122 protein-coding genes, 2 tRNA genes and 1 other RNA gene (1 of these 125 cut by a window edge) are annotated in these 105,831 nt (G+C 68.8%); 54 read left to right on the top strand and 71 right to left on the bottom strand.

From position 1 onward, the window contains the following. Positions 1–1,845, top strand: the 3' portion of a protein-coding gene (locus VEC11_RS05740; RefSeq protein ID WP_464129637.1) for a beta-propeller domain-containing protein. The gene continues 459 nt to the left of window position 1, outside the view; the window shows 1,845 of its 2,304 coding nt (coding positions 460–2,304); the start codon falls outside the window, past its left edge; the stop codon is at positions 1,843–1,845. A gap of 3 nt (positions 1,846–1,848) precedes the next feature. Here the strand turns inward: VEC11_RS05740 and VEC11_RS05735 are convergent, their stop codons facing one another. Continuing rightward, positions 1,849–2,136 carry a hypothetical protein gene (locus VEC11_RS05735; RefSeq protein WP_464129636.1) on the bottom strand — a complete coding sequence of 96 codons (288 nt, stop codon included), beginning with the start codon at positions 2,134–2,136 and terminating at the stop codon, positions 1,849–1,851. A gap of 144 nt (positions 2,137–2,280) precedes the next feature. Here VEC11_RS05735 and epsC point away from each other — a divergent pair, with 144 nt between their 5' ends. Then, positions 2,281–3,000, top strand: a complete 720-nt coding sequence (epsC, locus tag VEC11_RS05730) for a serine O-acetyltransferase EpsC (protein ID WP_464129635.1) — start codon at positions 2,281–2,283, stop codon at positions 2,998–3,000. Then, positions 3,000–3,350, top strand: a complete 351-nt coding sequence (locus tag VEC11_RS05725) for a DUF2794 domain-containing protein (RefSeq protein ID WP_464129634.1) — start codon at positions 3,000–3,002, stop codon at positions 3,348–3,350. Before epsC ends, VEC11_RS05725 begins: the two co-directional genes overlap by 1 nt. Here the strand turns inward: VEC11_RS05725 and VEC11_RS05720 are convergent. The 9 genes from VEC11_RS05720 to VEC11_RS05680 all read right to left on the bottom strand — a co-directional run bounded on the left by VEC11_RS05720 (position 3,347) and on the right by VEC11_RS05680 (position 11,194). Continuing rightward, complete coding sequence (locus VEC11_RS05720) at positions 3,347–4,057, bottom strand: hypothetical protein (protein ID WP_464129633.1); 711 nt, start codon at positions 4,055–4,057, stop codon at positions 3,347–3,349. The two genes, VEC11_RS05725 and VEC11_RS05720, sit on opposite strands and share 4 nt — an antisense overlap. A 46-nt stretch (positions 4,058–4,103) precedes the next feature. After that, positions 4,104–5,219, bottom strand: coding sequence for a hypothetical protein (locus VEC11_RS05715; RefSeq protein WP_464129632.1), 1,116 nt, complete (start codon positions 5,217–5,219; stop codon positions 4,104–4,106). Between the two features lie 89 nt (positions 5,220–5,308). Further along, positions 5,309–6,499 (bottom strand): hypothetical protein, encoded by a 1,191-nt coding sequence (locus VEC11_RS05710; protein ID WP_464129631.1) that lies wholly within the window; start codon positions 6,497–6,499, stop codon positions 5,309–5,311. Positions 6,500–6,600: 101 nt separating this feature from the next. Then, positions 6,601–7,494: an SDR family NAD(P)-dependent oxidoreductase gene (locus VEC11_RS05705; protein WP_464129630.1), complete on the bottom strand. Its 894-nt coding sequence runs from the start codon at positions 7,492–7,494 to the stop codon at positions 6,601–6,603. Between the two features lie 94 nt (positions 7,495–7,588). Beyond that, positions 7,589–7,963, bottom strand: coding sequence for a hypothetical protein (locus VEC11_RS05700; protein WP_464129629.1), 375 nt, complete (start codon positions 7,961–7,963; stop codon positions 7,589–7,591). A 229-nt stretch (positions 7,964–8,192) separates the two neighbouring features. Beyond that, complete coding sequence (locus VEC11_RS05695) at positions 8,193–8,510, bottom strand: hypothetical protein (protein ID WP_464129628.1); 318 nt, start codon at positions 8,508–8,510, stop codon at positions 8,193–8,195. A 120-nt stretch (positions 8,511–8,630) separates the two neighbouring features. Continuing rightward, on the bottom strand, positions 8,631–9,332 hold the full coding sequence (gene phoB, locus VEC11_RS05690; protein ID WP_464129627.1) for a phosphate regulon transcriptional regulator PhoB: 702 nt from the start codon (positions 9,330–9,332) through the stop codon (positions 8,631–8,633). Further along, the gene (gene phoU, locus VEC11_RS05685) at positions 9,322–10,047 is read right to left on the bottom strand and encodes a phosphate signaling complex protein PhoU (RefSeq protein ID WP_464129626.1); all 726 of its coding nucleotides are present in this window, start codon (positions 10,045–10,047) and stop codon (positions 9,322–9,324) included. The genes phoB and phoU overlap by 11 nt, the downstream gene beginning before the upstream one ends. Before the next feature lie 115 nt (positions 10,048–10,162). Continuing rightward, entirely contained in the window at positions 10,163–11,194 is a 1,032-nt protein-coding gene (locus VEC11_RS05680) for an ATP-binding protein (RefSeq protein WP_464129625.1), read from the bottom strand. Positions 11,195–11,296: 102 nt separating this feature from the next. Between VEC11_RS05680 and VEC11_RS05675 the strand changes: the two genes are divergently transcribed. Genes VEC11_RS05675 through VEC11_RS05655 form a run of 5 tightly spaced genes read left to right on the top strand, consistent with a single transcriptional unit; the run spans position 11,297 to position 14,464 of the window. After that, on the top strand, positions 11,297–11,719 hold the full coding sequence (locus tag VEC11_RS05675) for a hypothetical protein (protein ID WP_464129624.1): 423 nt from the start codon (positions 11,297–11,299) through the stop codon (positions 11,717–11,719). 19 nt (positions 11,720–11,738) lie between these two features. Further along, on the top strand, positions 11,739–12,008 hold the full coding sequence (locus tag VEC11_RS05670) for an HPr-rel-A system PqqD family peptide chaperone (protein WP_464129623.1): 270 nt from the start codon (positions 11,739–11,741) through the stop codon (positions 12,006–12,008). Continuing rightward, entirely contained in the window at positions 12,005–12,871 is an 867-nt protein-coding gene (locus VEC11_RS05665) for an HprK-related kinase A (protein WP_464129622.1), read from the top strand. Before VEC11_RS05670 ends, VEC11_RS05665 begins: the two co-directional genes overlap by 4 nt. Then, positions 12,868–13,881, top strand: coding sequence for a nucleotidyltransferase domain-containing protein (locus VEC11_RS05660; RefSeq protein WP_464129621.1), 1,014 nt, complete (start codon positions 12,868–12,870; stop codon positions 13,879–13,881). The genes VEC11_RS05665 and VEC11_RS05660 overlap by 4 nt, the downstream gene beginning before the upstream one ends. 49 nt (positions 13,882–13,930) lie before the next feature. Continuing rightward, positions 13,931–14,464 (top strand): hypothetical protein, encoded by a 534-nt coding sequence (locus VEC11_RS05655; protein WP_464129620.1) that lies wholly within the window; start codon positions 13,931–13,933, stop codon positions 14,462–14,464. A 2-nt stretch (positions 14,465–14,466) separates the two neighbouring features. Here the strand turns inward: VEC11_RS05655 and VEC11_RS05650 are convergent, their stop codons facing one another. Then, positions 14,467–14,865 carry a hypothetical protein gene (locus VEC11_RS05650; RefSeq protein ID WP_464129619.1) on the bottom strand — a complete coding sequence of 133 codons (399 nt, stop codon included), beginning with the start codon at positions 14,863–14,865 and terminating at the stop codon, positions 14,467–14,469. A 115-nt stretch (positions 14,866–14,980) separates the two neighbouring features. On the opposite strand from VEC11_RS05650, the gene VEC11_RS05645 reads away from it, so the two are divergent. Further along, complete coding sequence (locus VEC11_RS05645; protein ID WP_464129618.1) at positions 14,981–15,586, top strand: EF-hand domain-containing protein; 606 nt, start codon at positions 14,981–14,983, stop codon at positions 15,584–15,586. Here VEC11_RS05645 and gph read toward each other — a convergent pair. After that, on the bottom strand, positions 15,583–16,245 hold the full coding sequence (gph, locus tag VEC11_RS05640) for a phosphoglycolate phosphatase (RefSeq protein WP_464129617.1): 663 nt from the start codon (positions 16,243–16,245) through the stop codon (positions 15,583–15,585). The genes VEC11_RS05645 and gph overlap by 4 nt on opposite strands. 60 nt (positions 16,246–16,305) lie before the next feature. On the opposite strand from gph, the gene glmU reads away from it, so the two are divergent. The 3 genes from glmU to VEC11_RS05625 are packed head-to-tail and all read left to right on the top strand — an operon-like array spanning position 16,306 to position 19,660. Beyond that, on the top strand, positions 16,306–17,652 hold the full coding sequence (gene glmU, locus VEC11_RS05635) for a bifunctional UDP-N-acetylglucosamine diphosphorylase/glucosamine-1-phosphate N-acetyltransferase GlmU (RefSeq protein ID WP_464129616.1): 1,347 nt from the start codon (positions 16,306–16,308) through the stop codon (positions 17,650–17,652). Further along, positions 17,652–19,475 carry a glutamine--fructose-6-phosphate transaminase (isomerizing) gene (glmS, locus tag VEC11_RS05630; protein WP_464129615.1) on the top strand — a complete coding sequence of 608 codons (1,824 nt, stop codon included), beginning with the start codon at positions 17,652–17,654 and terminating at the stop codon, positions 19,473–19,475. Before glmU ends, glmS begins: the two co-directional genes overlap by 1 nt. A 5-nt stretch (positions 19,476–19,480) precedes the next feature. Continuing rightward, positions 19,481–19,660 (top strand): hypothetical protein, encoded by a 180-nt coding sequence (locus VEC11_RS05625; protein WP_464129614.1) that lies wholly within the window; start codon positions 19,481–19,483, stop codon positions 19,658–19,660. 22 nt (positions 19,661–19,682) lie between these two features. Here VEC11_RS05625 and VEC11_RS05620 read toward each other — a convergent pair. The 7 genes from VEC11_RS05620 to dapB all read right to left on the bottom strand — a co-directional run bounded on the left by VEC11_RS05620 (position 19,683) and on the right by dapB (position 24,996). Beyond that, a tRNA-Arg gene (locus VEC11_RS05620) sits at positions 19,683–19,759 on the bottom strand. A 68-nt stretch (positions 19,760–19,827) separates the two neighbouring features. After that, positions 19,828–20,214: a hypothetical protein gene (locus VEC11_RS05615; protein WP_464129613.1), complete on the bottom strand. Its 387-nt coding sequence runs from the start codon at positions 20,212–20,214 to the stop codon at positions 19,828–19,830. Between the two features lie 79 nt (positions 20,215–20,293). After that, positions 20,294–21,136 carry a hypothetical protein gene (locus tag VEC11_RS05610; protein ID WP_464129612.1) on the bottom strand — a complete coding sequence of 281 codons (843 nt, stop codon included), beginning with the start codon at positions 21,134–21,136 and terminating at the stop codon, positions 20,294–20,296. A 31-nt stretch (positions 21,137–21,167) separates the two neighbouring features. After that, positions 21,168–21,809, bottom strand: a complete 642-nt coding sequence (nth, locus tag VEC11_RS05605; RefSeq protein ID WP_464129611.1) for an endonuclease III — start codon at positions 21,807–21,809, stop codon at positions 21,168–21,170. Next, positions 21,806–22,867 carry a pyridoxal phosphate-dependent aminotransferase gene (locus tag VEC11_RS05600; RefSeq protein ID WP_464129610.1) on the bottom strand — a complete coding sequence of 354 codons (1,062 nt, stop codon included), beginning with the start codon at positions 22,865–22,867 and terminating at the stop codon, positions 21,806–21,808. The genes nth and VEC11_RS05600 overlap by 4 nt, the downstream gene beginning before the upstream one ends. Further along, positions 22,864–24,168, bottom strand: coding sequence for an APC family permease (locus tag VEC11_RS05595; protein WP_464129609.1), 1,305 nt, complete (start codon positions 24,166–24,168; stop codon positions 22,864–22,866). The genes VEC11_RS05600 and VEC11_RS05595 overlap by 4 nt, the downstream gene beginning before the upstream one ends. 96 nt (positions 24,169–24,264) lie before the next feature. Continuing rightward, positions 24,265–24,996: a 4-hydroxy-tetrahydrodipicolinate reductase gene (dapB, locus tag VEC11_RS05590; protein ID WP_464129608.1), complete on the bottom strand. Its 732-nt coding sequence runs from the start codon at positions 24,994–24,996 to the stop codon at positions 24,265–24,267. Between the two features lie 94 nt (positions 24,997–25,090). Here dapB and VEC11_RS05585 point away from each other — a divergent pair, with 94 nt between their 5' ends. Continuing rightward, positions 25,091–25,291: a hypothetical protein gene (locus VEC11_RS05585; protein WP_464129607.1), complete on the top strand. Its 201-nt coding sequence runs from the start codon at positions 25,091–25,093 to the stop codon at positions 25,289–25,291. 2 nt (positions 25,292–25,293) lie between these two features. Here VEC11_RS05585 and VEC11_RS05580 read toward each other — a convergent pair whose 3' ends face one another. Beyond that, entirely contained in the window at positions 25,294–27,297 is a 2,004-nt protein-coding gene (locus tag VEC11_RS05580) for a sulfatase-like hydrolase/transferase (RefSeq protein WP_464129606.1), read from the bottom strand. Positions 27,298–27,344: 47 nt separating this feature from the next. Continuing rightward, positions 27,345–27,710 carry a DUF423 domain-containing protein gene (locus VEC11_RS05575; RefSeq protein ID WP_464129605.1) on the bottom strand — a complete coding sequence of 122 codons (366 nt, stop codon included), beginning with the start codon at positions 27,708–27,710 and terminating at the stop codon, positions 27,345–27,347. Positions 27,711–27,915: 205 nt separating this feature from the next. On the opposite strand from VEC11_RS05575, the gene VEC11_RS05570 reads away from it, so the two are divergent. Further along, complete coding sequence (locus tag VEC11_RS05570; RefSeq protein WP_464129604.1) at positions 27,916–28,257, top strand: hypothetical protein; 342 nt, start codon at positions 27,916–27,918, stop codon at positions 28,255–28,257. Positions 28,258–28,261: 4 nt separating this feature from the next. Here the strand turns inward: VEC11_RS05570 and VEC11_RS05565 are convergent, their stop codons facing one another. The 3 genes from VEC11_RS05565 to VEC11_RS05555 form a co-directional block, all read right to left on the bottom strand. Continuing rightward, positions 28,262–28,522 (bottom strand): hypothetical protein, encoded by a 261-nt coding sequence (locus tag VEC11_RS05565; protein WP_464129603.1) that lies wholly within the window; start codon positions 28,520–28,522, stop codon positions 28,262–28,264. Between the two features lie 13 nt (positions 28,523–28,535). Beyond that, a complete protein-coding gene (locus VEC11_RS05560; protein WP_464129602.1) occupies positions 28,536–29,591 on the bottom strand; it encodes a 1,9-bis(guanidino)-5-aza-nonane synthase in 1,056 nt (351 codons plus the stop codon). Between the two features lie 127 nt (positions 29,592–29,718). Then, on the bottom strand, positions 29,719–30,909 hold the full coding sequence (locus VEC11_RS05555) for a type III PLP-dependent enzyme (protein ID WP_464129601.1): 1,191 nt from the start codon (positions 30,907–30,909) through the stop codon (positions 29,719–29,721). Positions 30,910–31,047: 138 nt separating this feature from the next. Between VEC11_RS05555 and VEC11_RS05550 the strand changes: the two genes are divergently transcribed. Continuing rightward, entirely contained in the window at positions 31,048–31,995 is a 948-nt protein-coding gene (locus tag VEC11_RS05550) for a threonine ammonia-lyase (protein ID WP_464129600.1), read from the top strand. On the opposite strand, the gene VEC11_RS05545 is transcribed toward VEC11_RS05550, so the two are convergent. Then, positions 31,971–32,201 (bottom strand): hypothetical protein, encoded by a 231-nt coding sequence (locus VEC11_RS05545; RefSeq protein ID WP_464129599.1) that lies wholly within the window; start codon positions 32,199–32,201, stop codon positions 31,971–31,973. The genes VEC11_RS05550 and VEC11_RS05545 overlap by 25 nt on opposite strands. A gap of 85 nt (positions 32,202–32,286) precedes the next feature. On the opposite strand from VEC11_RS05545, the gene VEC11_RS05540 reads away from it, so the two are divergent. After that, on the top strand, positions 32,287–32,454 hold the full coding sequence (locus tag VEC11_RS05540; protein WP_464129598.1) for a hypothetical protein: 168 nt from the start codon (positions 32,287–32,289) through the stop codon (positions 32,452–32,454). 72 nt (positions 32,455–32,526) lie between these two features. Here the strand turns inward: VEC11_RS05540 and VEC11_RS05535 are convergent, their stop codons facing one another. Then, positions 32,527–33,183 (bottom strand): alpha/beta hydrolase, encoded by a 657-nt coding sequence (locus tag VEC11_RS05535; RefSeq protein ID WP_464129597.1) that lies wholly within the window; start codon positions 33,181–33,183, stop codon positions 32,527–32,529. Positions 33,184–33,308: 125 nt separating this feature from the next. Here VEC11_RS05535 and VEC11_RS05530 point away from each other — a divergent pair, with 125 nt between their 5' ends. The 6 genes from VEC11_RS05530 to VEC11_RS05505 all read left to right on the top strand — a co-directional run bounded on the left by VEC11_RS05530 (position 33,309) and on the right by VEC11_RS05505 (position 38,084). Then, positions 33,309–34,403, top strand: coding sequence for a cysteine desulfurase family protein (locus VEC11_RS05530; protein WP_464129596.1), 1,095 nt, complete (start codon positions 33,309–33,311; stop codon positions 34,401–34,403). Next, the gene (locus VEC11_RS05525) at positions 34,400–34,735 is read left to right on the top strand and encodes a 2Fe-2S iron-sulfur cluster-binding protein (protein ID WP_464129595.1); all 336 of its coding nucleotides are present in this window, start codon (positions 34,400–34,402) and stop codon (positions 34,733–34,735) included. The genes VEC11_RS05530 and VEC11_RS05525 overlap by 4 nt, the downstream gene beginning before the upstream one ends. A gap of 80 nt (positions 34,736–34,815) precedes the next feature. Beyond that, entirely contained in the window at positions 34,816–35,685 is an 870-nt protein-coding gene (bla, locus tag VEC11_RS05520; RefSeq protein WP_464129594.1) for a class A beta-lactamase, read from the top strand. A gap of 152 nt (positions 35,686–35,837) precedes the next feature. Then, positions 35,838–35,937: signal recognition particle sRNA small type (gene ffs, locus VEC11_RS05515), an RNA gene on the top strand. A 220-nt stretch (positions 35,938–36,157) separates the two neighbouring features. Beyond that, complete coding sequence (locus VEC11_RS05510) at positions 36,158–37,759, top strand: DNA polymerase III subunit gamma/tau (protein ID WP_464129593.1); 1,602 nt, start codon at positions 36,158–36,160, stop codon at positions 37,757–37,759. Position 37,760: 1 nt separating this feature from the next. After that, a complete protein-coding gene (locus tag VEC11_RS05505) occupies positions 37,761–38,084 on the top strand; it encodes a YbaB/EbfC family nucleoid-associated protein (protein WP_464129714.1) in 324 nt (107 codons plus the stop codon). A gap of 38 nt (positions 38,085–38,122) precedes the next feature. Here the strand turns inward: VEC11_RS05505 and mtgA are convergent, their stop codons facing one another. From mtgA to VEC11_RS05490, 3 genes are read right to left on the bottom strand one after another with little or no spacing between them, the layout of a single operon-like run. Next, the gene (gene mtgA, locus VEC11_RS05500) at positions 38,123–38,869 is read right to left on the bottom strand and encodes a monofunctional biosynthetic peptidoglycan transglycosylase (protein ID WP_464129592.1); all 747 of its coding nucleotides are present in this window, start codon (positions 38,867–38,869) and stop codon (positions 38,123–38,125) included. Positions 38,870–38,878: 9 nt separating this feature from the next. Beyond that, positions 38,879–39,604, bottom strand: a complete 726-nt coding sequence (locus VEC11_RS05495; protein ID WP_464129591.1) for an anti-sigma factor family protein — start codon at positions 39,602–39,604, stop codon at positions 38,879–38,881. Beyond that, positions 39,601–40,089, bottom strand: a complete 489-nt coding sequence (locus VEC11_RS05490) for an RNA polymerase sigma factor (protein ID WP_464129590.1) — start codon at positions 40,087–40,089, stop codon at positions 39,601–39,603. The genes VEC11_RS05495 and VEC11_RS05490 overlap by 4 nt, the downstream gene beginning before the upstream one ends. A gap of 72 nt (positions 40,090–40,161) precedes the next feature. Here VEC11_RS05490 and VEC11_RS05485 point away from each other — a divergent pair, with 72 nt between their 5' ends. The 3 genes from VEC11_RS05485 (at position 40,162) to VEC11_RS05475 (ending at position 43,369) form a co-directional block, all read left to right on the top strand. Further along, a complete protein-coding gene (locus VEC11_RS05485) occupies positions 40,162–41,532 on the top strand; it encodes a S8 family serine peptidase (protein WP_464129589.1) in 1,371 nt (456 codons plus the stop codon). A gap of 86 nt (positions 41,533–41,618) precedes the next feature. After that, the gene (locus VEC11_RS05480; protein ID WP_464129588.1) at positions 41,619–42,122 is read left to right on the top strand and encodes a hypothetical protein; all 504 of its coding nucleotides are present in this window, start codon (positions 41,619–41,621) and stop codon (positions 42,120–42,122) included. 86 nt (positions 42,123–42,208) lie between these two features. Then, positions 42,209–43,369: an aminotransferase gene (locus tag VEC11_RS05475; protein WP_464129587.1), complete on the top strand. Its 1,161-nt coding sequence runs from the start codon at positions 42,209–42,211 to the stop codon at positions 43,367–43,369. A 62-nt stretch (positions 43,370–43,431) separates the two neighbouring features. Here the strand turns inward: VEC11_RS05475 and VEC11_RS05470 are convergent, their stop codons facing one another. Genes VEC11_RS05470 through VEC11_RS05450 form a run of 5 tightly spaced genes read right to left on the bottom strand, consistent with a single transcriptional unit; the run spans position 43,432 to position 47,971 of the window. Further along, the gene (locus tag VEC11_RS05470) at positions 43,432–43,920 is read right to left on the bottom strand and encodes an aromatic-ring-hydroxylating dioxygenase subunit beta (RefSeq protein ID WP_464129586.1); all 489 of its coding nucleotides are present in this window, start codon (positions 43,918–43,920) and stop codon (positions 43,432–43,434) included. Then, positions 43,917–45,263, bottom strand: a complete 1,347-nt coding sequence (locus VEC11_RS05465; protein WP_464129585.1) for an aromatic ring-hydroxylating oxygenase subunit alpha — start codon at positions 45,261–45,263, stop codon at positions 43,917–43,919. The genes VEC11_RS05470 and VEC11_RS05465 overlap by 4 nt, the downstream gene beginning before the upstream one ends. Positions 45,264–45,272: 9 nt before the next feature. Further along, positions 45,273–46,004 carry a hypothetical protein gene (locus VEC11_RS05460; RefSeq protein WP_464129584.1) on the bottom strand — a complete coding sequence of 244 codons (732 nt, stop codon included), beginning with the start codon at positions 46,002–46,004 and terminating at the stop codon, positions 45,273–45,275. A 1-nt stretch (position 46,005) separates the two neighbouring features. Continuing rightward, positions 46,006–46,746, bottom strand: a complete 741-nt coding sequence (locus VEC11_RS05455) for a hypothetical protein (protein ID WP_464129583.1) — start codon at positions 46,744–46,746, stop codon at positions 46,006–46,008. A 16-nt stretch (positions 46,747–46,762) separates the two neighbouring features. Continuing rightward, a complete protein-coding gene (locus VEC11_RS05450) occupies positions 46,763–47,971 on the bottom strand; it encodes a toxic anion resistance protein (RefSeq protein ID WP_464129582.1) in 1,209 nt (402 codons plus the stop codon). Between the two features lie 403 nt (positions 47,972–48,374). Here VEC11_RS05450 and VEC11_RS05445 point away from each other — a divergent pair, with 403 nt between their 5' ends. From VEC11_RS05445 to VEC11_RS05430, 4 genes are all read left to right on the top strand, one after another. After that, positions 48,375–48,995 (top strand): glycine zipper 2TM domain-containing protein, encoded by a 621-nt coding sequence (locus tag VEC11_RS05445; RefSeq protein ID WP_464129581.1) that lies wholly within the window; start codon positions 48,375–48,377, stop codon positions 48,993–48,995. Between the two features lie 157 nt (positions 48,996–49,152). After that, complete coding sequence (locus tag VEC11_RS05440) at positions 49,153–49,617, top strand: c-type cytochrome (RefSeq protein ID WP_464129580.1); 465 nt, start codon at positions 49,153–49,155, stop codon at positions 49,615–49,617. A 26-nt stretch (positions 49,618–49,643) separates the two neighbouring features. Then, positions 49,644–50,282 (top strand): cytochrome b/b6 domain-containing protein, encoded by a 639-nt coding sequence (locus tag VEC11_RS05435; protein WP_464129712.1) that lies wholly within the window; start codon positions 49,644–49,646, stop codon positions 50,280–50,282. A gap of 59 nt (positions 50,283–50,341) precedes the next feature. Continuing rightward, positions 50,342–51,211 (top strand): helix-turn-helix domain-containing protein, encoded by an 870-nt coding sequence (locus VEC11_RS05430; RefSeq protein ID WP_464129579.1) that lies wholly within the window; start codon positions 50,342–50,344, stop codon positions 51,209–51,211. A 102-nt stretch (positions 51,212–51,313) separates the two neighbouring features. Here the strand turns inward: VEC11_RS05430 and ligD are convergent, their stop codons facing one another. Both ligD and ku read right to left on the bottom strand, forming a co-directional pair. Then, positions 51,314–53,779, bottom strand: a complete 2,466-nt coding sequence (ligD, locus tag VEC11_RS05425; protein ID WP_464129578.1) for a DNA ligase D — start codon at positions 53,777–53,779, stop codon at positions 51,314–51,316. Between the two features lie 2 nt (positions 53,780–53,781). Then, positions 53,782–54,654: a non-homologous end joining protein Ku gene (gene ku / locus VEC11_RS05420; protein ID WP_464129577.1), complete on the bottom strand. Its 873-nt coding sequence runs from the start codon at positions 54,652–54,654 to the stop codon at positions 53,782–53,784. Here ku and VEC11_RS05415 point away from each other — a divergent pair. Further along, the gene (locus VEC11_RS05415) at positions 54,653–55,246 is read left to right on the top strand and encodes a hypothetical protein (RefSeq protein ID WP_464129576.1); all 594 of its coding nucleotides are present in this window, start codon (positions 54,653–54,655) and stop codon (positions 55,244–55,246) included. The genes ku and VEC11_RS05415 overlap by 2 nt on opposite strands. Before the next feature lie 15 nt (positions 55,247–55,261). Here VEC11_RS05415 and VEC11_RS05410 read toward each other — a convergent pair whose 3' ends face one another. Both VEC11_RS05410 and VEC11_RS05405 read right to left on the bottom strand, forming a co-directional pair. Further along, positions 55,262–55,933, bottom strand: coding sequence for a dioxygenase family protein (locus tag VEC11_RS05410; protein WP_464129575.1), 672 nt, complete (start codon positions 55,931–55,933; stop codon positions 55,262–55,264). A 57-nt stretch (positions 55,934–55,990) separates the two neighbouring features. Next, positions 55,991–56,461 carry an Lrp/AsnC family transcriptional regulator gene (locus tag VEC11_RS05405; RefSeq protein WP_464129574.1) on the bottom strand — a complete coding sequence of 157 codons (471 nt, stop codon included), beginning with the start codon at positions 56,459–56,461 and terminating at the stop codon, positions 55,991–55,993. Positions 56,462–56,580: 119 nt separating this feature from the next. On the opposite strand from VEC11_RS05405, the gene VEC11_RS05400 reads away from it, so the two are divergent. From VEC11_RS05400 to VEC11_RS05370, 7 genes are all read left to right on the top strand, one after another. Beyond that, on the top strand, positions 56,581–57,798 hold the full coding sequence (locus tag VEC11_RS05400; protein WP_464129573.1) for an amino acid aminotransferase: 1,218 nt from the start codon (positions 56,581–56,583) through the stop codon (positions 57,796–57,798). Then, on the top strand, positions 57,791–59,884 hold the full coding sequence (locus VEC11_RS05395) for a transketolase C-terminal domain-containing protein (protein ID WP_464129572.1): 2,094 nt from the start codon (positions 57,791–57,793) through the stop codon (positions 59,882–59,884). Before VEC11_RS05400 ends, VEC11_RS05395 begins: the two co-directional genes overlap by 8 nt. A gap of 3 nt (positions 59,885–59,887) precedes the next feature. Next, positions 59,888–61,105: a dihydrolipoamide acetyltransferase family protein gene (locus VEC11_RS05390; protein ID WP_464129571.1), complete on the top strand. Its 1,218-nt coding sequence runs from the start codon at positions 59,888–59,890 to the stop codon at positions 61,103–61,105. Between the two features lie 186 nt (positions 61,106–61,291). Next, positions 61,292–61,633 carry a hypothetical protein gene (locus VEC11_RS05385; protein ID WP_464129570.1) on the top strand — a complete coding sequence of 114 codons (342 nt, stop codon included), beginning with the start codon at positions 61,292–61,294 and terminating at the stop codon, positions 61,631–61,633. Positions 61,634–61,690: 57 nt separating this feature from the next. Then, entirely contained in the window at positions 61,691–62,020 is a 330-nt protein-coding gene (locus tag VEC11_RS05380; protein WP_464129569.1) for a hypothetical protein, read from the top strand. A 66-nt stretch (positions 62,021–62,086) separates the two neighbouring features. Beyond that, entirely contained in the window at positions 62,087–62,380 is a 294-nt protein-coding gene (locus VEC11_RS05375; protein WP_464129568.1) for a hypothetical protein, read from the top strand. Between the two features lie 88 nt (positions 62,381–62,468). Further along, the gene (locus tag VEC11_RS05370; RefSeq protein ID WP_464129567.1) at positions 62,469–62,774 is read left to right on the top strand and encodes a hypothetical protein; all 306 of its coding nucleotides are present in this window, start codon (positions 62,469–62,471) and stop codon (positions 62,772–62,774) included. Between the two features lie 4 nt (positions 62,775–62,778). On the opposite strand, the gene VEC11_RS05365 is transcribed toward VEC11_RS05370, so the two are convergent. The 3 genes from VEC11_RS05365 to VEC11_RS05355 form a co-directional block, all read right to left on the bottom strand. Continuing rightward, the gene (locus tag VEC11_RS05365; protein WP_464129566.1) at positions 62,779–63,264 is read right to left on the bottom strand and encodes an SRPBCC family protein; all 486 of its coding nucleotides are present in this window, start codon (positions 63,262–63,264) and stop codon (positions 62,779–62,781) included. Then, the gene (locus VEC11_RS05360; protein ID WP_464129565.1) at positions 63,261–63,569 is read right to left on the bottom strand and encodes an ArsR/SmtB family transcription factor; all 309 of its coding nucleotides are present in this window, start codon (positions 63,567–63,569) and stop codon (positions 63,261–63,263) included. The genes VEC11_RS05365 and VEC11_RS05360 overlap by 4 nt, the downstream gene beginning before the upstream one ends. A 129-nt stretch (positions 63,570–63,698) precedes the next feature. Further along, complete coding sequence (locus tag VEC11_RS05355) at positions 63,699–65,423, bottom strand: class I adenylate-forming enzyme family protein (protein WP_464129564.1); 1,725 nt, start codon at positions 65,421–65,423, stop codon at positions 63,699–63,701. 64 nt (positions 65,424–65,487) lie between these two features. On the opposite strand from VEC11_RS05355, the gene VEC11_RS05350 reads away from it, so the two are divergent. Further along, complete coding sequence (locus tag VEC11_RS05350) at positions 65,488–66,657, top strand: 2OG-Fe(II) oxygenase (protein WP_464129563.1); 1,170 nt, start codon at positions 65,488–65,490, stop codon at positions 66,655–66,657. Here VEC11_RS05350 and VEC11_RS05345 read toward each other — a convergent pair. From VEC11_RS05345 to paaZ, 3 genes are read right to left on the bottom strand one after another with little or no spacing between them, the layout of a single operon-like run. After that, entirely contained in the window at positions 66,602–67,423 is an 822-nt protein-coding gene (locus VEC11_RS05345; protein ID WP_464129562.1) for a glutaminyl-peptide cyclotransferase, read from the bottom strand. The genes VEC11_RS05350 and VEC11_RS05345 overlap by 56 nt on opposite strands. Then, entirely contained in the window at positions 67,420–67,839 is a 420-nt protein-coding gene (locus tag VEC11_RS05340) for a hypothetical protein (RefSeq protein ID WP_464129561.1), read from the bottom strand. The genes VEC11_RS05345 and VEC11_RS05340 overlap by 4 nt, the downstream gene beginning before the upstream one ends. Before the next feature lie 8 nt (positions 67,840–67,847). Beyond that, a complete protein-coding gene (paaZ, locus tag VEC11_RS05335; RefSeq protein ID WP_464129560.1) occupies positions 67,848–69,866 on the bottom strand; it encodes a phenylacetic acid degradation bifunctional protein PaaZ in 2,019 nt (672 codons plus the stop codon). A 128-nt stretch (positions 69,867–69,994) separates the two neighbouring features. Here paaZ and VEC11_RS05330 point away from each other — a divergent pair, with 128 nt between their 5' ends. Further along, positions 69,995–70,954 carry a threonine ammonia-lyase gene (locus VEC11_RS05330; protein ID WP_464129559.1) on the top strand — a complete coding sequence of 320 codons (960 nt, stop codon included), beginning with the start codon at positions 69,995–69,997 and terminating at the stop codon, positions 70,952–70,954. A 46-nt stretch (positions 70,955–71,000) separates the two neighbouring features. On the opposite strand, the gene VEC11_RS05325 is transcribed toward VEC11_RS05330, so the two are convergent. Then, positions 71,001–71,261: a hypothetical protein gene (locus VEC11_RS05325; protein ID WP_464129558.1), complete on the bottom strand. Its 261-nt coding sequence runs from the start codon at positions 71,259–71,261 to the stop codon at positions 71,001–71,003. Positions 71,262–71,411: 150 nt separating this feature from the next. Beyond that, complete coding sequence (gene paaG / locus VEC11_RS05320) at positions 71,412–72,191, bottom strand: 2-(1,2-epoxy-1,2-dihydrophenyl)acetyl-CoA isomerase PaaG (RefSeq protein ID WP_464129557.1); 780 nt, start codon at positions 72,189–72,191, stop codon at positions 71,412–71,414. Positions 72,192–72,200: 9 nt separating this feature from the next. Here paaG and paaI point away from each other — a divergent pair, with 9 nt between their 5' ends. The 3 genes from paaI to VEC11_RS05305 are packed head-to-tail and all read left to right on the top strand — an operon-like array spanning position 72,201 to position 74,130. Next, on the top strand, positions 72,201–72,632 hold the full coding sequence (paaI, locus tag VEC11_RS05315) for a hydroxyphenylacetyl-CoA thioesterase PaaI (protein ID WP_464129556.1): 432 nt from the start codon (positions 72,201–72,203) through the stop codon (positions 72,630–72,632). Then, positions 72,629–73,831, top strand: a complete 1,203-nt coding sequence (gene pcaF / locus VEC11_RS05310) for a 3-oxoadipyl-CoA thiolase (RefSeq protein ID WP_464129555.1) — start codon at positions 72,629–72,631, stop codon at positions 73,829–73,831. The genes paaI and pcaF overlap by 4 nt, the downstream gene beginning before the upstream one ends. Positions 73,832–73,842: 11 nt before the next feature. Then, positions 73,843–74,130, top strand: coding sequence for a DUF1330 domain-containing protein (locus VEC11_RS05305; protein ID WP_464129554.1), 288 nt, complete (start codon positions 73,843–73,845; stop codon positions 74,128–74,130). On the opposite strand, the gene VEC11_RS05300 is transcribed toward VEC11_RS05305, so the two are convergent. Beyond that, positions 74,127–74,795, bottom strand: coding sequence for a DNA alkylation repair protein (locus VEC11_RS05300; RefSeq protein WP_464129553.1), 669 nt, complete (start codon positions 74,793–74,795; stop codon positions 74,127–74,129). The two genes, VEC11_RS05305 and VEC11_RS05300, sit on opposite strands and share 4 nt — an antisense overlap. Then, positions 74,792–75,328, bottom strand: coding sequence for a hypothetical protein (locus tag VEC11_RS05295; RefSeq protein WP_464129552.1), 537 nt, complete (start codon positions 75,326–75,328; stop codon positions 74,792–74,794). The genes VEC11_RS05300 and VEC11_RS05295 overlap by 4 nt, the downstream gene beginning before the upstream one ends. Before the next feature lie 156 nt (positions 75,329–75,484). On the opposite strand from VEC11_RS05295, the gene paaA reads away from it, so the two are divergent. From paaA to VEC11_RS05270, 5 genes are all read left to right on the top strand, one after another. Further along, positions 75,485–76,468, top strand: coding sequence for a 1,2-phenylacetyl-CoA epoxidase subunit PaaA (gene paaA, locus VEC11_RS05290; protein WP_464129551.1), 984 nt, complete (start codon positions 75,485–75,487; stop codon positions 76,466–76,468). A 106-nt stretch (positions 76,469–76,574) separates the two neighbouring features. Continuing rightward, a complete protein-coding gene (gene paaB / locus VEC11_RS05285) occupies positions 76,575–76,859 on the top strand; it encodes a 1,2-phenylacetyl-CoA epoxidase subunit PaaB (RefSeq protein WP_464129550.1) in 285 nt (94 codons plus the stop codon). Beyond that, positions 76,859–77,626, top strand: coding sequence for a 1,2-phenylacetyl-CoA epoxidase subunit PaaC (gene paaC / locus VEC11_RS05280; protein ID WP_464129549.1), 768 nt, complete (start codon positions 76,859–76,861; stop codon positions 77,624–77,626). The genes paaB and paaC overlap by 1 nt, the downstream gene beginning before the upstream one ends. Next, complete coding sequence (gene paaD, locus VEC11_RS05275) at positions 77,620–78,069, top strand: 1,2-phenylacetyl-CoA epoxidase subunit PaaD (RefSeq protein ID WP_464129548.1); 450 nt, start codon at positions 77,620–77,622, stop codon at positions 78,067–78,069. The genes paaC and paaD overlap by 7 nt, the downstream gene beginning before the upstream one ends. Next, a complete protein-coding gene (locus VEC11_RS05270) occupies positions 78,069–79,145 on the top strand; it encodes a 2Fe-2S iron-sulfur cluster-binding protein (RefSeq protein WP_464129547.1) in 1,077 nt (358 codons plus the stop codon). The genes paaD and VEC11_RS05270 overlap by 1 nt, the downstream gene beginning before the upstream one ends. Here VEC11_RS05270 and VEC11_RS05265 read toward each other — a convergent pair. From VEC11_RS05265 to VEC11_RS05255, 3 genes are all read right to left on the bottom strand, one after another. Beyond that, the gene (locus tag VEC11_RS05265) at positions 79,142–79,723 is read right to left on the bottom strand and encodes a TetR/AcrR family transcriptional regulator (protein ID WP_464129546.1); all 582 of its coding nucleotides are present in this window, start codon (positions 79,721–79,723) and stop codon (positions 79,142–79,144) included. The genes VEC11_RS05270 and VEC11_RS05265 overlap by 4 nt on opposite strands. Before the next feature lie 37 nt (positions 79,724–79,760). Next, the gene (locus VEC11_RS05260) at positions 79,761–80,906 is read right to left on the bottom strand and encodes a serine hydrolase (protein ID WP_464129545.1); all 1,146 of its coding nucleotides are present in this window, start codon (positions 80,904–80,906) and stop codon (positions 79,761–79,763) included. Positions 80,907–81,023: 117 nt separating this feature from the next. After that, entirely contained in the window at positions 81,024–83,174 is a 2,151-nt protein-coding gene (locus tag VEC11_RS05255; protein ID WP_464129544.1) for a TonB-dependent receptor, read from the bottom strand. Between the two features lie 196 nt (positions 83,175–83,370). Here VEC11_RS05255 and VEC11_RS05250 point away from each other — a divergent pair, with 196 nt between their 5' ends. Together VEC11_RS05250 and VEC11_RS05245 are read left to right on the top strand one after the other, a co-directional pair. Beyond that, positions 83,371–83,997: an EF-hand domain-containing protein gene (locus VEC11_RS05250; RefSeq protein WP_464129543.1), complete on the top strand. Its 627-nt coding sequence runs from the start codon at positions 83,371–83,373 to the stop codon at positions 83,995–83,997. A 147-nt stretch (positions 83,998–84,144) separates the two neighbouring features. Beyond that, the gene (locus VEC11_RS05245; RefSeq protein ID WP_464129542.1) at positions 84,145–84,327 is read left to right on the top strand and encodes a hypothetical protein; all 183 of its coding nucleotides are present in this window, start codon (positions 84,145–84,147) and stop codon (positions 84,325–84,327) included. Here the strand turns inward: VEC11_RS05245 and VEC11_RS05240 are convergent. Further along, on the bottom strand, positions 84,324–85,709 hold the full coding sequence (locus VEC11_RS05240; RefSeq protein WP_464129541.1) for an ATP-binding protein: 1,386 nt from the start codon (positions 85,707–85,709) through the stop codon (positions 84,324–84,326). The two genes, VEC11_RS05245 and VEC11_RS05240, sit on opposite strands and share 4 nt — an antisense overlap. Next, a complete protein-coding gene (locus VEC11_RS05235) occupies positions 85,706–86,425 on the bottom strand; it encodes a response regulator (protein ID WP_464129540.1) in 720 nt (239 codons plus the stop codon). Before VEC11_RS05235 ends, VEC11_RS05240 begins: the two co-directional genes overlap by 4 nt. 119 nt (positions 86,426–86,544) lie before the next feature. Between VEC11_RS05235 and VEC11_RS05230 the strand changes: the two genes are divergently transcribed. Further along, on the top strand, positions 86,545–88,302 hold the full coding sequence (locus VEC11_RS05230; RefSeq protein WP_464129539.1) for a TRAFs-binding domain-containing protein: 1,758 nt from the start codon (positions 86,545–86,547) through the stop codon (positions 88,300–88,302). A gap of 15 nt (positions 88,303–88,317) precedes the next feature. Here the strand turns inward: VEC11_RS05230 and VEC11_RS05225 are convergent, their stop codons facing one another. Both VEC11_RS05225 and VEC11_RS05220 read right to left on the bottom strand, forming a co-directional pair. Beyond that, positions 88,318–88,605: a hypothetical protein gene (locus VEC11_RS05225; RefSeq protein WP_464129538.1), complete on the bottom strand. Its 288-nt coding sequence runs from the start codon at positions 88,603–88,605 to the stop codon at positions 88,318–88,320. Beyond that, complete coding sequence (locus tag VEC11_RS05220) at positions 88,593–88,916, bottom strand: hypothetical protein (protein WP_464129537.1); 324 nt, start codon at positions 88,914–88,916, stop codon at positions 88,593–88,595. The genes VEC11_RS05225 and VEC11_RS05220 overlap by 13 nt, the downstream gene beginning before the upstream one ends. 105 nt (positions 88,917–89,021) lie before the next feature. Between VEC11_RS05220 and VEC11_RS05215 the strand changes: the two genes are divergently transcribed. Continuing rightward, complete coding sequence (locus tag VEC11_RS05215; protein WP_464129536.1) at positions 89,022–90,269, top strand: toll/interleukin-1 receptor domain-containing protein; 1,248 nt, start codon at positions 89,022–89,024, stop codon at positions 90,267–90,269. Between the two features lie 16 nt (positions 90,270–90,285). Here VEC11_RS05215 and VEC11_RS05210 read toward each other — a convergent pair whose 3' ends face one another. The 3 genes from VEC11_RS05210 to folK form a co-directional block, all read right to left on the bottom strand. Next, entirely contained in the window at positions 90,286–90,987 is a 702-nt protein-coding gene (locus VEC11_RS05210; protein ID WP_464129535.1) for a hypothetical protein, read from the bottom strand. Between the two features lie 67 nt (positions 90,988–91,054). After that, positions 91,055–91,130 (bottom strand) — tRNA-Lys (locus tag VEC11_RS05205). Between the two features lie 10 nt (positions 91,131–91,140). Continuing rightward, on the bottom strand, positions 91,141–91,623 hold the full coding sequence (folK, locus tag VEC11_RS05200) for a 2-amino-4-hydroxy-6-hydroxymethyldihydropteridine diphosphokinase (RefSeq protein WP_464129534.1): 483 nt from the start codon (positions 91,621–91,623) through the stop codon (positions 91,141–91,143). A 98-nt stretch (positions 91,624–91,721) separates the two neighbouring features. Here folK and VEC11_RS05195 point away from each other — a divergent pair, with 98 nt between their 5' ends. Beyond that, entirely contained in the window at positions 91,722–92,381 is a 660-nt protein-coding gene (locus VEC11_RS05195) for a uracil-DNA glycosylase (protein ID WP_464129533.1), read from the top strand. Next, complete coding sequence (locus VEC11_RS05190; protein ID WP_464129532.1) at positions 92,381–92,671, top strand: YciI family protein; 291 nt, start codon at positions 92,381–92,383, stop codon at positions 92,669–92,671. The genes VEC11_RS05195 and VEC11_RS05190 overlap by 1 nt, the downstream gene beginning before the upstream one ends. On the opposite strand, the gene aguB is transcribed toward VEC11_RS05190, so the two are convergent. Genes aguB through VEC11_RS05175 form a run of 3 tightly spaced genes read right to left on the bottom strand, consistent with a single transcriptional unit; the run spans position 92,668 to position 96,156 of the window. Further along, positions 92,668–93,516: an N-carbamoylputrescine amidase gene (gene aguB, locus VEC11_RS05185; RefSeq protein ID WP_464129531.1), complete on the bottom strand. Its 849-nt coding sequence runs from the start codon at positions 93,514–93,516 to the stop codon at positions 92,668–92,670. The genes VEC11_RS05190 and aguB overlap by 4 nt on opposite strands. Continuing rightward, positions 93,513–94,487, bottom strand: coding sequence for an agmatine deiminase family protein (locus tag VEC11_RS05180; protein WP_464129530.1), 975 nt, complete (start codon positions 94,485–94,487; stop codon positions 93,513–93,515). Before VEC11_RS05180 ends, aguB begins: the two co-directional genes overlap by 4 nt. A 7-nt stretch (positions 94,488–94,494) precedes the next feature. Further along, the gene (locus VEC11_RS05175) at positions 94,495–96,156 is read right to left on the bottom strand and encodes a M28 family peptidase (protein WP_464129529.1); all 1,662 of its coding nucleotides are present in this window, start codon (positions 96,154–96,156) and stop codon (positions 94,495–94,497) included. 131 nt (positions 96,157–96,287) lie between these two features. Here VEC11_RS05175 and VEC11_RS05170 point away from each other — a divergent pair, with 131 nt between their 5' ends. Beyond that, entirely contained in the window at positions 96,288–98,321 is a 2,034-nt protein-coding gene (locus VEC11_RS05170) for an alpha/beta hydrolase family protein (protein ID WP_464129528.1), read from the top strand. 60 nt (positions 98,322–98,381) lie between these two features. Here the strand turns inward: VEC11_RS05170 and rpsD are convergent, their stop codons facing one another. From rpsD to murI, 10 genes are all read right to left on the bottom strand, one after another. Beyond that, positions 98,382–98,996: a 30S ribosomal protein S4 gene (gene rpsD / locus VEC11_RS05165; RefSeq protein WP_464129527.1), complete on the bottom strand. Its 615-nt coding sequence runs from the start codon at positions 98,994–98,996 to the stop codon at positions 98,382–98,384. Positions 98,997–99,170: 174 nt separating this feature from the next. After that, positions 99,171–99,443: a hypothetical protein gene (locus tag VEC11_RS05160; protein ID WP_464129526.1), complete on the bottom strand. Its 273-nt coding sequence runs from the start codon at positions 99,441–99,443 to the stop codon at positions 99,171–99,173. A 69-nt stretch (positions 99,444–99,512) separates the two neighbouring features. Beyond that, positions 99,513–99,767: a hypothetical protein gene (locus tag VEC11_RS05155; protein ID WP_464129525.1), complete on the bottom strand. Its 255-nt coding sequence runs from the start codon at positions 99,765–99,767 to the stop codon at positions 99,513–99,515. A 145-nt stretch (positions 99,768–99,912) separates the two neighbouring features. Beyond that, on the bottom strand, positions 99,913–100,647 hold the full coding sequence (locus VEC11_RS05150; protein ID WP_464129524.1) for an RNA methyltransferase: 735 nt from the start codon (positions 100,645–100,647) through the stop codon (positions 99,913–99,915). Continuing rightward, positions 100,644–101,105 carry a transcriptional regulator NrdR gene (nrdR, locus tag VEC11_RS05145; RefSeq protein ID WP_464129523.1) on the bottom strand — a complete coding sequence of 154 codons (462 nt, stop codon included), beginning with the start codon at positions 101,103–101,105 and terminating at the stop codon, positions 100,644–100,646. The genes VEC11_RS05150 and nrdR overlap by 4 nt, the downstream gene beginning before the upstream one ends. Continuing rightward, entirely contained in the window at positions 101,106–102,407 is a 1,302-nt protein-coding gene (glyA, locus tag VEC11_RS05140; protein WP_464129522.1) for a serine hydroxymethyltransferase, read from the bottom strand. Further along, on the bottom strand, positions 102,404–102,856 hold the full coding sequence (gene rpiB / locus VEC11_RS05135; protein WP_464129521.1) for a ribose 5-phosphate isomerase B: 453 nt from the start codon (positions 102,854–102,856) through the stop codon (positions 102,404–102,406). Before rpiB ends, glyA begins: the two co-directional genes overlap by 4 nt. 42 nt (positions 102,857–102,898) lie before the next feature. Beyond that, positions 102,899–103,651: a sulfite exporter TauE/SafE family protein gene (locus VEC11_RS05130; RefSeq protein WP_464129520.1), complete on the bottom strand. Its 753-nt coding sequence runs from the start codon at positions 103,649–103,651 to the stop codon at positions 102,899–102,901. Further along, on the bottom strand, positions 103,648–104,862 hold the full coding sequence (gene hemA, locus VEC11_RS05125) for a 5-aminolevulinate synthase (protein WP_464129519.1): 1,215 nt from the start codon (positions 104,860–104,862) through the stop codon (positions 103,648–103,650). The genes VEC11_RS05130 and hemA overlap by 4 nt, the downstream gene beginning before the upstream one ends. Before the next feature lie 85 nt (positions 104,863–104,947). After that, positions 104,948–105,751 (bottom strand): glutamate racemase, encoded by an 804-nt coding sequence (gene murI / locus VEC11_RS05120; RefSeq protein ID WP_464129518.1) that lies wholly within the window; start codon positions 105,749–105,751, stop codon positions 104,948–104,950. Between the last annotated feature and the right edge of the window lie 80 nt (positions 105,752–105,831).

The raw sequence follows: 105,831 nt of genomic DNA, 5'->3' as shown, positions 1-105,831 counted from the left end.
GTCGAGGAAGGCGACATCATCAAGCAGATCGACCATTACCTGCTGATCCTGCAGGACGGCCGGATCTTCGTGATCGACATGGAGGCGGGCGGCTCGCCGCGGCGGCCGGGGCGGGAGCTGCGGCTGACCGACCGGATGAACGTCTATCGCTACGTCAGCCCGAGCCGCTGGAACGAAACCTGGTATGACGAGATGCTCGTCTCCGGCGACCGCATCCTCGTCACAGGCTATTCCTACGAATCCCGGGCCAGCGAGCTTGCGGTGTTCCGGCTCGACCGGCGCAACGGCCGGCTGCGCCGCGAGGGCGTCTTCCGGATCTCCTCCAACGATTATTACAGCAGCACCGGCTACGCGACCCGGCTGATCGGCGACAATCTCGTCATCTACACGCCGTTCCTGATCACCGACATGGAGAACGATGATGTCGTCTGGCCGCTGGTCCGGCCGTGGCGGGCGGAGGACGATGCGCGCGAGCGGGCCTGGCTCGAGCGGCGCGGAAACGTCTGGAATGCGCCGCGGGAGGCGATGCCCGACAACGGGCCGCCACTGCTCCGCGGCGGTGACATCTACCGGCCGGTCGAACGGATCGAGGAGCCGGTGGTCCACAGCGTCTCGGTCTGTCCGCTGGCCGGCGCCGGGCGCGGCGTGCTCGCCTGCCGGAGCACGGCGGTCGTCGCCCCCATGGTGCGCGAATATTATGTCACCGCGGACCACACATATCTCTGGACGGACAATGAGGGCGGCTATTGCAGCGACCGGGAGACCCGGCCGCAGCCGACGATCGCCGACGCCCGGCGGGCGCTCGTCTATCGCGTGCCGCTGACCGGCGCCGGGCCGGAGCTGATCGGGGCGCGCGGGACGCCGCCCGACCAGTTCGCGATGCAGGCCGACGAGCGCAATCTCTACGCCCTGGTCAGGCTGGAGCGGGTCGATTGCCGCACCGGATATGACGGCCCGACGCAGCTCGCCTTCGTGACCATCCCGCAGACGCGTTTCGGCCCGACGCGGACGGACCTGACGGAGGGCGCCTTTGCCGCGTTGCCCGGGACGCCGACTTATTCGGTCGCCGCCCGCTTCACCGAGCGCTATCTCGTCTATGGCGGACTGAGCAATTACCGCCGCGGGCTGCCCGACCCGAACGAGTTCGTGCGCTACGGCTATGACGATTATGAACGGCAATATCTGGCGCGACGGTTGGTCGGGATGCGGGCGTCGCCGGCGGTCGTCGTGCCCGTCGTCCGGCCCGACCGGGCCCGTACGCTCGCCACCGGCCACACGGTGATCCGCGCCGACCGGCTGGGCGACGACATCATCCTGACCGGCTATCGCGACCGCGACGGGCTCAGCGTGACCCTGATCGACCTCGATGCCGCGCCGCGCATCGCTTCGTCCGTGCAGCTGCCCGGCCGCTACGAGAGCGAGGGGCGGAGCCATGCTTTCAACGCCCGGCTCGATCCGGACGGAAGCAGCCTGATGGGCCTGCCGACCGTCCCGCGGATCGAGGACAGCGACCGCGACTATTGGCGCACGAGTGCGTCCGATCTCAGCTTCCTGACCGCCGACCGGCACGGCCGGCTGCGCCCCGCCGGCGAGCTGCTGCGCCGGTTCGACTATGTCGACACCGATTATGGGGGCCTCGGCACCACGGACGATGAGGACGGCGTGCCGGGCTATCAGTGCGAGGTCTCCTGCACCGACTGGTACGGGAACAGCCGGCCGGTCTTCACCGACGGGCGCATCTTCGGCCTGTCGGGGACCGAGCTGATCGAGGGGCGGATGGTCGCCGGGCAGATCCGCGAGCTGCGGCGGCTGAATATCGCCCTGTCGCCGCCGCCGGCCCGCTGACCCTCAGGCCAGGCCGAGCAGCCAGCGCGCGAGGTCGGCGGGCGCGACGCGCGCGCCGGGAGCGGTCCGCACGAGGTCCGCACGGTGGGCCATGATCCATTCGAGACAGGCGCCGCGGCTGGCGAAGCAGGGATAATTGTCGCGCGCCGGGCGGCAGCTCGCCTCGTCGATCAGGAAGCGCGCGCCGCGGCGGCAGCCGGGCATGCCGGCCCAGTCGCGGCTGGGCGCGGTGACCGCGGGCACCCACCAGGTGAGCCGCGCGTCGAGCGTGTCGACCTGCGCGTTGCGCATCGGGCCATTCCTTCCGACCGCCATCTTACCGCGCTTTGTCCGCGTGGGAAGAGCGCCGGCCACACCCGGCCTTAACCGAACCTCTGGTAATCGGCGTGCCACGGGCTTATCTCTGCTCCGTAACGGTGAGAGCACGCGAGTTTTATGTCCTTCGGCTTGCTGGCCTATCTCGATTCCATCAAGGCACGCGATCCGGCGCCGCGCTCGCGCTGGGAGATTTTGCTCTATCCCGGCGTCTGGGCGCTCTTCTACCACCGCATCGCCCACTGGCTGTTCGAGGGGAAGCTCTTCTTCCTCGCCCGGCTGGTCAACCACTTGTCCCGCTTCCTGACCGGGATCGACATCCATCCCGGGGCGAGGATCGGCCGGCATTTCTTCATCGACCATGGCTATGTCGTGATCGGCGAGACCGCGGAGATCGGCGACGACGTCACCATCTACCAGCACGTCACGCTGGGCGGCACCAATCCGACGAACGGCGTCGCCGGCAAGCGCCACCCGACGATCGAGGACGGCGCGATCATCGGCTCGGGCGCGAACGTGCTCGGCCCGATCATCGTCGGCGCGCGGGCGCGGATCGGCGCCAACAGCGTGGTGACCCGCGACGTGCCGCCGGGCGCGACCATGGTCGGCATCCCGGCGCGCCAGACCCTGGTCGACGCCGACCAGAGCTCGGCGAGCTTCCTGCCCTACGGCACGCCCTGCACGAACCATTTCGACCCGGCGACGCAGAAGCTCGAGATTCTGCAATGCGAGCTCGAGCAGCTCAGGGCGCGGATCGCGGAGCTGGTCGAGGAGCGCGAGCAGGCGAAGGAGGCGGCCGCCAAGCCCCGGCGCCGCGCAGCCAGCGGAGACCGGGCCTGATGGGCACGGTCCTCCCATTTCCGCAGAAGGATGCGGGAGGACAGCAGCAACAGATCTTCTTCACCCGTTTCGAGCTGAACCGCATCGTCGATCTCTACGGCCGGATGGTCGCGGCCGGGCAGTGGAAGGATTATGCGATCGCCTTCGAGCCCGGCGCCGCCGCCTTCTGGGCGTTCCGCCGCACCGCCGAGACTCCCGAGATCAGGATCGAGAAACGCCCGGCCCTGCACGGCCGCCAGGGCATGTGGGCGTTGATCGGCGAGAGCGGCCAGGTGCTGAAGCGCGGCCATGAGCTCGGCCCGGTGCTGGCCCCGCTGGAGCGGCGGCTGCTGAAGGTTGTGGCGGGCTAGGCCGGCCGGGCCGGCCAGAATATCCCCACCAGCACCAGCGCCAGGCTGAGCAGGCCGAGCGCGATCCAGCCTGGGCCGACATGCGGCACGAACAGATCCGGCGCGACATATTCGCCGACCCGGCGCAGCACCCGCGTGCCGAGGCTGAGATGGGGATTGGGGGCGGCCGGCGTGAACAGGGCGCGGGCGCCGAGCGCGATCGCCACCGGCGCGAAGAGGCCGACCAGACCGGCGCCGATCCTGAGCCAGCGCCCCGACCGGCCCACCCATTCGAGTACGAGCAGGGCCAAAGCCGCGGCCGGCACGACGTAGAGGAAGTGGAAGAGCCAGAGCCCGGACTGCATGTCGAGATTCACCGGCGCATAATTGCCGAGCGAGGAGGCGACGCCGACGATGTTGAACATGTTGGCGGAAAAGGGCCCGAGCGTGAGGAAGGGCAGGAAGCAGGCGACGAGCATGAGCAGCGCGGGCGGCAGGCCGGGCCGCAGCGCGAGCCAGGCGGACGCGCCGGTTGCGGGCGCGGCCTCGCCGGCGAGCGGATAGAGATCGCAGGCCGCGTCGCCGTCGCGCTCGAAATCGACCTGCATGCCGGGGACGGGGGGCTTGCCGCCCTGCCAGGCGTCGGCCGGGAAGGGATAGCGCCGTCCGTCCTCGCCGCGCAGCAGCCCGCCATGCGCCGGGTCGAAGCTCAGGATGGTACCGATCACCGGCCCGTTCTTCCCCGGCCGTGCGGCCCGGTCAACCGCGGTCCGCTCAGGCCGGGACGATCCGCGTCGCCGGCCGGTCGAGCAGGGGGAGTTTCGCCTGCAGCCCCTCCGGCAGCGGCCCGACCACCGCGCGCCTGGCGTTCGACCAGAAGGCCGAGAGCAGGAGCAGGGCGGAGCCGATGACGAGCGCGGTGAGCGCGACGCTGAGCTCGATCGCGCCCGATTGCTGGAAGAGCGCGTTGATCGCCCAGAGCACATAGGCGAGCGCGGAGATCAGCAGGGCGCGCCGGTCGATCGCCAGCGCGACCAGAGCGAGCGCCACATAGAGCAGGATCACGACGAGCGCGCTGCCGACGCTGGCCTGGCCGTCGGTCAGGCCGAGCAGGGAGAAGACCGGGTGGACGATCATCGGCGCGGCGAGCAGGTGCAGCCAGAAGGCGACGTCGGAACGGCGGGTCTCGCGGCGCCGGTCCGACGCGTCCCAGCGCATCGCGAACAGGAAGGTGCCGAGGCCGAGCAGCAAGGCCGTGGCTTCGAGCAGCGAACGGATGCGCAGCTCCTGCGAGCGGGTGAGCTGGTCCGGCTCGCTGCCGATCAGCAAGGAGGCGGTGACGGCGATGACCAGGGCCGCCACAGCCGCGGCGCCGACGGCGACCGTGATCGGCACCTTGAAGCGCCGCCAATGCGCCCAGGTGGCTGCACAGGCGACCGCGGCCGCCGCGGCGGCGAGGACGAACATGCCCTGCGGCGAGACGTTGCGCTCGCCGACGATCAGCACCGCGGCGAACCAGGTCGCGAAGAAGGTGCCGGCTGCGAAGGCGAGCAGCAGGATGATGCTGGGCAAGGCCATGCGCCGCTTCAGGGTGAAGAATTCGGCGAGCCCCCAGGCCGTCCCCGCGGCGAGCAGCGGGCCGAGCGGGGAGGGGCCGAAGCCCTCGATCTTCGGGCCGAGATACTGGCCGATCCAGCCGACCGCGACCAGCAGGATGGTGGCGGCGATGCCGACGAAGATGTCGTTGAAGCCGGTCAGCAGCCGGAAATGCTCCTCGTCCGCCGCCGGCAGCTGCCGGCCGGCCGCGACGAAGTCCCTGAAGGCGGTCGCCTGGTCGGCCGTCAGCACGCCGCCCGCAACGGCGGCCTCGAGGTCAGTCTCGCTATACATTTGCCACGTCTCCCACGGCCGCCCTTTTGGCACAGGTGTATTATAATTGCAATACAGTAACACACCTAGCCGGAGGGCAACCGGGACCGCTACTCGAACGTCTCCGCCTGCGCCCGCGCCGTCGTATCCGTCGGCGGCAGCTTGGCGCGCAGATTCTCGGGCAGCACGCCGACCAGCACCCGGCGCACCGGCGCCCAGTAGATGGCGAGCAGCAGCAGGATGACGCCGACGATCAGGAAGGTGAGCATGGTCGCCTCGACGCTGACTTCGGAACGATAGGAGCTGTAGGGGCTGCCATAAGGGCTCCCATAAGGGCTGTAGGAGGAGCCATAGGGGCTTGAGCCGAAGCGGTCATTCATGTCGTAGCTGCGGCGGCTGCCCTCGCCGAGCAGGCTCTGCAGGGCGACGACCAGGGGACTGATCGCGGTCAGCGCATAGGCCCGGCGGTTCACCGTCAGGCCGATCAGCGCCAGCACCAGGAAGATCGCGATGACGCCGATCGCGCCCCCGACCGAGCCGACGCCCTGGTTCACGCCGAACAGGGTGGCGAGCGCGTTCACGGTGAGACCCGCGGCGAGCCAGTGCAGCCAGAAGCCGGCCTCGGACTTGTCGCCGTGGCGCATCGGATCGCGGCTGTCCCACCACATGCCGTAGAGGAAGGCGCCGATCCCGGCGAGCAGGAGGACGATCATCAGCGCGTCGCTGCCGCGGAGCGAGTTCGCGATCAGGCAGAGCACGGCCAGCAGGCCGAAGCCGTACATGGTGGCGATCGCGATCGGCAGACGGTGGCGCTTCCAGTGCAGGAAGGCCGCGCCGCCGCCGGCGAGCATCGACAGCGCCCCGATGATCGTCGCGCTGTCCGGCCCCGTCATGCCCCCGGACAGGAAGAGCAGGAGCAGGAACAGCGCCACGCCCCAGGTCGCGCCGACGATCAGCAGGATGCTGGTCAGCCACTGGTGCCGGCGCCTGGTGAAGATTTCGGCAAGCCCCCATGACGCCGCTGCAATGAAGAGGGGCGCGAAGGGAGCGGAGACCGGGAGCACGCGCGACAGGCTGCCGCCCATCGGGATGAGCGTCCCCAGCCAGCCTGCCGCGATCAGGATGAACAGGCAGGCGAAGAAGCACAGGAAATCGTTGAAGCCGGTGAGCAGCCGGAAATGCTCCTCGTCGGCGGTCGGCGCGCCGTTGCGCGTGGCGATGAAGCTGCGCAGGCTGTCGGCCTGCTCCTGGCTGAGCGCGCCGCCCGTGACGGCGTCGTTAAGATCGGATTGGCTGTACATTGGCCGTCGTCCCCCTGAGACCAAAATGACAGGCCTGTTTCACATGCGAATTCGGTCCGGTCAACGCGGCATGGAGGAAGGACTGGCCCGTTTCTGCGCCGTTATTGGCCCTGCAGCCGCTGCATGATCGTCATCGCCTGTTCGGCGCCGGACCGGGGCACGATCTCGCCCGTCCGGTCGGCGATCTCTGCATATTGCGCCGCGACCGCCTCCGGCGTCGGCTCGGCCAGCACCGCACCGCGGGTGAGCGTGACATAGGCGGCCTGGACGACCCCGGCGCCGGCGCCGAGGATGACGTTGGTCGGCGCCTCCTCCGAGACGAGGAAGAGCGCCGCGGGCGCGACCTGCTCGGGCTGGAAGCGCTCGAGCAGCTCGGCCGGGAAGATGTCCTCGGTCATCCGGGTCGCGGCGGTCGGCGCGATCGTGTTGACCCTGATATTGTACCTGGCGCCCTCGAGCGCGAGCGTCCTGGCAAAGCCGGCGAGGCCGAGCTTGGCCGCGCCGTAATTGGCCTGGCCGAAATTGCCGTAGAGGCCGGTCGAGCTCGCGGTCATCAGGATGCGGCCCCAGGCCTGCTCGCGCATCGTCTCCCAGACCGCGTGCGTGGCATTGGCCGAGCCGACCAGGTGGACGTCCACCACCGCCCTGAAATCCTCCATGGCCATCTTGGCGAAGCTCTTGTCGCGCAGGATGCCGGCATTGTTGATCAGGATGTGGACGCCGCCCCAGGCCTCTTTCGCGCGGGCGACCATCGCCTCCATCTGCGCGAGATCGGTGACGCTGCCGCCGTCGGCCATGGCCTCGCCGCCGGCCGCCTGGATCTCCGCCACCACCCGCGCCGCGGCGTCGCTGTGGCCGGTGCCGTCGCGGCTCCCGCCGAGATCGTTCACCACCACTTTCGCGCCGCGCCGCGCGAGCTCGAGCGCATAGGCCCGGCCGAGCCCGCCGCCAGCGCCGGTCACAATGGCGACGCGATCCCTGAAGCTGATCGTCATAAGCGAAAAATCCCCCAACCGGCTGGCCCGAAAGGGAGCCGGTTAGGGGATTATCGCCGCGCCGGAAAGGGTCGTCGGCGCGAGGACGCTGACGTCAGCGGCGCCGGCGCTCGTAGGTCTGCACGCAATTGTCGGTGACGGTGCGCGTGCAGGCCGGATAGCTGGAGTCCGGCGTGGCCGCCGGCTCGGTGGTCGCGGCGGTATCGGCCGGATCGACCAGCGGGCCGCCCGTGCCGACCATGGTCGACGGCGTGCCGTTATAGCCGGACGGAACCGCGGCCGGATCCGAGATCACGGCGATCCCGCGCGCGTCATGCTCGGGTGCGGCGTTGCTCGGCATGGCGACCGAACCCGTGGACACCGGCGAGGCCGTGGTCATGGTCGTGTCCGCCGGGGGCGGGGCGACGTCGGTTTGCGCAAGCGCGGCGGTCCCGGAGAGGAGCGCAATAGCGATAATGGCGGTCTTCATGATCATTTCTCCCTTGCTACGGCCGGCTTCGCGGCCGGGCCCGGGCCCGCGGCATGAGGGGGCGGGGGCGGGGCGTGCGCGATAAACGCGCAACCGCTTTTTTCTTTCCGGCGGCGAGGTAAATTCGACCGAAAATCCTGGCAAAGACCAGATTTGTCAGCTGCATAGTAAAAGCCCCTTCCCCCGGCACGCGGGGAAAGGGGCTTGAACGGCGGCAGGACGAACGAGGTCAGGCGCGCGGACGGGCCCGCCGCTCGTAGGTCTGCGTGCAATTGTCGGTGACCGTGCGCGAGCAGGGCGGCTTCTCGCCGGTCGAGGGCTGGGTGGCGAAGGCCGCGCGCTGGTCGGTCGTGGGCAAAGCGAGCGGACCCGCGGGCACCGGCGCATTGGTGCCGGCGGGCGCGGTCGCCGGGTCGGACACGACCGGAATGCCGCGGGCGTCGCGCTCGGGCGCGCTGTTGGACGGCGCGACCGGGGTCGGCGGCGAATCCTGGGCGATGGCGGCGCCGGCGGTGAACAAAGCGGCGGCAGCGAAAATGGCCTTCATGAAATCCTCCTCGGTTCCGCCCCGGCAGCCCGGGGGCAGGAAAGGAAAAGCGAGGCCGTCGCGGCCCCGCGGTCACAGGACCTAAACGTGGATCAGGAAATTTGTTTCCGCGCCGGAGGTTTAGTGGCGGCCTTCGGCGTCCAGCGCGTAGCCGGCCGAGCGGACGGTGCGGATGATGTCGGCCTTCTGGCCCGCATTGATCGCCTTGCGCAGGCGGCGGATGTGGACGTCGACCGTCCTGAGCTCGATCTCGCTGTCCTGGCCCCAGACCGAATCGAGCAGGCGCTCGCGGGAGAAGACCCGGCCGGGATGTTCGAGGAAATGGCGGAGCAGCCGGAACTCGGTGGGGCCGAGCGCGACGGGGGCACCGCCGCGCCTGACCTTGTGGTTCGCCACGTCCATCTCGACATCGGCATAGACGAGCTGCTCGCCGGCCAGCGCGGGACGCACCCGGCGCAGCACGGCAGTGGTGCGGGCGACGAGCTCGCGCGGGGAGAAGGGCTTGGTCACATAATCGTCGGCGCCGGTTTCGAAGCCGCGGATGCGGTCGCCTTCCTCGCCGCGCGCGGTGAGCATGATGATGGGCACGTTGGCCGTCTCGGGGATGCGGCGGAGCTGGCGGCAGACCTCGATGCCGGACAGGCTCTCCAGCATCCAGTCGAGGATGACGAGATCGGGCGGGCTCTCGCGCGCCATGATCAGGGCTTCCTCGCCGTCCGGCGTGTGCTCGACCTCGAAATCCTCGCGCTCGAAATGGTAGCTGAGCAGCTCGACGAGCGCCTTGTCGTCCTCGACGACAAGAATGCGTCCCTTAGCGGCCATAGGGATCGTTGCCGATGTCGTCGGCGGCGATGACTGTGGTGTCGGCGCCCTTGGCGCGGTCGCCCAGATGCTGGCCGGTCGCGGCGAAATAGACCATCTCGGCGACGTTGGTCGCATGATCGCCGATCCGCTCGAGATTCCGCGCGACGAAGAGCAGATGCGTCGCCGGCGTGATGTTGTGCGGATGCTCCATCATATGGGTGAGCAGGGCGCGGAAGATGGAATTGTAGAAATCGTCGACGGCGACGTCGCGCTCGCGCACCTGCCGCGCCTTCTCGGCGTCGCGGGCGGCGAAGGCGTCGAGCACGTTGTGCACCATCTCGCCCGCGATCCGCGCCATTTCGGGGAGCAGCGAGATGGGCCGGATGCGGCTGTCCTCGATGCTGGGCACGCGCTTGGCGATATTCTTGGCATAGTCGCCGATCCGCTCGACAACGCTGGCGATCTTGAGCGCGGCGACGACCTCGCGCAGTTCGTCGGGCGTCGGCGAGCGCAAGGCGATGAGCTGCACCGCAGCGCGCTCGATGTCGGTTTCCAGCGCGTCGATCCTGTGGTCGCGTTCGACCACTCTGGCAGCCGCGTCATGATCGCCCCGGACGAGCGCCGCCATCGCCTCGATGATCGCCTGCTCGGCGAGCCCGCCCATTTCGCAAATGGTGCCGCGGAGCGTGTCCAGCTCCTCGTCGAACGCCTTCTCAATCTGGCCCGTTGCCATCGCGGGTCTCCTCAGCCCGGCTCAGTGGGGCGCGGTCATGACTCTTTGATGACAGGCGCAGCGCTGCGAGCTGCTTCCCCAGTCATCCCGGCTTTCGCCGGGATGACTCCTGAGCCTATGCCCGGGGCAGGGACACCGAGACAGTCGTCCCCGCGCCGAGCTCGGACTGGATGTCGAGCCGGCCGCGGTGGCGCAGGACGATATGCTTGACGATGGCGAGGCCGAGCCCGGTGCCGCCGACAGAGCGGCTGCGTCCCGGGTCGACGCGGTAGAAGCGCTCGGTGAGGCGGGGGATGTGAACGGCGGGGATGCCCTCGCCCTGGTCGATCACGCTGATCCGGACGAGATCGCCCGGAACTCCCTCGAGGCGGATGCGGACCGGAGTTCCGGGCCGGCCATATTTCAGCGCGTTGACGAGGAGATTGCTGAGCATCTGGCTGAGCTGGACCTCGTCGCCGCTGACGATCGCCTCGCCCGCCTCATTCTCGATCCGGATCTCGCGGTCCGTGGCGAGCGGGTGGGCCGAGCGCTTCGCATCCTCGATCAGCGGCAGCAACTCGACCCTGTCGCGGGGCACGGCGAAGCGCTCGGCCTCGATGCGGGAGAGCGACATCAGGTCGTCGAGCAGGCTGCGCATGCGCATCGCTTCGCCGAACATGATGCCGACGAAGCGCTGGCGCGTCGCCGCGTCCACGGCCTCCTCGTCCTGCAGGGTTTCGAGGAAACCCAGCAGGGTAGCGAGCGGCGTTCTGAGTTCGTGCGAGGCATTGGCGACGAAATCGACGCGCATCTGCTCAGCCGCGCGCTGCTGGCTCTGGTCGGCGAGGCGGACGAGGCGGCTGCCGTCCGGCAGCGGCGCGATGACCAGCTCCCAGGGCCGGCCGAGCTCGCCGAGCCCGACCAATTCGATTCGCACCGGCCCTTCCCCGCTCTCGCCCTCGCCGGTCAGGTGCGGGGCGGCGGCCGGGTGGCGGATGGCGAGGCGGACGTCCGAGCCCTCGATATGGGAGCCGAGCAAGGCCTGCGCCGCGGCATTGGCGATGGCGACGCGGCGGTCGCGAACCAGTAGCAAGGGCTCCTCGAACGCGGCGAACAAATCGGTCGCCCCGAGCGCCTCGATTGTCTGGTCCTCGTCCATCCCGGTCATCGTTTCCCTGCACAACGTCCCAAGCCGGGACGGCCTCGCCGATCCGCTCGCCTTCGGGGCGCTTTACCCTTAATAAAGAGCGGGCGTGTATCGGAAATTTCCATGAGCGGCACTGACGAACAGGCGAGCGGCGGACAAGAGGCTGGCGAGAATGGCTTCGCGCCGAGCCGGCGGACCCTGCTCGTGCTCGGCGCCGCGGCAGCCTCGACGGTCGTCACCGTGCGGCCGGCGCTCGCCCAGACCGCGGGCTCGGTCCTGAACTGCGAGATTCCGGTGCCCGGGCCGCAGGCCGGCGGCCAGTATATCGCGACCGACGGCAGCCTCGTCGCCCCCGGCACGACCGGCGCCGCGCCGCCGCTGGCGCGGCCGCTGCGTGGCGAGGAGGTGAAGGCGCTGCTGCGCACCGGCACCGTTCCCGCCGGCACCGATCCGACCTCCGCTCAGGCCTATGCCAATTATATCAGGCGCCTGCAGGCGGGGATGAGCGGTTTCACCTGCTACGCCTCGCTGCAGATGCCGCGTTAAGCTGCTGGAAGGCGCCGGCATGGCCGGTCCTATCTACATCGCAGACAAGGGCCACGACATGGTGGCCGTCCCGCTGGACGGGCTCAGCCTCGTCTATCACGCGCCGTCGGGCGCCACCCATATTGTCGCGCCGCCCGCGCCCGAGATCCTGGCGGCTTTGGCGCAGGGGCCTGCGGACGCCGCCGAGCTGCTCCGCCGGCTGCGCGAGAAATATGAGTTTGACGGCGAGGAGGTGATCCACGTCCGCCTCGGCGAGCTCGAGGAGGCCGGGCTGGTGCGCCGGGCATGAGGCACGCGCTCAGCCTCCAGATCGGCCCGGTCGCGTTCCGGATCGGCTCGGCGTGGAAGGCGCCGCTCGACGCGCTGGCCAAGCTCTACGCGCCCTATCCGAAGCCCGCCGACGGGCTTGCCGACTTCACCGTCCGGCTCGAGCCTGAAAAGCTCTGGCGGCGCTGGCTGCGGCCGTCCGTGGCGATCCGCGGCGACTATGTCCTGCCCGACGCCGCGCCGCTCTCGCTCGCCCACGGCCTGCTCGCCGCCGAGATGGGCATGAACCTGCAGATGGCGCTGGGGCAGAAGAACTATCTGCTGCTGCACGCGGCGACCGTGGAGCGCGACGGCCGGGCGCTGATCCTGACCGGCGAATCAGGGGCCGGGAAGTCCACGCTGGCAGCCCTGCTCGGCGAGCGCGGCTGGCGGCTGATGGGCGACGAATTCGCCCTGCTCGACATGGCGACGGGCGCGCTGATGCCCTTCCCGCGCGCGGTGAGCCTCAAGAACGGCGCCATCCGGGTGATGGAAAATGAGGTCCCGGCCGAAAGGTTCGGGCCGCGGCTGGAGGATACGCCCAAGGGCGCGATCCGGCATCTGCGCCCCAACGCGACGGCGATCGCCCGGATGCAGGAAGGGGCGATGCCGTCGCTGATCCTCTTCCCGCGCTTCGGCCCGGCGGCTGACGTGCGCGGCGTCGGCCAGGCGGAGGTGTTCATGCGCCTCACCCAGGCCTCGACCAATTATGTCTCGCTCGGCCGGCGCGGCTTCGATGCCCTGACCCGGCTGGTCCGGACCAATCCGGCGCTGGCGATCGACTATCCCGACGCGGACACGGCCGTCGGCCTGGTCGAGGATTTCTGGCGGGAGCGGGCGGCATGAACGCGATGCTCCTCGTCCGGGCCTTGCGCGACCCTGCGAGCCTCGGCCCCGACACCGACTGGACCGGGCTGATCAGCGCCGCCCGCGCCGAGCAATTGTCCTTCAGCCTCGCCGTCCGGATGGAGGGGCGGGACGTCCCGGCGCGGATCGCGGCGATCTTCGAATCCGCGCGCCGCGACGCCGCTTATGCCCGCACCCAGGCGCTCTGGGAGGCGGAGATGGCGCGCCGGGCACTGGCGCCTCTCGGCGTGCCCGTCGTCCTGCTGAAGGGCACCGCCTTCCACGCCGCAGGGCTCGACGCCTGCCGGGGCCGGAGCGTCGGCGACCTCGACATATTGGTGCCGCGCACGGCGATCGAGCGGGTCGAAGAGGCGCTCATCGCCGCGGGCTGGGAACGGCTGAAGCCGGCCGAGGGCTATGACGATCTCTATTACCGCCGCTGGATGCACGAGCTGCCGCCGCTGATCCACCGGACGCGCGACCGGATGATCGACGTCCACCATACCATCCTGCCGCCCACCGCCCGGCCGACGCCGGATGCGGACGCGCTGATCGCGGACAGCGTCGCCCTCGAGAGCGGCCTGCGCATCCTCAATCCCTCCGACATGATCGTCCACGCCGCCGCCCATCTGATCGCCGACGGCGATCTGGCCGGCGGGCTCCGCAATCTCTGGGACATCGACCGGCTGCTCCGCGAGTTCGAGGCCGCGGATCCGGACTTCTGGACGAAGCTGGACGGGCGCGCCAGGCGTCATCAGCTGGGCGGCGCCGTCCGCCGGGCGGTCCGGCTGGCGCACCAGCTCTATGCGACGCCGGTTCCGGCCGGCTGGCGCGGCCGGCGCCCGGCCGACGGCTTGTTTCGGGCACGTCTCGTCGCACGCAATGCCTGGGGGCAGGAGCGGCGCAAGGGGCTGCGTTTCCTCTTCTACGTGAGGGGGCACTGGCTGCGCATGCCGCCCTTGATGCTCGCCCGGCACCTCTGGACCAAGGCGCGGAGCAAGGGAGCCTAATTCCTCCGGCTTCGTTACGGGTCAGACCACCCGAATCGGAGACAGGGCGATGAAGTTCCATCCGATGGCCCATGGCGTCGCGCTCGCGGCGCTGTTCCTCGTTGGCGGCTGCGGGGCAGACCCCACCGGCGACCGCGCCGGGCCCAGCAGCGGTCCCGAGCTGGCCAAGGCCGAGATCGCGCGGCCGCCCGCCGTTTCCGAGGAGGCGAATGCGGCCGAGGCCGAGCCGCTCAACGATGCCGGCGAGATCGCCTCGGAGATCGAGAGCAACACCCTGATCGGACGCGTGCCCGTGGACGGCGGCCTGGCCTGGCTGCAGGACGGCCAGGTCGTCCGCACCGCCTCGCAGGACGGCCGGCGGATCGCCTATTTCCATCCGGGCGAGAACCGGCCCTTCCTGGTCCAGCGCGGCGAACGCGCCTTCGCCTATCGCGACGGCCGGCCGCAGCTCGCCTATGACGATGACGGGCGCCCGGCCCGGATCTCTCCCGCCGCCAGCGCGGAGGCGGAGCGGCTCGCCGCCGAATCCCTGCGCGAGCGCGCCGCCGCGGAGCAGGACCTGCCCGGAGAGGGCGACGACTAAATCTAGGGGATGCTTCTCTCGGCCGCGCGGCGGGCGCGGCGCTCGGCGTACCATTGCCGGATCATCGCGGCGTTGCAGCCGGTGAAGCCGTAGGAGCCCACCACCGAGCAGCTGTTCGGACGCCCGACCCGGCCTTCCTCCTCAAGCCCCTCGACGCGCGAGGCCCAGCTGGTCTCGGTCGGCTGCCGCTCGCGGATCCGGCGGGGGATGCGGTAGCGCTCCTCCTCCGGGCGGCGGGCGCAGACCACGACTTCATTGTCGGCGCCCGAGCTGGGGCAGGGATCATTGCCGTAGATGACGAGCGTCGACTGGCGCTCGGGCGGGGCGGCGGCCTGGGCGGCGGCGGGGAAAGCCGCGGCGAGGCTCAGCAGGGCGGCAAGCCGGAGAGGGGAACACGCCAAATCAAATCCCTTTCACGCGTCGCCCCTGTCGTTCTAGATGTAGGGGGAAGTCGTTACGGTGCAAGCCTGTTTCGAGCCTCTTGAAGAACGCCGGATCAGGCAGGGAGTTGCGGAAATGCGGAAGTCCATAGCGTGTATTTGCGGTCTGCTGGTCGTCGGGAGCGCCGCGGCGGCGCAGCCGCCGGCGCCGCCGGCCGGGCCGCCGGTGATCGTTTTCATCAGCCCGATGGGCGAGCCCTTCCGCCGCGCCGACGGCCCGGGCGAGCCGATCGAGCGCTGGTTCAACGGCGCCGACACCGATCGCGACGGCGGCGTCACCGTCACCGAGTTCCAGGCCGACGCGGCGCGCTTCTACGTGACCCTGGACGTCAACCGCGACGGCGAGATCGCACCCGACGAGATGAGCCGCTACGAAACGCAGATCGCGCCCGAGGTCCAGTCGGGCATGCGGCTGACCTATCAGCTGGACAGGAACGGGCGGCCGATCCAGCCGCGGCGCCAGCGGCCGGGCCTCGGGCCCTACGGCATGGGCACGCAGGCTTTGCTCACCATTCCGCAGCCGGTCATTTCCGCCGACGCCGATTTCAACCGCGGCGTCTCCCCGGCCGAGTTCCGCCACACGGCCGGGCAGCGCTTCCTGCTGATCGACCGCAATCATGACGGCCGCCTCACCCGCGACGAGCTCGCCCCGCCACCCGAAGAGGATCGCCGGCGTCGCTAGAGACTGCGCAGGGCGGGAATAAGCGCGTCGTAGGAGTCGATCACCGCGTCGGCGCCGAGCGCCTCGACCGGGCGGTCGCGGAAGCCGAAGCCGACGGCGACGAACTTCGTGCCAGCCGCCCGCGCCGTCCGGGCATCGATCATCGAATCGCCGACCAGGACGGTGCGGCCGCCGCCGGCCAGCCGGATCGTCTCGCGCAGGGTGCTGGCATCGGGCTTGAACACGGGAAGGGTGTCGCCGCAGACGATTGCCGCGAAGCGGTCGGTCCAGCCGAGTGCGTCGAGCAGCAGGCCGGTCATCCGCACCGACTTGTTGGTGCAGACCGCGAGGCGGACGCGGAGGGCGGCGAGTTCGTCCATCGCCTGCTCGACGCCCGGGAAGGGGACGGTGCCGTCGCAGATATGGGCGGCATAATGATCGAGATAGAGCGGGTGGGCCTCGTCGAGCAGCTTTTCGGTCGAGCCACCGGTCGCCGTCAGCACCCGGCGCAGCAGGTTGCGCGCGCCGTCCCCGATAAGCGGCCTGATCTCCGCTTCCGTCAGCGGCGCGCGCCCGAGATCGGCGAGCATCCGGTTGATGCCGCCGGCAATGTCCGGGGCGGTGTCGGCGAGCGTGCCGTCCAGGTCGAAGGCGACGATGTCGAAGGGGAAAGCGGGCATCCGCAGGTCCGCTAAGGGCCGCTATGGAAATGGCAAGCTTTCCGTGGCATCTGCCGCGCCATGACGAGGCCCGTTGCCGCCATCATCCTCGCCGCCGGCAAGGGCACGCGGATGAAGTCCGATCTGCACAAGGTGCTGCACCCGATTGCGGGGCGGCCCATGCTTGCGCACCTGCTCGCCAGCGTCGCGGAATTGCAGCCGGCCAGGCTGGTGGTCGTGGTCGGCGACAAGGCCGACCAGGTCGAGCCGCTGGTGCGGGAACATGGCGGCGTGATCGCGCTGCAGGACCCGCAGCACGGCACCGGCCATGCGGTGCGGCAGGCCGAAGGCGCGCTCGCCGGCTTCGACGGCGACGTGCTGATCCTGTTCGGCGACGTGCCCTTCGTGCGCACAGAGACGATGCGGCGGATGCTGGACCGGCTGGCCGGGGCCGGGGGCGCGGTGGTCGCGGCCTTCCGGCCGGACGATCCCAAACATTATGGCCGCATCCTCGCCGAGGGCGACGGCACGATCCGCAAGATGGTCGAATATAAGGATGCGAGCGAGCCGGAGCGGGCGATCGCCCTCTGCAATTCGGGGCTTATGGCGGTGCGCGCCGCCGAGCTCTGGCCGCTGCTCGCACGGGTCGGCAACGACAATGCCGCGGGCGAATATTATCTGCCCGACATCGTGATGATCGCCGCCGGCGACGGCCGCGCCTCGGTCGCGGTCGAGGTCGAGGCCGAAGAGGTGGACGGCGTGAACAGCCGCGCCGACCTCGCCGCGGTGGAGGCCGCCTGGCAGCAGCGCCGCCGCGCCGCGGCGATGGCGGACGGGGCGACCTTGGTCGCGCCGGAGACGGTCTGGTTCAGCCACGACACGAAGATTGGCCGCGATGTGCTTGTCGAGCCGAACGTTTTCTTCGGGCCCGGCGTGATGATCGGCGACCAGGTGAAGATCCGCGCTTTCTCGCATATCGAAGGCTCCATGATCGCAACCGGGGCGGAGGTCGGGCCCTATGCGCGGCTGCGCCCTGGCGCAGAGATCGGCGAGAATGCCAGGGTCGGGAATTTCGTCGAGGTGAAGAAGGCACGGCTCGGGCCGGGCGCCAAGGCCAGTCACCTGACCTATCTTGGCGACGCCGAGGTGGGCGCCGGCGCGAATATCGGCGCCGGCACGATCACCTGCAATTATGACGGGTATTTCAAATACCGGACGGTGATCGGCGAGGGCGCGTTCATCGGCTCGAACAGCGCGCTGGTGGCGCCGGTAACGATCGGCAGGGGCGCGCTCGTCGCCGCCGGCTCGGTGATCACCCGCGACGTCGCCGAGGATGCGGTGGCGCTGGCCCGGGGCGAGCAGTCCGAGAAACCGGGCCGCGCCGCGAAATTCCGCGAAACGATGTCAGCAAGGAAGAAGAACAAATAATGTGCGGAATCATCGGGATCGTCGGCAGGGAGGACGTCGCCGGGCGGCTGCTCGACGGGCTGAAAAGGCTCGAATATCGCGGCTATGACTCGGCGGGCATCGCCACCCTGGACGACGGCCGCATCGACCGGCGCCGGGCCGAGGGCAAGCTCGGCAATCTCGCCAGGATCCTGCAGGACCAGCCGCTCGCCGGCACCACCGGCATCGCCCATACGCGCTGGGCAACGCACGGCGCGCCGACCGTGGACAATGCCCATCCGCACATCGTCGGCGACGTCTCCATCGTCCACAACGGCATCATCGAGAATTTCAAGCCGCTGCGCGACGAGCTGGTCGCGGACGGACGCACCTTTTCCAGCCAGACCGACACCGAGGTCGTCGCCCATCTCGTCGCGCGCGAGCTGGAATGGGGCAAGAGCCCGCGCGACGCCGTCGCCGCGGTGCTGCCGCGCCTGCACGGCGCCTTCGCCATCGCCTTCCTGTTCCGCAGCGACCCGGACCTGCTGATCGCCGCCCGGCTCGGTGCGCCGCTCACCGTCGGCTATGGCGAGGGCGAGAATTATATCGGCTCGGACGCGATCGGCCTCGCGCCGCTCACCCAGCGCATCGCCTATCTGGAGGAGGGCGACTGGGCCTGCGTCAGCCGCGGCACGGTCGAGATTTACGACCGCGACAACGAGCGGGTCGAGCGCGAGATCGTCAACAGCGGCGCCTCCGGCCAGCTGATCGACAAGGGCAATCACCGCCACTTCATGCAGAAGGAGATTTACGAGCAGCCGGTGGTGGTCGCGCAGACGCTCGGCTCCTACATCCGGCCCCTCGAGGAGCAGGTGGCGCTCCCGGACATGGACTTCGACCTCAAGAGCATCGAGCGGGTGGCGATCGTCGCCTGCGGCACCGCCTCCTATGTCGGGATGATCGGCAAATACTGGATCGAGCGCTTTGCCCGCGTGCCGGTCGAGGTCGATGTCGCCTCCGAGTTCCGCTACCGCGACCCGGTCCTGCTCCCGAATACATTGGGCGTCGTCGTCTCCCAGTCCGGCGAGACCGCCGACACATTGGCCGCGCTCCGGCACATGAAGGAGCATGGCGTCACCACCGCCGGAATCATCAACGTGCCGACCAGCTCGATGGCGCGCGAGGTGGACCTGCTCCTTCCCACCCATGCCGGGCCGGAAATCGGGGTCGCCTCAACCAAGGCTTTCACCTGCCAGCTGGCGGTGATGGCGGCGCTCGCCGTCAACCTCGCCCGCGCCAAGGGCCGGCTCGATGAGGCCGAGGAACGCGAGATCGTCCGGCATCTGGTGGAGGCCCCGGCCGCGATCAACGCCGCGCTCGACCATGACGCCGAGATCGAGGCGATGGCGCCGAAGATCGCCGGCGCCCGCGACGTCCTCTATCTCGGCCGCGGCCCCGATTATCCGCTGGCGCTGGAAGGCGCGCTGAAGCTGAAGGAGATCAGCTACATCCATGCCGAAGGCTATGCCTCCGGGGAGATGAAACACGGGCCGATCGCCTTGATCGACGACGCCGTGCCGCTGATCGTGCTGGCGCCGTCCGGGCCCCTGTTCGACAAGACCGTCTCCAACATGCAGGAGGCGATGGCGCGGGGCGCACAGGTCGTGCTGATCTCCGACGCCGACGGGATCGCCTTGGCCGGAGAGGGCGCGATCGCGACCATCGAGATGCCCAAGGTGCATCCCCTGATCGCGCCGCTCGTCTATGCGGTGCCGGTGCAGCTGCTCGCCTACCACGTGGCGGTGGCGAAGGGGACGGACGTGGACCAGCCACGCAACCTGGCGAAGAGCGTGACGGTAGAGTGACCGCTATGGACTACGTCATCTGGTTCCTCGCTGCATTCATCCTGATCGGCGCGTTCGTCTGGTTCATGGCCCGCCATGCCGAGCGCTACAAGCGCCGCTCCGGCCGCCGCAAGGGCTACGAGCCGCCGGAAGGCCCCAGCTACTTCGACAACCATGTCGGGTCGGATGGCGGCAGCAGCGACTAGTCCTGCGCCGGCGAGAGCCGGCTGGCGCACCCAAGAGGATTCGAACCTCTGACCTCTGCCTTCGGAGGGCAGCGCTCTATCCAGCTGAGCTATGGGTGCATCGCCTGAAGGCGGGGCCTTAGCAAAGGCCGCCGCCGCCTGCCAGCCCCCTTTCTCCCCGCGCCTGCCTAGCGCCGGCCGATCGCCGCGTAGGTGAGCGTCAGCGCGCGCGAGCCGGCCTGGCAGCGCACGGTGACGCTGATCGTCATCCCCTCGCGCGCCCGGTCGGTGACCGTGCTGTTGTAGGTCAGGCTCTGCCCCGGCTGCGACAGCATGCCGCTCTGCCCGATGATCACCGCATAGCGGTCGTTGGAGAAGGGCGTCTGGAAGCGGATCGGGAAGGTGTAGGTCGTGGAGTAATTGGGCTGGGCGCGCGGGCAGGGCACGGTGTCCTGGATCGTGACCTCGCCATAGGCCGCCTGGTCGGCGGTGACGGTACGGTCGGCGTCCCGCGCCGGCTGCGCGGCGGCGGTGGAAGCGGCGAGAAGCAGAACCGGAAGCGCGAGATATTTCATGGCCATATCCCCCTGTTGCCAGAAGCGCAGAGGCTATCGTTACGCGTCCGGCGCGGTCAAGACGCCCCGGCGGGAGGTGTTACAGCTCTGGTGTCCGGTTTTCTGAACGCGCTCGTTCGGTGTCCAGCTCCTGTTGCTGCTCCTGCATCCGCCGAGCGTTGCTTTCAATTGCGTTCAAAGCTGTGACCGCGGCCCGCTGGTCAATTACGCGCAATTTGAATTCTCCCACCAAGTTGGGATTGGAGCGGGCCGGGGAGGTGTGGAACAGCACCGTCATGCCACATCCTTCACTGATCTGATTAATGCCTCCGTGAGCGCCATCGAGTTGTGGACCGGTGCAGCTGCTAAGCTCAAAGCTGTCAGGCGCCAGTTGCTGTCCTTCCGGGCTGAAAGCGGCGGCGAGGATTTGATATCCCGGAGCGGTGGTCCGTGGGGAAAGGGCGCCATATTTCGCGCGAATCGACTGGGTCAGCTGGTCGGTGGCAGGCTCGGACCCGGTGGGAAAGCGAACCCTGCGTGCCAGTCCTACCACGCGTTCCTGTCCGGGCATTCCCGCAAGATAGACCAGCACCTGCTCATCATCTCCCCGAGATGCGCGTAGCAACCCTCGAGGCGCGGGTCCGTTTGCGGTTCTCGCGGTGCTGAACCCCCCCGACGTAAACTCGACAGTATAATTGCCTTCGGCGCAGGACAGCACCCGATGGGCATCATCGGCCGACATCCCGAGATCCACTCCCAGAATGTCGTTTTGCGGATTCTGATCCGCCCGTGCGACGCGGGAGCAATCCCGAGCAGCGCTGCCTGCGTTACTCGACTGTTCCGGTCCACGGTGAACCTCAGCCAGATTGTTGTTCGTAGCTTGCCCGCCACATCCCCACAGGCCAAACGCCGAGAATGCGCAGATCAACCTCGCCTTGTTCATCCTGTTTCCCCCGCATGCTTCTGAAATGTCTTCATGTTGGCGGCATAGTTTTTGGGACGTACCGGCATAAATCTGCGACAACACATCGCCAGCACTCCGGCCGCCTGGCCTTGCATACATAACGGCCGTGCAGGATCAACAGATGATGCGCCGTTACCCGGTACGGCGCCGGCGTCTGTCGCTCGAGGATCGTTTCCACCTTTTCGACCGTCGGCCCCGGCGCGAGGCCCGTACGGTTGGAAACGCGAAAGACATGCGTGTCGACCGCGAAAGTCTCCTCGCCGAAGGCGACGTTCAGCACCACGTTGGCGGTCTTGCGGCCGACCCCCGGCAGCGATTGGAGCGCGTCGCGATTCCGCGGCACCTCGCCGCCAAATTTGTCGACAAGCACCCGGGAGAGGGCGATGACGTTCTTCGCCTTCATGTTGAAGAGGCCGATCGTCCTGATGTGATGCTTGAGGCCATCCTCGCCGAGCGCGAGCATCTGCTGCGGGGTGGCGACCTCCCGGAACAGGTGCCTGGTGGCGCGGTTCACGCCGGCGTCGGTGGCCTGGGCGGAGAGGACGACCGCGACGAGCAGCTGATAGGTGTTGCCCGCTTCCAGCTCGGTTTCCGGACGGGGGTTGCGTTCCGAGAGGCGGCGGTAGAATTCGGCGATGTCCGCTTTCCTCATGCCACCGTGTCCAAAGCGCGGCCGAGCCGGTCCAGCCCGCCCTGGACCATCTCCGTCGGCCCGCCGACGCCGAGGCGGAAATGGTCGGCGAGGCCGAAGAAGCGGCCGGGGACGATCGAGGTGTCATGGTCTGCGCGCAGGCGCAGGTTGAGCGCGTCGACGTCGCCACGCTTCAGGCGCGGGAAGCAGGTGACATTGTGGACCATCGGCGCGACCTCCAGCTCGTCGCGGCCGGCGAAGAAGGCGTTGGCGAGGGCGCGGTTGCGGGCGAGCAGGGCAGGAGTCTCGCCGGCCACCTCGTCGAGCCGCTGCAGCGCCATGAGCGAGAGGCGCTCGGAGGCATGGCCCTGGGCGACGCCGAACAGCTCGTTGAGCCGCCAGAGCCGCTCGGCCAGCACGGGCTCGGCCAGGATCCAGCCGCAGCGCAGGCCGGACAGGCCGTAGACCTTGGTCAGACTGGAGGTGCAGACGAAGGCGTCGCCGAGCGAGGCGGCGGTCCGCTCGCCCGGCGCCGCATCCAGATAGACCTCGTCGACCAGCACGCGAACGCCCAGCGCGCCGATCGCCCGCATCGTCTCCGTGTCAGCGAGGCTGCCGGTCGGGTTGTGCAGGTTGGTGAGGATTATGAGCTTCGTGCGCGGCGTAAGCGCCGCCTTCACCGCGTCGGGGTCGAGCGCGAAGACCGGGCCGCGGCGGGCGAAATGCCGGACCTCGGCGCCGAGGAAGCGGGCCGCGGCGACCAGCGGCTCGTAGACGGGATGCTCGGCCAGCACCTCGTCGCCGGGCGCGATCAGGCCGGCCATGGCGAGCATGTTCGCCATCGAGGTGCCGTCGGCCATGACCACGCGGTCAGCCGTTACTCCCGTCCTGCGCGCGATCGCCTCGCGCAGCGGCGGGTAGCGGTAGCGGCTGGCGCCGTCGAGCTCGAGCGCGGCGGGGTCGATCGCCCATTGGCTCATCGCGAAATGCGGCACCTCGCTCGAGGCGAGATGGTAGCGGACCGGCGCCTGGTTCTTCGCCCAGTACATGTAATCGGAGTGGAGGACACGCCCGCTCATCGCCGCGATCGCCAGTAGAGGAAGGCGGGGATGCCGGCGAGCAGGATGCCGAAGCCGATCGCGCTGTTGCCGGGGCTGCTGGCGACCGTCGCGACCACGATCGCGGCGCAGGCGAGGACGAAGAGGCCGGTGGTGAGCGGATGGCCGGGCGCGCGGAAGCCGTCGGCGCCGTCCGCGTCGCGCCGGCGGAAGACGAACAAGGCTGCGCCGGTCAAAGCGAACCAGATGAAGTCGACGGAGACGACATAGGAGAGGATCTTCTCGTAGCTGCCGGAGAGGGCGATGGCGATCGCCGCCACGCCCTGCAGCAGGATCGCGAAGACCGGCACGCGGGTGGTCTCGCTGACCTCGCCGATCTTGCGGAAGAAGAGCCGGTCCTCCGCCATCGCGAAATAGACGCGCGGCGCGGTCAGCATGGATTGGCTGAGGAAGCCCAGGGTCGAGATGGCGATGCCGAGCCCGATCAGGGTCGCGCCCGTGGAGCCCAGAGCGCGCTGCATCACGTCGCTCGCCGGCGTGTTGGTGCCGGCGAGCCCCTGCGGCCCGAGGACAAAGACGCAGGTCAAAGCGACCAGCGTGTAGAGCAGGACGACGCCGGTCACGCCGAGCAGGAGTCCCCGCGCCAGATCGCGCCGCGGATCGCGCATCTCGCCGGCGACGAAGCTGGAGGTCTGCCAGCCGCCATAAGCGAACATGACCGGGGTGAGCGCGGCGAGCAGGCCGATCCCGGTGGCCGGTGCCGCGGCCTGGACGGGAGCCGGGCTGGGTCCCGCCAGCAGCAGGCCGCAGATCACCAAAGCGGCGATGGCGAGGATCTTCAGCACCATCAGGACGCTCTGCACATTGCTTCCCGCCTTCACCCCCCAGCAGTTGATCGCGGTCAGCAAGGCGAGCACCGCCGCCGCGACCGCGCCGTCCGGCACGGCGACCCCGGTCAGCGCGCGGAAATAGAAAGCGAAGGTGATCGCCACCGCCGCCATCCCGCCCGACTGGATGACGAGCAGCAGCGACCAGCCGTAGAGGAAGGCGGGGAGCGGCCCCCAGGCGTCGCGCAGATAGGCATATTGGCCGCCCACCTCCGGCCGCCGCGCCGCGAGCTCCGCATAGACGAACGCCCCGGCAATCGCGATCGCGCCGCCGATCAGCCAGACGCCCACCATCAGCAGCGGCGTCGGCACCTGCGCGGCCACCTTGGCCGGATTGACGAAGATGCCCGAGCCGATGATCCCGCCCATGACCAGCATGGTCGCGTCGAACAGGCCGAGCTGCCGGCGAAGCTGGGGTTGCGTTTCAGTCGTCATTGCGAGCGTAGCGAAGCAAACCAGAGCGGGCGTTCAGGCAGGCTGGGTTGCTTCGTCGCTTCGCTCCTCGCAATGACGGGACGGGACGCCACGGCGCTACAGCCCCAGCACGTCCTGCATCGTGTAGCGGCCGGGCTGCTGGTGGTGCAGCCAGATCGCCGCCTCGACCGCGCCCCTGGCGAAGATCGCCCGGCTTTCGGCGCGGTGGCCGAGCTCGATCCGCTCGCCCTCCCCGGCGAAGACGACCAGATGATCGCCCGTCACCGAGCCGCCGCGCAGCGAGGCGTAATAGACGCCGCCCTCCTCTCGCTTGCCGGACCGGTCGAAGCGGTTCAGCTCGGTGGTCGACGGGGCGCCGCGCCCCTTGTTGGCCGAGGCGCCGAGCAGCAGCGCCGTGCCCGAGGGCGCGTCGAGCTTGTGGCGATGGTGCATCTCGACGATCTCGATGTCCCAGTCCTGGCCCAGCCGCCGCGCCGCCTGCTCGACCAGCCCGCCCAGCAGGTTGATGCCGATCGAGGTGTTGGCGGTCTGGACGATCGGGATGACGGCCGCTGCGGTGTCGATCGCCTGATGGTGCGCCGGCGTCAGGCCGGTGGTGCCGATCACGATCGGCGTGCCCGCGTCGACGGCGGCGGCGAGATGCGCGGCGAGCGCCTCGGGCGCGGTGAAATCGACCAGCACGTCGCTCGCCGCGGCAAGGGCGGCAAGCGCATCCTGCCCGCCGCCGCGGTCGACGCCGCCGGCGATGCTCGCGCCCGCACCGGCCGCGGCATCGGCGATCGCACGGCCCATCCGCCCGTTCGCGCCCAGGATGCCGATGCCCGTCATGCCCGCTTCATGGGCGAGCCGCGTCCGTGCCGCAAGCGGAACAGCGCGCGGGCCGTGCGCGTTGGGCGTGCAATCAGGGATGAGGAGAGCTCAAATGGCTGAACGTGAACGGGAAGTGATCGTCACCGGTGACGGCGGCGGTGGCAGCGGCGCCGGCATGCTGATTGGCGTGATCCTCGTGCTCGCCGTGCTTGCGGTGCTGTTCTTCGTGTTCAAGGACAATATCTTCGGCAGCGGCACCACCGACATCAATGCCGACGTGAAGATCGACGCGCCGGCCGCGCCATCGAAATAGAGCTAGCCGCCCTGTAGATGGCGGAGCCAGCGCTGCCGCGCCCACTCGTTGAGCAGGGCGTCGGCGGCGCTTTTTTCGGCGCTGCCCGGCGCCAGCTCCGCATAGCGCAGGCTGCGCCCGCCGGCGGAATCGATCAGGGTCTCCTGCAGGAAATCGAAGACGAACCGGCGCCCCTGCGCGTCGACCATGCCGATCGCGCCGGGCCGGTCGAGGCTGCCGAGGAACTGGAAGACGGGGCGGCCCGACGGCTCGGCGACGGACGCCCCGGCCGCGCGCAGGATGAGCGCGCGCATGTCGTCCAGGCCGATGACCGGCGGCATGGCGACGCCCGGGCGGCTCAGGATGAAGGGGATGCGGGTCTGCTGGTCGTTCAGCATGTGGCCGTGGCCGAGGAAGCCGTCGTCGAACAGCGACTCGCCATGGTCGGCGGTCACGACGACGATTGTGTTCTCCAGCACGCCGAGCCGCCGCAGCCGCTCGAGCAATGCCCCGATCAGCCGGTCATTATAGGCGATCGCGTTCCAGTAGGTCTGCGCCACGCGGTCGCGGTTGCCGATGGCGATGTCGGCGCGCGCGATCGGCTCGCCCGGCAGCACCCGGTCCATGCCCGGATTGAAATAGGGGAAATGGGCCGACTGGAAGTTCAGGTAAACAAAGTGCGGCCGCTGCCAGGCCTGCGGGTTGCCGAGCCGGCGGTCGAACTCGCGCAGCAGCACCTTGCCGTCGACATTGACCGAGCCCTGCGCGGCGAAGGCGCCCGAGCGCTGGTCCTTCAGCATCGTGCCGTCGACGAAGACCTGGCCGCGGCGCAGGCCGACCAGGTTCGCAGTGTCGCCGAAATCCTCGGCCTGGCCGGAGAAGGTCGCGACCTGATAGCCATTGGTGAGGAAGTCGCGGACCAGCGACTGGCGGTCGTCGCGCGGCGCCAGCGTGCCGGTGAACAGGCTCTGCAGTGATTCGGTGGTGAAGCCGACATGGCTGTAGGCCCGCGGCGCCACGCTGCCATGGGCCGCCAGAGCGTCGAGCACCGGCGTCACCGCGCGGCCGTCCACGCGCCGCCCGATCGCGTCGGCCCGGGTGCTTTCGAGCACGATCAGGATGACGTTCGGCCGATTGCCGGCGGGGATGACCGGCGCCGGCGCCGCGGCCTGGCTGCCCGAGAAGCTGAAATCGCCGGCCAGCCCGTCCTGGTCGATCCCGTCATTGGGGAAGTCGAGCGCATAGGGATGGCGGCTGCCGTCGAACGGCTGGCGGTCGAGGGGGAAGGAGTAGAAGCTGTAGCCGTCCCGGTCGAAATCGGTCGCCTGCTCCAGCACGAAGCCGATCGCCGTCACGGCGTTGAAGCGGGTGAGCGCGGCGCGGCTGTCGTCGACCCGGTTGACGGCGAACAGCATGAGGGGCGTCGCCGCCATGAGGGCGAGCCACTGCCGCCGGCTCAGACGCCAGTAATCGGGAAAGGGCACGGCCTCCCGCCAGCGCCTGCGGAAGAAGAAGCGGACGGCCGCATAGAAGAGCAAGGCGAAGCCGCCCCCGATCAGCATCAGCCCCGCCTCGCTCAGCGAGTAGAGCAGGGCGTCGGTCAGGCTGCCGCCGCCCAGGTTGCGGATGATCTGGAAGCTCATCGCGTCGGAGAAGAAAGCGAGCGCCTGATATTTTCCGATCAGGGCCGCGAGCGCGCCGCCGCCGACGAAGAAGAGAAAGTTGAAATGGAAGAGCGGGCTGTCCGGCCGCTTGCGGTGAAGGCGGCGGAGCAGACGGTAGAGCAGGAGGAAGACGACGGCCTGGCAGAGCAGGAGCCCGCCCAGGAACGCGCCGATCTCCAGCGGGCTGTCCAGCGTCCGCGGCTGGCCGAAGCCGCCGCCGAAGATCGCATATTTGCGCTCGGCCAGCAGCAATTCGGCGACCAGGGTGAGGAGGATCGTGGCGGGCAGGGTGAAGCGCGCCGCGGCGGCCCAGTTGACGCGCAGCTTCCTCTTCTCGGGCAGGGCGGCGAGCTCGGCCGACATGCCGTGGTCAATAGGACGGCCATGTTAAAATCGGGTGTGCGGCGCGCTCAGCTGCGCAGCAGGCCCCAGCCCAGGCAGAGCCAGCCGCCGATCATCAGCCCGCCGCCCCAGGGCGTCACCATGCCGAGCCAGCGCATCTGGGTCAGCGCCATCACGTAGAGCGAGCCGGCGAAGATCAGGGTGCCAAGCGTCAGCAGCCAGACGGCGAGCCGCGTCCCCGGCAGCCGCGCGGCGCCGATCGCAACAAGGCCGATGGCGTGCCACATCTGATACTGGACGCCCGTCTGCCACCAGCCCATCGCCTCCGGGGTCAGCGCAGTGCGCAGCCCGTGCGTGCCGAACGCGCCGAGCATCACGCCCAGGGCGGCGAGCAGGGTGCCGGCGAGGAGGGGGAGGCGTTCGGTGGAGGACATGGTTCGGGCTTACCAGCCCGCACCGCCATGCTGAACTTGTTTTAGCATCCAGGGTGACACCGGCACTGAGCAAAAGGGCGGGCACCGAGCCTCGCCCGACCCTGAAACGAGTTCAGGGTGACGATCTGCGGTTCTTCCGAAGGCTTCGGCAAACGCGTCGTTAACCATATCCTGCCAGAACGGACCCATGCAGGGGGCTGACATCATGAGCGAGGAGATCGCCGCGGCGCGCGCCGGGCTGCACGAGGCCGTGCACAAGGTGCTCGCGACCGAGACGCGCTCGACCCAGCGCCCGCCCGTGGCCGGAACGGACGGTGCGCTCGGCCGCGCGCAATTTCTCTATGACTGCCTTGGCGACGGCGACGCGGTGGCATTGCTCGAGCGGATGAACATGACGATGTTCCGGCTCCGCCAGGCGTTGCTGGCCGGCGACGAGGCGGATTATCAGGCGCAGCGCGCCGCGCTGAAGCGGCTATCCGCCGCCTGGCTCTACCACGCCCCGCTGCACAAGGTCGCCGACCTGCTCCCGCCCGAGGGCGAGGCCTAGACCCTCAGTCCCCGTCTTCGGCGTCCAGCATGTCCATGAAGTCGCGGGCCGCCTCGCGGTCCTCCTCGTCCTTGAAGGCGACGTCGAGGTCGGGCGCGGCGCCGAGCATGTGGAGCAGGGTCCACATGGCGAAACGGCGGCCGCGATCCTTCTCGAGACCGAACTCGACGAGCATCTTCTCGACCCCCGCCTGAATCGCCTCCGGCGGCAGGGTATCGAGATCCGCGGTTCCGAAGTGCCGCCTGAGCTGCTCGTCGAAGTCCACCGGGATCTGCCCTCTAGTCGAACATCTTGCCGAAGGCGCGCCTGGCGCGGGTCTTCCAATGGCCGCGATGATAGGCATCCGAGGCCAGCAAGGGCAGCACCGAGGTCGCTTCGGCATAGACCATCTGCTCGAGCGCGGTGCTCACCTTGCCCCAGCTCGCCGCCTCCTGGAGGGTGGAGGAGGAGCAGGCGCCGTCGCGGACGTCGGCGACGGTGATCTGCACCGCATATTTGTGCACCTCGACATCGTCATGGCCGAGGATCTCGGCGCAGACGACCGTGTCCTGCACGAAATTCTTCGGCACGCCGCCGCCGATCATCAGGAGGCCGGTCGTACCCGCCTTGATCTTGATGTCGGTGAGCTCGCGGAAGTCGGCGATGCTGTCGATGGTCAGGTAGGGCTTGCCCGCCTTCATCGAATCCACCTGGTGCTTGACGAGGCCGAAGCCGGCCGAGCTGTCGGTGAAGGCCGGGCAGAAGATCGGCACGTCATGCTCAAAGGCGAGCCTGACCAGGCTATGGTCCTTCCTGCCGTTGGTCTGCAGCCATTTGCCCATCTCGCGGATGAACGCGCGGGACGAATAGGCCTTCGGCTCCAGCTGCTCGGCGATCTCGAAGATCGTGTGGTCGACGTGCTGGAGCTGCTCCTCGTCGATATAGGTGTCGTAGATCCGGTCGATGTAGAGCGAGCGCAGGGTGTCGTCGTCCGGCACCTCGTTCGCCTGATAGTGCCTGAAGCCGAGCGCCTCGAGGAAATCCATGTCGACGATGGTGGCGCCGGTGGCGACGATCGCGTCGACCATGTTGTGCTTCACCAGGTCGGCGTAGAGGTCCATGCAGCCGCCCGCCGAGGTCGAGCCCGCGATCACGAGCACGACCGAGCAATTCTTGTCGGCCAGCATCTCGTTATAGATGTCCGTCGCCCGGCCGAGATCGCGGCTGGTGAAGCTCATCTTGCGCATCGCCTCGACGATCGGGCGCGCGTCGAAGCTCTTGATGTCGATATGCTCGACCGTCGTCGACAGCAGCTCCGCCTTGCGGGTGTCGTTGATGGGGGCGTCGGTGGTCATGGGAAACTCCATAAGCCCCTCGCCTTCAGGGGGAGGGGTTGGGGGTGGGGAATGTCATAAAGGCGGGGCGGTCTCCACGACTGGCCCCACCCCTTGATCCCCTCCCCTGAAGGGGAGGGGAAATAAGTTACAGCGTAACGACGTTCGACGGAACCTGACGTTCCTGCTCGACGCCGCCATAGAGGGTCGCCATCGGCTCGTCGTCGGCCAGCACGTTCAGGGTGGCGCCGAAGCCGTTGAAGCCGGTGCGCATCGCGCAGCCATAGGCGCCGAGCATGCCGATCTCGACATAATCGCCGGCATCGACATCCGCGGGCAGCATGAACGGCCCGGCCATATGGTCCATGTCGTCGCAGGTCGGCCCGTAGAAGCTGAACGCCATGTCCCGCGCCTCGGACGCGCTCGCGCGCACCAGCCTGACCGGGAAGCGCCAGCCGATATGCGCGGCGTCGAACAAGGCGCCATAGGCGCCGTCGTTGATGTAGAGCTGGTCGCCGCGACGCCGCTCGACGCGGACCAGCACGCTCGCATATTCGGCGCAGAGCGCGCGGCCGGGCTCGCACCACAATTCCGACGAATAGGAGACGGGCAGGTCCTCGAACGCCCGGTGGATGACGTCGAAATAGGCTTCCAGCGGCGGCGGCTCCATGCCCGGATAGGAAGAGGGGAAGCCGCCGCCCACATCGACGATGTCGACCGTGACCGCCGCCTCGACGATCGCGGCGCGCACCCGCTCCATCGCCTCCGAATAAGCGGCCGGGGTCATCGCCTGGCTGCCGACATGGAAGCAGATGCCGAGCGCGTCCGCCGCCTGGCGGGTCGCCATCAGCAGCGCCTTCATCTCAGCCGGCTCGGCGCCGAACTTCGAGGCGAGGCTCAGCTTCGAATAGTCGCTGGAGACCCGGATCCGCACCAGCAGGTTCAGATCGGTAGCGCCACGGGTGGCGCGCACGATCTTCTCCAGCTCCTCCTCGGTGTCGAGCGAGAAGGTGCGGACATTGTGGTTGAAATAGGCGTCCGCGATCGCTTCCTCGGCCTTTACCGGATGCATGAAGCAGATCACGGCCTCGGGCAGGGTCTCGGCGACGAGCTTCACCTCGGCGATCGAGGCGACGTCATAATGGGTGACGCCCTCCTCCCACAGGATCCTCAGGAGATCCGGCGAGGGATTGGCCTTCACGGCATAGAGCGACCGGCCCGGAAACCTCTCGACGAAGAAGCGGGCGGCGCGCCGGGCGGCGTGCGGACGAATGAGCGTGACCGGCTGGACCGGACGAAGGGCGGAAGCTAGCCCCAGCGCGCTATGATGGCTGTGCAACTCAAGGGACCTCCAACAGGTATGTTGACGAAAAGCTGCCTTGCGGTTGGAAGTCCCCATGGGGCAGCGGGGCGCGATATATGTTCGTCGATCCCCTGTGTAAAGACTTATCCACCGCTATGATTTTGCGAGGATTGGATGATTGAAAGAGTGCCTTCGGCAGAGGGTGTCCTCGCTGCGGCGAAGCGCATCGCGAGCCTGGTGACGCGGACGCCCCTGCTGCCGCTCGACTGGCAGGGGCGGCGCTTCTGGGTGAAGCCCGAATGTTTGCAGCAGAGCGGCAGCTTCAAGCTGCGCGGTGCCAGCAACCGCCTCATGCAGTTAAGTGACGCGGAACGGGCGCGCGGGGTGGTCGCCTTCTCCTCGGGCAATCATGCCCAGGGCGTCGCCATGGCGGCGCAACGGCTCGGCATCGCCGCGACCATCGTGATGCCGGCCGACGCGCCGGCGGTGAAGGTCGAGGGCACCCGGAATTCCGGCGCGGAGATCGTCTTCTTCGACCGCGAGACCGAGAGCCGCGAGGCGATCGGCGCCCGGCTCGCCGCCGAGCAGGGCGCGACCCTGGTGCCGAGCTTCGACGATGTCGACGTGATCGAGGGTCAGGGGACGATCGGCGTCGAGACAGGCGAGCAGCTCGGGAAGGCGCCGCCCCTCGTGATCGTTCCTTGCGGCGGCGGCGGGCTCTCGGGCGGCATCGCCCTGGCTCTGCCCGAATCACGGATCGTGCCGGTCGAGCCGGCCGGCTGGGACGACATGACCCGCTCGCTCGAAACGGGACGGATCGTGCCGGTCGAGGAGCCGCCGCCGCCGACGCTCTGCGACGCGCTGCAGACCAAATTGGTCTCGCCGCTCACCTTCGGGGCGCTGCGTGACGCCGGTGCGCGCGGGCTTGCCGTGAGCGAGGCTGAGGTTGAGGAAGCGATGCGCTTCGCCTTCCGCAACCTCAGGATCGTCGCCGAACCGGGCGGCGCCGTGGCGCTCGCCGCGCTCATCTCGGGCAGGGTAGACGCGCCCGACGGCTCGGTGATTGTCGTCTCGGGCGGGAATGTGGATCCGGCGCTCTACGCGCGGATCGTGGGACGCTGAGCGACGGCGCCGATCAGCGCGGTGAGCTGCCCGACCTGGGCCGCGCTGTGACGCAGCGCGTCGGCATAATGGATGGCGTCGACGCCCGGGCGGGCCAGCGCCGCGCTTTCGAGCACCCCGTCCAGCAGCCGCGACAGGTTCGGGAGGACCGTCTGGTCAATCCGCTCGAGCGCGTTCGAGAACTGGCGGTGGTTGTGAAAGCTCATGAAGAGGGGGTTTACCAGCCCCGCTTTAAGGCTTGATGAAAGGGGGACTTGGTGAAAGCCCCGCCTCCGTGGCAAGAGCGGGCGCATGAGCGGCGCCTCCACCACCTTCCTCTCCATCCTGATGATCGCCGCCTTCGCCCTGGCCTGGGGCGGTATCTACCTGCTGGTGAAGAAAGGCGACCGGAAGAAGGGCGTGCTGATGCTCGTCGCCGCCGCCGTTGCGGTCGGCAACGTGCTGGTCTGGACGCTCTGACGCGGTGGCGTTCGCCGCGTCGACGTCACCCTGAAGCGAGCTCAGGGTGACGAAGAATGCAGGCGATCCCAATCAGCGAATGGGGCAGGACGGATCGAGCCGGTAGTCGAGATAGTCGTCGACCGCCTTCATCAAGAGGTCCATCTCGTTCGCGAAGAAGTGGTTCGCGCCCGGGATGGTCTTGTGCTCGATGGTGATGTGCCGCTGCGTCCGCAGCTTGTCGACGAGCTTCTGCACCGCGATCGGGGTCACCACCTCGTCCGCCTCGCCCTGGATAATCACGCCCGAGGACGGGCAGGGGGCCAGGAAGGAGAAATCGTACATGTTCGCCGGCGGCGCGATCGAGATGAAGCCGCGCGCCTCCGGCCGGCGCATCAGCAGCTGCATGCCGATCCAGGCGCCGAAGCTGAAGCCCGCGATCCAGGTCGATTCCGCCTCCGGGTGGATCGACTGCACCCAGTCCAGCGCCGAGGCGGCGTCCGAAAGCTCGCCAATGCCGTTGTCGAACACGCTCTGGCTCTTGCCGACGCCACGAAAGTTGAACCTGAGGGTCGCGAAGCCGCGCCGGACGAAGGTCTTGTAGAGCGCGAGCACGATCGCATTGTTCATCGTGCCGCCGCCCTGGGGGTGCGGATGGAGGATCAGGGCCACCGGCGCGCGCGGGCGGGGCCCCGGGCTGAAACGGCCTTCGAGACGGCCCTCGGGGCCGGGAAAGATGACTTCGGGCATGACCAACCGATCCGGAATCTGGATGTCGCCAAGCAGGATGCTGGCGGCAGCGCGGTGCGGCCTATATAGGGATCGATTGCAAATCGCAACTTTTGCGAATCGTTCGCAATAAGAGCCGAACTCCTATGTATTATCTCGATTATCAGGCGACCACACCGCTCGCGCCGGAAGCGCTGGAGGCGATGCTGCCCTGGCTCGCCGGGCCGGGCAGCGACGGCTTCGCCAATCCGTCGAGCCAGTATCGCGCGGGCCGCGCCGCGGCGGCCGCGGTCGAGGTCGCGCGGGCGCAGGTCGCGGCCTTGCTGCCCAGGGGCGGCCGCGTCCATTTCACCTCGGGCGCGACCGAGGCGCTGAACTGGGCCCTGGTCTCGGGCGCGCGGCTGCGGCCGGGCGGGCAAACGGGGAGCGCGATCGAGCATCATGGCGCGCTGCAGCGGCTCGAGGACGAGGGCGCGCCGCTCATCCCGGTCGGCGCGGACGGCCTCGTGCCGCCGCCGGACGAGGCGGAGCTGCCGGAAAATGGCCTGGTCGCCCTGATGCTGGTCAACAACGAGGTCGGCACGATCCAGCCGGTCGCCGCTTATGCCGAAGCCGCGCACGCCAGGGGCAGCCTGCTGCTCTGCGACGCGGTCCAGGCCTATGGCCGGATGGCGATCCCGGACGGGCCGGACCTGATCGCGATCAGCGCCCACAAGCTCCATGGCCCGAAGGGGATCGGCGCGCTCTGGGTCCGCGACGGGCTCAGGCTGCCGCCCTTCATCCTCGGCGGCGGGCAGGAGCAGAACATGCGCTCGGGCACCGTCTCGCCCGCTTTGGTCGCCGGCTTCGGCGCGGCGGCGAAGGTTGCGGCGGAACGGCGGGAGCAGGATGCCGCCCATGTCGCCCGGCTGTGGGAGGTGGCGGTCGGGAAACTCGCCGGCTGGACGATCAACGGCTCGGTCGAGCGGCGTTACCGGGGCAATCTCAATGTCCGCCGCGAGGGCGTGAACGCTGTCCGCCTGCTCTCCGACGTCCGCGAGGTCGCCTTCAGCCTGGGCAGCGCCTGCGGCAGCGGCTCGGGCAAGACCAGCCATGTGCTGCGCGCCATGGGCCTCGACGAGCGCCAGACCCATGCCAGCATCCGCCTCGGCTGGGGCCGCTACACGACGGAGGAGGAGCTGCGCACCGCGCTCGGCCTGATCGACGCGGCCGCCGAGCGCCAGCTCAGGTTCGCGGCATGACCCTGGTCCGCTTCATCTCCGCGGACGGCGACGACGAGATGGAGGTCCGCGCCCCGCCCGGCGCGCGCCTGCTCGACGTCGCCCAGGAAGTGGGCCAGCCGCTCGAGGGCACCTGCGAGGGGCAGATGGCCTGCTCCACCTGCCACGTTATCGTCGACGCCGCCGACTTCGCCAGGCTGCCGCGGGCGAGCGAGGAAGAAGAGGACATGCTGGACCTCGCCAGCCACGTCACCCGCCATTCGCGCCTCGCCTGCCAGATCTTCCTGACCGAGGCGCTGGAGAGCCTGACCGTGCGCATGCCGGCAGGCGTGCGCAACATGCAGGGGCGCTAGGCACAGCCCCGAATTTTTCTGCGGCTGTCCGCCTGCTGGACTCTGGCTAGTCCCGGTCTCGCAAACTTGAGGAGCGCGAGATGTTTGTGAAACTGGGTCTGGCCGCGATGGCGCTGCTGTTGGCGGCCTCCGGCAATGACGGGCAGCTGGAGCCCCGGCAACAGCGCGCGGCGCCGCCTGTCGGCACTGCCCGACAGCTCGCCGCCATCGAGCGCGCCAGCGGCGGCCGGCTCGGCGTCATGCTGGTCGACGCGCGCGGCCGCATCCTGTTCGCGCACCGGCCGAACGAGCGCTTCGCCATGTGTTCGACCTTCAAGCTGGCTCTGGCGGCAATGTACGCGGACGGCAGCGACCGCACGCCGCTGCGGATCGCGCGCGCCGACCTGATGGGCAATTCGCCCTACTCCGAGCAGGCCGTGGGCGCGGGCGAGATGAGCGTCGAAGGCGCCGCCGAGCACATCGTCACCGACAGCGACAATGCCGCCGCCAATCTCCTGCTGCGACGCCTCGGCGGACCTGCCGCCTACACCAGGCGCGTGCGGGCCTGGGGCGACGCCGTGACCCGGCTGGATCGGTTCGAAATGGCCCTCAACGAGAATGCCCGGAACGATCCGCGCGACACGACCAGCCCCGCCGCCATGGCCGGTACCACGCGCCGGCTCGTCATGGGCGACCTGCTCGCGGCCGCCGCCCGCGACCGCCTGCGCGGCTGGATGCTTGCGACCCGCACCGGCCCCGGGCGCATTCGGGCCGGGCTGCCCGCGGCGTGGACGATGGGTCACAAGACCGGAACCTGCGGTACCGCCTATAATGACGTGGCCTTCCTCCGCACGCCCCGCGGGAACGAATATGTCCTCGCTGTCTATCTCGACCGGCCGACCGTGAACGCCCGCCGGGCCGAAGCGGCCATTGCCGATGTTGCCCGGCTGGCAGCCGAAGTTGTGCGTTAGCGGCGCGTGCTCCGGCGAAAGCCGGAGCGTTGGGAAGCGAAGGCCGCTTCTGGCCAACGGTCCGGCCTTCGCCGGACCACATTGGGGCCACTTCAGGGATTGCCGGTGATTCACCAGAACTTGCATCTCCGCCCTCCCGCCGCCATATGGCGCGCGGGAGTCGGGCGGACGGCGCTCTCGCCAACCCGGTCAGGTCCGGAAGGAAGCAGCCGTAACGAGTTTCCGCGTCGGGTCGTTCCGGCTCCCACCATCTCCGAGCTGCAACAGTCTCGTTCCCGGTCTGTTCTTTCTTACGGGCTGCGGGTCTGTTAGACGAGCCCGATGGCCTTCCGCTCGCCGTATCTCGACTCACCCCCTGTGCGTCGTTTCCGGGGTGGGAGACCCCCGCGATTCCATGTGACAGTCGTGTCGGTCGTGACCTTCCGGGCCCGCGCGCTGGCGCGGGCGGGGCGGAGCCACTAGGTTGCTGACGATGTCCGATTCCCCCCAGCCCTATCGCGTTCTCGCCCGCAAATACCGGCCGCAAAGCTTCGACGAGCTGATCGGCCAGGAGGCGATGGTGAAGACGCTCGCCAATGCGATCGCGCGCGATCGGCTGGCCCATAGCTTCCTGCTGACCGGCGTGCGCGGCGTGGGCAAGACCTCGACCGCGCGGCTGATCGCCAAGGCGCTGAACTGCATCGGGCCGGACGGCAATGGCGGGCCGACGATCAATCCCTGCGGCGTCTGCGAGCCCTGCCGCGCGATCGCCGAGGGCCGGCATATCGACGTGGTCGAGATGGACGCGGCCTCCCATACCGGCGTCGACGACGTGCGCGAGATCATCGAGGCGGTGCGCTATTCGGCGGTCTCGGCGCGCTACAAGGTCTACATCATCGACGAAGTCCACATGCTGTCGAAGAACGCGTTCAACGCGCTGCTGAAGACGCTCGAGGAGCCGCCTGCCCATGTAAAGTTCCTGTTCGCCACGACCGAGGTGAACAAGGTCCCGATCACCGTGCTGTCGCGCTGCCAGCGCTTCGACCTGAGGCGGATCCCGGCGGACATGCTCGCCGCGCATTTCGGCCATGTCGCCGAGCAAGAAGGGGTCGAGGTTGAGCCCGAGGCGCTGGCTTTGATCGCCCGCGCGGCCGAGGGCTCCGCGCGCGACGGCCTCTCCATCCTCGACCAGGCGATCGCCCATGGCGCCGGCGCAGTGACCGCCGAACAGGTGCGGGCGATGCTCGGCCTGTCAGACCGGGGCGCGGTCCGGAACCTGCTCGGCCTGCTGCTGACCGGCGACGCGCAGGGCACGCTGGCCGCTGTGCGCGATCAATATGAGCTCGGCGTCGAGCCTTCGGCCTTGCTCCGCGGCCTGCTGGAGGCGGTGCACGGCGTCACCCGCGCCAAGGTCGGCGGCGCGCGCGACCCCGCCCAGTCCGAGGAGGAGCGCGAGGCCTATGCCGACTGGGCGGCCAGGCTCGGCCATGCCGCGATCCACCGGCTCTGGCAGCTTCTGCTCAAGGGCCTTGGCGAGGTCCACAATGCGCCGATGCCGCTCGAGGCCTGCGAGATGGCGCTGCTGCGCGTCATCCACGCCGCCGAGCTGCCCGATCCGGGCCAGCTGATCGAGAAACTGGCGAGCGGCGAGATCGCGGCGCCGCGCGCGGCCGAGGCGCCCAAGGCCGAGAGCCAGGGTGAGTTGCTCGCCATGCCGGCGAGCTTCGCCGAGCTGGTCCAGCGGCTGGAGAAAGGCGGCAAGCATATCCTCGCCCACCAGCTCAGCGACGACTTCCGCCTCGTGAGCTATGCCCCGCCGGCCATCCGCCTGCAGGCCGCGCGGGCCGTGGATGCGCAGGGAATCGAAAAGACTTTGAACGAGCTGAGGGCCTTTCTTAAGAGCGCGTTCAAGCAAGGATGGGACGTCAGCATCGATGAAGGCGCGGCCCAGCCCTCGCTGCGCGAGCAGGAGCTGGCGGCCGAGGAGGCGTTGCGCCAGGAGGTGCTGGACGCACCGATCGTCCGGGCTGCCTTCGAGGCCTTCCCCGAGGCCGAGCTGGCGGGCTACAGCGTCGACAAACAACGGAGTGCGTGACTTGCCCGATCTCAACGACATCATGCGTATGGCCCAGGAGGCCCAGACCAGGCTCATGGAGGCGCAGCAGAATCTCGACAAGATCGAGGTCGAGGGCGTGTCCGGGGGCGGGCTGGTTAAGATTCGGGCGAGCGCCAAGGGCCGCATCATCCGCGTCGACATTCACGAGAGCCTGCTGGTCGCGTCGGAGAAGCAGATGGTCGAGGATCTGATCGCCGCCGCGATCAACGACGCGCGCGGCAAGGCCGACGTGGCGGCGGAGGCGGCGATGCGCGAGGCGACCGGCGGCCTCCAGCTCCCGCCCGGCTTCCAGATGCCGTTCTAGAGGGAGGGACTGTCCCCGCAGGGGACTGTCCCTTCGCTTCAGTCGTACACGCAGCGGTCCAGGCCGTCGCGGGCGACCTGGGCCATGCGGGCGCGGATGATGTTGCCGTAGCGGCGGGTGAAGCCGGCCGGATCGACCGCCTCGCGGCGCCTCGGCAGCGGCAGCACCGCGGCGATGCGGGCGGCCTCTTCGGGCGTCAGCCGCGAGGCGTCGTGGCCGAAATAACGCTGCGCGCCGGCGTTGACGCCATAGGTGCCGATCCCGGTCTCGGCGATGTTGAGATAGACCTCCATGATCCGCCGCTTCGTCCAGGTCGTCTCCATGAGGAAGGTGAACCAGGCCTCCAGCCCCTTCCTGAAATAGCCGCCGCCCTGCCAGAGGAAGGCGTTCTTCGCGGTCTGCTGGCTGATCGTCGAGCCGCCGCGGATCACCCGGCCGCCGGCGGCGTTGCTGCGCATCGCCGCGGCGATGGCGTCGGTGTCGAAGCCGCTGTGCGAGCAGAACTTGCCGTCCTCGGCGGCGATCACGGCGCGGACCATGTTGCGGTCGATCCGCTCGATCGGCAGCCACTGCCGGGTCGCGCCATTGCCGTCGAAGAGCTGGGTCAGGGTGATCGGCGGCGCGATGAAGCGGTAGAGGATCACCCAGAGCGCGCTGATGAGGATGAAGCCGAGGATCGACAGGCCGAGCCACTTGAGGATGCGGCGTAACAGGCTGCGCTTTCGCTTCGGCGGCTGTTCCTCGACGACGGGTTCGTGCTCGGCGGGCGGGGCAATACTGGCCATGCCCCCAGTCTAGCGGCGGGGCGTGCTGCTCCGCCAGCCGGAATCGCGGGCGCGGCGCTCGGCCGCATCGTCATGGGGCTCGCCGGCCATCATCTCCTGCGCCGCCTGCTGCACGAGCAGGTTCTCGCTCCCCGCCTGGCGATAGTCGCTGCGCTGCGGCCCGGAACCCGCGGCGGTCATCAGCACCTGCCAGTCCGCCCCGGTCCGGCAGGCGATGCCGGCCGCGGCCTGGCTGTCGAAGGTGCGGCAGGTGCGCCCGTCATTGTGCACGAAGGTCACGCCGATCCGGGTCGCTGCGCCCTGGGCCTGGGCGGAGGCGAGCTGCGTCTCCAGCGCCTCGGCGAGGTCGCCGCGCGCCACCATCGCGCCGCCCTCCACGGCGAACGGCCCGGCGGCCGGGGCCGGGGCAAGCAGCGTTCGCCCGACCAGAAGGCCGAGCACCAGGGTCGCCGCCAAAGCGGTCAGCGTCTGCCAGAGCGGCCGCGCGGGCCGCGGCGGCGCGGCGGGGAAGGGGAGGACGTTGGTCTCCAGCATCGACCGGAAGCGCTCGGGCACCTCCTCCTCCGCAATCGGGCCGTAATGGGCGCTGAGCCGGTCGCGGAGGCGCTGCTGCTCCTCGAGCCGCCGCCGCAGCGCCGGGTCCTGCGCCACGGCGCGCTCGACGCGGGCGCGGCCGATGTCGTCCAGCTCGCCGTCCACGAAGGCCATCAGCATGTCGTCATCGATCGCCATCATGCCGCCTCCAGCAGCTGGACCAGGGCCTGGCGGCCGCGCGTCAGGCGCGAGGTGAGCGTACCCATCGGGATGTCGAGCAGCTCGGCGGCCTCGCGATAGGCGAGGCCCTCGACCAGGACGAGCGCGATTACCTCCCTTTGCTCGGGCGTGAGGCTCGCCATGGCGCGGTCGACGGCATGCATCTCCGCCTTCGCCTCGATCTGATCCAGCATGTCCACGCCGACCATTTCCCCATCCTCCTCAGGCGCGAAGGTGCGGGCGCGGCGGGCGCGGCTGCGCACCTCGTCGATCCAGCAATTCCGCACGATCCTCATCATCCACGCATCCAGCCTCGTTCCCGGCGCCCATTGCTCCCGCGCCTTCAGCGCCCGCTCCAGCGCCACCTGCAGCAGGTCGTCGGCATCGGCGGCGTCATACGCAAGCGCGCGCGCGAACCGGCGCAGCCGGGGCAGCAGCGTCAGCAGCTCGCGCTCGAAAGCCTGCAACAGCGACTCCTTGTCCGATGGAGGAAACGGCCCGCCGCACGCGTTTCCTCCAAAGTTGCGGAAAAATATGCCATGATCTTGCTGATGACCATCCTGAGGCGCTGGCGGCTGGCCTGGAGCGGCGCGCTCCTGCTCGGAGCAGCGAGCGCGGGCGCGCAACTGGTGCCCGGCCTGCCCGGCGGTTCGGGCGGCACGGGCGGCGTCGGTCGTCCGTCGGTGCCGTCCCTGCCCACTGCGCCGACCCCCGGGGTGCCAGGCGTGGGCGACCGGATCGGCGATGTGACCTCGAACGTCCGCGGCGCGATCGATCCGGTGACCGGGCGACTCGATCCGGTGCGGGCCAGCGCGAGCGAGCTGGCGGCGGCGCGGATCTACCGGCTGGACGAGCTGGTCAGGGCCAATCGCGAGCGGCTGGAGATGACGGATTTCGGACCCGCGGTCCGCGGCCAGGTGATCGCCGTCGATCCGGACCCGGCCACGCTCCACGCTGCTCTGACCGCAGGTTTCACCCGCGTGGCCGAGGAGCGGATCGAGGGGCTCGACATACGCTCCGTGACGTTGGCCGTGCCGCGCGGCTGGTCGGTGAACCGCGCGCTGTCGCGGCTGCGGCGGCTTGCGCCTGCCGGCCGGTTCAGCGCCAACAATCTGCACGAGCAGAGCGGTGGCGCGTCGGCGGCGGGCGATGCCGCGCTCCTCGTCCAGCGCGGCGGCGCGCCCGGCTCAGCGATTGGAATCATCGATGGCGGGGTCGCGGCACATCCCTCGCTCAGGAGTGCGGTCCAGCAACGCGGCTTCGTGGCCGGCGCCCCGCGGGCGAGCGCCCACGGCACCGCCATGGCCTCGCTGATCGCCGGCCAGGGGCCGGTGCGCGGCGCCGCGCCCGGCACGCCTTTGCTGGTCGCCGATATTTTCGGGGCCGATCCGGCCGGCGGCAATGCGCTGGCCCTGACCCGCGCGCTCGGCTGGATGGTGGCGCAGCGGGTGCGGGTCGTCGCGGTCAGCCTGGTGGGCGCGGCCAATCCCCTGATCGAGCGCGCCGTGCAGCAGGCGCGCGCGCGCGGCACCTGGGTGGTCGCCGCCGTCGGCAATGACGGCCGCGCCGCGCCGCCTGCCTTTCCCGCCTCCTATCCGGGGGTGATCGCGGTCACCGCCGTGGACGGGCGCGGCCGGGTCCTGATCGAGGCGGGGCGGGCGCTGCACCTCGATTATGCCGCGCCGGGGGCGGACATGGGGGCGGCGGGCGGGCGCGGCGCCGTCGTGGCGGTGAGGGGGACCTCCTTCGCCGTACCGCTGGTGGCGGGGCGACTCGCCCAGCATATCCGTGCCGCCAACGTCCTCGCCAGCCTCGATGGCGAGGCCGCGCAGAGAGGCGCCCGCGGGGTGGGCCGGGGCATCCTCTGCGGCAACTGCCGGACGCCGATAAGGAACGCCTCGCGGCGTTGAGCCGCGAAAAGGGATTAAAACCCATTTCAGCATCGTTGCCCTGCCGAGAGCCCGCTCCAGAGGGGTTCGAAAGCAGGAGATCAACGATGAAGCTCGCACTCAAGATCGTCACCGCCCTTTCGGCCGTCATGATAGCCGCGCCGGCCTCGGCGCAGCTCGGCGGAGCGCTGGGCGGCGGCCTTGGCGGGTCCGTCGGCGGCCTCGGCGGCAGCGTCGGGGGCACCCTCGGCGGCAGTGCCGGCACCGGTGGCGTCGGCGCCGGCGGCTCGATCGGCGGCAGCGTGAATGGCGGCGTCGACCTGGGCGACCTGCGCAGCACGACGGACAATGTCCGCCAGACCACCCGCAACGCCCGCGACAATCTGCGCGACGACGTGCGCCAGACTCGCCAGGACGTCGCCCGGACGCGGCGCAATGCGACCGCCAATGCGGCCAATACGACCCGGGCCGGCATCGCCGACACGCGGCGGACGCTCAGCGACGCGAAGCCCGGCCTGAACGGCAGCGCCAGCGCCAGCGCCAGCGCGTCCGGCCGCGGCTCGGCCCGGGCGGAGCGGCCCCGGCCCAACCGGGACATGGGCAACCAATAATCGGCCTTCCTCCAGGCCGTCCGGAAGGCCCGGGGCTTAGGCTCCGGGCCTTCTTCTTTGCGGCGAAGCCGGGTAGGCCTTTGCCCATGAACCCGGTCTTCGCGCGCCTGCCGACCTCGATCTTCGAAGCCATGTCGATGGCGGCACGCGAGCGCACAGCGGTCAATCTGGGGCAGGGCTTCCCCGATTTCGGCTGGCCCGACGACGTGGTCGCGAAGGCGGCGGAGGCGCTGACCGGCGCGGCGAGCCAGTATCCGCCGATGCGCGGGCTGCCGGAACTTCGCGAGGCGGTCGCGGCCCATTATGGCCGCCACCAGGGGCTCGCGCTGGATGCGGAGCAGGTGATCGTGACCTCGGGCGCAACCGAGGCGATCGCGGCGAGCCTGCTCGCCCTGATCGCGCCGGGCGACGAGGTGGTGCTCTTCCAGCCGCTCTACGACGCCTATCTGCCTTTGGTGCTGCGCGCCGGCGGCGTGCCGCGGCTGGTGCGGCTGACGCCGCCCGGCTGGCGGATCACCGAGGATGCGCTGGCCGCCGCCTTTTCGCCGAACACGCGCCTCGTCGTCTTCAACAACCCGCACAACCCGACCGCGCGGGCCTTCGACGAAACCGAGCTGGCCCTGCTCGCCCGCTTCTGCGTCGACCATGATGCGATCGCCGTCTCGGACGAGGTCTGGGAGCATGTCATGTTCGACGGCCTCGTCCATCTCCCGCTGAGCGCGATGCCGGGCATGGCCGAACGGACGGTGAAGATCGGGTCGGCGGGGAAGATCTTCTCGCTGACCGGCTGGAAGGTGGGCTGGGCGGTGGCGGCGCCGGACCTGGCCGCGCAGGTGGCGCGGGCGCACCAGTTCGTCACCTTCACGACCCCGCCGAACCTGCAGGCGGCCGCGGCCTACGGGCTCGGCAAGGAGCATGATTATTTCACGGCGATGCGGGCGCGCTTCCAGGAGGCGCGGGACGTTCTGCAGGCCGCCGTGGAGGGGGAAGGCTACAAGGTACTGCCGGCCGAGGGCACCTACTTCCTGAATGTCGACCTGGCCGCCTCGGGCATTGCCGCCGACGATATGAGCTTCTGCACCCGCGCGGTCGAGCAATGCGGGGTCGCGGCGATCCCGCTCTCGGCTTTCTATGCCGAGGCGCCGGTGACCAATGTCGTGCGGCTCTGCTTCGCCAAGAGGCCGGAGACGATCGAACAGGGCGTGGCCGGGCTGGCGACGGCACGAATTCTATTCGAAAAGGCTTAGCCTGAGAGCTGACACGCCTGACATCCAGGCGGCGGGACTACCGGCTGAACGGACGGACGGATCTACACCGAATAGAAATCCACGACCGTCGGGATGGTGTCGTTGAGGAGGGTGATCTTCTTCATGGCGATCTTCCAGGCCCCGTCCTCAGCCGTCCGCACGAGCGCGTAGTCGTAGCGGCCGAAAAAGGTGTGCGTGCGTTCGGCGCGCTTGTCGAAGAGGTGGGTGCTGAAGCTGGCCGCGACCCTGTGGCCGTCCTCGACGAGGACGTTGGTGACCTGGTGGACCACGCGCGGGCGCGGTGCCGAGGCGACGGAGAGGCCGGAGCGGGCGCGCCAGACGCGGTCCTCGAGGTTGCGGCGGCCTTTATAGTAGATGAGCGAGAGCTCGCTATCCGGGTCCTCGGTCGGGTTCAGCTCGTCGCGCCAGGCGGGCATCCAGAAAATGGCGTCCTCGGCGTAGAGGGCGAGCCATTCGTCCCAGTCGCCCCGGTCGAGCAGCATGGCCTCGCGGGTCAGCAACACCTCGGCTTCGGCGTGGGTGAGCGTCATGCCGGCAGCGCCCCCGCCATGCGCCGCGCCCATTCGCGATAATAGGAGTGGAAGAGCGTCTCGTCGCAGAGCTGCGAGCCGCCGATCACCGAGCGCTCCGGCGCCAGCCCGATCGAGGCGGAGAGTGCGTTGCCGCCGGCCTTGCTCGCGCCGAGGCCGCGGGCATGGCCGAGCAGCCAGGGCTCGACCCGGCTGGCGAAGCCGCGCTGGCAATTCTCGTAGCTCACCGTGTCGTCGGGCGTGGCCATGCCCGAGGGATTGAAGAAGTCCTCATACTGGCGGATCCGCTGCCGCCGCGCCGCGGCGCTCTCGCCCCTGGGCGCGAGGCACCAGGTGCGCATCTCGGTCCGGCCCGGGCCGAGCGGACGGATGACGCGCAGCTGACTGGAGGCGTTCTCGGCGACCTGCAGGTTCGGGAAGATGGTGAGGTTGCGCATCGAGAACATCCAGGCGCGCCGTTCGATGCCGACGCGTTCGGCGAGCTCCTCCGCGCGCTCGTAGAGGGGCAAAGCGGGGGAGACGTCCATCCGCCCCCAGTTCAGGACATGGCCGTAGGGGAAGGAATAGGAGCCGCCCTGGATGCCTTCGGCCGCCTCGCTCCAGGCGGGATCGTCGGCCCAGACCGAGCCGATGGTCGACGGATCGGGCTTCTCCTTCCGCTGCTCCAGCAGGCGGATGTAGGAGGGATGGGCCGAGGTGAAGTGATAGGCGTCGGAGCAATTCTCCAGCTGCAGCTTCCAGTTTCCCGCGAAGGTGAAGATGACCGCGCCGGGGACGAGCTCCATGCCGTCCTCGCTCTGCTCGGCGACGAGATCGAGCAGTTTCGCGGCCTCGCCCAGCCAGTCTGCGAGCGGCGGCACGTCGGCGACCAGGCTGCCGAACAGGAAGCCCTTATGTTCGCCGAATGCGGGCAGGCGGGCGAGGTCCTTGCGCTCGCCCTCGAAGGCGGGGGTGTAGCAGCCGGCCTCCTGCCATTTGACGCCCTTGTTCCGCCCGGCGCTGTCGAAGCTCCAGCTGTGATAGGCGCAGACGTGGAGCTTCGCATTGCCGCACATCGTCTGCGCGATCATCGCCCCGCGGTGCGGGCAGGAATTGACGAAGGCGGCGAGCCTGCCGTCGCCGTCGCGGCTGACGAGGACGGGGACGCGGCCGACCGTCGTCGTGAAGAAATCGTGCGGTTCGGGCGCTTGCGACGCGAGGCCTAGGAAGACCCAGCCGCCCTCGAAGATGCGCTTCATCTCCAGGTCGAAAATGGCGGGATCGTCGAACATCGTCCGGCTGACGCGGAACACGCCGTCCGCGGGGCGGTCGTCGATCAGGCGGGCGAGGCCGGGCGCGAGCATCCCTGCCCCTTAGCTGCCGCGGAGGTTGTCGTCTTCCCGGTAGCGCGTCTCGATGAAGCGGCTGTGGGTGTCGAAATGGCTCTGCCGGTCGCGGCAGCATTGCTCCAGCAGATGGTCCATCTCGCCGGCGACGATGTCGAGGCTCTCGACAAAGCGGCGGCTGCTCTCGGCGTTCGAGGCGCGCGCCTGGTCGGGCAAAGCGAGATAGGAATCGACGAGCTGAGGCAGGTGCTGGCCGATCAGGCGGCGGATGTCGCCGGCCAGGGCCTCGTCATTGGGGCCGAGCTCGTGGAGATGCGGCTGGATTTCGCGCAGGCCCGCCATGATCCGGTCCGCCGCGGGCAAGGCGCGGCCCGGCAGCTCGTCGCAGCGGTCGAGCAGACCTTCCTCGGCGCGGACGGCGAGCTCGGGCAGCGGCAGGGTGTGCGGGGTGAGCCGCGCTTCTTCTTCCATCTTTCGTGCGTGCCGGGTCGGCTGGAACATGAGCACGATGCCGAGGAACAGGATCACCGGCACCGCGAAGATCCAGGCGAAAAACAGGCCCGGCTTGAACAAAGAGAAGCCGAGCAGCACGACCATGAGGCCGGCGACGATAAAGCCCGAGCGCCGGGCGCGGCGGCCGAACTCCTCCCATTTGCGCTGGGCGCGGCGGCGCTTCGCGGCGCGGCGGGTCGGCGAGCCGATCGCGCGGCGCAGGAAATCCTCGGTTTCGTAGAGCACCCGCTCGAGCTCGAAGCTCATCTCATTCGCTCCGGATCGGGCCGTCTTCGCGATAGCGGTCCTCGATGAACCGGCCCTGGGTCTGGAAGGCGTCGACATCGTCGCGGGCGAGCTTGCGGCCGAGCTCGTCGATCGCCGTGGTGGCGGCGTCGAGCCCCTGCGTCAGCCGCTCGTCGACATTGAGCCCCTCGGCATCGCGCTCGGCGCGATATTCGGACGGGACGCGCTCGTAGCGGTCGATCAGGTCCGGGAGATGCCTGCCGAGCAGGCGGCGCGCGTCCTGGGCGAGCGGATCCAGCGTGGCCATGTCGGAAAGCTGGCTTTCGAGCATCGGCAGCTGCGCGCTGATCGCGTCGGCGCGGCGCGCGGCCGCGGGCGGCAGCAGATGGCGCTTGCGCGCGAGCAGCGCGCCGAGCCGCTGCACCACCGCGGCGTTGGTCATATTGTCCTGATAGGCCGGGACGGGCCTCTCGCGCGGCCGCCAGAAGGCGATCACCGCCATGATCACCAGCGTCGCGATCACGATCGAGAAGAAGCCGCCGAGCCCGATCCCGCCGAGCACGAGGCCGGCGATGGTCGTGCCGACCAAGGCGAGGACGAGCACGATGCCGATGCTCACCGCCTTCTGGATGAGCTGGGTGCGGGTCAGCGGCTTGCGCGGCGCCATCGCGGCGGGGCCGCGCTCGGCAAGAATGCGGTCGTGCCGGTGCAGGACCTCGTCCAGCCGGGCGATGGATTGATTGACGCGGTCCGTGTCACTCATCAGGCGCGGGCGCTCCTCACCCCTCGATCGCGGTCAGCGGGTTGTCGGCGGCGGAGCCCAGAGCGCGGTTCTGCTCGACGCCCTCGGCGCGGGCGATATAGCCCCTGGACTTCTCGACCTCCTTGCCGAGCTGCTCGACGGTCTGCTTCATGTTGCCGAGCGCCTCGATCTTGAAGCGGTCGATCGTGTCCATCGTGTCGTAGATGTTCTGGAAGGCGCGCTGGAGCGTCTCCAGCGGGATCGTGGCGGAGGCCGCCTGCTTGTGGATCTCGGCCGACTGGGACTTGAGCAATTCGCCGGTCGATTCGATCATGTTGGCGGTGGTGGTGTTGAGCGCGGTGATCTGCTCCAGCACCAGTTTCTGGTTGGTCAGCGCCTGCGCGACGGTCACGGCGGTGCGCAGCGCGGCGACGGTCGTGGTGGAGGCGCGGTCGACGCCCTTCACCAGCTCGACATTGTTCTTCTTGACCAGGTCGAGGGCCAGATAGCCCTGCACGGTCACCGCCATCTGGGTGAGCAGATCGGTGGTGCGCTGGCGCGTGTAGAAGAGCGCAGTCTCGCGGATCGCCTTGGCCTTGGCCGGATCGGTCGCGTCGAGCTCGTTCGCCTTGTTCTCGAGCGCGGCGTCCATCGCCTTGGAGATGTGGATCATCTGCTCGAGCTTGCCCATGGTCTTCCACAGGTTGGCGCGCTCGACGTCGATCGCCGCATTGTCCATCAACAGCTCGTCCTTCCCCGAGGCCAGGGCGGCGAGGATCTTCGAGATGTGGGTCTGCGCGGACTGGTATTTCATGAAATAATTGCGGAGCCCGCCGCCCCACGGGATGAAGCCGAACAGCTTGCGCGGCTTCACGCCGCGGCCCGGGTCGAGATCCTCGACGGTGCGGCGCAGTTCGGTGAGGTCGGAGCCGATGCCGGTATCCTTGTCGATCGCCTTGACCGGCCGGTCGAGGAAGCGATTGGAGGCGCCGGCGGCCTCGTTGATCTCCTTGCGGCCCATCGTGGTCAGCTGATCGACCTTCTTGCCGAATTCGGGCGAATTGGCGTCGAGCGCGACCAGCTCGGCGACGAAGCTGTCGACCTTCTCCTCGAGCTGGCTCTTCTGCTCCTCCTTGAGGGGGACGAGCCCGGCGGCCTGCTCGGCCTGGACGGTCTGCAGCGGCGCGGGTGGCTCCAGAGTGAGCGTCTGCGCGCCGGCTTCGGTCGTCTGGGTCTGCGTGGCCATCTTTTGTCCCCGTCTCATGGTGGTCAGGGCGAGATTGGTGTGTCGGGCGCGCGAGCGCAAGGGATAACGTGTATTATTTTAGCAATACACGTTGCCACGAAAATGCCCGGAAATGGGGCCCGGAGGGCGCTTCCGCCGCAAAAGCGCCATCATGTTGAACCCCGGATTACAGGCCCGGTCAGGAAGCTGTCAGGGACTCGGCTGTAGACGGGGATCAAGAGTTTCCGGGTCCGGCCTGTTGTGTACCGCCGGACCGGGTTGCGAAGAGCGCCCCGGCCACCCCCCTTGGCCGGGGCGTTTTTCTTTTGCGCGTCCAGCGCGATAGCGCCTTCCCCCGTTCAGTCGCCGTGCAGGTTGCGAAGCGCAGAGCCGACTCGGTTCACGGCTTGGGGAGTATCAGACCATGCGCATATTTCTGGCCGGCGCCGCCGCTGCGGCCTTCGCCTTCGCCGCCACGCCGGCTTTCGCCCAATATGGCGGCAGCCCCGAGGAACAGGTCGAGGGCGCGCCGGACGAGGCGGAGATGACGGTCCCGGCCGACGAGGAGCAGGAAGCCATGGCGGCCCGGGCCGGCGTCCCGGCGACGGGCCCTGTCCCCGATGACATGGATGTGGATCCCGATGCGGATGTCGATGCGGATCTTGTCGTGGATGCGGGCGGCAAGGTCGAGGAGGTCCCCGGCGAGGACTATGCGGCGGCCGACATCGACACGGATATCGGCATGGATGCGGACGCCGACTCGGACATGGATGTCGACCCCGAGGATGCGGCGCCGCCCGAGATGGATGAGGATGCCGGCGAGCCCCAGCAGGGCGCGGTCTGGCAGGGCGAGGATGGCCGCACTTATTGCCGCCGTTCGGACGGCACGACCGGCCTTGTCGTCGGCGGCGGCGCCGGCGCCCTGATCGGCCGCGGCATTGACGGCGGCCGGCATCGCGCGGCGGGAACGATCATCGGCGGCCTGATCGGCGCCGTCGTGGGCAGCGCGGTCGAGCGCAGCGCCAGCCAGCAAAACTGCCGCTAGAGGCCGCCGGGAAGGCGTCATTTTAGCGAAAGCCGCAATCCCCCCGGAATTGCTGAAAAGACGGAGATTCCAGCTTGCGCTGGAATGACGAGGAGAGGTTTTGACCGCTCCGGCGTCTCGGCTATGGGAGCAGCGCGTCAGTTGCGGGAGTCGGTTCTTGAAGAAGTTTGTCCTGGTGAGTGTCGCGGCCGCCGTCCTTTGCGGCGCCGCCTTTGCCCAGCGTCCAGCCACCAGCGCCGCTACGACCATCCAGACGCGGCAGGGCCATTACAAGCAGATGGCGGCGGCGCTGAAGGGGATCAGCGACCAGCTCCGCGCCGGCAGCCCCGACCTCGCCCAGATCCGGCCGCGCGCCGCCCTGCTCGCCGACCGCTCGGTCCATGTGCTGGCCTGGTTCCCGCACGGGACCGGTCCGGAAGCCGGGGTCAGGACGCGGGCCAAACCTGAAATCTGGTCGAACCAGCAGGGCTTCCGGCAGGCCGGCGCCAGCTTCGTCGTCGCCGTGCGCACGCTGAACAGCGCCGCAATGGCCGGCGATATCGGCCGGATCCGCACCGCCTTCCCGGCCGTCCAGCGCGCCTGCGCCGGCTGCCACGACAATTTCCGGGCGCCCGAGCATTGATTGCCGAAGGCGGGCCGGTGAAGGATATGGGGGTCCGCATCTGGGACCTGCCCGTCCGGCTCTTCCACTGGTCGCTGGTCCTGCTCGTCCCCGCTCTGTGGTGGACGGCGGAGACCGAGCGGATGGAACTGCACATCCTGCTCGGCGAGGTGATGCTCGGCCTGCTCCTTTTCCGCCTGCTCTGGGGCCTACTCGGCAGCTCGACGGCGCGCTTCGCCTCCTTCGTGCGGGGTCCGCGCGCGGTGCTCCGCTACTTCAGGGAGAAGAAGCGGGCGCTCGGCCACAGTCCGCTCGGCGGCTGGAGCGTCATCGCCATGCTGCTCGCGCTCTCGGTGCAGACCGGGCTCGGCCTGTTCGCCTCAGACGAGGATGGCATCTATGCCGGGCCACTCTCGCGCCACATGCCCGACCTCGACAGCGCGCACGAGCTGGCCGAGCGGCACGAAACCCTCTTCTGGGTGATTGTCGCCCTGATCGCGCTGCATGTGCTGGCGATCCTCTATTACCGGCTGATCAGCCGCGAGGACCTGATCACGCCGATGGTGACGGGCCGCGGCCCGCCGGGCGAAGCGGGGGAGGCGATGGTGCCCGCGCCGCTCTGGCGCTTCCTGCTCGCCGCCGGTCTCGCGACGGGGCTGACCTTCGTCATTACTATGATCTTGTAAGCTCCCGTTCATTTTCTACATGCTCTAGTGTCATAGGGACCTAAGACACGAGGCGGGGCGTGGGTAGCTGCTTTTCCATCATGGACCATCATGTCGACCGGGCGCAGCACGCCCAGGTCGCCACTGCCGGCAAGCTCGTCCTCTCCCGCCTGCCGCCGGGCCACGGCATCGTGCCGGCGACCGCGCCGACGCTGAAGCTGATCCTGGAAGGCGAGGTCCGCTACGCCTTTGACGGACGGACCTTCGTGGTCCGGGCGGGCGAGTTCCTTTTCCTGGACGCGGGTACGGCCTGTGTCGTCGACAATCGCGCGACCACGATCGGGCTTTGTGTCGGCGTCTCCGGCGTGCCGCGGGTGTCATGCAGCGAGATGACGGACCCGCATGATTCGGTGCTTGGCCGCTCGCTCATCCTCTCGACCCGGGCCAGCGCCATGGGGCGGACGCTCGAATTTTACGGCCGGCAGATCGCCAACGATCCCGCGCTCGGCGACTCGCTCGCCGGCGAGCTGGTCGCGTCGGTCGAATATGCGATCGCCGAGCCGCTGGCGGAGAGCCGGGCGGCGATCGACGGACTGAAGGCGGCCAAGCCCTCGACCCGGCGCGAGCTCTATCGCCGGCTCGAGCGGGCGCGGGGCTTCCTGCACGACCATGATCACCGCAACGTGACCCTCGGCGAGATGGCGTCGATCGCCGGCCTCTCGCAATTCCACCTGGCGCGCTATTTCAAGGCGGCGTTCGGGCAGGCGCCGATCACCTATCATCGCGACCTCAGGCTCGCTCGCGCGGCCGAATTGCTGCGCGTCGGGCACAGCGTCGCCGCGGTCGCCGAGGCGACGGGCTATTCGGACCAGGTGGCGCTGAGCCACGCCTTCCGCCGCCGCTACGGCGCCCCGCCGCAAAGCTGGACGCAGCGGCGGCTGGCTTCGTAACGGACGGTACGAAATCGTCATTGCGAGCGTAGCGAAGCAAACCAGTACGGCGCGGAGAACTGATGGGTTGCCGCGTCGCTGCGCTCCTCGCAATGACGGGGATTACACTGACGGCAGGACTTGCCTGGCCTCGCCCCAGCCCTGGAGCAGGCGGGAGGCGGCGCGGTCGAGGAGCCTGTCGGCATCCTTCACCGTGAAGACGTGGCCCGAGGCCATGTCGTCCAGCTCCTCCCAGTTGATGGGGGCGGCGACCGGCGCGCTTTCGCGGGCGCGGGCGGAATAAGGCATGATCGCCGTCGCGCCGCGCTGGTTGCGCAGATAATCGATGAAGATCAGGCCTTTGCGCTTCGCCTTTGAGAGCTCGGATGTGAACCTTTCGGGCTCGGCCTCGGCCAAGGCCATGGCGAAGCGCCGGGCGAAATCCTTGACCTCGGGCCATTCCGCCTTCGGCGTCAGCGGGACGATGACGTGGACGCCCTTGCCGCCGGTCAGCATCGGGAAGGTCTGCAGGCCCATGTCGGCGAGATGGCGGCGCAGATCCTTCGCCGCCTTCTTCACGAGGCCGAAATCCAGCCCCTCGTCCGGGTCCAGGTCGAAGACGATCCGGTCCGCTTTCTCGACGTCGGCGACCCTCGAGCCCCAGCCATGGAACTCGATCGTGCCCATCTGCACGCAGGCGATGATGCCGGCAATGTCCTCGACGTAGAGATAATCCTCCTTGTGCCCGTCCTTCTCGCGGATCGGGACGTGGCGGACGTGCGGGCCGAAAGTGCCGCTGTCATGCTTCTGGAAGAAGCATTTCTTCGCCCGGCCCTGCGGGCAGCGGACGAGGCTGACGGTGCGGTTCGCGGTCCAGGGGAGCATGACCGCGCCGATCGCGCGATAATAAGCGGCGAGATCGCCCTTGGTCACCTTCGCGTCAGGGAAGATGATGCGGTCCGGATTGGAGATTTTCACGTCATCGGTCACCGGATCGGGCGTCTTCCGGGGCATTTCGGCCACCACCTCCTTCGCCGCCTTGTCGCCGCGCAGGCCGAGGAAGCTCGCATGGCGCACGACATTGTCGGCCGTGAACTCCGCGAAGGCAATCTCCGCGACCAGCTTCGGCTTCACCCAGTGCACGCCGCGCGCCTCCGCACGGGGGACTTCCGCAGGGGCCTTCGTGGTTGCGAGCTTGTCGAAGCGCTCGCGCAGATCGATCTGGACCTGCTGGGAAAAACCGGTGCCGACCTTGCCTGCATAGCGCAGCTTCCCGTCCTCATTGAGGCCGAGCAAAAGGGCGCGGAAGCCGCGCCCTTTCTTGTCGCTCTCGCTCCAGCCGATGATCACGAATTCCTGCCGGCGCGTGCATTTCACCTTCAGCCAGTTCTTCGTCCGCGCGTGGCGATAGGGGGCGTCGGCCTTCTTGGAGATGATCCCCTCCTGGCCCGCCTCGCACATCGCGTCGAACAATTGCTCGCCCTTGCCGAGAATATGGTCGGCATAGAGGATGAAGGGCGGCTGCCCTTTGCCGACGAGGCTGGCGAGGCGTTGCTTGCGCTCGATATTGGGCAGCTTCTCCAGATTTTCGCTATCGATTTCCAGGGCGTCGAACAGGAACAGGCTCAGACCTTTGCCGCCCTCCGAGATGGCCTGCTGGAGCGCCGAGAAGCCGGTATTGCCCTTGTCGTCCAGCGCGACGATCTCGCCGTCGAGCAGGGCGCTGTCGCAGTCGATGCCGGCGGCCGCCGCGGCGATCTCCGGGAATTTGTCAGTCCAGTCGAGGCCGGTGCGCGTGTAGATCCTGGCCTTGCCGCCGGCGAGCGCGAGGAGGCAGCGATAGCCGTCATATTTCATCTCGTGCAGCCAGGCCGAGCCCGCCGGGACGCTGTCGACGAGCGTGGCCTTCTGCGCTTCGCGGAATTTGGGGAAGGCGGCGGCTGACGCGCCGCGCTTGCGGCTGCGCGCGGGCGCCTTGCGCTCCTTCGCCTTCTTGCCTGCGGCAATCTCGTCGAGGGTGCGATCGGTCTTCACCGAGCGGAGATAGGTGTCGGTGAGCCCGGTCGGGCTGCCGGCATGCTCGTCGTCGACCTTCTTCAATATCCAGTTCTCGGTCCGCTCCTTGCCGCGCGGCTTCAGGCGGAACATCACCCATTCGCCCTGCATCCGCTCGCCATGGAGGGTGAAGTGGAGATGGCCCTCCTTCAGCGTCTTCACCGGGTCCTTGTCCGGCCGCGGCTCCCAGGTGCCGCGATCCCAGAGCATCACGGTGCCGCCGCCATATTCGCCCTTGGGGATCGTGCCCTCGAAGGTGGCGTAGGACATGGGATGGTCCTCGGTGCGCACGGCGAGGCGGTTGTCGGCGGGGTCGAGGCTGGGGCCGCGGGTCACCGCCCAGCTCTTCAGAGTGCCCTCCAGCTCCAGCCGGAAATCGTAATGGAGCCGGGTCGCATCATGCTTCTGGACCATGAAGATCCGGTCCTTCGCCCGCTTTTGCGCGACTTTGCCCGCGGGCTCCGCGGTTTTCGCGAAGTCGCGCTTGCGATTATAGGTGGCGAGCGGGTCAGCGGCCCTGGCGGTTCGCGGCATTGTCAGGCCCGTTTGCGCGCCGGCGCCGCTTTCTTCGCGGGGGCCTTGCGGGCCGGCGCCTTCTTCGCTGCGGGGGCTGCCTTCCCCTTCTTCTCGATCGACTGCTTCAGCGCGGCCATCAGGTCGATCACGTTGGAGCCGCGCTTCGCCGGCGCCTCTTCCTCTTCGGCCTCGATCTTCGCGCCCTTCAGCTTGCGCTTCTTCTCGATCAGGTCCCTCAGCGCGTCGACATAGCGGTCGTGGAACTTGCCGGGATCGAATTTCGAGGCCTTGCGGTCGATCAGCGCCTCGGCCAGCTCCAGCATCTCGGCGTCGGGCTTCGCGTCGGAAATGTCGCGGAAATAACCCTGCGCCTTCACCACCTCGTCGGCATAGCGCAGGGTCTCCAGCAGGATGCCACGGCCGCAGGGCTTCAGGCTCACCACATATTCGCGGCCGCGCATGGCGAGCTGGCCGAGCGCCACCTTCTTCGTCTCCCGGAGCGCCTCGCGCAGCACGACGAACGCCTCCTCGGCGAGATCGTCGGCGGGGACGACATAATAAGGCCGCTCGTAATAGAGCGGGTCGATCTCGTGCGCGTCGACGAACTGGGTGAGCTCCAGCGTCTTCTTCGACTCCAGCTTCACCGCCTCCAGCTCATCGTCGTCGAGCAGGACGTAATGGCCCTTGCTGTACTGGTAGCCCTTGACGATCTCGTCCGGATCGACCGCGCCGATGCCGGGCACGACCTTCTCATATTTGATGCGCTTGCCCGAGGGCTCGTGGATCTGGTTGAAGGCCACGGTCGCGCCCGAGCGGGTCGCCGAATAGATTTCCACGGGGATCGAGACCAGGGCCAGCCTGATCTGCCCCTTCCAATAGGGCCGTGCGGCCATGGGCATTGCCTCCGAAGATCGTGTCGCGGGCGATTCAATAGCTGGGGCGGAGGAGGGTTCCCATCAGGCTTTTGGGCAGGCCGCTGCGGTTGCGACCTGCGCGGTTTTCCTGCAATCTGTCGACATGCGCGGGCTGATCCTCTTCGGAGCCCTGATCATGACGGCGGCCGCGGCCGGCCCATCGCTTGCCGCTGAACGAGGAGCCGACTCGGCATCCGTGTTTGCCACCGTGGGACATTCGGAATGGTGCCCGCAGGGAAATGTGCGGCTGGATCTGGGGACCGGCCGCTACCGGGTGACCGCACCCGCCACTTGGCGGACCTGTCGCAGGCCGGCTTTCCGCTCCCGGCTCCGGATGGGGCTTCTTCCGGCAGACCAGCTGGCGGCAGTCCGCGAGGCCTACCGAGCCGCGATGACGCGCGGACTTGAGCGCCGCGACTGTCGCGTGGTCATCAGCAATGGCGGGACGCCCGTGCTTCGCATCACCCGTGGAGGTCAGACGGTCGCGGCTCCGCAGAATGAGGGCTGCTGGAGCGAATCGGCGCTGCGCTTGCATGACGTGCTGGAGCGGCTGTTCGACCCGCGCCGCTAGACGGGATCTCCGTCGTCAGCCCATCAGTACGATATCCCAGCGATATTTGCTGCCGTCGGCCGGATTGCGCGCCGCGACCGAGCTGGCTGCGTCCCTCCCCAGTGCGGAATAGAGCGTGTCGCGGGCATTCGCTGCCGCATCCTCGGGGAAGTACATTTGCGCGATCGTCCGGTGGGTGCGCCCGCGCAGGTCGAAATGGAGGTGCGGCGGGCGATGGCCGATCGGGCTGTCATAGCCACCGGGCTTGATCGTTACGATCCGGTAGCTCCCGTCCGCGCCGGTAGTGAGGCGGGCGTAGCTCTGGAAGTCGGGATCGAGCGCCGCGACCGCCGGATCGAGCGCGTGCGCGTAGCGGCCGGCCGCATTGGCCTGCCACAATTCCATCCGCGCGCCTGAAATCGGATTGCCCCGCACGTCGCGGATCCGTCCGGTCAGCTCGATCACCGTGCCGCGCGCGCGGTTGCGATGACCGGCGAGGCGCGTCAGGTCGGCATCATTCTCGCGCCCGGGGTTCAGCGGATAGAAGGGCCCCATCGGCGATTCCGCAGTCGTGCCGAGCGGCGGCTGCGGCTGCTGGGCTCGCGCCGGCAGCGCCACGAACAGGCCAGCCGAGGCGAGCGCCGCCTGCGCGAATTGCCGACGGGACAGCAGGTCCTGGTCGACCGTGAAATTGTGATCATCGTGCATGGCTTTGTTCCCCCTCCGGAACGAGATAGCACGAGGTGGCAGCCATGTCCCGCCGTTCTAGACGGGAATCTCCGTCGTATATTTCACCTGCCTGAGCGCGAAATTGCTTGCCGCGTTCGCCACGCTCGGATGCGCGAGCACGCCCCGGCGGATGAAGCGGTCGTAATCGGCGACGTCGCGGACAGCGATGCGCAGCAGATAGTCCCACTCGCCCGACATGGCGTAGCATTCGACGATCTCCTCGCGGCCCTCGATGAAGCTCTCGAACTCGGCGCGGGATTCCTGGGTCTGGCGGTTCATCCGGACCTGGCAGAGGACATTGACGCTGCGGCCCAGCCGCGCCGGATCGGCGAGGCGGACGGCGGCGCCGAGCACGCCGGCCCGCTCGAGCGCGCGGACCCGGCGCCAGACCGAGGCGGGGGAGGCGCCGACGCTCTCCGCGAGGGTGGCGTGGCTCTGGCTCGCGTCGCGCTGCAGGGCTTGGACGATTCGCCGGTCCACATCGTCGAGGTGAAATTCTTCGCTCATTATTTTGCCATAGCATGAAACGAATGTTTCACGAAATCCCGTTTTGATGCGCAGTCTGACAAGTCTTTGCGCGCGCGTTCCGGTAGGACTATCGCCGCCGCATACAGGAGGTGCGCAGGATGAGCGATCAGGCCGACGTGATGGTGCGGGAGGGGCAGCCGATCCTGCTCGACCGGCTCGAGGACCAGCCGCAGGACCCGCTGATCGCGTTGATCGCGCTCGCCAATAACGACCCGCGGCCGGGCAAGATCGACGTCGGTGTGGGCGTCTTCCGCGACAGCGCCGGCAACACGCCGATCCTGAAATGCGTGAAGGCGGCGGAGCAGATCCTCCAGGAGACGCAGAAGACCAAGGCCTATATCGGCTCGCAGGGCGACGCGGAGTTCGTCGAATTGGTCTATCCGATCGTGTTCGGCGCCGGCGCCGGGGCGAGCGGGCGGATCGTCGGCCTGCAGACGCCCGGCGGCTGCGGCGCGCTCAGGCTCGGGGCGGAGCTGATCGCGCGGGCCAATCCCGGCGCGCGCATCCTCGCCGGCGAACCGACCTGGCCCAACCATGCGCCTCTGATCGCTTCGTCGGGTGTCGAGATGGTCCCCTATGCCTATTACGACAAGGCGACCGCGACGCTGCACTTCGACCGGATGATGGAGGCGTTCGGCAAGGCCGAGGCGGGCGATCTCGTGCTGCTGCACGGCTGCTGCCACAACCCGACCGGGGCCGATCTCAGCCTCGACCAGTGGCGCGAGGTCGCCGATGTGGTCGCAGCGCGGGGCCTGATCCCCTTCGTCGACCTCGCCTATCAGGGCTTCGGCGACGGCCTCGAGGCCGATGCCGCGGGGACGCGGCTGGTGGTGGACGCGGCCGAGCAGGCTTTGGTCGCGCAGAGCTGCGACAAGAATTTCAGCTGCTACCGCGACCGGCTCGGCACCCTGTTCGTCAAGGGCTCGACGTCGCGGAGCGCGGAGGTCGCGTTCAACAATTTGCTCGGCCTCGCCAGGACGATGTGGTCGATGCCGCCCGATCATCCGGCGGCGGTGGCGCGGATCATCCTCAGCGATCCGGAACTGCGCGCGCTCTGGGAGAGCGAGGTGGACGCGATGGGCGGCCGGATCCGCGAGATCCGCGGGCGCCTCGCCGCCGCCGACCTGCGGCTCGCCTATATCGGCGGGCAGAAGGGCATGTTCTCGATGCTGCCGCTGACGCCGCAGCAGGTGCTGGAGCTGCGCGAGGAACAGGGCATCTACATGGCGGGTTCGGGCCGGTTCAACGTCGTCGGCCTCGCCGACGCCGCGGTCGAGCGTTTCGCCGCCTTGGTCGTGGAGAAGCTGGATGGCTGAGGCCGGCACCCCGATTGCGAAAAAGGGGAAAAGTCGGGCCAACACGCCCGACCCGGACTTTGACTGGCGGGAGATCGCCTGGCTCATGCAGGTCAGCCGGGCGCTCGACCGGCTCGAGGAGACCCGCCTCGTGCCCGAGCGCAAGGTCCTCTACCAGTTCAGCGCGCGCGGCCACGACATGGCGCAGGTCATGCTCGGCACAAGGCTCGATCATCCGCGCGACGGCGCCTGCGGCTATTACCGCTCGCGGCCCTTCCTGCTCTCGCTCGGCGTCGAGCTGGAGGACGCGCTCGGCTCGGCCATGGGCCGGGCCGGCGGCTATTCGGACGGGCGCGATATCGGCGTCGTCTTCAACTATCCCAATCCGGCCGGCTGCCCGGCGCTGCCGATGTGCGGCGGCGTCGGCGCCCAATATACGCCGACCGCGGGCTGGGCGCAGGCGATCACCTATTATCGGGACGTGCTCGGCGACGACGGTTATGCGGGCGCGATCGCGGTCGTGCTTGGCGGCGATGCGAGCTGCGCGACCAACGGCTTCTGGTCCGCCCTGACCATCGCGACGACGCAGAAGCTGCCGATGCTCTTCTACGTCGAGGACAATCAATACGGCATCTCGGTGCCCTCCACCTACCAGACGCCGGGCGGGGACATTGCGCGCAACCTCGCGAGCTTCGGCAATCTGCACGTCCTCAGCGGGGACGGGACCGAGCCGGCCGAGGCGGCGGGGCTGATCTCGGAAGCGGCCGAATATGTGCGCGGCGGCTCCGGCCCGGCGTTGCTCAGGCTCAGCGTGCCGCGGCTGCAGGGGCACAGTTTTCAGGACACGCAGGCCTATAAGAGCGAGGCGTTCGTCGCCTCGGAATGGGAGCGCGATCCGCTGCCCAAGCTCAAATCCTATCTGGTCGGCGCCCTCATGGACGAGGCGGAGTGGGACGCGATCGCGGCGGAGGCCGAGGAAGCGGTGGCGGCCGCCTCCGCTGCTGCGGAGGAGCGGACGGTCTCCAGCCCCGATCGGGTCACCGCCAACGTCTTCTACGAAGGCGAGATGCAGCTGTTCGGCGGGCAATGGACGCGCGGCTATCGCGCGCCGGCCTCGACCGAGACGCCGCGGCCGCAGGGGCAACGGATCAACATGTCGACGGCGATCCGCCGCACGCTCGACGCCGAGCTCGAGCTCAACCCGCGCATGCTGCTGTTCGGCGAGGATGTCGGGCCGAAGGGCGGTGTCCATGGCGTGACCCTGGGCCTGCAGGAGAAGTATGGCGTCGAGCGCGTCTTCGACACCAGCCTCTCCGAGGAAGGCATTATCGGGCGCGCGGTCGGCTTGGCGCTGGCCGGGCTGCTGCCGGTTCCCGAGATCCAGTTCCGCAAATATGCCGAGCCCGCGCTCGAGCAGATCAACGATTGCGGGACGATGCGCTGGCGGACCAACAACCGCTTCGCCGCGCCGATGGTGCTCAGGATGCCGGTCGGCTTCTTCAAGTGCGGCGACCCTTGGCACAGCCAGACCAACGAGGTGCAGTTCGTGCACAATCCGGGCTGGCAGGTGGCGGTGCCGAGCAATGCCGAGGATGCGGTCGGGCTGCTGCGCTCGGCGCTGCGCGGCAACGACCCCGTGGTGTTCTTCGAGCACCGTGCGATGCTCGACGACGCCTGGGCCCGGCGTCCCTGGCCCGGCGACGATTACGTGCTGCCCTTCGGCCATGCCAGGAAGGTGCGCGAGGGCGACCGGATCACGATCGTCACCTGGGGCGCGATGGTGCCGCGCTGCGAGGCGGCGGCCGAGGGCCTCTCCGCCGACGTGATCGACCTCAGGACCCTGCAGCCCTGGGACCGGGAGATGGTGCTGAAATCGGTGGCGCGGACGCGGCGCTGCCTGATCGTGCACGAGGATCTGCGCACCGGCGGCTTCGGCGCGGAGATTGCCGCGGTGGTCGCGGACGAGGCCTTTCTCGATCTCGACGCGCCGGTCGCCAGGCTGACGATGCCCGACATTCCGAGCCCGCATAATCCGGTCCTGCTCGACTGGGCGGTGCCGTCGGTCGAGCGGATTCGCGCGAAAATTGACGAGCTGCTGGAGTTCTAGGGAATGATCGACGTCCTCGTTCCCGTCGAGCAGGAAGGCACCAAGGCGGTGGTGCGGAACTGGCTGAAGCGGATCGGCCAGCGCGTTGAGGAGAATGAGCCGCTCGTCGAGCTCGAGACCGACAAGGTGGCGATGGAGGTCCCTGCGCCGGCTTCGGGCGTGCTCAGGGAGATCGTGCTGGATACCGACGCCGATGCGGTGCCCGGGGCGGTGCTCGGGCGGATCGCGACCGAGGCGGAGGCCGAGGCCGCACCGTCGGTGCCCGAACCTCCGTTGGTTGGGAAGCCGGACAGGAGGGAAAGGCCTTCGACAGGCTCAGGCCGAACGGGAGAAGGTCGGGAGAACCGCCTCTCGCCATCGGTGAAGCGGGCGGTACTGCAGCATGATCTGAACCCGGAGCATATTTCGGGCACGGGCCGGAACGGGCGGATTACGCGCGACGATGTCGACCGCGCGATCGAGGCGGCGACCAGGGTCTCGAAGCCGGTCGAAGGGATCATCCCCGCCAGCACGGGTGACATTCGCTCGCACTTCATCCCGCACGACCGGATGCGTCTGGCCATCGCCGAGAACATGCATCGCTCGGTGACCGACGCCCCGCATGTCACCGCCGTGTTCGAGGCGGATTTCTCGGCGATCATGGCGCATCGCGAGGCGCACAAGGCAGCCTATGCGAAGAAGGGGGTGAAGCTCACCTATACCGCCTATCTGGTTGCGGCGGCGGCCGAGGCGATGAAGGTCGCGCCGGCGATCAACAGCCGCTGGCACGCAGACCGGCTGGAGCTGTACGACGACATCAATATCGGCGTCGGCACCGCGCTCGGCACCAAGGGGCTGATCGTGCCGGTGGTCCGCAAGGTCCAGCAACTGAACCTGAAGGGCATCGCCGCGCAGCTCGACGAGCTGGTCGAGAAGGCGCGGGGCGAGAAACTGACCAGCGCCGACATCAGGGGCGGCACCTTCACCATCTCCAATCACGGCGTGTCGGGCTCGCTCTTCGCGGCGCCGATCATCATCAACCAGCCGCAGTCGGCGATCCTCGGCGTCGGCAAGCTGGAGAAGCGCGTCGTCGTGCGCGAGGTGGGCGGCGTCGACACGATCCAGATCCGGCCCATGGCCTATGTCAGCCTGACCATCGACCACCGGGTCGTCGACGGCCACCAGACCAATGGCTGGCTGACCCGCTTCGTCGAGGTGCTGGAGAACTGGCCCGCGGACTGAAGGCTGGCGCTCCGGATCCGCAAGCGTCGCCCGGCGAAACGGCGCCGCGGCCCGATCCGGGCCGTCGCTCCGCGCCTTGGCTCTTTTCAAAGCGCTCCTAACGAGTTAGCATCGATCCCGGTCGAGGCTGCCGGCCCTGTGCGTACGGTCTGGATCCGGCATGTCCGGCGAAAGAGGGGTTAACGCATGAAGATGCTCGTCGCCGTCGCGCTGGTCGCGACCTCATTCCCGGTCGTCACCACCGCCGCCGCCGCAGCCGGCGGAAATGATTCCTCCGCCAACGAGCGGCGGGTTTGCACCCAGCCGGCGCGGGCTCGCGCCGGTTCCCGGATGAGCCCGCGCCGGGTCTGCCGCACCGAGGCCCAATGGCGCGATGCGCTCGGCCCGGACTGGCGCCAGCTCCTTTCCGGCCGCACGCTCGAAGGCGATCAGGACCTGCTGGGCCAGCGTTCCTCGCCCAATGTCGACCATCGCGGGGTCCAGGGCCTTCCGGTCGGGCATCCCAGCCGCGGGCTCGGCCCGAACTGATCGCGCGCCAAAGGCGCGTCCGGACAGACTTCCTGCGGCCAGAGGGAGGGGCAGGTGATGAAGACGATTTCATCCGTGGCGCTCGTCGTGACCTGCATCGCCGCATTTCCGGTGTCCGCCGGGGCGATGGGCAGGCCCGAAGCCAGTCCCGAGCGCCGTCATTGCACGCAGCTTTCTGCCGCCCGCGCCGCGTCGCGACTGCCGCCGCGCCGGATGTGCCGCACACCGGCGCAATGGACTGAATTGCTCGGCCCGGAATGGCGGCGCCGGCTGGAGGCTAATGACATCCAGGCCGATATCGAGGCGATGCAGTCGCGCATGACGCCCGACGATGCCGCCCATGGCCCGGCGCCCTGGCGCTCCTATGGCCGCGCGAAGCAGGATTGATTGCCGATTGCCGATTGCCGATTGCCGAAGCCAACCGTTGCGTTGCCGCCTGCGAAGGAGGGGATCATGAAGCTTCTGGTTGCCATCGCTCTGGTCGCTGCTGCCTGGCCCGGCCTTGCCGTCGCCGCCGGCCGTCCCGAGACGGCCACGAACGAACGCCGCGTCTGCACGCAGATTACCGCGCGGGCGGGTTCGCGCATGTCCGGCCGGCGGGTCTGCAGGACCTCCCGGGAATGGCGCGATGCGCTTGGCCCGGATTGGCGTCAGCACTTGAACGGCGCGACGAGTGTCCAGGATACGATGGAGCAGGTGGAGATGCGCACGAGGCATGAGTCAAACCCGCCCGTGGCGCCGAACTGAGACGCTGGAGGGGGCGCTCGTCCCAACCGCCCTTCATGCCGCTTTCATTGTCGGCGAAGCGCGGCATTGGGAAATCGAAGAGGCGACGATGAAGAAGGTGGTTGCTCTCGCTCTGATCGTCACGACGCTGCCGCTGGGCGCTGCCGGCGCCTCCGCCGAGGGCCGCCCGGAGACGAACGAGCGCGCCGAGCGGCGGGTCTGCACGCAGATCACGGTCCGCGCGGGCTCGCGCATGTCGGGCCGGCGGATCTGCAAGACCCAGCGCGAATGGCGCGAGGTCCTGGGCCCGGACTGGCGTCAGCATCTTGCCGGCGCGCGCAGCATCGAGCTCGACTATGACGCGTTGATGATGCGCTCGGCTCGCGCCACCAGCGTGAACGAGGTGCCGCACTGACCCTTTAGCCGGCTTCGGCCGCCTTCTGGTAACCGTCGAGCAGCTCCCGCCAGCCGCCGTCCATCCCGCTCTCGTAATCGCCCCGGATCTTCTCGGCCTGTTCGCCATAACGGTCGAGGTCGCGATGCTCGAAAGTGACGATCGTATGGTCGCCATCTTCGGCGAAGGTCACTTCGACATTGGTTTCGAAATCGGGGTCGTAGGTCCATTCGCCGTTCAGCGACCAGATCAGGTGGAGCCGCTCCGGCGCCTCGTAGGCGACGACCTTGCCCCAGGACTGCTCGGCGCCGTCATTGCCGATCTCGTACCAGCGGCCGCCCGCATGCGGCTCGATGATCACGTCCTTCTGGCCCGCCGCGACCAGGCTGTGCGACTTCAGCCACCAGCCGCCCATGGCGACGAACGTGTCGAACGCCTTCTGCCGGGTCGCCTTGACGCGCAAGGTGCGGCGGATTGGCGCGGGCTTGATGCGCCGGGCTTCCACATTCATGTCCTCTCCTCCCTTTCGGCGGCTTCGGCATAGGCCGCAAGCGCCCGGTCCCAGAAGCGGTCGAGCCAGGCGCGGATCTCGCCGAGGCCGGCCGGATCGATCGAATAGATGCGGCGCGTGCCCTGCGCCTCGTCGTGCACCAGATGGGCCTCCTTCAGCACCTTCAGATGCTGCGACACGGCCGGGCGCGTGATCGGCAGCCCCGCCGCCAGCTCGCGCACCGCCATCGGTCGCTCCGACAGGCGCTCGAAGATGGTCTGGCGCATCGGTTCGGCGAGGGCGGCAAAGGCGGGAGCGTTAGTCACTACTAACGGTTAGTATATACTTACAGAAATTGCAACCCCCACTCGTCATTCCGGCGAAAGCCGGAATCTCACTCCTTCGTTTGGCTTACGTGAAGGGGACTCCAGCTTTCGCTGGAATGACGGAGAGCGTCACGCCTGAAACAGTGCCTTCAGATCCTTCTTGAGGATCTTGCCGTTGGCGTTGCGGGGCAGGGGCTGGTCAAGGAAGATGATCTTCACCGGCGTCTTGAAGATGGCGAGGCGCTCCTTGACCCAGGCCTTCAGCTCCTGCTCCGTCGCCGACGCGCCCGGGGCAAGGTGGACGACGGCGGCGGGCTCCTCGCCCAGGCTGTGGTGCGGGATCCCGACCAGGGCGGCGTCGATCACCGCCGGATGCTGGTAGAGGACGTTCTCCACCTCGATCGAGTAGATGTTCTCCCCGCCGCGGATGATCATGTCCTTGGCGCGGTCGACGATAGTGAGGAAGCCTTCCGCGTCGAGCAGGGCGAGATCGCCGGTGCGGACCCAGCCGTCGACGAAGGTTTCGGCCGTGGCCTCCGGCTTGTTCCAATAGCCGATCACGATCTGGGGGCCCTTCGCCCAGAGCTCGCCCACCTCGCCGGTCGGCAGCGCGGTGACGCCATCCGCGGCGACGATCTTGAGGTCGGCGACCGGGACCGGCGGGCCGGCGCTGTCCGGGCGGTTCAGATAATCCTCGCCGACATGGGCGGTGACCGTCGCCATCGTCTCGGTCATCCCCCAGCCATTGCCGGGCAGGGCGCCGAACTCCTCCCGGATGCGCTTCACCAGCTCAGGGGCCGACGGGGCGCCGCCATAAGTGATCAGCTCCAGGCTGGAGAGGTCATATTTGGCGCGGTCGGGATGTTCGAGGATTTGCCAGGCGATGGTCGGCACGCCGCCGGTGATCTGGACGCGTTCGCGCTCGATGATCTGCATCGCCTCGACCGTGTCCCACTTGCGCATGAAGATCGTGGTGTTGCCGGCGACCATCGAGCCCATCAGGCTCGCCGAGCAGGCGGTGACGTGGAAGAGGGGGATGACCAGCAGCCCGATCCGGGGCGCGGGCTCGGGCGGCGTCTCGCCCCGGCGCAGCGCCGCCCGTGCGGTCGTGTAGCCGGTCGAGAGGATGTTGGTCATCAGGTTGCGGTGCGAGCCGAGCGCGCCCTTGGGCTTGCCGGTCGTGCCGCTCGTGTAGAAGATCGCCGCGGGGTCGTCGGACTGGACGCCGGCCTCGGGCAGGTCGATGGCAGGGAGATCCTTCCAGGCCGTGGCCGGCCCGATCAAATCCTCGAGGCGGTCGGTGCCCGTGGCGCCGGCCTCCGCCCGGCTGACGATGATGTGCTCGAGATCCGGCAGGTTTGCCAGATGCGGGGCGATCCGCTCGTGGCGGGACCGGTCGCAGAGCAATGCCTTCGATCCGGAATCGGCGAGGCCATATTCGAGCTCGGGCCCGGTCCACCAGGCGTTGAGCGGCACGGCGATCGCGCCGAGCGCGGTGATCGCGAAGAAGCAGGCCGGCCATTCGGGCAGGTTGACCATGGCCAAAGCGACCCGGTCGCCCTTGCCGATGCCGCGCCGCTGCAGCTCCGCGGCGATCGCAGCGGCGGCGCGGAAGCTCGCCTCGAAGCTGACCCGTTCGTCCTCGAAGATGGTGATCAGCCGCTCGCCGTGCAGGCGCGAGAAACGGGCGAGCATCGGCAGCGAGGGCGGCGCATTCTTCCAGACCCGGGTCGGCACGCCGCGGATCGTCACCGTCTCCATCTCGAACCGGGCGCCGGGCGCGGTCAGCGCGGCATCGACCTCGGCGAGGCTCATGCGGGGCCAGGCGGGGTCAAGCTGGAAACCGTCGATCATCGCGCAAGCTTGGGCGCAAGCAGCGCAAATTGCCAGCCTCGGGCGAAACGATTAGGCCCGAAGCGTGAGCAAGGAGCGCAAAACTCCCCTCGGCCTCGGCGAGGCCGCACCCTGGTTCCATTGTCCGACGCTCGGCGGCCGCGCCGATTATGCGTTCGACACGGCGGCGGGACGGCCGATCCTGTTGCTCTTCTTCGGCACCGCGGCGAATGCGGCGGCGAAGGCGGCCCTGACCGCGCTGCAGCAGCGGCGCGCGCTGTTCGACGACGATCATGCCGCCTTCTTCGGGGTCAGCGTGGACCCGGCCGACGGGCAGGCGGGTCGGATCCGCCAGCAGCTTCCGGGCATCCGCTTCTTCCTCGACCATGACCGGCGGGTGAGCCGCATGTACGGCGCGGCGGAGCCGGCGCCGTCGGACGTCTATCGCGGCCACTGGCTGCTGCTCGATCGGGCGCTGCGCGTGCGGGCCCGGTTCCCGCTCGGCGAGAGCGAGGCAGCGCTCGACGCCCTGGCGCAGCTCGTCGCCGCCCCGCCAATGCCGGACTGGGCGCCGGTCGTCGCCGTGTCCGACGTGCTGGAACCGGCGATGTGCCGGCGGCTGATCGACCTCTACGAGGCCGACGGCGGCGAGGAATCGGGCTTCATGCGCGACGTCGACGGCATGACGAAATTGCTCGTCGATCCGCTTCACAAGGTCCGGCGCGACTGCCTCGTCAAGGATCCCCAGCTTGCGCGCGAGCTGAACCTGCGGCTCATCCACCGGCTGCTGCCGATGGTGAAGCGCGCCTTCCAGTTCGAGGCGACGCGGGTCGAGCGGCTGCTGGTCGGCTGCTACGAGGCCGAGACGGGCGGCCATTTCCGCGCTCATCGCGACGATACTTCAAAAGGGACCGCGCATCGCCGCTTCGCGGTGACGATCAACCTGAACGCCGAGGAATATGAGGGCGGGGACCTGATGTTCCCCGAATATGGGCCGCGCACCTATCGCGCCACGACCGGGGGCGCGATCGCCTTCTCCTGCTCGCTGCTGCACCAGGCGATGCCGGTGACGAAGGGGCGCCGCTTCGCCTTCCTGCCCTTCCTATACGACGATGCCGGCGCCCGGCTGCGCGAGGCGAACAGCCAGTTTCTGAGGGCGAGCTCGCCAACTACCGGGCGAGCAGGGACGTGGTGGTGCGCTAGCGGGCGGGAACCAGGTCGATCTCGTAGAGCCGCCGCCAATATTTGCCGGTGACGAACAATCGGTCGCGCTGGGCGTCATAGGCGATGCCGTTGAGGACGCTGTCCGTGTTGTCGCCATTCTGCGCGGCGAGCGCGCTGAGATCGATGATGCCGGTGACCCGCCCCGTAGCCGGGTCGATGCGGGCGATGCGCGGCTGCTGCCAGATGTTCGCGTAAATCTCGCCATTCACCCATTCGAGCTCGTTGAGCTGGGTCAGCTCCGCGCCCTGCAGCGTGACGGTGATCCGCCGGCGCTCGGCCAGGGTCGCGGGATCGAGGAAGCGGAGCGCGGAGGTGCCATCGGACATGATGATGTCGGTGCCGTTCTGGGTGAGGCCCCAGCCTTCGCCCGAATAGCGCCATTCGCCGGTGCGCCTGAGCGTCGCCAGATCCCAGCGATAGCCGCGACCTCCCTGCCAGGTGATCGAGATGATCTCGTTGCCCCAGTTGACGATGCCCTCGCCGAACAGGCCGGGCGGGATCGGCACGGACTGCAGCACCCGGCCGTCCTCGAAGCGTACCTTGCGGATCGTCGACTGGCCGATTTGGCCGGTGCTCTCGTAGAGGCTGCCGTTCAGGTAGAAGAGCCCCTGCGTGAAGGCGCGCTGGTCGTGCGGATAGGTGCCGACGACCCGGTAGCCGTAATTGGCGACTGCGGGTTGGGCGGCCGGCACGGCATTGTTGCCGGGACCGGCGGACACGGGCTGCTGCGCGCAGGCCGGGGTGGCGAGGGCAAGCGCCAGCGTGATCGAAAAAGCGTGGATCCGGGCCAGGTTCATTCTCCGCACCGCATCTGCAGGGTCTCGCTCCGGGTTTGCGTCCCGTAGGTGACGGTGACCTGAATGTCGCCGGCGCAGGTTGAATCGGGAATGACGAGATGCTGAAAGGCACGCCCCCCGTCCGTGGTCAGGATGGCGCGATAGGTGCGCTGCGCCAGGATGCGCCGGCCGACCCGGGCCACCATGCGAAGCGGCCGCTCGATAAATTGCTCGTCGGTGGTCCGCACTTCCTGCGTGATGACAATATCGTCGCCTTCGAAGAGCTGATTCCAGTGGCCGCCGCTGTCCGGCGGAGAAATGTCTTCCGAGAACTGACCCGTGCGGTTGGACAGGATGTGGGCGCTCAGCTCGCCGAGCTCCGCCGCGGGCGGGACGCCCTGGACAGCGATGGCGGCTGCAGCAATCAGGTCGATCATATTACCCCCTAGGGCACGTTCATGGTCATCAGCTCGTAGGTCGCGACCGTCTCGTCCTTCTGGTTATAGACGACGACCGCCCAGCGCACCTCGCCTTTTTCCTCATCGCGCACCGACTTGGACTTCACGCTGAGCTCCACGCGCATCGAATCGCCCGGATAGAGCGGGGTCAGGAAGCGCAGCGTCTCGAGGCCGGTATTGGCGAGGACGGGGCCCGGATCGGGATCGACGAACAGGCCGGCGGCGAAGCTCAGGATCAGATAGCCATGCGCGACCCGGCCGCCGAAGATCGGCGAGGCCCTGGCGGCTTCCTCGTCCATATGGGCGTAGAAGGTGTCGCCGGTGAAATGGGCGAAATGCTCGATGTCGGCGAGGGTGACGAGCCGGCTCGCGGTCTTGAGGGTGTAGCCTATCTCCAGCTCGGACATCCGCTTGCGGAAGGGATGGACCTCGGCCGGGAGCTGCCCGGCGCCCGGGAGATACTGACCGATGATCCTGGACAGCACCTCCGGCGAGCCCTGGAGCGCGGTGCGCTGCATATAATGCTTCACGCCGCGCACGCCGCCCATCTCCTCGCCGCCGCCGGCGCGGCCCGGGCCGCCATGGACGAGGACGGGAAGAGGGGAGCCGTGGCCGGTGGATTCCTTCGCCGAGGTGCGGTCGAGGATCACCATGCGGCCGTGATACGCCCCGGCGCCGAGCACGAAGTCGCGCGCGACGGCGCTGTCATGGGTGAAGAGGGAGAGCGCCAGGCTGCCCATGCCGCGATTGGCGAGCGCGATCGCATCGTCCAGGTCGCGATAGGGCATGAGCGTCGAGACCGGGCCGAAGGCCTCGACGTCGTGCACGGCTGCCGCGCCCCACGGATCGTCCGAGCGCAGCAATATCGGGGAGATGAAGGCGCCGTCGCCGGCCACCGGCTGGGTGTCCGGATCGCCGGAGACGATGCGCGCCGCCTTGGAGAGTTCGGCGACGGCGGACCGGACGGCCTCGAGCTGGGCGCGGCTGGCTAGGGCGCCCATCTGGGTGGTTTCCTCGCGCGGATCGCCGATGCGGACCTTGGCCAGGCGCTCCGAGAGGGCGTCCTGCACCGCGTCGAGATGCCGGGCAGGCGCCATGGCGCGGCGGATGGCGGTGCATTTCTGGCCTGCCTTGGAGGTCATCTCGCGCGCGACCTCCTTCACGAACAGGTCGAATTCCGGCGTGCCGGGCGCGGCGTCGGGGCCGAGGATCGAGGCGTTGAGGCTGTCGCGCTCGGCGACGAAGCGCACCGACTCGCGTCCGATCACCGGGTGGGACTGCAGCCGCATCGCGGTCGCGGCGGAGCCGGTGAAGCTGACCATGTCCTGGCAGGTCAGAGGCTCCAGCAGGTCGCCGGGCAGGCCGACGAGCAGCTGGATCGCGCCGGGCGGCAGGATGTCCGCCTCGATCATGATCCGGAAGCAGGCCTCGGTGAGCCAGGCGGTCTGGCTGGCGGGCTTCACGATCGCCGGGACGCCCGCGAGCAGGGTCGGGGCGAGTTTTTCCAGCATCCCCCAGATCGGGAAGTTGAAGGCGTTGATGTGGACGGCGACGCCTTGGAGCGGGGTGAAGACGTGCTGGCCGACGAACGTCCCGCCGCGCGAGAGCTGTTCCATCGCGCCGTCGATCAGCACCCTGCCGTTGGGCAGCTCGCGCCGGCCCTTGGAGGAGAAGGAGAAGAGCGTGCCGGCGCCGCCCTCGATGTCGATCCAGCCGTCGGCGCGGGTGGCGCCGCTGTCGTAGTTGAGCGCGTACAGCTCTTCCTTGCGCGCCATGATCGCATTGCCGAGCGCCTTCAGCATATGGGCGCGCTCGTGGAAGGTGAGCTTTCGGAGCGCGGGTCCGCCGACCTTGCGGGCATGATCGAGCATGGCCGGATAATCGAGGCCCTTGGCGCCGGTCTCCGCGACGACATCGCCGGTGACGGCGCTGCGCACCTCGTCGAGGTCGCCCTGGCCGGCGACCCAGTGGCCCTGGGCGTAATTGAGCAGCTTCAGGGGCTTCATTCCGTACCTCTCGTCAATCCAGCGAAAGCTGGAATCTCACTGCCTTTATGGGATAGTCGCCCTCCAGAGCAAAAAAGGAAAAGAGATTCCAGCTTTCGCTGGAATGACGGTCTCGGGGGAGCAGGAAGATGATCGAACCCGTCAGACCGGTTGCCCTCGATGAGATCGAGGCGGCGCGGGAACGGATCAAGGGGACGGTGCTGCGCACGCCCCTGGTCAGGCTCGACACCGGCCCCGGCGGGCCGGACATCCGGCTCAAGCTCGAAAATCTGCAGCCGACCAACAGCTTCAAGATCCGCGGCGCGATGAACGCGGTCGGGCGGCTGAGCGCCGCCGAACGGGCGCACGGCGTCTGGACCGTGAGCGCGGGCAATGCCGGGCAGGCAATCGCCTTTGCGGCGCGGGCGGCGGGGATTCCGTGCACGGTGGTGGCGATCGAGACGGCGCCGCAGACCAAGCTCGACCGGATGGCCGCGCTCGGCGCCCGGATCGTGCCTGTGCCCTATGAGGTCGCCTGGCAGGCGGTGACCGACCATGCTTACGAGGGCATGGACGGCCTGTTCATCCATCCCTTTGACCATCAGGATTTCATCACCGGCCATGCCACGATGGGGCTCGAGATCGTCGAGGACGCGCCCGACGTCAGTGCGGTGATCGCCGCGATCGGCGGCGGCGGACTGATCACCGGCGTGGCGAGCGGCGTGAAGGCGAAGAAGCCCGAGGTCCGGCTCTATGGCGCCGAGCCCGACACGGCGGCGCCTTATGCGCTGTCGCGGCGCGAGGGCGGGCCGCGGAAATTCCCCGACTGGCAGGCGAGCTTCGTCGACGGCGCCGGCGGGCAGAGCCTGATCCCGCGCATGTGGGAGCGGCTGCTGCCGCTGCTCGACGGGGCGATCGTCGTCTCGCTCGACCAGACTCGCGCGGCGATGCGGCTGCTCGCCGAGAAGGCGCGGGTCATCGCCGAGGGCGCCGGGGCGCTGTCGCCTGCGGCGGCGCTGACCGGGGAGGCGGGCGAGGGTACGATCGTCTGCGTGATCTCGGGCGGCAATATCGACCTGGCGAGATTCTGTTCGCTGGTCGCGGATTGAGGCGGAGCGGGGAGGGCACGCCGGCGGGCGCCCCTCCCCGCCGCGATTACTCGATCGGACCGCAGCCGCAGGTGCCGGAAATTTCTTCGGTCTGGAAGTAGGTGTAGGTGCCGAAAAGAGTATATTGGATGTAGGGATAGGCGCACATTCCGTCGATATAGCCCACCTGAACCGTATAGGTGGCATCACTGTACATACGCGTCATATAAATGTTCTGACAGCCGCCGATCTGGGCTGCGACCTGCTGCGTCGGGCCGATTACCATCATGGTAAGAGCCAGTGCCGAAATTGCGATTCGCTTGAACATGCTCCCCTCCGTGACTCAGGCTTCGCGATTGCGGCGCGCCTCCGTGAAGACGAGTCGCCACGGAGGAGTAACACGATTCGGGGATTTTATTTACCGTAGAAGTAACGCATCAAATACGGATGCAGGAGAACATTTCCAACCTGAACGGCGTTACTTTCCGGTGAAAGTCGGCTTCCGTTTTTCCATAAACGCGGCAACGCCCTCGCGATAATCGCCGGAGAAGCCGAGCTCGCGCATCGCGTCGCGCTGGCGGTCCAGCTCCGCGTCGAGGCTCTGGCCCCAGCTTTCGCGGAGCATCTGCTTGATCCGGGCGAGGCCGCGGGTCGGTCCGCTGGCGAAGCGCTGGGCGAGCGCGTCGACCTCGGCATCGAGATGGTCGTCGTCCACCGCCTTCCAGATCAGGCCCCAGTCGGCGGCGCGCTCGGCCTCCAGCGGCTCGCCCGTCAGCGCCAAGCCCAGGGCGCGGGCCTGGCCAACCAGGCGGGGCAGCACCCAGGTGCCGCCGCTGTCCGGGATCAGGCCGATCGCGGCGAAGCTCTGGATGAACTTCGCGCTCCTGGCGGCGATGACGATGTCGCAGGCCAAGGCGATATTGGCGCCGGCGCCGGCGGCGACGCCGTTGACCCGGGCAATCACCGGCATGGGCAGGTTCACCAAAGCGCGGATCAGGGGATTATAGCGGAGCTCCACCGACTCGCCGAGGTCGACCGCCTGACCCGGCGCCACCGCGCGGTCGGCCAGGTCCTGCCCCGCGCAGAAGCCGCGGCCCGCGCCGGTCAGCACCAGGCAGCGCGCCTCGCCGAGGCTCGCCAGCGCGTCAGCCACCTCCTCGTGCATCTGTACGGTGAAGCTGTTCAGCCGGTCGGGGCGGTTGAGGGTGAGGCGGGCAATGCCGGCCTCCAGCTTGAAGTCGATCGTTTCGTACGCCATTGGCGCGTCATGAACCCGGACGAGATTGCGGACAAGGTCGCGCGCGCCATGCTGGCGGCCGAAGGAACCGGGCCGGCCTGGGGGATCGCCATCGAGGAGGTCCGCGAGGGCTATGCGCGGATCCGGATGACGCTCACCGCCGCGATGCTGAACGGGCACGGGATCGGCCATGGCGGGATGATCTTCGCGCTGGCCGACACCGCCTTCGCCTATGCCTGCAACAGCCGGAACGTGACGAGCGTCGCGGCGCAGGCGTCGGTCGTCTTCCTCGACGCGGCGCGCGAGGGCGAGGTGCTGGTCGCCGAGGCCAGGGAGGTGGCGCTTGCCGGACGTTCGGGCGTCACCCATGTCAGCGTGCGCACCGTCGACGGGCGCGCGATCGCGGAATTTCAGGGCTACAGCCGGACGCTCGGCGGGCCCGTCGTGGAGATCGAGGAATGACCGAAGCCTATATTTGCGACGCCGTCCGGACCCCGATCGGGCGCTATGGCGGCAGCCTGTCGTCGGTGCGCGCGGACGATCTGGCAGCGCATCCGATCCGGGCGCTGATCGCGCGGAATTCGAATGTCGACTGGGACGAGGTCGACGACGTCATCCTCGGCTGCGCCAACCAGGCGGGCGAGGACAATCGCAACCTCGCGCGCATGGCGGGGCTGCTCGCCGGCCTTCCCGACAGATCGGGAGGCGTGACGCTCAACCGGCTGTGCGGCTCGGGCATGGACGCGGTCGCGATGGCGGCGCGGGTGATCCGGGGCTCGGAGGCGGACCTGCTGATCGCCGGCGGCTCGGAGAGCATGAGCCGGGCACCCTTCGTGATGGCCAAGGCGACTTCGGCCTTCGACCGCAATGCGGAGATGTACGACACCACGATCGGCTGGCGGTTCGTCAACCCGAAGATGAAGCATGCCTATGGCGACGACACGATGCCGTCGACGGCCGAGAATGTGGCGCAGGACTTCCAGATTTCGCGCGAGGACCAGGATGCGTTCGCGGTCCGCAGCCAGGCCAAGGCCGCGGCGGCGCAGGCGAGCGGTCGCTTCGATGCCGAGATCGTCGCGGTCGAGATTCCGCAGCGCAAGGGCGATCCGGTCGTCGTCAGCCGTGACGAGCATCCGCGGGAGACCTCGGTCGAGGCGCTGGCGAAGCTGAAGCCGATCATCCGGGCCGACGGCACCGTCACCGCCGGCAATGCCTCGGGCGTCAATGACGGCGCCGCGGCCTTGATCGTCGCAACGGAGGAAGCGGCGAAGCGCAACGGCCTGACCCCGCGTGCCCGCTTCCTGGGCGCGGCCGTCGCCGGCGTTCCGCCGCGGATCATGGGCATCGGCCCGGCCCCGGCCAGCGAGAAATTGCTGCAGCGGCTGGGGCTCACGATCGGCGACATGGACGTGATCGAGCTGAACGAGGCCTTCGCCGCGCAGGGGCTGGCGGTCATGCGCCAGCTCGGCGTGCCGGACGACGCGCCGCATGTGAACCCGAATGGCGGCGCGATCGCGCTCGGCCACCCGCTTGGCATGTCCGGCGCCCGCCTGCTGCTGACCGCGACCGAGGAATTGCACCGGACGGGCGGCCGCTACGCGCTCTGCACGATGTGCATCGGCGTGGGGCAGGGCATCACTACGGTGATCGAGCGGGCGTGAGGAATGGCGAAGTGAAGGGTTATGTCATCGCCAATGTCGAGGTGACCGACTGGGAGGGCTATGAGGCCTATCGGTCGCGGACGGCCGACGTGATCGGGCAATATGGCGGGCGTTTCCTGGTGCGCGGCGGCGCTGTCGAGGTGCGCGAGGGCGCGCCGGGCATCGCGCGGCTGGTGGTGATCGAGTTCCCGGACATGGACGCGGCCAGGGCCTTCTACGACAGCCCCGAATATCAGGCGATCCTGCCGCACCGGACCGCCAATTCGACGGCGACCCTGTTCCTGGCCGAGGGCGCCTAGCCGTCGGCTTTCGCGAAGGCCTTCCGCGCATCGCGGCCGATCCATTCGGCGGTCTTGTCGGATGAGGCGGCGAGCTTGTCCGCAAGCGTGCGGGCGGCGGCGCGGAGGCCCGGGCTTTTCTTGCCGCCGATGCTGCGCAGGGCCCAGCTGACGCCCTTCTTCACGAAATTGCGCTCGTCCGTCGCGGCGGCCTCGATCAGGGGCAGACGTTCGAGGAAGGGTTCGTCCACGCGCTTTTTGTCGTGCAAGGCCAGGCTGGCGAGCAAGGCGAAGGCCATGCGCTTCACCCATTCCCCCGGGTCGTCCGCCCAGCGGTCCACCATGTCAAAGGCGTGCGGGCTCCGGTCGAACAATTTGAAGGCCAGGGTGTCGACCGTCGCCCAATTGTCCATCTGGCGGGTCCAGCTCTCCATCTGCGCAGGGGAAAGAGCCGCCGGATCGCCGACATAGGCGGTCAGCATTCGCGCCTCATAGACCCTCGTCTCCCAGAGCGCCTCGGCGAGCGCATGGTCGCGGCCGAATTCCTTGCCCACTTTCTGGATACCGGCCATCGGCACGCCGATCACGCGCTCGGCGGTCTCGATCCCATAGCGGGAGAGGCCGTCGCGGATCCGGGCCTCGCCCAGCGCCTCCAGCGCGGCGATGGCGTCCGGAAGGCGGCTCACGTCGCGAAGCTGTGATGCGCCTGGGGGCAGCGCCGCATCCGGACCGAGCGGCCGCCGATCTCCTGGATCATATATTCCTCCCCCTCGCGGGTGATGCGGGACCGGGTGATCTCCGGATTGGGCAGGCCGATATATTCGCTCGCCATTGGATCGCCGACCGCCTCGTGCGTGACGGTGACGACCAGCACGCCATCCTCGATCCGCCAGATGCCTTCGCGCCCGAAGCTGCCGTAGCGGCCGCTCGGGTCGTAAAAGTCGCCCGTGTCGGTCAGGCAGTTGGTCGAGGCCTCCGCCCAGCCGCCGGCGAGCCAGCGGGCGAGCGCGTCGTCGGTGTCGCCGGCCGGGGCGGGAGCTGCGGCGGTCTGATTGACGGGCCTGGCCGGGGCAGCGGGCGCGGCGGCCACCCTGTTGGCGGGCGCAGCAGCGGGCGTCGCCGAGTTGCGGCCGAGCATGAAGGCGATCACCACGACGAGGATGACGATCACGCCGGCCATCGCCGCGATGATCACGCGGGTGCGGTTCGTGTCGTTCATCCCCTCACCGTGGCGCTGGTGGGTGCGACCCCGTTGAACATCCGCCGTTCCTCCCCGTTTTTGCTATAGCGCGAAGCGGCGCGGCGGGGAACGAAGGCGCGAGTTCGTTGACCGATCGGTCGATTAATGCTATGCGCGGAGCGCACAGGAGGCCCGATGTACACGACCGAGATGCAGCAGACGGCCAGGATCGTCTCGACCGAGGATCCCGAGGAGCTCGCCGCTTTCGAGGCGCGGGTCGCCGCGGACGAGTTCATCGAGCCGAAGGACTGGATGCCCGAGGCCTATCGGCGCACGCTCACCCGGCAGATCAGCCAGCATGCGCATAGCGAGATCGTCGGCATGCTGCCCGAAGGCAACTGGATCACGCGCGCGCCGTCGCTGCGCCGCAAGGCGATCCTGCTCGCCAAGGTGCAGGACGAGGCGGGCCACGGCCTCTATCTCTATTCGGCCGCCGAGACGCTCGGCACGAGCCGCGAGGAGATGATCGAGGCGCTGCATTCTGGCAAGGCGAAGTACAGCACGATCTTCAACTACCCAACGCTCACCTGGGCGGACATCGGCGCGATCGGCTGGCTGGTGGACGGCGCCGCGATCATGAACCAGGTGCCGCTGCAGCGCACCTCCTACGGGCCCTATGCGCGGGCGATGGTCCGGGTGTGCAAGGAGGAGAGCTTCCACCAGCGCCAGGGCTATGAGATCATGATGGCGATGTGCGCCGGCACGGCCGACCAGAAGCGCATGGCGCAGGACGCACTGAACCGCTGGTGGTGGCCGAGCCTGATGATGTTCGGGCCGACCGACGACAACAGCCCCAACACCGCCCAGTCGATGCGCTGGCGGATCAAGCGCGACACCAATGACGAGCTGCGCCAGAAGTTCGTCGACATCACCGTGCCGCAGGCCGATGCGCTCGGCCTGACCGTGCCGGACGCGGACCTTGCCTGGAACGAGGCCAAGGGCGGCTATGATTTCGGCGCGGTGGACTGGGAGGAATTCTACGCGGTCGTGCGCGGCGAGGGGCCGGTGGCGAAGGAGCGGATCAAGGCCCGCCGCGACGCCTGGGAAACCAACGCCTGGGTGCGCGAGGCGGCGGCTGCTTATGCCGAGAAAAAGGCGCGCAAGGCAGAGGCGGCATGACGCTCGTTCATCGTCATTGCGAGGAGCGAAGCGACGCGGCAATCCAGCGGGCCGCCGAAGCTGCACTGGGTTGCTTCGCTGCGCTCGCAATGACGGGACGAGAGTGATGAGCAAGGACTGGCCGCTCTGGGAGGTGTTCGTCCGTGCAAAGGGCGGGATGTCGCACCGGCATGTGGGGAGCGTGCACGCGCCCGACGCGGAGATCGCGCTCAGGCATGCGCGCGACACCTATACGCGCCGGATGGAAGGCGTGAGCCTCTGGGTCGTGCCGTCGGCGTCGATCGTCGCCTCCGATCCCTCCGACGACGGCCCGATGTTCGCGCCGGCCGAGGACAAGATCTACCGCCACCCGACCTTCTACGACATTCCGGACGACGTGAAGCATATCTGATGGCGACCGTCGCAACCGATAGCGTCCTGTTCGAAACCCTGCTGCGACTCGGCGACGACAGTTTGGTCCTCGGGCAAAGGCTCGGCGAATGGTGCGGCCATGCGCCCTCCGTCGAGGTCGACCTCAGCCTCGCCAATATGGGCCTCGACCTGATCGGGCAGGCGACGCATTTCCTCAACGCCGCGGGCGCGGCGGAGGGGAAGGGCAGGGACGGCGATGCTTTGGCCTTTCACCGCGACGTGCTCGATTTCCGGAATTGCTGGCTGGTGGAACAACCGAACGGCGATTTCGCGCAGACCATGGCGCGGCAATTCCTCTTCTCGACCTGGCAGGAATTGCTGTTCCGCAACCTCGAAGGCTCGGCCGACGAGACGATCGCCGCGATCGCCGCCAAGGCGGTGAAGGAGGTGCGCTACCATGCCGAGCTCAGCGCCGAATGGGTGATCCGGCTGGGCGACGGTACCGGGGAGAGCCGGCGGCGGATGGAAGAGGGGCTGGAGTGGCACTGGCGGTTCGTGCCGGAATTGTTCGAGATGGACGCGGTTGCGACGGAGGCTGCGGCGCGGGGCGTCGGCGTAGATGCCGGCCTGTTCCGGGAAGATTATGACCGGCGCATCCGCGACGTGCTCGCCGAGGCGACGCTCGAGGCGCCGAAGGACCAGCGCCCGATCCTCGGCGGCCGGCGCGGCCATCATAGCGAGCATCTCGGGCACCTACTGGCGGTGATGCAGTTCCTGCCGCGCACCTATCCGGACGCGACATGGTAGAAGCGATCGACACGGAAGCGCTCTGGCAGGTGCTGGAGAGCGTGCCGGACCCCGAAATCCCGGTCGTGTCGGTAGTCGATCTGGGCATTGTCCGCGCGGTGACGCCCGAGCTTGTGACGATCACACCGACCTACACCGGCTGCCCGGCCACGCAGGTGATCGAGCGCGACATCCGCGAGGCGCTGGATGCGGCCGGCTTCCGGGAGGTCGCGATCGAGACCGTGCTGTCGCCGCCCTGGACCACCGACTGGATCAGCGAAGCGGGCAAGGCCAGGCTCGAAGATTATGGCATCGCTCCGCCGAGCGCGGCGCTGACGGCGACCTGCCCGCAATGCGGCTCGACCGACACGGAGGAGCTCAGCCGGTTCGGCTCGACGCCGTGCAAGGCGCAGTGGCGCTGCCGCGCCTGCCTGGAGCCCTTCGACCGGTTCAAGTGCCACTGATGAGCGTGTCGTTCCACATGTTGACCGTGGCCGAGGTGGTCGACGAGACGAACGAGGCGCGCTCGATCCGTTTCGACGTGCCGCTGGAGCTGCGCGAGACTTTCCGCTTCAGACCCGGCCAGCATCTGACCTTGAAGGCCGAGATCGGCGGCGAGGAGGTGCGGCGCAATTACTCGCTCTGCGTCGCCCCGCAGGACGGCCAGGTGATGGTCACGGTGAAGAGGATCGCGGGCGGCCTCTTCTCCAACTGGGCGAACGATGCGCTGAAGCCCGGCGACGCGATCGAGGTGATGCCGCCGCACGGCAGCTTCACCTGGGATTTCAAACCCGGCGCGGCGAACCATTATGTCGGCTTTGCGGGCGGCTCCGGGATCACGCCGGTCATCTCGCTGCTGAAGACGGCCCTGCTGACCGAGCCGGAAAGCCGCTTCACCTTGTTCTACGGCAATCGCGACAGCAACGCGATCATCTTCCTGGAAGCACTGGCACAGCTCAAAAACCGTTTCATGGACCGGCTGGAAGTCCATCATTTCCTTGCGGAAGAGGCCGAGGAATTCGAGCTGTTCAACGGCATGCTCGACCGCGCCAAATGCGACGAGATCCTGGGGACCCTGATTGATCCGGCGGACGTGACGGCCTTCTTCATCTGCGGGCCGGGGGCGATGATGGATGCCGCCGAGGAAGCGCTGACCGCCCGCGGCATCGCGAAGGAGCTGATCCATCTGGAGCGCTTCACCGCCGACCGGCCGGCCGAGGCGCTGCAGGCTCAGCTCGCCGAGCTGTCGCGCGACGCCGCGGGCCTCTCCATGCTGGTCACCCTCGACGGGCGGAAGCGCAAGGTCGGCTTCGACGCGAAGGCGGGGAACATCCTCGACAGCGCCCGCGCCGCTGGCCTGCCGGCGCCCTTCGCCTGCAAGGCGGGGGTCTGCGCGACCTGCCGGGCGAAGGTCGTCTCCGGCGAGGTGGAAATGGCGGCGCGCTACGGCCTCACCGACGGGGAGATTGCGGCGGGCTATGTGCTGACCTGCCAGTCCGTGCCCAAGGGCGCGGGCGTGGAGCTCGACTACGACGCCTAGGACGGCTGCGGAGTTACGCCCCGCTGCATGATCTCGACCACGCGCAGCGCCAGCGCCTCCGGCATGAACGGGCCGGCGGGGTCGAACCAGGTGTGGGTCCAGTTGATCATTCCGAAGAACAGCATCGTGTTGACGCGCGCGGCGCCGCCCGAGCCGATCTCGGCGATCACCTCCTCGGCGGCGGCGATGATCCGCCGCTGCTTGGCCACCACCTCCGCCCGGCGATCGGGCGGCAGATTGTCCAGCTCGTTGAGCAGCACCTTGTGGTGATTCTGCGCGCTCGCATAGAGCCGCATGAAGGCGACGGTGAGGGCGCGGAGCCTTGCATCGGCGCTGCCGCTCGCCGTGGCCGCTTCCGCCGCCTCGGTCAGCGCGTCGAGATGCTCGACCATTACCGCGTAGAGAATATCGTCCTTCGACGGGAAATAGTGGTAGATCAGAGACTTGGAGGTACGGCAAGAATCCGCGAGCTCGGCAACCGACGCGCCCGGAAAGCCCTTCCTCGCGTAAAGCTGCGCGGCGGCCGCGAGGATCGCCTCGCGGCGCTTGTCATAATCGGGCGATTGCGGGCGTGCCATGGCGCCACCTTACGCCGGCGGAGGCGCGAGGGCTAGTTCAGTAGGTCTTGCCGCCGACCTCGCTGTCGCCGCGCGGCTCGGCATAGGGAATGCGCCGCGGGCCCCGCTCGTCCTCGCCGCGCGCCTCGTCATAGGCGATCACCGCGCGGGTGACGTTCTGCATCAGCTGCATGCGGGTGAGGTTGGGAACCGAGGTCCGCCCGATCATCACCGCCACCGCATAATGGCGGCCGTCGGGCGAGGTCAGGATGCCGATGTCGTTATAGCCGGCCTGGACCCCGTTGAAGACCTGGCCCGAGCCGGTCTTGTGGCCGATCGACCAGCCCGGGGCGAGGCCGCCGCGCAGCCGCTGCGGTCCGGTGCGGACCTGGGCCATGATCGAGAGCAGGCGCGAGGTCGAGGCGCGCGAGAGCAATTCGCCGCGCTGAAGCCGGGCGAGGCCGTTGGTGATGCCGTCGGGCGTCGCGCCGTCCACAGGATCGTCGATATAGCGCTCGAAGGCGTCGCGCCGGCGGCTGGCGGGGATCTGGCGCCGCGCCGCCTCGAAGCCGCGGCCGACCGAGAAGGCGTTGTTCCACTGCATGCCGGCGATCCCGGCCTGGAGCAGCCGCTCGCCGGGGCCGAAGCGGATCCCCTCGAGCCGGTTGCGCGCCAGCATCGCGCGTACTGCGCCAGGGCCGCCGGCATGGCGCAGCACGATGTCGTTGCAGGTATTGTCGCTCTGCGTGATCGCCCGGTACATCAGGCTGCCGAGCGTCGTCGTATAGCCGTTGGGGCCGATCTGGGCGGCGATCGGCTGGTTGAACAGGGTCAGGTCCGCGCGGGTGATGGTGACGCGCCGATCGAGGTCCAGCGCGCCGGCGTCGACGCGCTGCAGCGCGGTGATCGCTACCCAGAATTTGCTGACGCTCTGCTGCGGAAAGAAGCGGTTGCCGTTCCAGCTCGCCATCAGGCCGGCGTCGCCGTCAATGTCGCGCACGGCGATCCCGACCTCGCCCGGAAAGCCACGGCCGAGTTCGCGAACGCGGGCCTGGAGCGCGCGTTCGGCGGCGCTTTCGGTCCGGGGGCGCTCATAGGAATAGCGGGAGGGCGGCTGGCTCGCCTGCGCCGCGATGCCGCCCGCCAGCGCCAGCGCGGCGGCACCGATGAAGCCCAGCCGCAGCCCGACAAACCTGCCCCGCATCATGCTTCCCCGCACCCTTTGCCCAAGTGCTTGAATCATAACCGGCAAAGAGTCGCTGTCAGCTTAACGCCCCGGAGGGAGAGACGGGCCGTGCCGCGGGCGCGGCGGATCGAATCCTCAGAAGGTGATGCGCGCGCTGATCCTGAGATCGCGGCCGGCGAGCGGGGCATAATCCTTGAGGAAGCTCGCATGGCGCCGGGCGACGACGTCGAAGATATTGTTCGCCGAGAGCACGATGGTGCTGTTGTTGCCGCTGCCGAACGGATGGAAGGAGAGCGAGGCGTTGACCATCGTATAGCCGTCGGTCGGCGTCTCGAACGCGGCGATCCGGTCCTGGTCGCCGACCCACTCCACCTCGACCCGGCCGTTCACCCGGTCCGACTGCGCCTCGAGGCCGCCGAGCAGCCGCACCGGCGGGATGCGCGGGGCGGGGCCGGCGCCCTGGATGGTCGCGCGCACATAATCGGCGACGCCGTCGACATTGATGTCGAACGGCCCGACCGTGCCGAGCTTCACCGAGCCTTCCAGCTCGACGCCGAAATAGCGCGCGTCGGCCTGGAAATATTGGAAAACGGGAAGATCGTCCTGAATTGCCCCGGTCGGCGTCTCGAAGATGTAGCCGTCGAACCAGCTGTGGAAGACGGAGGCGCTCAGCGAATAGCCATTGCCGCTGCCGCGCAGCGTCGCTTCGATCCCCCAGCTGCGCTCGACGCCCAGATCGGGATCGCCGACCTCGAAGCTCTGCGTGCCGGCATGGGGGCCGTTGGCGAACAATTCCTCGGCCGAGGGCGCGCGCTCGCTGTGCGAGGCGTTGAGCCCGATCCGCCAGCCCGGCGCGACCGCATAGGAGGCGCCGGCCGAGGCGGTGAAGGCGTCGAAGCTGCGGCGCAGGTCCGGATTGCCGATCACGGGATCGGCGTCGGCGCTGAGCGCGGTATGCTCGTAGCGCAGCCCGCCCTCGGCCTTGAACGCGCCGCGGTCGAGGGTCTGCAGGACGAACAGGCCGAACTGGCTGGTCCGGTTCGCGGGCAGGAATTTCTCGGCGCCTTCCACATCGAAGCTGCGGTGAAAATATTGCGCGCCGAAGCCGCCGCCCCAGCCGCCCCGAGTCGACTGGCGGAATTCGGCGCGGCCCTCATAGCCGGTGGAGTCGAAGCGGGTGCCGACCGCGCCGTCTTCCTCGAGCTCGAAATGGCGATAGTCTGAATAGCCGGCGCGAAGCCGGATATTGTCGAGGAAGCCGGCGCCGGTGTCGATCTCGGCGCGGCCGTCGACGCGGGTCTGCCCGATGTCGATGCGCGGCGCCTCGGCTTCCACGGCGGGATCGAGCGAATAGCGGATCGGGACGCCGTAACGGCTGTCATAGCGATTGACCGAGAAACCGACATTGTTCTCGCCGTCGATCCAGACGGCGCCGGCGGCGATGTCCGAGGTCTCGGCCGCGCTGTTCGGGAGGCGGCCCCTGATGTCGGCGAGCGCGCGGATGTCGGGATCGGGGCTGGCCAGTGCCTGCGCCCGCAGCGCCGGGGTGAGCGCATGGCCGCCGATCTCCAGATCATCCGTCTTCGAATAATTGCCGTCGACATGAAGCACGAAATTGCCGCCGACGGGCAGGTCGACTGCTGCACTGGCGGAGCGCTCGTTCGCCGCGGAGCCGTAGGTCAGAATGCCGTCGACATGGACGGGCTCGTCCGGGACGCGCCGCGGGATGCGGGAATCGATCACGTTGACCACGCCGCCGATCGCGGAGGAGCCGAAGAGCAGGGCGCTCGGCCCCCGCAGCACCTCGATCCGGTCCGCGGTCAGCGGGTTGATCGCCACCGCATGGTCGGCGCTGGTGCTCGAGACATCGAGGCTGCCGATCCCGTCGGTCAGCACCCGGACGCGCTCGCCCTGGAAGCCGCGCAGCACCGGCCGCGAGGCGTTGGGCCCGAAGGAGGTGGCGGAGACGCCGGGCAGATGCTGCAGCGTCTCGCCGATCGAGGGCCGGAGGTCGCGCGTCAGCTCGTCGCCGCTGACCACCGAGGTGCCGGAGAGCAGGTCGCCGCGCGAGCGCTGGAAGCCGGTGACGACGATGTCGTTGCTTTCCTCGGCGTGGAGATCGCCGGGCTGGCCGACCCTGGAGGAATGCGGCGAGGCGTCGTCCCGCGCCCGGGCGCCGGCCTGGTCCTGACCGGCATCGGCGGCCGGCACCGGGTCCGCGGCCTGGGCATGAGCCAAAGAGGGGGTCGCGAGGGCGACGCCCGCGAGCAGGAGATTACGGAGCACGCTTTAACCTTTGTTTGTTTGGCTCCTTCTGTAGGGAGAGGTTATAGTATATCAACGCGCCTCGTCGCTGGAACGGCTCGTTTCGGCGCTGCTGCGACAATCGGCGACACTTTTTTTGCGCTCCGACATAGCCGCGGGACAGAAGGGGCGCAGGGGATGGGCCGTTAGAGCAATGGGCAATTGGAGGAACCATCCCATGAAGAAGTTCATGATCCTGAGCGGCGTCGCGCTGCTTGGCCTCGCCGGCACCGCGATCGCGCAGGCGCCTGGCCAGGCACCGCGACGCGGCGTCGACGTCACCCGCGCCGAAATGATCCAGCGCAGCGACGCCGCCTTCGCGCGGCTCGACGCCGATCGCGACGGCCGCTTCACCCGCGAGGAGGCGCAGGCCCTCGGCCAGCAGCGCCGCGAGCGGATGCAGACCCGCATGTTCGAGCGGCTCGACGCCGACAATAACGGCCAGATCTCCCGCGAGGAGTTCGCGCAGGGCCGGCGCGGCCGCGGCATGCGCGGCCCGATGGCTGACGGCGGTCCTGACGGCCCGAGGATGCACCGCGGCCCCGGCCTGCGCCGCGGCCGGCATCACGGCCCCGGCATGCGCATGCGCATGGGCGCGCGCATGTTCGGCGAGGACGGCTTCATTACCGCCGAGCAGTTCCGCGCCCGCGCGCTGGAGCGGTTCGACCGGGCAGACGCCAACCATGACGGCACTTTGACCGTGGACGAGCGGCGCGCCCGCCGTGGCGAGATGCGGCGCCACCGGCGCATGGGCCCGCCACCCGGTGCGCCTTCCGCGCCGCCGGCGCCTGATCCTGCCGAGTAAGCCGGCTGCAAGGACGAGCGGGCCTCGCGAGACGGGGCCCGCTCTTTTTGCGGAGCAGGCCCGAAATATCTTAACCCAGCTTAAGTCGTTTCGGCTCCGTTTATGCGACATGAAGGCGCTCCTCCGGAGACTAAGCGGGGAGGGGGGATGATGGCTTATTACCGGCTCTACCGTCTGTCCGAACCGGGCGGAAAGTTCGTCGGCTTCGAGGAGATCGAGGCGGCCGACGACGCGGACGCCGTGCGTCAGGCCGAGGCCTATGTCGGCCGCCAGGCGCTCGAACTGTGGTGCGGCAAGCGAAAGGTGAAGGGCTTCGCCGCGACCGCCTAGGAGCGGGCCGGCACGAGGATGCGCGCGATCAGGCCGCCCTCGGGCCGATTGACCAGCTCCAGGCTGCCGCCATGTGCCTGCGCGGCGCTGCGGGCCAAGGTGAGGCCGAGGCCGGAGCCGCCGGTCTCGCGGTTGCGCGAGGCTTCGAGCCGGACGAACGGCTCCATGACATTGGCGAGCTCCGCCTCGGGGATGCCGGGCCCGTTGTCGGCGACCTCGATCGCCACGCGGTCGCCCATGGCCTTCACCGACACCGCGGCGCTACCCGCATGGCGCACCGCATTCTCGATCAGGTTGCGCAGGGCTCTCCGGAGCAGATTGGGCTGCACGTCGGCGACGAGCCGCTCGCCGCTTTCCATCTCGACCTGCTGGCCAAGCGTGACGAACTCCTCGACCACGGCATCGGCCAGGGCATTGAGATCGAGCGGCCGGACCGCCTCGGTGGCGCGGCCGGCGCGGGCGAGCGCCAGCGTCTCCTCCAGCATCGCGCTCATTTCCTCGAGCGTCTCGATGATCTTCTCGCGCTCGGCGGCGGGCTCCATCGATTCGATCCGGATGCGGAGCGAGGCGAGCGGCGTGCGCATGTCGTGGCCGATCGCGCCGAGCATCCGGTCCTTCTCGTCGAGCATCGCCGAGACGCGCTCGCTCATCGCGTTGAACGCGACCAGAGCGCGGCGGACGTCGGCCGGGCCGCGTTCCTCGACCTGAGGTGCCTCGCCGCGCCCCTCGAAGCTCTTCGCCGCCGCGGTGAGGTCCTTGAGCGGCCGGCCGAGCCGGATCGCGATCAGCACGACCGCGCCGAGCAGGATGAAGTAGATGAGCAGGGTCGAGGCGGCGAGCTTCAGCCAGATCCAGGGATCGGGCCGCGGCGTGAACAGGCGCCCGTTTAGCCAGCTGCCGTCGGCGAACTGGACGGAGAGGCGCAGAGTCTGGAAGTTGCGCTCGCGTTCGCCGGGCGGCCGCCAGTCCCGGCCGCGCGCCGGGTCGCCCGGCTCGTTGCGCGGCGGCGGCGGCTCGTCGCTCATCATCGCGCGGGCGTCGCGCAGCTGCAGGCCCACGTCATTGGCCTGGTCGCGCAGCCGGCCCGTGATCCGCTCGTCGCTGCCCTGCGCCGGCACGATCGACTCGGCGTCGAACGAATAGCGCCCGCGGCGGCGCCCGCGCTCCTCGATCATGGACGGACGCTGGGCCGCGGGCAAAGGCGCGGCGCGCTGTGCGAAGGCGATGAAGCGGGCAACCGCCGGCCCCTCTACCTGGGTGCGGACCGCCCGCGTGCGCTCGCTGAACACGATCCCGAAATTGATCGACTGGGCGACGAGCAGCGCCAGCGCCATGACCAAAGCGAGCTGGCCAATCAGGCTCTTCGGCAGGAAGCGTCTCACAATTTCTTCACGTCGGCGGCGAGCATGTAGCCGCCGCCCCAGACCGTCTTGATCAGCTTCGGATCCGACGAATTGACCTCGATTTTCTTCCTGAGGCGGCTGATATGATTGTCGATGCTGCGCTCGAAGGCGGCGAGCTCGCGGCCCTGCGAGAGATCGAGCAATTGGTCGCGGGTCAGCACGCGGCGCGGATGCGTCACGAAGGCGTGGAGGATATTGTATTCGCCGGTGGAGAGCGGCGTCGCGACGCCGTCCTCGCCGACCAGCTCGCGCTCGCCGCTCTTCAGGATCCAGGGGCCGAAGCCGTAACTGTCCGTATCGGGTGCGCGCACCAGCTGGCCGTTCTCGCCGACCCGGCGCAGCACCGCCTTGATCCGGGCGAGCAACTCGCGCGGGCTGAAGGGCTTGGTCACATAATCGTCCGCGCCGATCTCCAGCCCGACGACGCGGTCCATTTCCTCGGCCCTGGCCGTGAGCAGGATCACGGGGATGGACGTCGTGGCGCGGATATAGCCGGCGAGGCTGAGCCCGTCCTCGCCCGGCATCATGATGTCGAGCAGGACGAGATCGATCGCGTAAGCGGTCAGCAGCTGGCGCGCGACGGCCGCATTCTCGGCCTTGGTCACCCTGAGGCCGTTGCGCGACAAATAGCTCGCGAGCGGGTCGCGTATGTCCCGCTCGTCGTCGACGAGGAGGATATGGGGATCGCCAGCCATAACAGATCGGCCTTTAACGGGAGCACGGCGCGCCGCGCCAGCCTCAGTGTGTCGCCTTTTGTCGCCAATTGTCTCTGTGCCGATTGTCCCTGGCCGTGTCAGCAGCCATAAGGTCCGCGATGAGCGAAGCCGCCGAGATCGCCCGGAAGGCCCTGTCGCGCGGCGACCTGATCGGCGCCTATGATGCCACCGTCGCGGCGATCGAGGCGGGCGACGACAGCGGCGCCATCCGCCACCAGCAGATCCTCGCGCTCGCGCGGATGGGCGACACCGACCGGGCGATGGCGAAGTTCGCCGAATACGGGCTGGAAGGCTCGAGCAATGTCGACGAGCGCACGATCGGCGCGCGCATCCTGAAGGACCGCGCCTTCAACACGCCGGCCGGCCCGGCCCGACAGGAGGCGATGGAGCGGGCCTTCGAGGCCTATTTCGACGTCTACGAGGCGACGAAGGACAGTTTCCCCGGGATCAACGCGGCCACGCTTGCCCTGCTCGCCGGGCGCGACGCCGAATCGCGCCGGCTGGCCGAGGCACTGCTCGCCGATCCCGATGTCGCCGCGCCCGCCGATTACTGGAAGGCGGCGACGCGGGCGGAGGCGCTGCTCCTGCTCGGCCGGACCGAGGAGGTGACCGAGTTGCTCGGCAGCGAGGCGATAAGGAGCAGCACCGACCTCGGCGGCCGCTCCTCGACCCTGCGCCAGCTCGGCATGATCGGCGCCCATCTCGGGATGAGCCCGCACGACCGCGCCACCCTGATCGCGCCGCTGCGGCCGCCGCGCGTGCTTCATTATTGCGGCCATATGTTCGGCGCCGATCCGGCGGACGAGGCGCGGGTCCGCGCCGCGGTCGACACGGTGCTGGACGAGGAAGAGGTGGGCTTCGCCTATGGCGCGCTCGCCTGCGGCTCGGACATCATTGCCGCGGAGGCCTTGCTCCGGCGCGGCGTCGAGCTCAACGTCGTCATGCCGTTCGAGGAGCAGGATTTCCTTGAGCAGTCGGTGCGACCGGGCGGGCCCGGCTGGGAGGCGCGCTACCGCGCCTGCCTGCGCGCGGCCAGGCGCGTCATCCATGCCAGCCCGATGGCCTATTTCGGCAATCCCGACCAATATGGCTATTCGAGCCGCATGGCGATGGGCCTGGCCTGCCTCAGGGCCGAGCATCTGACCGCCGAGCCGATCCAGCTCGCCATCTGGGACGGGAAGGCGCCGGGCGGGCCGGCGGGGACCGGGGCCGACGTGCTCGCCTGGCAGGAAGCGGGCGGCCGGACCCGGACCGTCGATCCGGGCCCGGTCAGGCGCGGCCTCGAGCGGCCGCCGTCGCGCATCGAGACCAAGGCGGAGCGCGCGCTGGCGGCGATCCTGTTCACCGACTTCGCCGGCTTCTCCAAGCTCGGCGAGACCGTGCTGCCGGTCTTCTGGGACGGGGTGATGCGGCTGATCGCCGAGGTGCTCGATGCGCATGGCGACGCGGTGGTGTCGCGGAACAGCTGGGGCGACGCCCTGTACGGCGTGATCGGCAGCGCCCCGGCCGCGGCCGAAATCTCGCTGCAGATCCAGGACGCGCTCGACGATTTCGACTACAGCCGGCTCGGCCTCGAGGGGAAAGGCGGGCGGATGCGGATCGGCGCCCATTACGGCCCGGCCTATCGCGCGATCGACCATATTACCGGCCGGCTGAGCTTCTACGGCAACGAGGTTTCCAAGGCCGCGCGGATCGAGCCGGTGACCCCGACGGGCGCGGTGTTTGTCACCGAGCCGTTCGCCGCGATCCTCGCGCTCGAGGCGCCGGACCGGTTCGATTGCCGCTATGTCGGGCGCATCCAGCTTGCCAAGGGCTATGGCAGCTATCCGATGTACCGGCTGACCCGGGCGGATTGAGGCGTCCGGCCGGACTCAGGGCCGGGTGCCGCCGGCCGGCGGACAGCCCGGATTGCCGGGGCAGACGATGAAGGAATTGCGCGGGCCGGCCGCATCGGGCTCGTCCCGCGGCGCGGCCATGGTCGGTGCGGGCGCGCCCGTCTCGCCGGAGTCCGGGGCCATCATGTTCATCCCGTCGTTCGGCATGCTGCCCGGATCGGATGAAGTCCCCGCATTGTTGGCGGCCGGCGCGCGGCTGCAGGCGGCCAGCGCCAGCAGGAGAACGGCCGCCGCCGCCTTCGATCGGTAGCCTAGTGCGGGCACCGGCTGTTGCCCGGGCAGATCACAAACCGCTCGCGCGGGGTCGCGGTATTGGCCTGCGCGCCCGTGCCGCCCGGATCGCTTCTCGGGCCGGCATCCCGGTCGGCCGCCTGCGGCTGCGCGGGCGGCGGGCTCGGCGGCCTCGCCGGATCCGACGGGTCCGTGTCGACCACCATCTGCCGGCTAATCTGCTGGTTCTTCTGCTGTGCCGCGCTGTCGCCGGCGCCGAAAATCACGCCCGCGCCGACGATCAGGCCGCCGCCCGCAACCTGGGTGAGAAAGGAACGTCGGTTCGTCCGGCGAAGGGTCTGCATGCGGCCTCTCTTGTGTCTGTTGCCTGACTGAGTAACGCATTTGCACGATAAGGACGAGGGAAGCCGGGGCGCAATGGCCTTTGAGGGAGCCGGGGCAGGGGGCGGATGAGCGACATCTTCATCTCCTACAAGAATGACGACCGGAAGCGGGTCGCGCATCTCGTGGCGGCGCTCCGCACGGCCGGGCTCGACGTCTGGTGGGACCAGGACATTCCGCCAGGCGGCGGCTGGCGCGACACGATCGCCGCGCAGCTCGACCGGGCGAAGCTCTGCGTAGTGGCCTGGTCGCAGGCCTCGACCGGGCCGGAGGGGCGCTTCGTCCGCGAGGAGGCCGAACGGACCGCGGCGCGGGGCGCCTATCTGGGCGTGCTGATCGACCCGGTGCTGCCGCCCTTCGGCTTCGCGGAATGGCAGTCGATCGACCTTTCGTCCTGGAACGGAAGGGCGAAGCATCCCCTGCTCGATCATTTCGTCGACCAGGTCCGGGCACGGCTGGAGGGGGTGCCGCAAATGCCTTCGCCGGCCTCGGCGCCACGCCGCCGATCGCTGGCGCGGCCGCTGCTGATCGGCGGCGGCCTGCTGGCCCTGGCGGCGGCCGGGTTGCTGGTCTGGTCGCTGCTGCCCGGGCGGCCGCCGGCCAGCCCGACCGCCTTCGTCAACGCCCGCCTGAACCGGAGCGCCTGCGCCTGGCTGCAGATCGCCAGCGTCACCCCGGCCGAGGGCGACCGCGAACGGGTGGCGCTGGCCGGCATCGCCGCCTCGCCGACTGCGGTCCAGGCCGGCCTGATGCGGCGGGCGATGGACGCCAACGTCCCGATCGCGGAGATCGACGTCAGCGAGGTCGCCACCGGTCCCAATGAGACCTGCGCCCAGATCGAATTGCTTCGCCAATATCGCTGGAACGGCCGCTCGCGCCTGACCGTGATCCCGCCGCGCGGCGCCCTGCGGCGGACGCAATATGGCTGGTCGGGCCGGTTCGAGTTCGAGGTCGACATGCAGGGGCTCCCGCAGCACGCCGCATTGCTGGGCCTCGACAGCGTCGGCGGGCTCGAGGTGCTGATCCCCGATCTGAACGCCTTCCGCCGCCAGCATCCTCCGCTCCGCACCAGCGGTACGCGGGTCGCCTATGAAGGCTATTTCTTCGACGAGAACCAGAATGCCCGCAATGTCGGGCTGATCCTGATGACCTCCGATGCGCCCATCGACGAGGGGATCGTCGGCCAGATCGGCCGCAGCGGCGACCGCGCCGTGCTCGAGCGGATCGACCAGGCCGCGCGCAGCCGGCAATGGCAGTTCGAGCTGGCGCTGGTGCGCTGCGGCTTCGAGACGGGCGGGCAGCGGCGGCGTTGCTGAGCAATTCTCCCGTGCGTCAGAAGCGGTAGCGGCAGCCGCCCTCCGGCACCCGGCCCGACCGGTCGCCAAGGAAGAGCCCCTCCAGCACGAGATGCCCGTCCTCGATCCGCGCCGTGCCCTCAAGGTCCAGCCCCGACGGTACTCTGTTGCCGCCGGTGACGGTCAGCCGCAGCGCGCCGGTTTGCGGGTCGAAGCTGTAGCTGCCCCAATAGTCCTTGTAGGATTCGAAGGGCGTGAAGGTGACCGAGAATCGCTCCGGCCCGAATTCGAGCTCGCGCACCGGGTCGAGGCTCTCGCAGCCGGCCGCCGCCCTCTGGCCCCACCGGCCCGTAAGCACGACCGCGTCCCGTGCCACGACCCGCAAGCGCGCGAGGACCGGCTCGCCCTTCACATTGTAGCGCAGGATGATCTCCGATCCTGGCGGAGCGTCGGGGCGGATCGTCAGCGAGCGCCGGTCCGCGCTGAGCTCGGCAGGGCCCTCGATCGACCAGCCGGAGAGGCACTCGGCGGGCAGGTCTCGATAACCGGCCGGCATCTGATCGCGCTTCGCACGGATGCCGATCGTCGCGCCCTGCCGAAAGACCGGCGTGGAGAATTCCGTGAAATTGGAACGATCGGGCGGCCAGAGGCAGGTCGTGTCCGGCGGCTCCGGCTCCCGCGCTTCGGGCTGACCTGCTGCAACCATGGTCAGCAGCAACGCAATGCCATGCAATGCCATCGGACCGCATCTCCCATTTTTTCCAGAGACTGCAGCGACTTGGCTTCGTTTGTAAAGAGCGGATCGATGGTGAGCCCTGCTGGATTCGAACCAGCGACCTACTGATTAAAAGTCAGTTGCTCTACCGACTGAGCTAAGGGCCCGACCGGGGGCTCACCTATGCGTCGCGCAGGGCGCGGTCAACCGGAACAGGAGTTGCCGAACGGTCAGGCCGCTTACCGGGTCGCGCCAGTCGGGGACCAGCTCGGCCAGCGGCTTCAGGACGAAGGCGCGGTTTCTGAATTCGGGATGGGGGACAATCGGGCCGGGCCCGTCCCAGGGGCCGTCCGACCAGAGGATGATGTCGAGATCGAGCACGCGCGGGCCCCAGCGGCGGCCGGGGCGGCGGCCATAGGCGCGCTCCAGCGCCTTCAGTTCGGCGAGCAGCTCATCCGGCTCGAGTCCGGTCTCGATGATGGCGACCGCATTGGCGAAGCCGCGACCGGCCGGGCCGAGCGCGGGCGTGCTGCGGATGCGGGAAACAGCGATGGGGCGCAGTTCGGCCAGCGCCGCGCGCAGCGTCTCGGTCGGCGAACCGTGGCGGCTTCTCCGGTTCGAGCCCAGAGCGATGGCATAGAGACACGGTGCTGATCCCAATTCCCGTTCGCCCTGAGCTTGTCGAAGGGCTCTCCTTACCTTCTGCATGGGAGAAGAGAAGGGCAGGGCTTCGACAGGCTCAGCCCGAACGGTATGGGGTGCGTGTGAGTCCTTCACCCGTCCCTGAAGCAGAAGCTCCGCGCGACTGCCCGCTCTGCCCGCGCCTCGTGGAGCTGCGGATGAAGCTGCGCGCCGAGCATCCCGACTGGTGGAATGCGCCGGTGCCGGCCTTCGGCGATCCCGCGGCCTGGCTGGCGATTGTCGGCCTGGCGCCCGGCATGTGGGGCGCGAACCGGACGGGGCGGCCGTTAACCGGCGACCATGCCGGGCATCTGTTCTTCGCGACCCTGCTGAAATTCGGGCTGGCGACGGGCGAGTATCGCGAGGATCCCGGCGACAGCCTGCGCCTGCACGGCGTCGTCATTCTCAATTCGGTCAAATGCCTGCCGCCGCAGAACAAGCCGACGCCCGCCGAGGTCGCCACCTGCCGCCGCTATTACGAGGCGGCCTTGTCCTTGCTGCCGAGGGTCAGGATCATGGTCGCGCTCGGCCGGATCGCGCACGACAATGCGCTGAAGACGGCCGGGGTCAGGCTCGCCGATTTCCCCTTCGCCCACCTCGCCGAGCATCGCCTGCCCGACGGACGCATCCTGCTCGATAGCTATCATTGCTCGCGCTACAACCAGAATACGGGACGGTTGACGCCCGCGATGTTCGAGGCGGTGTTCGCGCGGGCGCTGGAATTGGGGAAGGGGTGATGGAGATTTACGCGATCTGGCGCCGCCGCGCTGGGGCCTGGAAGCAGGGCGAGCCGATCGAGGCGCAGGATGACTGGCCCGGCCATGCCGCCTTCATGATGAAGGGCCAGGCGGACGGAATCGTGAAGCTTGCGGGCCCGGTCGACGACAAGGGTGCCTTGATCGTGGTCCGCGCGAAGAGCCCGGAGGCGGTCGAGGCCTGGCTGGCGGCCGACCCCTGGACCGCGTCCGGGCTGCTGGTCACCGAGCGGATCGCGCGCTGGACGTTACGGATCGGGTCGCTGGCCTAGATGTCCTGCGTCAGCCGCCCGTAAAGCTCGGGCCGGCGGTCGCGGAAGAAGCCGAAGGCGGCGCGGTGGCGCTTCGCCTGGTCCAGGTCCAGCTCGGCGACGAGCACGCCGGTCTCGGTTGCGCCGAACTCGGCGAGCATGTCGCCGCGCTCGTCGCAGATGAAGGAGTGGCCGTAGAAACGCTGGCCGTCCTCCGTACCGATCCGGTTGGCGGCGACCACAGGGACGACATTGGAGACGGCATGGCCGATCATCGCCCGCCGCCAGAGCCGCGAGGTGTCGAGATCGGGGTCGTGCGGCTCGGTGCCGATCGCGGTCGGGAAGAACAGGATCTCGGCGCCGTCGAGCATCAGCGCCCGCGCCGTCTCCGGATACCATTGGTCCCAGCAGATGCCGACGCCGAGCGTGGCGCCGGGGGTCGGCCAGGTGCGGAAGCCGGTATTGCCGGGGCGGAAGTAGAATTTCTCCGAATAGCCGGGGCCGTCGGGGATGTGGCTCTTGCGGTAGACGCCCATCACCTGGCCGCGGTCGTCGACCATGGCGAGGCTGTTATAATGATGATGCCCGTCCAGCTCGAAGAAGCTGGTCGGGATGTAGATTTCCAGCTCGGCCGCCAGCTTCCGCATGGCGAGCACGGCGGGATGTGCGTCAACCGGCCTGGCGGTGCCGAAATGGCCCTCGTCCTGGGTCTTGCAGAAATAGGGGCCCTCGAAGAGCTCGGGCGGCAGGACGACCTTCGCGCCCTTGCCGGCCGCCTCGCGGACCAGCGCGGAGACGTTGGCGATATTCTCGTCCATGTCCCCGGTGAAGGCGAGCTGGAGCGCGGCGACATTGAGGCGGGTCATGCGGGCACCTGCTGGCTGATGCAGTGGAAGCTGCCGCCTCCGGTCAGGATATGGTCGGCGCGCAGGCCCACCGCCACCCTGTCCGGGAACAAGGCCTGGATTGCGCCGACCGCAGCCTCGTCATTGGGCGCGCCATATTGCGGCACGACCACTGCGGCATTGCCGATATAGAAGTTCATGTAGGAGGCCGGGATGATCTCCTCGCCGCGCCGCACCTCGCCGGGCGAGGGGACGGGCGCCACCGACAGGCCGAAGCGGCGGGCGCGGTTGGCGGCGTCGCGATAGACGGCCTCGTTCGGATCGCGCTGCGCCGGCTCCGGGATGGCGAGCCTGCCGCGCGCCACGAAGCGGGCGAGATTGTCGACATGGCCGTCCGTATGGTCGTTCATCAGGCCGCTGCCGAGCCAGAGCACGCGGTCGATGCCGAGGTCGGCACGCAATTTCGATTCGATCTCGGCGCGGGACAGCCAGGCGTTGCGGTTGGGGTTCATCAGGCATTGCTCGGTGGTCACGGCAAGGCCGGTGCCGTCGACGTCGATCGCGCCGCCTTCGAGGATCCAGTCGGCGCGGCGGACGCGCAGGTTCGCGCCCTCGCCGAGCCGGCGGCCGATCGTGTCGTCGCCGGGCAGGTCATATTTGCCGCCCCAGCCGTTGAAGCCGAAGCTTATTGCGCCGAGCCCGGCCGGCCCCTTGACCACGATCGGGCCGGTGTCGCGCAGCCAGATGTCGCCAAAGGGCTGGGTGACCACGGTGGCGAAGGGTGCGGCCGCGCGGGCCGCCTCGGCCGAAGCCGCGCCGGCGGCGACGAGGCGCACCTCCTCGCCCTTGCCGTCCGCCCAGACCGCCGCGGCGAAGGCGGCGACTTCGGCCTGGGCCGGGCTCAGATCCTCCACCCAGAGCTCGCCATGGCTCGGGAACCCGATCCAGACGAAGGCGTGCGGCGCCCATTCGGGAGGCTGGCGGGGAGTCACGGCCGGGTCACTGCTGGGCCCGCGACCGGTCGCGGATCGCGCGGAAGGCGTCGTTCTGATACCAGTTCGGCCATTCGGTCGACATGGCGAGCGCGCGGCCGACCTCGTAATAGACGCGGACGTCGGTGAGCGCCCCGGCCCAGTCCCAGTTCGGATTATATTCGTCGCCGACCTGGTGGTAGCGGTGGGTGCGATAGTCCTGCGAGGCCGCGCGCCCGGCTTCCGGGCCGCCATTGACGAGATCCTCGCCGCCGCGGCCGTAGAGCATCGGCACGCCCATCTTGGCGAGGCTGAACTGGTCGGAGCGGAAATAATAGCCGGCCTCGGGGGTCGGCTCGGGCGAGACGCGGATGCCGGCGCGGGCGGCGGCGCGGGCCAGCCAGGCGTCGAGCTCGGACTTGCCGCCGCCGATCGAGACGAAATCGCGCGCCGCGCCGGCGAGGTTCAGCGAGTCCATGTTGAAGCCGCCGGCGGTCTGCGCGAGCGGGAAGATCGGATGGGCCGCATAATAAGCGGAGCCGAGCAGGCCCGATTCCTCGGCGGTCACCGCGAGGAAGACCAGGGTCCGGTCGGCGCGGCCGGCGCGGGCATGGGCCTCGGCGAGCGCGACGAGCGCGGCCGTGCCGCTCGCATTGTCGGTGGCGCCGTTGCAGATCCGGTCCGCGCCGGTCTCGGCACAGACGCCGAGATGGTCCCAATGGGCCGTGTAGAGCACATATTCGTTAGGCCGGCTGCGGCCCGGCAGGATGCCGATCACGTTGCGCGAGGCGGCGTTGCGGAGCCTGTTGTCCAGCGCAACCGAGGCCTTGAGCCCGGTCAGCGCCACCGCGCGGAAGCCGGGCTCGCGCGCGGCGCGCTGCAGCGCTTCCAGGTCATAGCCGCCGGCGGCGAGCAGGCGGCGGGCGGCGGCGTTCTGCAGCCAGCCGTTCATCGCCGTCTGGTCGGCGCCGCCATTGGCGGACTGCATGTAGAGCTGCGGCCCCGACCAGCTGTTCTCGACCGTCGGCCAGCCATAGGAGGCGGGCGCGGTATCGTGGACGATGAGCGCGGCCGCAGCGCCCTGCCGGGCCGCCTCCTCGAACTTGTAGGTCCAGCGGCCATAATAGGTCATCGCCCGGCCGTTGAACGTGCCTTCGAGGCCCTGGCTCTGCCAGTCCGGGTCGTTGATCAGGATGACCACGGTCTTCCCGCGCACGTCGACGCCCGCATAATCGTTCCAGCCGAGCTCCGGCGCGTTGATGCCGTAGCCGACGAAGACGAGGTCGCTGTTGTTGACAGCAACATGCGGCTGGGCGCGGTAGGAGGCGCCGATATAGTCGGTGCGATAGGCGAAGTTGAGGTTGGTGTTGTTGGGCCCGGTGACGCGCAGCGCCGGCGCGCCCTGCAGCGTGATCTCGACCAGGGGCACGTCTTGGGTCCAGCTGCCATTGTTGCCCGGCTGCAGGCCCGCGCGCCGGAATTCCTGGGAGAGGAAGGCGACGGTGCGGGTCTCGCCCTCGGTGCCGGGGGCGCGGCCCTGGAATTCGTCCGACGACAAGGTCTGGGTGACGCGCTGCAGGGTCGGCAGCGAGATTTGCGGCGCCGCCGGCGTCCCCGCGGGCGCTGTCACGCAGCCGGCAAGGCCGAGCAGGGCCATCGGAAGGAAGGCGAGAGAAAGGCCAAGGCGCATGGCAGGCTCCAGCGGATCGGGTTGTGCGCGCTCTATTGGCAGCGCCATGGCGGCGGCGCAAGCGCGGGCGATGCCCTTGATCGGCCTGCAAAACTCTGCCTAGATTACTTTGCTTCGGGGGGATTTGTACGATGTTTCGACTGCTGGCTTCCATCGCTTTGCTTGCGGGAGGCACGGCATCGGCCCAGCAACCCGCGCCGCCACCGCCGCCAGAGCCGGCGCCGAGCGCGAACACAGCGCCGCCGGCCACCGATACCGCCGGCCTCTACGGGCTTCGCGAGAATGTCGAGCATCTCGACATCTCGCCGGACGGCAGCCGGGTGGTCTTCCTGCAGCCCGGTCCGGGCCGCGAGACGATCGCCTATGTCTATGACCTCGCCGGCGGTGGCGCGGTGCGGCAGATTGCGCGCAGCGACGGCAGCCCCGAGCGGCTGCGCAGGTGCAACTTCGCCGCCAATGACCGGCTGATCTGCCGGGTCGTGGCCATGGACGCGAGCGCGGGCTTTCTCATTCCCTTCTCGCGGCTGATCTCGGTCGACCTGAACGGCGGAAGCCCGGTGCTGCTCGGCGAGCAAAGGTCGCTGGACGATGCGCGCATTCGGCAGAATGACGGCGCGATCATCGACTGGCTGGGCGGCGCCGAAGGGGTGGTGTTGATGGCGCGCGAATATGTGCCGGAAGCCGGCCGCGTCGGCTCGCGCGTCAACCGCACCGCCGACGGCCTCGCCGTCGACCGGATCGACGTGCGCACCGGGCGGTCGACCCGGATCGAGGCGCCGAACCGCCGCGCCGGCGCCTATATCAGCGACGGCCGCGGCACGGTCCGGATCATGTCGACGCCCACGATCCGCGGCAGCACCGGTCTCGCCGGCAGCCGGATCGAGCATTTCTACCGCCTGCGCAGCGGCGGCGACTGGCGGCCGCTGGGCAATCATGACGAGCTCACCGGCGACGGGACGATCCCGCTTGCCGTCGATGCCCGACTCGACGCCGCTTATGTGCTGCGCAAGCTGAACGGCCGCTTCGCCCTCTATCGCGTGAAGCTGGACGAGAGCCTGGCCAGCGAGCTGGTCTACGCCAACGAGCAGGTCGACGTGGACAATGTCGTCTTCGCCAATCGCGGCGCGCGCGTGATCGGCGTGACCTTCGCCGACGACCGCCGCCGGATCGTCTATTTCGACAGCGACTATGCGGCGATCGCCCGCATGCTTGGCCGCGCGATCCCGAACCTGCCGCTGATCGACTTCGGCAGCACGAGCGGCGACGGCAACAAGGTCATCGTCCATGCCGGCAGCGACACCGATGCCGGCCGCTACTATGTCTATGACCGCACGGCGCGCAGCCTCAACGAGCTGCTGCCGGTACGGCCGCCCCTCGAGAACCGGCCGGCCGCCACCGTCACCGCCGTGACCTATCCCGCGGCGGACGGCACGCAGATTCCGGCCTATCTCACGCTGCCGCCCGGCCGGACCGACGCGCGCGGCCTGCCGGCGGTGATCTATCCGCATGGCGGCCCGTCCGCGCGGGACGAATGGGGATTCGATCCGATCACCCAGTTCCTCGCGAGCCAGGGCTATGCGGTGCTGCAGCCCAATTATCGCGGCTCCGCCGGCTATGGCGACGCCTGGCTGTCGCGCAACGGCTTCCAGAGCTGGCGCGTGTCAATCGGCGACATCACCGCCGGGGCGCGCTGGCTGGCCTCGGCACGGGGCGCCGATGCAAGCCGGATGGCGATCGTCGGCTGGTCCTATGGCGGCTATGCGGCGCTCCAGTCGGCCGTCGTCGAGCCCGGCCTGTTCAGGGCGGTGGCCGCGATCGCGCCGGTCACGGACCTGCAGCAGGCGAAGGAGGATTTCCGCCATTATACCTCGCGGCGGAACATCACCGAATATATCGGCAGCGGCCCGCACGTCGCCGAGGGCTCGCCGGCGCGCCATGCTGCCGCGATCACCGCGCCGGTCCTGCTCTTCCACGGCGACCGCGACCTCAACGTCAACGTGGTCCATTCGCGGCAGATGGATTCGGCGCTGCGCGGCGCCGGGAAGCGGAGCGAGCTCGTCGTATTTCAGGGGCTCGAGCACGACCTCGCCGATTCCGCCGTGCGGGTGCAGATGCTGCGGCGGATCGGTACCTTCCTGCAGACCAACCTCGCGCCCCGGCAATGAAAAAGGCGGCTCCCCGCGAAGGGAGCCGCCTCTTCCTTCAGGCCGCGATGGGCCGACAGGTCAGCGCGAATAGAATTCGACGACCAGGTTCGGCTCCATGCGGACCGGATAGGGGACCTCGTCGAGGGTCGGGACGCGGTTGAAGACGATCTTCGTGGCGCCGTCCTGGACGATGTAATCGGGGATGTCGCGCTCGGCGAGGCCCTGCGCTTCCAGCACCAGCGCCATTTCCTGCGCCTTGGGGCCGAGCTCGACGACGTCGCCGACGCTGACCTTGGCCGAGGCGATGTTCAGCTTCCTGCCGTTGACCCGGATGTGGCCGTGATTCACGAGCTGGCGCGCGGCCCAGATGGTCGGCGCGAACTTGGCGCGGTAGACGACGGCGTCAAGCCGGCGCTCGAGCAGGCCGATCAGGTTCTGGCCAGTGTCGCCCTTCATCTTCGAGGCGTCGCTGTAGGCGCGCTTGAACTGCTTCTCGGTGACGTCGCCATAATAGCCCTTCAGCTTCTGTTTGGCGCGCAGCTGGATGCCGAAGTCCGACATCTTGCCCTTGCGGCGCTGGCCGTGCTGGCCGGGACCATATTCGCGGCGATTGACCGGGCTCTTGGGCCGTCCGAAGACGTTCTCGCCCATGCGGCGGTCGAGCTTGTACTTGGCGCTGGTGCGCTTCGACATGATTCAACACTCCAATTTGCTCTAGCGTTTCCGCTGGTTTTGTCCCTGGAGCCGCACCGCTTGGCCAATACGCGCCAGACGCGGCCGCCGCTTCACCAGGGGTGCGGGGCCAATTGCGAAGGCGGGCACATGGCGAATGCGCCCGCGAAAGTCAACCGAAGGGAGGAGAGCGGCCTAGTTGCCGCTCATCGGCCGGTTGGTCTGCGCACGGTCGATGTTCTGACGCGTCGTCCGGCGGTCCTCTTCCCACTGCGCGCGGGTCTTGCAGATTCGGCTGCGGCTCAGCATCGAGCCGGTCTCGCGGACGTTGCGGCAGATCGTCTCATTGGGGTCGGCGTTGCGCGCGCCCGCGCCGTTGGGCGAGGCGCTGGACGAGCCGGGCTGGGCCGCGGCGGCGCCGGACACAAGCAAAGCGGCGCTGAACAGGACGATTTTCATCAGGATCACTCTTCCATGAATGGTGCAGCCCGCCCCAGATGGAGCGGTCGGCGTGGATTAGTCAAGCCGACAGGCGCGTCAGCAATTGGGCGGGCAGGTGGTTGCCTTCATCGCCTGGACGCGGTCGACGGTCTGCCGGGCTTCCTGCTTCGCGGCCTCACGCTCCTCGCGGGTGCGGCAGCTGCGGACATTGTTGACGCGGCTGCCCAGCGTCTGCTGGACGGTGCAGATCCGCTTGGGCGGAGGATTGGTCTTGGTCGGGGCCTGCGCGCCCTGAACGGCGATCGGCACGGCGATCACGGCGATGGAGGCAGCGATGGCGGTCAGCTTCATTGGGGGACTCCCGTCGAAAAACACCCGCTCGGCGGGGAAGCGCGAAGTCTATCATTCCAGAGGCTTATCTTCAAGGGCGGCGTCGCCGGCCCGTGGTTCGAGGCGTCGGCAGCCGTCCTTGCCAAAGGCCGCTTCAGGCCCGCCTTCAGGACCGCCGCGGCCGGCCGCCCGGCTCGACGAGTGCGCGGATGACGCCGCGCAAGGCCTGGATCTCGCGCGCCGACCAGCCCGCCTTGGTGAGGATCGTGCGGATCGTGTTCTTCGTCGCCGGCGTCCGGTCCGGCGGATGGAAATAATGCGCCGCCTCGAGCGAGGCGTAAAGCTGCTCGATCAGGCCCTCCAGGTGCGCCTGGCTGGCGCGGGGCTCCTCCGCATCGCCTTCGGTGGGGACGGCCAGCGCGACATGCTTCGACCATTCATAGGCGAGCAGGATCACCGCCTGGGCGAGGTTCAGCGAGCGGAAGTCGGGATTGACGGGGACGGTGACGATCTTCCCGGCCAGCGCCACCTCGTCGGTCTCCAGCCCGGAGCGCTCGGCACCGAACAGGATGGCGGAGGGGCCGTCATTGGCGTGGATTTCGCGACCGGCCTCCTCGGGCGAGACGATCGGAATGACGAGGCCGCGCTTCCTGACCGTGGTCGCATAGACATAGGCGCAGTCCGCGACGGCCTCGGCCACCGTCTCGAACACTTGCGCCCGCTCGAGCACGACATCCGCGCCCGACGCGGCGGGCCCCGCGGCGGGGTTCGGCCAGCCGTCGCGCGGGGCCACCAGCCTGAGGTCGGTCAGCCCGAAATTCAGCATCGCCCGCGCCGCCTTGCCGATATTCTCACCGAGCTGGGGACGGACGAGGACGATTGCAGGCGGCGGCGCGCTCACTCCTTCCCCGCTTCGGAGACGGTGCCGGCGAAATCCTCGAAATCCTTGGCTTCGCGGAAGTCCTTATAGACGGAGGCGAAGCGGATATAGGCGACGGGATCGAGCGCCTTCAGGCCCTCCATCACCATCTCGCCGATCCGGTGCGAGGGCATCTCGCTCTCGCCCGACGTCTCGATCTGGCGCTGGATCGAGGAGGCGAGGCGCTCGATCCGCTCGGCGGGGACGGGGCGCTTGCGGCACGCGGTCGCGATCGAGCGCTCGAGCTTGGTGCGGTCGAAGGTCTCGCGCCGGTCACCGGACTTGAGCACGGTGAGCTCGCGCAGTTGGATCCGCTCGAAAGTGGTGAAGCGGGCACCGCAATCCTCGCACTGGCGGCGGCGGCGGATCGAGGAGCCGTCCTCGGTGGGACGGCTGTCCTTCACCTGGCTGTTTTCATGCGAGCAGAACGGGCAGCGCAATCAGAGCTCCGGGTAGATGGGGAAGCGAGCGCAGAGGGCTTCGACGCGGGCCCGGACTTCGGCCTCGACGCCGGCATTGCCATCGTGCCCGTTCGCCTTCAGGCCGTCGAGGACGTCCGCCACCATGTCGGCGATGTCGCGAAACTCCGCGACGCCGAAGCCGCGGGTGGTGCCGGCCGGGGAGCCGACCCGAATGCCGCTCGTCTTCACCGGCGGCAGCGGGTCGAACGGCACGCCGTTCTTGTTGCAGGTGATCGCGGCCCGCTCGAGCGCCTCGTCGGCATCCTTGCCGGTCACGCCGAGCGGGCTGACGTCAACCAGGGCGAGATGGGTGTCGGTCCCGCCCGAGACGAGATCGGCGCCGCGCTCCTTCAGGCGGCCGGCCAGCGCCTTGGCATTGGCGATCACGGCGCGGGCATAGGATTTGAATTCTGGTTGCAGCGCCTCGCCGAACGCAACCGCCTTCGCCGCGATGACGTGCATGAGCGGGCCGCCCTGCAGGCCCGGGAAGACCGCCGAATTGATCTTCTTCGCGATCGCCTCGTCATTGGTGAGGATCATGCCGCCGCGCGGGCCGCGCAGGGTCTTGTGGGTGGTGGTGGTCACGACATGGGCGTGACCGAAGGGCGTCGGATGCTCGCCCGCCGCGACGAGACCGGCAAAGTGGGCCATGTCGCACATGAACAGCGCGCCCACCTCGTCCGCGATCGTGCGGAAAGCGGCGAAGTCGATATGGCGCGGATAGGCGGAGCCGCCGGCGATGATCAAGGTCGGTCGGTGCTCGCGCGCAAGCGCGGCGACCTGGTCGAAATCGATGAGATGATCGTCGCGGCGCACGCCATATTGGATGGCGTTGAACCACTTGCCGGACATTGCCGGCCTGGCCCCATGGGTGAGATGGCCGCCGGCATCGAGCGACATGCCGAGGATCGTGTCGCCCGGCCTGGTCAGCGCGAGCATGACCGCGCCATTGGCCTGCGCGCCGCTATGCGGCTGGACATTGGCGAAGCCGCAGTCGAACAATTGCTTCGCGCGCTCGATCGCCAGCGTCTCCACGGCGTCGGACGGTGCGCAACCCTGATAATAACGCCGCCCCGGATAGCCTTCGGCATATTTGTTGGTGAGGACCGAGCCCTGGGCCTCCAGCACCGCCCGGGAGACGATATTCTCCGAGGCGATCAGCTCGATCTGATTCTGCTGGCGGGCGAGCTCCGCACGAATCGCATCGGCGACGCCCGGATCGGCGTCAGCGAGCGTGTCGGTGAAGAAGCCGTCCGGAACGTCGAGGGCGCGGCTGCTCATGCGGGCTCCTTGGTGAAAGTGGGGTGGCTCAATTTGTCAACGCGCGGGGCGTGGCGGCCGCCGGTGAACGGCGTCGCGAGGAAGGTCTCCAGGCAGGCCCGGGCCATTTCGCTCCCGATCAGGCGGGCGCCCATGGCGATGACATTGGCGTCATTATGCTCGCGGGCGAGCCGCGCGGAGAGGGGCTCCGAGACCAAGGCGGCGCGGCAGGCGGGATGGCGGTTGGCGGCGATCGAGATGCCGATGCCGGAGCCGCAGAGCGCGACGCCGAAATCGGCCCGGCCGGCGGCGATCTCCTCGGCCAGCTTGTACCCATAATCGGGATAGTCGACCGACTCGATGCCTTGCGGGCCGAGATCGTTCACCTCATGGCCGAGCTCGTTCAGCCACTGGACCAGATCGGCCTTGAGCGCGACGGCGGCGTGGTCGGAAGCGATGGCGATGCGCATGGCGCCCCACCTAGGCGCTTGGGCCGGGATTCGCCAGCCGCTTTACCAGCCCAGCGCGAACATCGCGGCGATGATCAGGCCGATCGCAATGACGACGATCCTGAGCGTCGCCGCGTTCACCCGGCTGGCCAGGCGACCGCCGGCCCAGCCGCCGAGCAGGGCGCCGGCGGCCATCGCCCCCGCGGCACTCCAGACGACGGTCGCGCCGATCGCGAAATAGAGCGCCGCGGCGATGTTGCAGGCCAGCGACATCGCCTGTTTCAGGGCGTTGAGGCGGGTCAAGGTGTCGTCGATCGTGAGGCCCAGCATGGCAAGGAACATCACGCTGAGCGCCACGCCGAAATAGCCGCCATAAATGGCCGCCAGGAAGACGGGGAGTACCGCCCAGGCGAGCCCGACCCTGGCAGCGCGGCGCTGGAGCAGGGTGCGGATCCGGTCCTGGAGCGCGAGCAGCAGGCAGGCGCCGAGGACGAGGAACGGGACGAGATTGCGAAACGCCGCGTCGCTGGTTCGCGTCAGCAGCCAGGCGCCGACGATTCCGCCCAGCACCGCAACCGGCAGCAGCGCCAGCATCCGCCCTTCCTGGTTCGCCAGGTCCCGCCTTTGCGCGATCACGCCGCCGAAATAGCCCGGGCAGAGCGCCACCGTGTTGGTGACATTGGCGGTCACCGGCGGCACGCCGACCGCGATCAGGACCGGGAAGGTGAAGATCGACCCACCGCCGGCCAGCGCGTTGAAGAAGCCGGCGCCGATGGCGGCGAGGAAGAGCAGGAAGAGTTCGAGCGGTGAGATCAAGCCGCCCAGCGCATCTCCAGCCGGTCCCAGATCTCGACCAGGGCCTTGGCGAGGTCGCGCATCATCTCTTCGCTATGGGCGGGACCCGGGGTGAAGCGCAGCCGCTCGGTGCCGCGCGGCACGGTCGGATAATTGATGGGCTGCACGTAGATGCCATATTCGGCGAGCAGGATGTCGCTGATCCGCTTGGCGGTCACCGGATCGCCGACCAGCAGCGGCACGATATGCGTGGTCGACGGCATGACCGGCAGCCGGGCCGCGGCGAAGATCGCCTTGAGCGCGGCTGCGCGGGCCTGCTGCGCCTCGCGCTCGGCGCTGGAGGCCTTGAGATGGCGGACGCTCGCCAATGCGCCGGCGACGAGCACCGGCGACAGCGAGGTCGTGAAGATGAAGCCCGGCGCGTAGGAGCGGATCACGTCGATGATGTTCTTGTCCGCCGCGACATAGCCGCCCATCACCCCGAACGCCTTGCCGAGCGTGCCCTCGATGATCGTCACCCGGCTGGCGACGCCGTCGCGCTCCGAAATGCCGCCGCCGCGCGGGCCGTACATGCCGACCGCGTGCACCTCGTCGAGATAGGTGATCGCCTCATATTTCTCGGCGAGGTCGCAGATCGCTCCGATCGGCGCGATATCGCCATCCATCGAATAGACGCTCTCGAAGGCGATCAGCTTGGGCGCCGCCGGATCGGCCGCCGCGAGCAATTCCTCGAGATGGGCGAGATCGTTGTGGCGGAACACCTTCTTCTCGCAGCCGGAGCTGCGGATGCCGGCGATCATCGAGGCGTGGTTCAGCGCGTCGGAGAAAATGATGCAGCCCGGCAGCAGCTTGGCGATCGTGGAAAGCGTCGCCTCGTTCGAGACATAGCCCGAGGTGAAGAGCAGGGCCGCTTCCTTGCCGTGCAGGTCGGCGAGCTCGGCCTCGAGGTCGACATGATAATGGCTGTTGCCGGAGATGTTGCGGGTGCCGCCCGAGCCCGCGCCGACATCGTGCAGGGCCTCTTCCATCGCCGCGATCACGTCCGGATGCTGGCCCATGGCGAGATAGTCGTTGGAGCACCAGACGGTGATCGGCTTCGGGCCGTTATGGCCGTGGAAGCAGCGGGCGTTCGGGAAGGCGCCCTTGTTCCTGAGAATGTCGATGAAGACACGGTAGCGGCCCTCGGCATGAAGCCGCTCGATCGCCTCCGCGAAGATGCGCTGATAGTCCAAGTCGATACCCCGGGTCTCTTGCCCGCTCCTTAGAGGATATGAGGCGCGGAAGGCCAGTGCGAACGATTCTCAATAGTGCGCGTGCTCACAATGTCTCCAGCCGGGTCAGGCCGTAATCGGCGAGCCCCGCTCGATAAGCCTCGATCGCCCGAGCCGGCGCCGTGAACACCGCGACGCCCTCGCCGGCGTCGGCGGGCCAGCCATGGTCGCGCAGCAGCCAGGCAGTGCGGCGGGCAATGCCGGCCGCGCCGTGCACGAAGCCGAGCGGGCGCGGCGCGGCGGCGGCGGCGAGCTCGGCCTCGACCAGGGGGAAATGCGTGCAGGCGAGGACGATCGTGTCGATCAGGTCGCCGCCGGGCCGGGAAAGCAGGCCATCGAGGATGCGCGCATAGGCTTCGGGGTCCGTGGCCTGCCCGCGCAGCTTCGCTTCGGCCAGGTCGACCAGCTCGGCCGAGCCGTGGCGGACGACGGTACAGTCGGCGGCGAATTCGGCCGCGAGCCGATCGACATAGGGCTGGACGACGGTCGCGTCGGTGCCCAGCACCCCGATCGCCCGCGTCTTCGAGAGCAAGGCGGCGGGCTTGATTGCGGGCACGGTGCCGACGATCGGGACGTGCAGCGCCGCGCGGACGGGATCCAGCGCGATCGTCGAGGCGGTGTTGCAGGCGATCACGACCAAGGCCGGATCGTAGCGTTTTGCCAGTCGCCCGAGCAGAGCCGGGACGTGGCGCTCGATCTCCGCGGCGCTCCTGGTGCCATAGGGATAGGCCCCGTTGTCGGCGGCGTAGACGATCGGGGCGCTCGGCAGCAGCGCGCGGATTTCGCCGAGCACCGACAGGCCGCCGACGCCGGAATCGAGGATGAGCAGGGGCTGGTCGGGGCGGGCCATTGGCGGCGCATGTAGCCCCTGCCGGCCCGGTTTCAAATCCGATGTGGAGCAGGCCATGGTTGCGCCGTTTTTCGCGCGTG

This window comes from Allosphingosinicella sp. (assembly GCF_035626655.1).
Lineage (GTDB): Bacteria > Pseudomonadota > Alphaproteobacteria > Sphingomonadales > Sphingomonadaceae > Allosphingosinicella.
Note: the sequence above shows the minus strand (reverse complement) of the source record. Positions and strands in the feature narration are given on the sequence as shown.

Excerpts from the sequence above, each read along its gene's own strand:
- VEC11_RS05655 (WP_464129620.1), top strand. The coding sequence starts at position 13,931 with ATGAAGTTCCATCCGATGGCCCATGGCGTCGCGCTCGCGGCGCTGTTC.
- VEC11_RS05405 (WP_464129574.1), bottom strand. The coding sequence starts at position 56,461 with ATGAGCGAAGAATTTCACCTCGACGATGTGGACCGGCGAATCGTCCAA.
- VEC11_RS05210 (WP_464129535.1), bottom strand. The coding sequence starts at position 90,987 with ATGGCATTGCATGGCATTGCGTTGCTGCTGACCATGGTTGCAGCAGGT.
- VEC11_RS05700 (WP_464129629.1), bottom strand. The coding sequence starts at position 7,963 with ATGAAGACCGCCATTATCGCTATTGCGCTCCTCTCCGGGACCGCCGCG.
- VEC11_RS05475 (WP_464129587.1), top strand. The coding sequence starts at position 42,209 with ATGAACCCGGTCTTCGCGCGCCTGCCGACCTCGATCTTCGAAGCCATG.
- ku (WP_464129577.1), bottom strand. The coding sequence starts at position 54,654 with ATGGCCGCACGGCCCTATTGGAAGGGGCAGATCAGGCTGGCCCTGGTC.
- VEC11_RS05175 (WP_464129529.1), bottom strand. The coding sequence starts at position 96,156 with ATGCGCCTTGGCCTTTCTCTCGCCTTCCTTCCGATGGCCCTGCTCGGC.
- dapB (WP_464129608.1), bottom strand. The coding sequence starts at position 24,996 with ATGACGGGCATCGGCATCCTGGGCGCGAACGGGCGGATGGGCCGTGCG.
- VEC11_RS05390 (WP_464129571.1), top strand. The coding sequence starts at position 59,888 with ATGATCGACGTCCTCGTTCCCGTCGAGCAGGAAGGCACCAAGGCGGTG.
- VEC11_RS05445 (WP_464129581.1), top strand. The coding sequence starts at position 48,375 with ATGCGCATATTTCTGGCCGGCGCCGCCGCTGCGGCCTTCGCCTTCGCC.
- VEC11_RS05375 (WP_464129568.1), top strand. The coding sequence starts at position 62,087 with ATGAAGCTTCTGGTTGCCATCGCTCTGGTCGCTGCTGCCTGGCCCGGC.
- VEC11_RS05415 (WP_464129576.1), top strand. The coding sequence starts at position 54,653 with ATGGGCATTGCCTCCGAAGATCGTGTCGCGGGCGATTCAATAGCTGGG.
- VEC11_RS05370 (WP_464129567.1), top strand. The coding sequence starts at position 62,469 with ATGAAGAAGGTGGTTGCTCTCGCTCTGATCGTCACGACGCTGCCGCTG.
- VEC11_RS05455 (WP_464129583.1), bottom strand. The coding sequence starts at position 46,746 with ATGAGTGACACGGACCGCGTCAATCAATCCATCGCCCGGCTGGACGAG.
- VEC11_RS05410 (WP_464129575.1), bottom strand. The coding sequence starts at position 55,933 with ATGCACGATGATCACAATTTCACGGTCGACCAGGACCTGCTGTCCCGT.
- VEC11_RS05615 (WP_464129613.1), bottom strand. The coding sequence starts at position 20,214 with ATGAAATATCTCGCGCTTCCGGTTCTGCTTCTCGCCGCTTCCACCGCC.
- VEC11_RS05540 (WP_464129598.1), top strand. The coding sequence starts at position 32,287 with ATGAGCGGCGCCTCCACCACCTTCCTCTCCATCCTGATGATCGCCGCC.
- VEC11_RS05545 (WP_464129599.1), bottom strand. The coding sequence starts at position 32,201 with ATGAGCTTTCACAACCACCGCCAGTTCTCGAACGCGCTCGAGCGGATT.
- VEC11_RS05610 (WP_464129612.1), bottom strand. The coding sequence starts at position 21,136 with ATGAACAAGGCGAGGTTGATCTGCGCATTCTCGGCGTTTGGCCTGTGG.
- phoU (WP_464129626.1), bottom strand. The coding sequence starts at position 10,047 with ATGGCAACGGGCCAGATTGAGAAGGCGTTCGACGAGGAGCTGGACACG.
- VEC11_RS05295 (WP_464129552.1), bottom strand. The coding sequence starts at position 75,328 with ATGAACGACACGAACCGCACCCGCGTGATCATCGCGGCGATGGCCGGC.
- VEC11_RS05155 (WP_464129525.1), bottom strand. The coding sequence starts at position 99,767 with ATGAAGCTGACCGCCATCGCTGCCTCCATCGCCGTGATCGCCGTGCCG.
- VEC11_RS05645 (WP_464129618.1), top strand. The coding sequence starts at position 14,981 with ATGCGGAAGTCCATAGCGTGTATTTGCGGTCTGCTGGTCGTCGGGAGC.
- VEC11_RS05260 (WP_464129545.1), bottom strand. The coding sequence starts at position 80,906 with ATGCGGGGCAGGTTTGTCGGGCTGCGGCTGGGCTTCATCGGTGCCGCC.
- VEC11_RS05355 (WP_464129564.1), bottom strand. The coding sequence starts at position 65,423 with ATGATCGACGGTTTCCAGCTTGACCCCGCCTGGCCCCGCATGAGCCTC.
- VEC11_RS05190 (WP_464129532.1), top strand. The coding sequence starts at position 92,381 with ATGGAGATTTACGCGATCTGGCGCCGCCGCGCTGGGGCCTGGAAGCAG.
- VEC11_RS05170 (WP_464129528.1), top strand. The coding sequence starts at position 96,288 with ATGTTTCGACTGCTGGCTTCCATCGCTTTGCTTGCGGGAGGCACGGCA.
- VEC11_RS05530 (WP_464129596.1), top strand. The coding sequence starts at position 33,309 with ATGTATTATCTCGATTATCAGGCGACCACACCGCTCGCGCCGGAAGCG.
- VEC11_RS05465 (WP_464129585.1), bottom strand. The coding sequence starts at position 45,263 with ATGCTCGCGCCCGGCCTCGCCCGCCTGATCGACGACCGCCCCGCGGAC.
- VEC11_RS05715 (WP_464129632.1), bottom strand. The coding sequence starts at position 5,219 with ATGTATAGCGAGACTGACCTCGAGGCCGCCGTTGCGGGCGGCGTGCTG.
- paaB (WP_464129550.1), top strand. The coding sequence starts at position 76,575 with ATGAGCAAGGACTGGCCGCTCTGGGAGGTGTTCGTCCGTGCAAAGGGC.
- VEC11_RS05485 (WP_464129589.1), top strand. The coding sequence starts at position 40,162 with ATGATCTTGCTGATGACCATCCTGAGGCGCTGGCGGCTGGCCTGGAGC.
- paaI (WP_464129556.1), top strand. The coding sequence starts at position 72,201 with ATGAACCCGGACGAGATTGCGGACAAGGTCGCGCGCGCCATGCTGGCG.
- VEC11_RS05215 (WP_464129536.1), top strand. The coding sequence starts at position 89,022 with ATGAGCGACATCTTCATCTCCTACAAGAATGACGACCGGAAGCGGGTC.
- paaZ (WP_464129560.1), bottom strand. The coding sequence starts at position 69,866 with ATGAAGCCCCTGAAGCTGCTCAATTACGCCCAGGGCCACTGGGTCGCC.
- VEC11_RS05670 (WP_464129623.1), top strand. The coding sequence starts at position 11,739 with ATGGCCGGTCCTATCTACATCGCAGACAAGGGCCACGACATGGTGGCC.
- rpiB (WP_464129521.1), bottom strand. The coding sequence starts at position 102,856 with ATGCGCATCGCCATCGCTTCCGACCACGCCGCCGTCGCGCTCAAGGCC.
- VEC11_RS05400 (WP_464129573.1), top strand. The coding sequence starts at position 56,581 with ATGAGCGATCAGGCCGACGTGATGGTGCGGGAGGGGCAGCCGATCCTG.
- ligD (WP_464129578.1), bottom strand. The coding sequence starts at position 53,779 with ATGCCGCGAACCGCCAGGGCCGCTGACCCGCTCGCCACCTATAATCGC.
- VEC11_RS05510 (WP_464129593.1), top strand. The coding sequence starts at position 36,158 with ATGTCCGATTCCCCCCAGCCCTATCGCGTTCTCGCCCGCAAATACCGG.
- VEC11_RS05230 (WP_464129539.1), top strand. The coding sequence starts at position 86,545 with ATGAGCGAAGCCGCCGAGATCGCCCGGAAGGCCCTGTCGCGCGGCGAC.
- VEC11_RS05550 (WP_464129600.1), top strand. The coding sequence starts at position 31,048 with ATGATTGAAAGAGTGCCTTCGGCAGAGGGTGTCCTCGCTGCGGCGAAG.
- mtgA (WP_464129592.1), bottom strand. The coding sequence starts at position 38,869 with ATGGCCAGTATTGCCCCGCCCGCCGAGCACGAACCCGTCGTCGAGGAA.
- rpsD (WP_464129527.1), bottom strand. The coding sequence starts at position 98,996 with ATGTCGAAGCGCACCAGCGCCAAGTACAAGCTCGACCGCCGCATGGGC.
- epsC (WP_464129635.1), top strand. The coding sequence starts at position 2,281 with ATGTCCTTCGGCTTGCTGGCCTATCTCGATTCCATCAAGGCACGCGAT.
- VEC11_RS05235 (WP_464129540.1), bottom strand. The coding sequence starts at position 86,425 with ATGGCTGGCGATCCCCATATCCTCCTCGTCGACGACGAGCGGGACATA.
- VEC11_RS05585 (WP_464129607.1), top strand. The coding sequence starts at position 25,091 with ATGGCTGAACGTGAACGGGAAGTGATCGTCACCGGTGACGGCGGCGGT.
- murI (WP_464129518.1), bottom strand. The coding sequence starts at position 105,751 with ATGGCCCGCCCCGACCAGCCCCTGCTCATCCTCGATTCCGGCGTCGGC.
- paaD (WP_464129548.1), top strand. The coding sequence starts at position 77,620 with ATGGTAGAAGCGATCGACACGGAAGCGCTCTGGCAGGTGCTGGAGAGC.
- VEC11_RS05705 (WP_464129630.1), bottom strand. The coding sequence starts at position 7,494 with ATGACGATCAGCTTCAGGGATCGCGTCGCCATTGTGACCGGCGCTGGC.
- VEC11_RS05340 (WP_464129561.1), bottom strand. The coding sequence starts at position 67,839 with ATGATCGACCTGATTGCTGCAGCCGCCATCGCTGTCCAGGGCGTCCCG.
- bla (WP_464129594.1), top strand. The coding sequence starts at position 34,816 with ATGTTTGTGAAACTGGGTCTGGCCGCGATGGCGCTGCTGTTGGCGGCC.
- VEC11_RS05625 (WP_464129614.1), top strand. The coding sequence starts at position 19,481 with ATGGACTACGTCATCTGGTTCCTCGCTGCATTCATCCTGATCGGCGCG.
- VEC11_RS05600 (WP_464129610.1), bottom strand. The coding sequence starts at position 22,867 with ATGAGCGGGCGTGTCCTCCACTCCGATTACATGTACTGGGCGAAGAAC.
- aguB (WP_464129531.1), bottom strand. The coding sequence starts at position 93,516 with ATGACCCGCCTCAATGTCGCCGCGCTCCAGCTCGCCTTCACCGGGGAC.
- VEC11_RS05460 (WP_464129584.1), bottom strand. The coding sequence starts at position 46,004 with ATGAGCTTCGAGCTCGAGCGGGTGCTCTACGAAACCGAGGATTTCCTG.
- VEC11_RS05595 (WP_464129609.1), bottom strand. The coding sequence starts at position 24,168 with ATGACGACTGAAACGCAACCCCAGCTTCGCCGGCAGCTCGGCCTGTTC.
- pcaF (WP_464129555.1), top strand. The coding sequence starts at position 72,629 with ATGACCGAAGCCTATATTTGCGACGCCGTCCGGACCCCGATCGGGCGC.
- VEC11_RS05570 (WP_464129604.1), top strand. The coding sequence starts at position 27,916 with ATGAGCGAGGAGATCGCCGCGGCGCGCGCCGGGCTGCACGAGGCCGTG.
- VEC11_RS05245 (WP_464129542.1), top strand. The coding sequence starts at position 84,145 with ATGATGGCTTATTACCGGCTCTACCGTCTGTCCGAACCGGGCGGAAAG.
- glmU (WP_464129616.1), top strand. The coding sequence starts at position 16,306 with ATGACGAGGCCCGTTGCCGCCATCATCCTCGCCGCCGGCAAGGGCACG.
- VEC11_RS05575 (WP_464129605.1), bottom strand. The coding sequence starts at position 27,710 with ATGTCCTCCACCGAACGCCTCCCCCTCCTCGCCGGCACCCTGCTCGCC.
- VEC11_RS05665 (WP_464129622.1), top strand. The coding sequence starts at position 12,005 with ATGAGGCACGCGCTCAGCCTCCAGATCGGCCCGGTCGCGTTCCGGATC.
- phoB (WP_464129627.1), bottom strand. The coding sequence starts at position 9,332 with ATGGCCGCTAAGGGACGCATTCTTGTCGTCGAGGACGACAAGGCGCTC.
- paaG (WP_464129557.1), bottom strand. The coding sequence starts at position 72,191 with ATGGCGTACGAAACGATCGACTTCAAGCTGGAGGCCGGCATTGCCCGC.
- VEC11_RS05525 (WP_464129595.1), top strand. The coding sequence starts at position 34,400 with ATGACCCTGGTCCGCTTCATCTCCGCGGACGGCGACGACGAGATGGAG.
- VEC11_RS05735 (WP_464129636.1), bottom strand. The coding sequence starts at position 2,136 with ATGCGCAACGCGCAGGTCGACACGCTCGACGCGCGGCTCACCTGGTGG.
- VEC11_RS05535 (WP_464129597.1), bottom strand. The coding sequence starts at position 33,183 with ATGCCCGAAGTCATCTTTCCCGGCCCCGAGGGCCGTCTCGAAGGCCGT.
- VEC11_RS05680 (WP_464129625.1), bottom strand. The coding sequence starts at position 11,194 with ATGACCGGGATGGACGAGGACCAGACAATCGAGGCGCTCGGGGCGACC.
- VEC11_RS05450 (WP_464129582.1), bottom strand. The coding sequence starts at position 47,971 with ATGGCCACGCAGACCCAGACGACCGAAGCCGGCGCGCAGACGCTCACT.
- VEC11_RS05495 (WP_464129591.1), bottom strand. The coding sequence starts at position 39,604 with ATGATGGCGATCGATGACGACATGCTGATGGCCTTCGTGGACGGCGAG.
- nth (WP_464129611.1), bottom strand. The coding sequence starts at position 21,809 with ATGAGGAAAGCGGACATCGCCGAATTCTACCGCCGCCTCTCGGAACGC.
- VEC11_RS05250 (WP_464129543.1), top strand. The coding sequence starts at position 83,371 with ATGAAGAAGTTCATGATCCTGAGCGGCGTCGCGCTGCTTGGCCTCGCC.
- VEC11_RS05470 (WP_464129586.1), bottom strand. The coding sequence starts at position 43,920 with ATGACGCTCACCCACGCCGAAGCCGAGGTGTTGCTGACCCGCGAGGCC.
- VEC11_RS05560 (WP_464129602.1), bottom strand. The coding sequence starts at position 29,591 with ATGACCACCGACGCCCCCATCAACGACACCCGCAAGGCGGAGCTGCTG.
- VEC11_RS05345 (WP_464129562.1), bottom strand. The coding sequence starts at position 67,423 with ATGAACCTGGCCCGGATCCACGCTTTTTCGATCACGCTGGCGCTTGCC.
- VEC11_RS05710 (WP_464129631.1), bottom strand. The coding sequence starts at position 6,499 with ATGTACAGCCAATCCGATCTTAACGACGCCGTCACGGGCGGCGCGCTC.
- VEC11_RS05695 (WP_464129628.1), bottom strand. The coding sequence starts at position 8,510 with ATGAAGGCCATTTTCGCTGCCGCCGCTTTGTTCACCGCCGGCGCCGCC.
- VEC11_RS05480 (WP_464129588.1), top strand. The coding sequence starts at position 41,619 with ATGAAGCTCGCACTCAAGATCGTCACCGCCCTTTCGGCCGTCATGATA.
- VEC11_RS05380 (WP_464129569.1), top strand. The coding sequence starts at position 61,691 with ATGAAGACGATTTCATCCGTGGCGCTCGTCGTGACCTGCATCGCCGCA.
- VEC11_RS05330 (WP_464129559.1), top strand. The coding sequence starts at position 69,995 with ATGATCGAACCCGTCAGACCGGTTGCCCTCGATGAGATCGAGGCGGCG.
- VEC11_RS05270 (WP_464129547.1), top strand. The coding sequence starts at position 78,069 with ATGAGCGTGTCGTTCCACATGTTGACCGTGGCCGAGGTGGTCGACGAG.
- glyA (WP_464129522.1), bottom strand. The coding sequence starts at position 102,407 with ATGAGCAGCCGCGCCCTCGACGTTCCGGACGGCTTCTTCACCGACACG.
- gph (WP_464129617.1), bottom strand. The coding sequence starts at position 16,245 with ATGCCCGCTTTCCCCTTCGACATCGTCGCCTTCGACCTGGACGGCACG.
- VEC11_RS05580 (WP_464129606.1), bottom strand. The coding sequence starts at position 27,297 with ATGTCGGCCGAGCTCGCCGCCCTGCCCGAGAAGAGGAAGCTGCGCGTC.
- VEC11_RS05265 (WP_464129546.1), bottom strand. The coding sequence starts at position 79,723 with ATGGCACGCCCGCAATCGCCCGATTATGACAAGCGCCGCGAGGCGATC.
- VEC11_RS05220 (WP_464129537.1), bottom strand. The coding sequence starts at position 88,916 with ATGCAGACCCTTCGCCGGACGAACCGACGTTCCTTTCTCACCCAGGTT.
- VEC11_RS05675 (WP_464129624.1), top strand. The coding sequence starts at position 11,297 with ATGAGCGGCACTGACGAACAGGCGAGCGGCGGACAAGAGGCTGGCGAG.
- VEC11_RS05385 (WP_464129570.1), top strand. The coding sequence starts at position 61,292 with ATGAAGATGCTCGTCGCCGTCGCGCTGGTCGCGACCTCATTCCCGGTC.
- glmS (WP_464129615.1), top strand. The coding sequence starts at position 17,652 with ATGTGCGGAATCATCGGGATCGTCGGCAGGGAGGACGTCGCCGGGCGG.
- paaA (WP_464129551.1), top strand. The coding sequence starts at position 75,485 with ATGTACACGACCGAGATGCAGCAGACGGCCAGGATCGTCTCGACCGAG.
- VEC11_RS05435 (WP_464129712.1), top strand. The coding sequence starts at position 49,644 with ATGGGGGTCCGCATCTGGGACCTGCCCGTCCGGCTCTTCCACTGGTCG.
- VEC11_RS05395 (WP_464129572.1), top strand. The coding sequence starts at position 57,791 with ATGGCTGAGGCCGGCACCCCGATTGCGAAAAAGGGGAAAAGTCGGGCC.
- VEC11_RS05660 (WP_464129621.1), top strand. The coding sequence starts at position 12,868 with ATGAACGCGATGCTCCTCGTCCGGGCCTTGCGCGACCCTGCGAGCCTC.
- VEC11_RS05725 (WP_464129634.1), top strand. The coding sequence starts at position 3,000 with ATGGGCACGGTCCTCCCATTTCCGCAGAAGGATGCGGGAGGACAGCAG.
- VEC11_RS05325 (WP_464129558.1), bottom strand. The coding sequence starts at position 71,261 with ATGTTCAAGCGAATCGCAATTTCGGCACTGGCTCTTACCATGATGGTA.
- paaC (WP_464129549.1), top strand. The coding sequence starts at position 76,859 with ATGGCGACCGTCGCAACCGATAGCGTCCTGTTCGAAACCCTGCTGCGA.
- VEC11_RS05365 (WP_464129566.1), bottom strand. The coding sequence starts at position 63,264 with ATGAATGTGGAAGCCCGGCGCATCAAGCCCGCGCCAATCCGCCGCACC.